We start from the raw sequence: 115,343 nt of genomic DNA, 5'->3' as shown, positions 1-115,343 counted from the left end.
GATCTCCACGCCGACACCCGACAGGTAGGCGTGCACCTCGCCGGCCGGGATGTAGATCGCCTCACCGGGTTCGAGGGATACCCGGTTGAGCAGCAGGGACGCGATCGCCCCCGGGTCGCCGGGATGCTCCTCGGCGAGCTGCAGGACCGTCGTGTCGGCCCGCAGGTCGGGTGAGACGGAGGCCAGGCGCTCCCGGACCGAGGCCACGGTGACGGAGACGTCGTCGGCACAGCCGGGCTCGTCCCGTGCGGCGAGAAGTCCTTCGAGCGCAGCCCGCAGCCCAGGGCCCGACCGGGTCCCACGCAACGCCCCTCGCATCGACGTCACCAGGCGTCCCTCGAGGCCGTCGAGCAGCTCGAGCACGGTGCGCGGGCTGCGGAACCCGGCCAGACCCTCGAAGCGTGTCAGCGCCACGATCATCTCGGGCTTGTGGTGTTCGTCGTGGAACGACCGCAGCGGCGATCCCACCTCGACGCCGGCCTGGTCGTCGCGACGGAACCCTGCTCGCGCGTCGTGCGGGCGGGGGTGGACCTGCAGGGACAGTGCGCGCCGCGCCGCCAGGACCTTGAGCAGGTACGGCAGGCGTGGGCCGAACCGGTCGGCCGTGCGGCGTCCGAGGACCGCGTGCGGTGCCGCGGAGATCAGGTCGACCAGGGAGGTTCCGGGGCCGGTCCGTGACGGCGCCCCGGGGTGGGCGCCCAACCAGAGCTCCGCCGCCGGCCGACCGTCGGCAGGCAGCCCGAGGAGGCCCTGGATGTGGTCGACCGAACCCCAGTCGTACCGGCGGACGGAATTTTCGAGAAGATGAATGGAATCGATGCTGACATCTCCTGTTCTCGAACTGTTCACCAACACGTCATCGTCCTTTCGGGGGCGCGAGGGACTCTCTTCGGAGATCGAATATGATCACGGTCCACCACCGACCCTGCGGAGCTGCCGTGCACGTCTTTCATTCCTTGGCCTACCTCGACGTCGAGAAGTCCGGCTCGACCTATGTCTCGCAGTTCCTGCGCGACTTCCTCGACGACGACGAGGTGTGGTGCCGCAAGCACCACGAGATGGAGGACCGGCCGCCGTCGGGCCGCCTGCACGTGCTGTCGGTCCGGGACCCGGTCGACACGTACCTGTCGCTGTTCTCCTACGGGTGCCAGGGCAAGGGCGGCCTCTTCGGCAGGCTGCGCGACGCCGGACACGGCGCCCTGTACGACGGCACGGCCGCCGGTTTCGACCGGTGGCTCGACGTGGTGCTCGATCCTGGCTCCGCGCCGGTGCTCGACCCGCCGTCGTACCACCGCCGCGGCGTCGCCGAGCACACGGGCCTGCTCTCGTACCGCGTGGCACGGCTCGCCGCGCCGCGCCCCGACCGGTGGATGCGGGACGTCGCGGCGCCCGAGGACTTCGTCGCCGCCTACCGCGACAACAGCCTCGTGGACGTCGTGCTGCGCAACGAGAGCCTGCCGCAGGACCTCGAGGCGCTGGTGCTTCGTGCGGACCTGGCCTGGCGTCCGACGCGGGAGGCCGCGCTCACCGCGGTGCGCGCCCAGCAGCGCCTCAACACCAGCGCACGCCTCGACGCGGGCTCCGGCTTCGCGGTGCGGGACGACGTCCGACGGCGCGTGGCCGCGCGGGAACGCCTGCTCACCGAGGTCTTCGGCTACGACGACGGTCACCGGACGTCGACCACCGATCCGATCCAGGCCACGTCGCGCGCGTAGCGTTCGGCCAGCTCGGCCGACGTCCCCGGGTCGAGGAAGGACGCGGGGACGTCGTCGGCGGCGGGTCGCCGACCGAGGGCGTCGGTCACGAACCGGTGCAGCGCCGCACGTTCGTCGGCCCCCTGCAGCAGCGGCAGGACCTCCACCGACAGGTCGGCCATCCGCTGGGTGTAGCGGGTGTTGGTCCGTCGGGAGACCTCGTCGCCGACGGTCACCCGGTCGGCGCCGAGCCACCGCATCGCGTCCTCGAGGATCCTGCCCACCAGGGGCTGCTCGGGGGCGGGGCGCTCTCGGTCGTAGTCGTAGACGGTGACGTTGTCCGCCCCGAAGGTCTCCACGAGGCTCGTGACGTGCTCCCGCCAGGACAGCCCGTCGACGACGCGGTCGGCGAGAGCGGCGAACGGTGTCGCCCGGCCGTGCTTGAGCTGCTGCTGGTAGGCGGACTCGAGGAAGTCCCCGTAGCTGCGGATCGTGAACTGCACGTGCCGGGGCGTGCCCGCCGTGGCACGGTCGACGCCCGCCACGGCGGTGCGGAACCGGGGGTACAACGACGGCTCGTCGCCGGTGAACGCCGGTCCCACGTTGGACTCGCAGGAGTAGAACAGTCGGGCGGCGCGGCTCGTGGTCCAGGCGGACTCCAGGTAGTCCCGCAGGCGCGCGTCGGCGCCCGGGCGGGTGACGTCGTACCAGCCGCCGAGGGCGGTACGGATCTCCGGCTGGGTCGTGCACGCCACGACGTCGTCGTCGCGCAGCATCGCGGCATGGTCCCGGCACCAGGCCTGCACGGCGGTGGTCCCGGTCTTCTGCGATCCGAGGTGCAGCACGAGGCGCCGGTCGGCGTCGCTCGGTCGACGACGTCGCAGGAGCCCGGTGGCGCGGCCGAGGAGGTTCACCGGGTCACCCCCAGGGCCGCGAGCCGCTGTCTGTCGGCGGCGTCGCGGTCGGCCAGCTCGTCCTCCTGGACCGCGGTGAGCGGCCAGCAGGGTGCGTCGTCGCCGTCCACCGACCGGTCGACGAAGTCGCGCAGCGCCCGGCGCTCGTCCCAGGAGCGCAGGTGGGGCAGCGCGGCGAGTGCGACGTCGACCTGCCTCGTGGACCAGTGCCTGGCCGGGGACGCGGCGGCGTCGTCGCCGAGCGACGAGGGTTCGCCGAGGAGGTCCGTCAGGACCGCGGACACCACCGCGGGGCCGGCCCCGCGGTCGGGACGTGTGGCGCCGGCGTCGTGGACGGTGACGGCACGAGCGCCCGCGGTCCGGACCAGGTGCTCCGCGAGGGGGACCCAGGAGGCGTCCCGGGTCGCGTCGTAGAGGTCGTCGAACCTCACCTCGTGCCCCGCGCGGACCGCCGCCACCCAGGCCTCGACGAGCGCGTCGGCGTGCCGCCCGATGCTGAGGTGGGCCGTCCAGGGCACGTCGTCGAGCGCTGCGCCGAGGCCGTCGACGCCGGCGGCTGCCGTCGGGAAGAGGTCCCCTCCGGTGTGCCGGTAGACGGGACCGAGCGGTGCGTGCGACGAGAAGAGCGTCGGACCCGTGGCGGTCAGGTAGTCGCGCAGCTGTCGGCGGCTGCGGTCTGAGCGCCAGTCGAGGGCGGGGACGGCTTCCCGCAGCCCCGACCAGGAGGTGTGGGCCGTCAGCCCGCGACGCCGGAGCTCGCGGCGGTGCGTGCCGCACCAGTCCCGCACGGCACGCGCGGTCGGGCCGTGCGCGCCCAGATGGACCGCCACGACCGGTGTGGCCGTCGTGGACGTCGGTTCCGGCATCGTCGTCGCTCCTGTGCTCGCAGATCTCTTCCGGACAGAACGGTAATCCCACGGCGTGTGCCGAAATGACATTCTCGTGGCCGGTTCCGGCGTTGCGACATCTTCGGCGAGGAATGTTCACCTGGTGGCTACCGAGAGTTCCTCCGCAGTTACCGGGAAAGGGCCGATGTTGCCTTGTCGGCGACCTAGAGTCGCCGCCATGAAGGAGTCCGTACTCGTCGTGATCCCCGCTCGTGGGGGCTCGGCCGGCGTGCCGTTGAAGAATCTGCAACGCGTCGGCGGCAGCTCTCTGGTCGCCCGTGCCGTCCGTTCGGCGACGGCCGCCGCGACGGTGACCGACGTCGTCGTCTCGACCGACCACGAGGAGATCGCCCGCGAGGGTGCCGAGCACGGTGCGCGGGTCGTCCGGCGTCCCGCCGACCTGTCGGGTGCGACCGCGAGCTCCGAGTCCGCCGTCCTCCATGCGCTCGACGCCCTCGTCGACGACGGCCGGGGATCCGAGCCGGCGGTCACGGTGCTGCTGCAGGCGACGAGCCCGTTCCTCGACCCCGCCGACCTCGATGCCGCGATCGGCCAGGTGCTCGCCGGAGAGCACGACGTCGTCGTGGCCGTGGCAGCGACGCACGACTTCCAGTGGCGGCTGGACGACTCCGGCCCGGTCCCCGTCGGGCACACCACCGACCACCGGCCGCGGCGTCAGGACCGCGCGCCCCACTTCCGGGAGACCGGCGCCTTCTACGTGATGCGGACCGCCGGTCTCCGCGAGCACGGCACCCGGTTCTTCGGGTCGGTCGGCCTGCAGCCGGTCGCCCCCGACTGGGCCCTCGAGATCGACGAGCCCCGCGACCTCTGGCTCGCCCGCACGCTGCTCGACCAGCCGTCCGCCGACGACACGACCGGCTCCGCGTCGGCCACCCTCGACGTCGACGCCCTGGTGACCGACTTCGACGGCGTCCACACCGACGACGGCGTGCACGTCGACTCCGACGGCGTCGAGTCCGTCCGGGTGCACCGCGGCGACGGGCTCGGCATCGCCCGGCTGCGGGACGCCGGGCTGCCGATCCTCATCCTGTCCAAGGAGCGCAATCCCGTCGTCTCGGCACGGGGAATCAAGCTCGGCGTCGACGTCCTGCAGGGCGTCGACGACAAGGCGACCGCGCTGCGCGAGTGGTGCGTCTCAAACCGCCTCGATCCCGCGCGCGTGGCCTACGTCGGCAACGACGTCAACGACCTGCCCGCACTCCACCTCGTCGGCTGGCCCGTGGCCGTCGCCGACGCCCACCCCGACGTCCTCGCTGCGGCGCGGGTCGTCACGGCAGCTCGCGGCGGCCACGGCGCCGTCCGGGAGATCTGCGACCGCATCACCACCACCCATCGGAAGGACCCCGTCATGACCGCCACCCCGAGCACCGCGGTGCAGCCCGTCGAGATCGGCGAGCACCAGGTCGGCGCGGACGCGCCCGTCTACGTCATCGGCGAGATCGGCATCAACCACAACGGCGACGTCGAGATCGCCAAGCAGCTCATCGACGTGGCCGCCGCTGCCGGCTGCCAGGCCGTCAAGTTCCAGAAGCGCACCCCGGAGATCTCCACCCCGAAGGACCAGCGGGACAAGATCCGCCAGACGCCGTGGGGCGAGATGACCTACCTGGAGTACAAGTACAAGGTCGAGTTCGAGCACGAGCAGTACGGCGAGATCGACCAGTACGCCAAGGCCCAGGGCGTCCAGTGGTTCGCCTCGCCGTGGGACGTGCCCTCGGTCGGGTTCCTCGAGGAGTTCGGGGTCCCCACCCACAAGATCGCCTCGGCCTCGGTCACCGACCACGAGCTGCTGCGTGCGCTCGCCGACACGGGCAAGCCGCTCATCCTGTCGACCGGGATGTCGACGCTGGAGCAGATCGACGCGGCGGTGGAGATCCTCGGGACCGACGGCCTGGTGATCCTGCACTCGACCTCCACCTACCCGCTGCCTCCCGAGGAGGCCAACCTGCGCACCATCACGACGCTGCAGGAGCGGTACGGCGTGCCCGTGGGCTACTCGGGCCACGAGACCGGCCTGCAGATCTCGCTCGCCGCCGTGGCGCTCGGCGCCGTGGCCGTGGAGCGTCACATCACTCTCGACCGCGCCATGTGGGGCTCGGACCACGCCGCCTCGCTGGAGCCGAAGGGCCTGAACAACCTGGTCCGCGACATCCGGATCCTGCAGGACGCCCTCGGCGACGGCGAGAAGAAGGTCATGCCCGGCGAGCTCGCCCCGATGTCGCGGCTGCGCCGCGTCGACGGCTGACGCAGGAGGACACGGACCGGATGGCCCACGCACGACCCGAGGTGTCCGTCGTCGTCCCCGCGCGGGACGCCGGCGGGCACCTGCCCGACGCCCTGAACAGCCTGACACGCCAGGGGCTGGACCCGACCGAGTTCGAGGTCCTCGTCGTCGACGACGGCTCCACCGACAACACCGCCGCCGTGCTGGACGACTACACCGGGGCGCTTCCGGGGCTGCGCGTGGTGCGCCACGACGAGCCCCGAGGAGTGTCGGCGGCGCGCAACCGGGGGATCGCGGAGTCGCGCGGGGCGTGGGTGACCTTCCTGGACCCCGACGACTGGTACTTCCCGGGGCACCTGGCCGCGATGCACGCCGCTGCCCGGCACCACGACGTCGACTTCGTGGTCTGCGACCAGGTCCAGGCGTACGGCAACGACCGCAGGATCGTCCGCGCGCCCGAGCCGCGGCGGCACGTCCCGCTCGACCCACGCACGGGCATCATGCCGACCACGCGGTCCACGATGGTCAACTATGTGCAGGTCTCCTCCCGCTTCGTCGCCCGCCGGGCGGTCGACGACGGGCTGGCCGGCTTCGACGAGACGCTCCCGACGGCGGAGGACCGCGAGTGGGCCTGGCGTCTGCTCCTGGACGCCCGGTCCTACGTGGTCGTGGACGCCCCCGGCTACGTGTACCGCCGCTCCGTGGCCGGGTCCTTGACCGCGATCGGCGACGCACGCCAGATCGGGTTCCTGGACGCCTACGACACCGTCCTGGACCGCTTGCACCGGGAGGACCTGCTCGAGTTCGAGCCGAAGCTCGCCCGGGACGTGCTCGCCGTCCTGCACCACCACGTCAAGCGTCGTGAGGCCTACCCCGACGAGGTGTGGTCCCGCATGACCGACCGGGCGCGAACCGTCCTGTCCCGGTTCGACAAGGACGTGGTCGCGCGTCAGGTGGCGGGGATCGGGCCCGAGCGTGCCCGGGCCATCCGCAAGCAGGGGGTGACGTGGTGAGCGCACCCGTCCAGGTCGTGACCGCGTCGACGCTGTTCGGCGCGGCGACCGTCTCCGCCGCGTGGGACGCCGGAGTCCTGCCACGCCGCGAGCGCACCGTGCTCGTGGTCCAGCACAACGTGCCGGTCCCCGAGGTGTCCGACGACTTCACCTCCTCGCAGGCGTTCGCCGCGCTCGCCGACCGCTTCGACGCCGTCGTGCACTGGAACGACGTGATCCGGCCCTACCACCCCAAGGAGTGGAAGCCCCGGCCGGCCGACGCGCCGCTGTGGGAGCGGCTGCTGCGCGAGCGGTGGCGACTGGGCGACGGCCCCGTCGAGCTGGTGGGGGAGTCGGTGGCGACACCGCCCACGGGGACGCTCGCGGCGATCTTCGCCTCCGCGGCGGTGAGCGTGTACGCCGACGGCCTCATGGTCTACGGCCCCACCCGGTTCGACGTCGGGCACGCGCTCGGCGGGCGCGTCGACCGCGTCCTGCACCTCGACCTGCTGCCCGGGGTGGAGCCGACGCTGCTCCACGAGTGGGGGGCGCCCGGGGTCGTCGTCCCGGCGGAGTCCTTCCGCAAGGTGATCACGGCACTGTCGGCCGCGGCCCACGGGGCGGCCACGGACGTGGAGCGGTTGCCGGCTCCCGGGACGTACGCCCTGGTCCTGGGGCAGTACATGGCGGCGATCGGTCTGCTGTCGGAGGCCGACGAGGCCGACCTGCACCGCTCGATGGTCGACGTCGCCGCGGAGCAGGGGTTCACCACCGTCCTGCTCAAGCCGCACCCGTCGGCTCCGCGGCAGGGCACCGAGGATCTGGTGGAGCACGCCCGGCGCCGTGGGGTGCGCCTGGAGGTCGCGCCGGCCGCGGTCCTGGCCGAGGCGCTGTACGAGGAGTCCGCCCCCGGTCTGGTCGTGTCGTGCTTCTCGACGGCGCTCGCCACCGCCCGTGCGACCTACGAGATCCCCGTACGCTCCGTCGGCACGCCGATGCTGCTCGGTCGGCTCGAGCCGTACCAGAACTCGAACCGTGTGCCGACCGTGGTGGTCGACGCCCTCGGACGTGACGGCGGGCGGTGGGCCGATGACGCACAGCAGATGCAGCGGCTCGTGCGTGCGGTGTCGTACTGCCAGCAGCCGGCCCTCCTGCCGGAGCTGCGCGACGACACCGTCGCCCTGCTGCGCGAGCTCGACGACGCACGCCTGCGGCTGTGGTTCCGCCGGAACCGCCTCACGGCCCTCGGGCTCCCCGGCGGGTTCCCCCTGCCCTGGTGGCGTTCGACGGCCGTGGTGCGCTTCGCCGACGCGGTGGACCGCCGGGTGCTCGGCGGTCGCCTGCGCCGTCTCGTGCGGACCCGGTACCGCAGCGCCGGTGAGGACGTGCGTGCGGCCGTCGGCGTCGCGAAAGGGCAGGTGGAGCGTGGGTGAGCCGGAGCTCGTCGAGCTGTTGCAGGGCCTCGACAGCGTGCCCGAACGTTGCGGGGTCACGGTCGTGGCGTGCGTGCGGGACGAGGAGGCCTACCTCGAGGACGCCGCCCGGTCCGTCCTCGACCAGGACTACGACGGGCACCTGCTCCTCGTCCTCGCCGTCGGCCCGTCGCACGACGCGACCGCCCGGATCGCCGCGCGGCTCGCGGCCGAGGACGACCGCGTCGTCGTGGTCGACAACCCGACGGGATCCCGGTCCGTCGGCCTCAACCTCGCGATCGACCACCTGGGTACGGACGTGGACCACCCCGTCGTGCTGCGTGTCGACGGGCACACCGAGCTGCCGCCGCAATATGTGCGCCGGTGCATCGACCTGCTGCGCAGCACCGGGGCGGTCGGGGTCGGCGGCCTCATGGCGCCGGTCGGCCGGGGTGCGGTCCAGGAGGCCGCGGCACGGGCGATGAGCCATCCGGCCGGGATCGGCGCGGCGTCGTTCCACACCGGTGGCGTCGCGGGCCCGGCGGAGACGGTCTACCTGGGTGCGTTCCGGCGTGCGGCGGTCGATGCCGTCGGCGGGTACGACCCCACGCTGTTCCGGGCCGAGGACTGGGACCTGTGCCTGCGGCTGCGCCGTGCTGGGGGGGTGCTGTGGTTCGACCCGTCGCTCGTGGTGGAGTACCGGCCCCGACGCACCCTGCGTGCCGTGGCCAAGCAGTTCTGGCGCACCGGGATGTGGCGCCGTGAGGTGGTGCGCCGCGACCCGTCGACGGCGGGGCTGCGCTATCTGGCGCCGCCCGTCCTCGTCGCCGGGCTCGTCGTGTCGGCCGTGCTGGTCGGCGTCGGGCTGGTCGCCACCCTGCCGGGTGTCGCAGCGGTCGGCGCCGCGCTGCCGGCGGCCTACCTGGTCGGTGTGCTGCTGGCGGCGACCCACGCGTCAGTGCGTGCCCCGCGACTCTCCGTCGCCGCGGCGCTCGTCCTGCCGGTCGTCCTGGTGACCATGCACGTGTGCTGGGGCTCGGGGTTCGTCCGCGGGCTCACCGCGCGCGCGGCCGTCGACCATCGCGCCTGACCCGAACCTGCGCCCGACCACCGAACTGCGGCGCGCCCGGCCAGCTCTCGGTCAGGCGCGGCGCAGCCGAGCGGAGACGGCGACGGGCAGCGCGCTGCGCCCCGCCGCCCACAGGTGCCGGGGCGGGCTCCACGGCGCGACACGGCGCAACGGCGCGAGCCGCCCGCTCCGAGCCTGCGCGGCGAGGTCGCGGACCACGTCGGCGACCTCGTCCCCGGTGTGCAGGTAGCCGTCCTCGCACCAGCTCGCGTCCGGCGTCGGACCGCCGTGGCGCAGCACGTCGGCGACGTCGTCCAGCGCGGCCAGGCATCCGGAGTCCGCGAACGGTTCGTTGAGCTGTGCGGGCCCGACGCCGAAGTCGGCGAGGAAGACGGTGGGCAGCCCACGCGCCATGGCCTCGAGCGCCGCCGTCGAGCTGACGGTGAGCAGCGCCGTGCCCGGTGTCAGGTGGTCTGCCATGGGCCCGACGGCGAAGCCGACAGCGTCCGCCGGCCGTCCGAGCGTCCGGTGCTCGGCCGCCCAGAGCTCGTCCAGCGGGTACGGCTCGTTGTGCGTCTGCCGCTCGCCGGCACGGGCCCGGAGCTTCACGGTGACCTCGAGGCCGTCGTCGGAGAGCGCCGCGAGCCCCGCGAGGAGCCGCACCCGGTCCTCGCGGGTGCCGGGCACCTTCGCCTGGGCGGCGAGCACCACCCGGTGAGGGAGGCCGGGGATCCGGGTCGACGAGTCGGGCTGCTGCGGCACCTGGTCGAGGAACGGCAGCCGGGCGAGCGCCAGCCGGGGCGCGGTGCCGTGCGCGGCGAACGCCGCACGGTACGGCCCGAGCTCCTGGCGGGCGTGGACGACGAACGCGTCCGACCATCGGCGCCACCCGGTGCCCCGCGGCGTGGCCGGCAACGCCATCCCCGGCAGTCCGGAGACGAGCGCCGGACGGCGACCCGCACGTGTCGCGCGGACGACGTGCCGTGCGACGAGCTCGGCGACGGGGCCGGTGGCCGCGACCAGGACGACGTCCGGGCCGTGTGCCGCCACGATCCGCCCGACCTCCCGGGGCCCGACGACCGCAGGAAGCGGTGCGCCGGTCCCTGCCACCGCGGCACGGACCTGGTCAGGGGTGGGTGCCAGGGGTGAGCGGACGACGACGGACGCGACCTCGGGTGCGCCCGGACCGCCGTCGTGCAGCCTCGCGAGGGTCCACGTGGCCCACTTGAGATACGAGTCGGAGTCGGCGACGGCGAGGACGCGCACCGCCGTCATGCGGCCCACGACCGGTCAGCGCCCCCGCGCGTGGCCGCCGCGGTCCGGGCCAGCCCGACGGCGAGCCCCAGGTGCTCGCGCAGGGCCGGTGCGGCCCGCGGCGTCCACCACGACGGCGGGACGTCCTGCGCGACCACGGGGACGTCGCGGTGCGCGAGCAGCCGGGTGAGGGTGACGGCCGACGTCGACGGCAGCGAGACCACGCGCTGGCCATGGCGCAGACCACGGAGGCGGACCTCGACGGGAGCGCCGGGGGAGTCCACCTGCACCCCGGGGAGATCCTCGAAGACGGCGGTGACGAGCGGGTCGTGACGACGGTGCGGGATGTAGCGCACGGGCCCGTCGGCGGCGAGACCACGCAGCCAGGCCGCGTACTGGTCGGCGTGCACCAGACGGTCGGCCACGAGCCCCGAGCCGACGACGACCGTCGGCTCGTCGATGCGCTCGTCGTCGTGCGGGACGTCGCGGGAGGCCAACCACTCGAAGGAGTGCTCGACGACATGGACGCCGAGCCGCTCGAGCGCGGCGCGCCGGTCCGATCCGAGCGGCAGCATCGTGAAGAGGGTGACGCGCCCCTCGCCCGCCCAGCGACGCACCCGGCGGGACGCCAACGATCCCAGCGCGTGACGGAGCGGGCGCGTGGGCGCGACCAGCCTGACCAGGGGTTCCCCGGCGATCAACCGGTCCGCGAGGTCGAGGGTGGCCAGACCGTCGTCGACCACGACCAGGTGCTCGGGGGACGGGCCGCGGACGGCCGCGGCCTGGAACACTCCCGAGAAGGCGTCCCCGACCAGCACGTGGCGGGCGGAGCCGGTCGTGAGCCGGGGGGGCCCGACGGCGACGGAGAGGCCGGCCGGCGCCCCGAGCCTGCCCAGCGCCTCCACCGACCGGGCGAGCGCCGGCACGTCCTGACGGGCCAGGAGGCGGATCTGGCGCCCGGCGATCCCCGCGGCGTGCGCCTCGACCGCGCAGAGCAGCTGCAGGGGCGACTCGACCAGTGAACTCACAGGGTCAGGGTGACAAGCCGGGGCGACGTCGAGGCGGATCGCGGGTTGCGCGCGGATGAACGCCGGGCGACGGCAGGGTCACGGTGCGCCCGCTCGCTCGTCCGCCGCTGCTCAGCGGGTGTCGCGCTCCCGGACGAGAGCGTCACGGGTGGTGATGCACTCCTCGACCAGCTCCTGGAACCGGGTGCTCGACTCGTGGCGCTCGAACCCGAAGTAGTGGTCGCGGAGCCTGGCCCGTTCGGCACGGTGCGGGTCCGCGTCGAGGTTCCGTCGGATCGTCCCCGCGACGTCCTCCACCGTCGTGGCGTCCACGACGTCGGTGCCCCGTGCGACGGGGGCCTCGCACTCGAGCCGCTCACGGTCGGTCCGCCGGTCCGTCAGCACGATCGGCGCCTCCGGGCGGAGGTAGAGGAAGTCCAGGCCGACGGAGGACACGTCGGTGACGAGCAGGTCGACGCCGTCGAACACGGCCAGAGGGGCGTCGTGGAACGGCATGAGGTGCCGCTCCGCCGCGCGGTTCGCCGACTCGATCATCCCGACCAGGGTGCGGTGCGCTCTGGCGCACGCGGGGTCCGTGCCCTCGACGACGCGAGGATGCGGGCGGTAGACGAGCCGGAGGTCCGGGTGGGACAGGACGGCACGCACGATGACTTCCCCGTAGCGGTCCAGCGAGGTGTAGTTGTTGGCGTCGTTCTCTCCCGACCAGGTCGGGGCGTAGAGCACCGTGCGCACTCCGGCAGGAGCCGGGGGGAGGACGGGGTCGACGTCATGGTCGAGCTGCGGGCGACCGCAGACCGCGAGCCGGTCGTCGGGCAGGTTGATCAGCGCCCGGCGATGGCGTTCGACCGCGGCCCGGCCGGCGACCACCACGCGGTCGTACGCCTTCGCCTGGTTGGAGACCATCGAGATCTTGTCGGACTCGCCGTGGTTGACGTGCACGTGCAGCGCGTCCGGGTAGATCAGCGACTGGAAGTTGAGCATGCCGTTGTTGACGTAGACGACGACCTTGGCGTCGACCTGCCGGTAGGCCGCGAGGACGTCGTCGATGCGGTGGGCCAGCACCACGGGCAGCGACGTCTCCTGCCGCAGGAGGCGGCTGGTGGTGGCGTCCCGGGTCAGGACCAGGAGGGGTCGGTGCTGGGCGACCGCCTCGAAGACCGGGAGCCACTGGCGGATCTGGTACAGGGTCGCGGGCTGGTCGCCGAAGTAGGCGACCACGGGCGTGCTGCCGTGCTCGGAGACGTCGGTGCTCGACTCGGCACCACGCTCGGCTGCGGAGACGAGCAGACGCTTGGCGTGCACGCCCCAGCGGATGAGGGTGCCGGCCGCCCACGACGTCGCTCGGGTGACGGGACGAGCGGGAGTGCGGACTGTCGGCATCGGCCTTCCTGCGCCAGGTGTGCTGAGGGGACAGGGCGAACGTCGACCTGTAGGTAGGATCATACGGTCGGATCCCCTGAAGGACAGGTTCGCATCGCATCGTGACCCCCGTGAAGACCGCGACCTCGGGTGCGCAGGACGCCGGACGTCCGCGGCCGCCGGAGCCGCCCGATCCCGTCGTCCCGTCGACGTCGTCCGCCGAACGTCAGGCGATCGCCGAGCAGTTCGGCCTGACCAAGATGGGCGTCCGTCCGCCGCTGTGGACCTACATCAAGGACGTCGCCCGTCGCGGAGCGTTCATCCGGGTGCTGGGCATGTCCTCGGCGTACGCACGCAACCAGAACACGTACCTGGGCCAGCTCTGGGCGGTCCTCAACCCGATCCTCAACGCCGCTGTCTACGTGCTCATCTTCGGGATGCTGCTGAACGTGAGCCGCGGCGTGGACAACACCATCGCGTTCATCGTCATCGGTGTCTTCCTGTTCCGCTTCGTCGAGCAGTCGGTCAACGGCGGTGCGCAGTCGATCGCCAAGCGGTCCAACCTGATCCGGTCGCTGCACTTCCCCCGCGCCGTGCTGCCGCTGTCCAACGTGATGTCGCACCTGACGACCCTCGTCCCGGCGCTGGTGGTGATGTGCCTCATCGTGCTGGGGTCGGGTCTTCTGCCCGCCTACGAGCCCGTGCCCGTCACGTGGCAGTGGCTGCTGCTGATTCCCGCGGTCGGCATGCTCTGGGTGTTCAACATGGGCTTGGCGTTCGTCATGGCACGCCTGGTGGCGATCACGCCCGACCTCGACAACGTCATCAGCTTCATCCTGCGGCTGGCGATGTACGGATCGGGCGTGATCTTCCCCGTGGTGCGGTACGTCAGCGAGCTTCCCGAGTGGATGCAGGGCTGGATGGGCACGATCCTGGAGTTCCAGCCGATCGCCGTCTATCTCTACCTGGGCCGGTCTTCCCTGATGAACGAGGAGGGTTTTCCGCAGGAGCCCTTCATGTGGGTGCTGGGTGCCGTCTGGGCCGTCGTGTTCTTCGTCGTCGGGTTCATCATCTTCTGGCGTGGTGAGGAGAGGTACGGACGTGACTGACGACGTGGCCGAGGCCGACGCCCATCTCGACTTCGACCTCGAGGACGAGTCCGACGACGCCGGCGAGCACGCGGAGTCGATCCCGCTGGGGGACCCCTGCCTGGTGGTCGACGACCTGCACATCGTCTTCCGGGTGTTCGGCGGCAAGAAGCGCGAGAGCGCCAAGAAGCAAGGGCTCCACGTGCAGGACGCCACTCCTGTGCGACGCAATCCCGTCAAGCGGCTCCTCGGCGCGGGACGGCAGCACGTCGGTGCCGTCTCGGAGGTCCACGCGGTCCGTGGGGTGTCGTTCACGGCACGTCACGGCGAGTCCATCGGGATCGTCGGGATCAACGGGTCGGGCAAGTCCACCCTCCTGCGGGCGATCACGGGGCTGATCCCGCCGCACACCGGGTCCGTCTACGTCGATGGCGAACCCGCCCTGCTCGGTGTCAACGCGGCGTTGATGCCGCAGATGACCGGGGCCAAGAACATCGAGATCGGTGGTCTGGCCCTGGGGATGACTCCTCGGCAGATCGACGAGAAGTTCGACGAGGTGGTCGAGTTCGCCGACATCGGCGACTTCGTCGACATGCCGATGCGGACCTACTCGTCGGGGATGGCTGCGCGCCTGCGGTTCGCGATCAGCTCCGCCGCCGTCCCCGACATCCTCATGGTCGACGAGGCGCTCGCGACCGGTGACGCCGCGTTCAAGGCGCGTTCCAAGGCGCGGATCGAAGAGGTCCGCGAGCAGGCCGGGACGGTGTTCCTGGTGAGCCACTCGATCTCGACCATCGAGGCGATGTGCACGCGGGTGCTGTGGATGCACCAGGGTCAGCTCGTCATGGACGGTCCGGTCGAGGAGGTTACCGAGGCGTACCGCGCCTTCGTCCGCGCCCACCGGCAGGCCCGGTCCAGCGCACGGGCCGGTGGTCGGCGCCAGAACCGGCAGGACGGGCAGAGCAGGCAGGACCGACAGCGTCGCAGCTGAGGTCCCGTGGCCGGCACGGCTGCTAGAGCAGCTCCTTGACCTGCGCCACGGCGTCCTCGACGGAGACCGTCGAGGTGTCGATGACGAGGTCGGCGTCGGTCGGCTCCTCGTAGGGCGAGGAGATCCCGGTGAACTCGGGGATCTCGCCCGCGCGCGCCTTCGCGTAGAGACCCTTGCGGTCCCGTGCCTCGCACACCTCCAGCGGCGTGGAGACGTGCACGAGCACGAAACGGCCGGCGGCCTCGGCCATCTCGCGAACCTTCGCGCGCGACGAGGCGAAGGGCGCGATCGGCGCGGCGACAGCGATACCGCCGTGGTACGCCACGAGCGAGGCCACGTAGCCGATCCGTTCCACGTTCAGCTCGCGCGACTCCTTGTCGAAACCGAGTCCCTTGGAGAGATGCTGACGCACGGCGTCACCGTCCAGCAATGTCGTGTGCCGGCCCTCGTCGTCGAGCTCGGCGGCGAGCGCCTGGGCGACCGTGGACTTGCCCGAACCGGACAGGCCGGTGAAGAAGACCACGGTGCCCTCCTGGCGCGCTCCGCGAGCCGCATGTTCGACCTCCGCGGCGACGTCGGGCGGGTACAGCGCGTGCACCTCGTCGGACCAGCGGGTGCCGAGCGTGGCCAGCCGGCGGACGGTGCCCTCGTCGCGGACGTCCGACAGACGGACCGTACGGTCCGCCCCGTATCGTGCGGCGACGGTGGCCAGGTCGAGGCCGCGGCCCGGTGCCCAGGGCACGACGGAGGCGGACGTTCTGGCACCGGTGGCGCCGACGGCGTCACGTACCAGCATGCCGACTCGTGCCAGGCCCGGCGCACCGACGGCTCCGGGAGCAGGGGAACGGCGCTGGACGGGGACCAGGACCAGCACGGCGGACGCCGACGACGTCAGGCCGGGGAGCGCGTCCAGCTCCTGACGGGTGGGTGCCTCGTCGACGACGAGCGCGAGGACCGTACCCTCCGGCCCGACCTCGCGGCGCAGCCCGTGCGAGACGTCGCGCGCCGGGCGGCGCAGCGCCGGGTCCCAGTGCGGACCGGCCGCACGCGCGAACGGCTTGACCGCTTCCGCGGACGGGCCGGCATCCGTGCCACGCAGGACCGCGAGCGGGGTGTTCTCCACGTCGGTGAGCGTCACGGGCACTTGGGGGAGGTCGCCGTCGAGCTGGAGGCGGTCGGTGCCGCCGCCGAGGTGGAGCTCGAGCAGGTCGAGCTCGTCGTCGGACAGCACGTACGTGGCTTCAGGGAGGTTCATGGGTGCGCTGGTCTCGGCAATCAGATCGTCACGGCCTCGGGCTTCGCCGCAATGGTAGCCTCGGCGAGGTTCGCAGCCTGCTGCGCTCCCCATCCCCTGGAGTACCGAGGAGCTTGATGACCACGCCATCGCCGGCCTTCCCTCCGGGGACGCTGGACGACGCCGCCCTGGCGGCTGCGCTCGCCGACGGAGCAGGGCGGGTGCTGCTCGCCCTGCGCGCCGACATCGACGCCGCCGGTGGTGACTTCGAGGCCCGGGCCTTCAAGGACGCCGGTGACGCGGCGGCCCAGCAGTGGCTGGCCGACGCGATCACGCAGGCACGGCCGGACGACGCGGTGCTGTCCGAGGAGGCCAAGGACGATGCCGCGCGCACCGGCGCCGACCGCGTGTGGATCATCGATCCGCTCGACGGGACGCGGGAGTTCGCGGAGCGAGCCTCGGACGGTGGCTGGCGGGACGACTTCGCGGTGCACGTCGCCCTGTGGGCACGCGGTGCGGAAGACGCCACCGCGGGCCCCGGCGGGCTTCTCGCCGGCGCTGTCGCGCTGCCGGCCCGCGACGTCGTGCACACCACCGGTGCTCCGTCGTCGTCCACCGACCTGGACGCGGCCGCCGAGGCCGTGCTGCGCGGGGAGCGGCCGCTGCGCATCGCTGCCAGCCGCTCCCGCCCGCCGGCCTTCGTCGCCGAGCTGGCCGAGCGCGACGACGTCGAGCTCGTCCCGATGGGGTCGGCCGGCGTCAAGGTGGTGTCCGTCGTGGACGGCACCGTCGACGCCTACGTCCACGGTGGTGGACAATACGAGTGGGACTCCGCGGCGCCGGTCGCGGTCGCGCTGGCCGCCGGGCACACGGCGACCCGGCTCGACGGCACCCCGCTCGAGTACAACCGCCAGGACCCCTGGCTCCCCGATCTGTTCGTCTGCCACCCGACCCTGGCCGCGCACCTGCGCGCGGCGCTCCAGGAGGTCGGCGTGGCGATCAAGGAAGGTGCCCAGTCGTGACGTCTCACGTCCTGAGCCAGCTCCGCAGCCTCGAAGCGGAGAGCATCCACATCATCCGCGAGGTGGTCGCGGAGATGCAGCGGCCGGTGCTGCTGTTCTCCGGCGGCAAGGACTCGATCGTCATGCTGCACATGGCGGCCAAGGCGTTCGCGCCGGCGCGGATCCCGTTCCCGATCATGCACGTCGACACGGGCCTGAACTTCCCCACCGTGCTCGCGTGCCGTGACCGGTGGGTCGAGAACCTCGGGATCCAGCTCGTCGTCGCCTCCGTGCAGGACGCGATCGACCGCGGCCTGGTCCAGGAGGAGCCGAACGGCTCGCGCAACCGGATCCAGACGCCGGTGCTGCTGGAGGCCATCGAGAAGAACGGCTTCGACGCGGCCTTCGGCGGTGGCCGCCGCGACGAGGAGAAGGCACGCGCCAAGGAGCGTGTGTTCTCCTTCCGCGACGACTTCGGCCAGTGGGACCCGAAGAACCAGCGTCCGGAGATCTGGAGCCTGTACAACGGCCGTGTCCACCAGGGCGAGTCCATCCGCGTCTTCCCGCTGTCGAACTGGACCGAGCTGGACATCTGGTCCTACATCGCGGCCGAGGAGATCGACATCCCGGACCTCTACCTCGCCCAGGAGCGCGAGGTCGTGAACCGCGACGGGATGCTGTTCGCCGTCAACGAGTTCACCCCGCTGAAGGAGGGGGAGACCTCCGAGACCCGCTCCGTGCGCTACCGCACGGTCGGCGACGCCAACCTCACCGCCGCCGTCGAGTCCGACGCCACCACGCTGCAGGCCATCGTCGAAGAGACCGCCGCCGTGCGCGTCACCGAGCGTGGCGCGACCCGCGGCGACGACAAGGTGAGCGAGGCCGCGATGGAGGACCGCAAGCGAGAGGGCTACTTCTAAGCCATGAGCACCACGATCGAGAACACCGCCGAGGCCATGACCGACGGCTCCGTCGACCTGCTGCGGTTCGCGACCGCCGGCTCCGTCGACGACGGCAAGTCGACCCTCATCGGCCGCCTGCTGTTCGACTCCAAGACGATCTTCGAGGACCAGCTCGACTCGGTCGAGCAGGTCTCCCAGGACCGTGGCAACGACTACACGGACCTGGCGCTGCTGACGGACGGCCTGCGTGCCGAGCGTGAGCAGGGCATCACGATCGACGTCGCCTACCGCTACTTCGCGACGCCGAAGCGCAAGTTCATCATCGCCGACACCCCGGGCCACATCCAGTACACCCGGAACATGGTGACGGGGGCCTCGACGGCCGACGTCGCGCTGATCCTCGTGGACGCGCGCAAGGGCGTCATCGAGCAGTCGCGCCGCCACACGTTCCTGGCGACCCTGCTGGGCGTGCCGCACATCGTGGTGTGCGTCAACAAGATGGACCTCGTGGACTACGCGGAGGACGTCTTCGAGAACATCCGCAAGGACTTCACGGAGTTCGCCTCCCGCCTGCGCGTGCCCGACCTGACGTTCATCCCGATCTCCGCGCTGGAGGGCGACAACGTCGTCAACCGCTCGGAGAACACGCCCTGGTACGACGGGCCCGCGCTGCTCAGCCACCTCGAGCGGCTGCACGTCGCCTCGGACCGCAACCTCATGGACGTGCGGTTCCCGGTCCAGTACGTGATCCGGCCGCAGTCGCACGACGCGCGTGACTACCGCGGCTACGCGGGTACTGTCGCGTCCGGCGTGATGAAGCCCGGCGACAAGGTCGTGGCGCTGCCCGCGGGCCTGGAGACCACCATCGAGGCGATCGACACGGCCGACGGTCCCGTCGAGGAGGCCTACCCCCCGATGGCGGTCACCGTCCGGCTCGCCGACGAGATCGACATCTCCCGCGGGGACATGATCGCCCGGCCGAACAACACGCCCGCCGCGCTGCAGAACATCGACGCGCAGATCTGCTGGATGGACTCCGACTCCGCGCTCGTCAAGGGCAAGAAGTACGCCATCAAGCACACCACCCGGTGGGCGCGTGCGATGGTCAAGGACATCAACTATCGCGTCGACGTCAACACGCTGCACCGTGACGAGGAGGCGACCGAGATCAAGCTCAACGAGATCGGTCGTATACAGCTCCGTGTCACGCAGCCGCTGTTCGTCGACCCGTACCAGCAGAACCCGCAGACGGGATCGTTCATCCTGGTCGACGAGTCGACGAACAAGACCGTCGCCGCCGGGATGATCGGCGGGCTGCCGCACAGCTCCTGACGGCGATCGGCAGGACGTTCTGCAGTGCCGCGAGGCCCCGACATCGTGCTCGATGTCGGGGCCTCGCGGCATTCGTCGGCCTCAGCCCCGACGCAACCGTCGCCGGAGGCGCGACCCCAGCTCGTGGACGAGCTCGCGGCCGCTGGCCGCCTCGATCGCCGTTCCTGAGGGCCGGTGGGCAGCTGCAGCCTTCTCGAGGCTCTTGATCCGTCGCCGCGCCTCCTTCAGGCGTGTCTCGTCGCGTCGGCCCTGGCGGATCACCCCGAGCAGGGCCTCCGCCGCAGCGTCGATCGGTACGACGTCCGCACCCAAGGGCGGTGCTTGTGCGGCTCGGACCTCGGTCGAGAGCCGATCGAGCTCGCCGATCACCCGCACGCCGGACCGGTTGATCGCATCGACGAACTCCAACGAGCGCTCGTGAGCTGCGTCGGCCGCCCAGGTAGGGAGCACGAAGCGGGTGTCGTGCTCGCCGGGCTGTCGTCGACGGAGCAGCGCGGTGGACGCCGCGTCACGGAGCCACTTGCAGTACTCGTGCCAGGTGAGCTCCTCGCGCAGTGTGAGGTTGAGCACTCGCAGGAACTCGGACTCCTCGATCGACATCCCACGGTTCGTGGACTTTCCGTCGAGCGGTGCCGAGGCGAGCAACCCGGTCTCGAGATCCAGCATCCGCTCGAACGCATCGAACAGCAGGTCCGGGCTGGACTTGTCCACGACGACGACGGTGACGTTCTCGGGCCCGAATGCTTGGGCCCACCGGCTGACGACTCTGCCCTGGTCGTGCCGGTCCCTGAACGGGCGCAGTTCGTCGCTCGGGTCGTCCGACAGCACTCCTGCGAGCCACTCGTCGAAGGGCCAGCGGTCGCCCTCTTTCGTCGTCTGCTGCCAGACCGAGGGCAGGAGCGCCGCATAGTTGCGCAAGGTGACGACGACGTGAGCCCGGTCGCCGAGCTCGTCACGCCACCGGGCTGCGGTCTCGTCGTCGGCGTTGGCGCCGAACTCGTGGCCGAGCCAAATGCGGTTCTCCAGGTCCGCATCGATCTCCGCCTTGACCTTGGACCACGCGCCCGCGACGGGGGTCGTCCCCCAACCCCACGAGTGCCCCATGAAGTCATTGACGGCACTGCGGTGGTTGGTCGAGCGCCCCGGGTACCGAACACCGTTCTGGAGAAGCTGGGGGCGCAGGGCCGCCGCGGCGTTCTGGAGGCTGGTCGTCCCGGTCTTCATCAACCCGATGTGCAGGAGTCGAGCCCGCTCCGGCAACCGGAGCGTCGAGGGAGCTTCTTCACTGATCGACATGCGCACCTTTCCGCGGTCGTGTCGTCATCCATCCGATCTCGTCGGCAACGTCGAGCACGACTCTAGAGGCTGCCTTCGTCGCTGCATGACGCTTGGTGGTCGCCACGCCCGTCGCACGCCGTTCACGTCGCTCTGGAATGACAGGCTAGCCTCACGTGATGACCGTTGAAGGGATAAGGTCTCGAGAGAGTCGGATCGAGGGCCGGAGGCCTGCCACGGAGCCCGAGACCCAGCACGGCGTGAGCCGGGTGGTGGTGATCGCCGACGACCTGCCGCCGGCGAGGCTTCGCACCTTCCTCGCCTCCTATCGCGACCAGGAGCTGTTCGTCATCGCTCCCGCGGAGCACGCGGAGTGGGGACTCGATGCCTCTCGGCACCGGTTCCTGACCTTCGACGACGAGGAGTCACCGGGACGGCATCTCGAACGGCTGGGACCGGTAGATAGAATCGTGGTCGTACGATCCGCGAGCGCCGAGGTCCAGGCCGCCATGCTTCGGGAGCTCTTGTTCCACCTGAGTCCTGAGGGCCTGTACGTCGTAGCGCTCGATCCGGCGTCGGAGGTCACCACGACCGACGAGTTCGGTGCACTGCTTCGGACGCTCGCCGGTGACGGAGGCGTCGTGCCTCGGGACGTTCGTGAGCTGCGCCGGGCGGCGCTCCGTGTCCGGGTCGGGCGGCGCTGGATCAGGGTGCGCAAGACCGGTCGGCACTTCCTGAAGCTGAGGGACGACTCGGCGACTCGACTCCTCCGGTCCCGTGGGTCGCGGACCAAGGTCGATGAGCTGGTGGTGGCGCCCGGTGACACCTTCCGTGCGGGCACTGAGATCGTCTCCCACGGCGCGAGCAAGGAGCTGGCGGGACTGGCGACGACCGTGCTCACGCCACCGTTGCACCTGCGCCACTACCAGGGTCACGTAGGGCTCGTGTCCAATGCGCTGACCTTGACCGACCACGAGGTGCTACCGGACTCGTTCCGGCACCATCTCAACCGACGACCATCCAACCCGCGACTGGTCGACGCCGATGCCCGCTTCGGCCGCGTCCCGCAGCGTCTGATGCCGAGGGACGATCTTGGTGGTTCCTACTACCTGCTGGACTCCGAGAACTCGGGCCACTTCGGTCATCTCTTGACGGAGGTCATCTCTCGGCTGTGGGGGTGGGATCGTGCCAAGCAGGATGATCCGGACCTCCGGGCGATATTCCGCATCCGGTATCCGCAGGAGCGCGATCCCGCGCTCGAGAGGACGATCTTCTCGGCGTTCGGTATAGCCGAGGAAGACATCGCCTGGGTCGATCACCCCGTCCGGCTCGAGTCGATGTACGCCGCGACGCCGATGTTCCACAACTCTCGGCCGCACTACGTGCACCCCGGGATCCGGGCGATCTGGCAGCGGATCCGGGACGGGCTACCCGTGCAGGACGGGCCAACGTGGGAGAAGGTCTTCGTCTCGCGCCGCGACACCTACGGCAACCGACGGTGCCTCAACCGCGAGGAGGTCGAGGGCTACTTCAGCGACGCAGGTTTCGAGGTGATCTATCCCGAGGACTTCTCGTTGAGTCGACAGGCCCAGGTCTTCTCCCAGGCGAGGACCATCGCCGGGTTCGGTGGGTCCGGCATGTTCAACGCCCTCTTCGCGGACCGCCTCGAGACGATGATCGTGCTGACCCACGAGGCCTACACGGCGCGGAACGAGGCTCTGATCGCGCTCCCTCTGGACGTTCGCCTCCACTACTTCTGGAACGCTCCGGAGATCGCGCATCCTGTGGGCGGGTGGACCCGTGAGGCCTACAAGTCGGCATGGACCTTCGATCTGCCCAGACACCGCGACGAGCTGGAGCAGGTGCTGCAGGACGGCTAGGCAGAGCCGACCACGGCGTCGGCACTCCCTATGATGTGACGACCCCGCCCCGCTGTCCCGAGGTGGGGGAAGGAGAGAGGGGACGCATGACTGACGTCGGACGCGGCGCCCGGCTGCGGGGCAAGGTGCGCTCGACCGGTGGGCGCGTGATCCGCCGACTCGGCCTGCTGCCCGGCGGGGTGCCTGACGGCCTCGGCGAGGACGCGATGCTTCAGGGCACCACGCTGCCTGCTCGCGCCGTCGTGTTCTTCGGGGACCCGCCCGAGAGCATGTACCAGATCCGGCAGTGGTACCGCGCGCTCGAGGAGCTCGACCGCACCGTCCCTCTCGTCGTGGTGGCTGGGGACTCCCGGACGGCCAGGCTGTTGAGGACCGAGAGCTCACTACGGGTCGTCACCGTCGCGCTGCACGCCACGCTCGACGAGATCCTCACCGGCAGCGACGTGCGTCTCGCGCTCTACGTGAACCACAGCCCGCAGAACTTCACGATGCTGAGCTTCGGTCGACTCGTCCACGTCTCGCTGCTGCACGGGGACTCGGACAAGACCGTGTCGGTGTCGAACCAGCACAAGGCCTACGACCTGGTCTTCGTCGCGGGGCAGGCGGCCGTCGACCGCTTCGCACGAAATCTGCCCTACTTCGATGCCGAGGCGCGGTGTGTGACGGTCGGTCGCCCTCAGGTCGACGGTGTGCCGCAGGTCGCGCGATCGAGCGTTGGAGGCAGGACCACGGTCCTGTACGCCCCGACGTGGGAAGGGGCGAACCCTTCTGTCGCCTACGGGTCGCTGGACGTGCTGGGTCCTGAGCTCGCCCGGGCGGTCGTCTCCGACCCGACGCTGCGGCTGCTGTACCGACCGCACCCGCTCAGCGGAGTCCGGTCGGCAAACTATGCGCGGGCCGACCGTGAGGTCCGGGCGGTGCTGGCAGCCGCAACCGCCGCCGAGCCTGGTGCCGGTCATGAGGTGCGGACGGACGGCGAGCTCACTGAGACGTTCGCCGAGGCCGATCTGCTGGTCTGTGACATCTCCGCTGCCGCGACCGAGTGGCTGCCGACGCTGCGCCCGCTGATCGTGACGGACGTCGCGGCACCTTGGGCGACGATCGCCTCGACGCCCCTCCTGGATCTGACTCCCCGGCTGCGTGTGGGCGATGTCGATGACGCGGCGGAGCTGGTTCGGCGACAGGTGTCCGACGATCCTGGCCGGGAGGACCGACAGCGACTGGTGGAGTACTACCTGGGTGACGTCGCTCCGGGTTCCTCGCTCGAGCGCTTCGTCGGAGCCTGCCGGTCCGCGATCGAGCGACACGAGCGCGAGCTCGCACGACTCGGTCGGGACTGAGCGCGACATCCGGGTACGTCCGGGCGAGCCGGTGGTGAACGTACGATGACGGTGGTCCGGCGAATCGATGCTCGGGTAACCTTCGAGCGGCCGACCTGGATCCGGCTCGCTGCCAGACTGGGGGCTCGGGTCCTGCCTTCGACGACGAGCTAAGGACATTTCAGGGTGCAGGAGTTCACCAGGAGAGCCGTGCGGCGCCTCTACGGCCTCGTTCCCCCGGGGCTTCGTCGTCCCCTCGACGAGCGTCGAGCCGCAGGCCGGTCGGTGCTCGTCTCCGTGGTCGTCCCTGTCTACAACGTCGAGGACTACCTCGGTGAGTGTCTCGACTCGATCCTGGCGCAGACCCACCCGCGACTCGACGTCGTCGTGGTGGACGACGGTTCGCCCGACGGTTCCATCGACATCGCTCGACGTTACGCCGCACAGGACCGGCGGATCCGCATCGTGCAGCAGGCCAACGGCGGGCTGGGTGCAGCGCGGAACACCGGAGTCCGGCACGCCCGTGGCCAGATGCTCTGCTTCGTCGACTCCGACGACACCCTTCCGCCGGGTGCGATCGAGGCGATGCTGCGTTCCTTGCGCGTGAGCGGCTCCGACTTTGCCGTGGGATCTCTCGTCCGGGACACCGTGGACGGCCAGCAGATGCCGCCGTGGGCGAAGAAGCTCCACGCGACGACCCGGCGTGGGCTGGTCTTCGCGGACGAGCCCGACGTGCTCAAGAACGTCTTCGCCTGGACAAAGCTCTACCGCACCGAGTTCTTCCGGCGTGTCGTCAAGGAGTTTCCCGACGGCATCTACGAGGACCAGGCGCCGGCGGCGCGCGCCTACCTGCACGGAACGTTCGACATCCTCGACGACGTGGTGTGCCACTGGCGCATCCGGGACGACGGCACGTCGATCACTCAGCAGAAGTCGACGATGAAGGACCTGGTGGGCCGATGGGGGATGCTGGACGAGCTCGCCGAGGAGATGCGGGACGCGCCGGCCGAGCTGTTGCGTGCCTGGCAGGTCAAGACGATCGGCTTCGACATGAGGCCGTACTACGAGCAGGTGCCGCGGACGCCGTCCGAGTACTGGGACTTCCTGCGTGAGCGGGTGAGGCACTTCCTCGACGAATCCGGCTACGAGATCCTCACGGACGTCCCGGTCTCCGACCGCCTGTTCGCCGCGGCGACCTATCACGGCTACCGGGCAGACCTCGCCACCCTGCTCGAGCGCCGGGAGTCCCAGACGTGGAAGGTTCCTGGACGGATCATCGCGGGGCGCCCCGAGGTGCATCCCGACTACTTCGGCGACCTCGATCTCGAACCCGACGACGTGATCAGCTCGTTGGAGCTCGACGCCGAGGTCCGCACCCGGACGGACACGGTCACCATCAGTGACGGGGTCGTCGAGCTCCACGGGAGTGCACACCTCGCGCAGGTGACCGTCGACGACGGATCGGACGTCCGTCTGCGTGTCTTCGCGCTGGACCGGAACGGCGGGCGGATCGAGGCAGATGTCGCTCCGAACCCCGACCCGGCGGTCGACTCGTTCGCCAAGGATCCCTGGAACGACCACGCCCAGAGCGGGTTCGTCGCCACCGTCGACCTGTCCGCGGCGGAGGATCGAAGCTTCACCTTCGAGGTCGAGATCACGGTCGACGGGTTCAGCCGTTCTGGCGTGCTGGCACGACCGGGGTCGCGAGGCCCGGGTCGGGCCCCGGTGTTCGACGGGCTGGACGTTGACGGCAGGTGGTGCGTGGACCGCCAGAGCGTCGCCCTCGTCGTGCGACGCCTCACGACCAACCGGGTCCCGGTTGTTGGTGCTTCGATGGACGGCACGACGCTCGTCCTCGACGTGGGGGACCACCGGGCGGAGCGCACGGACTTCGTGGCCACGTCCGAGGGGAGGTCGACGACGGCCCGCGTCACGAGCGAGTCGGGCAGGACGACAGCCCGGTTCGACCTGGGCGCGTGGCTCGACACGCCACGGTCCTGGACGTTCTCGGCGACGGGCCTCCGCGGCGAGAGCGCCCGGCGGCTGTCCTGGGCGGCACCGTCGTGCGGCTCCGGTCCCGGCCGGGGTGCGGTCGGGCGGCTTGCGGCCACGCAGTTCGGCAACCTGACGCTCGACTCAGGGCCGCTGGTCGGTGAGGTCGACCAGATCCGGGTGCACGACGCCGGTGTCGAGATCGTCGGGTGGATGACCTCGACGTCGGACGAGCCCGTGCGTTGCCGGCTCACGGGTACTGGCAGCCGCACCTCCGCGGTGGAGGTGACCGGTGGCGACCACGGGGAGTTCCGGGTCGTCGTCCCGCTCGTCGACGAGCACGGCGTGAACCTCCCGCCCGGTCAGCCGCACGAGGTCACCCTCGAGTGCGCTTCGACGCCGGGCGTCGTCCGGATCGGCGCCGGGCTGTGGTCCTCCCTCCAGATAGAGTTGCTCCGTGGCGACGTCCGTGTGGAGCCGATCGCGCTGCCGAGCGGTGCTCCGGGCGTCGTGCTGCGCCCACCGTTCTCCGACGATGCTCGAGGCCGACGACGCCAGCGACTGCTCCAGGACTCCTATCGGGAAGCGGCCGGACCGTTGCGGGACGCCGTCCTGTTCGAGGTCTTCAACGGTCGTTCGGTCGGGGACTCGCCGCTGGCACTGAGCCGAGAGCTGTACCGCACCAGCCCTGGACTGGACCAGTACTGGTCCGTCGCCGACCTGCGCGTCCCGGTCCCGCCGTGGGCGACCGCGGTGCTGCGCTACTCGGCCGACTGGTACGACGCGTTGGCGCACTGCCGCCTCCTCGTCAACAACAACAACTGGCCGTGGTACTTCACGAAGCGGCCGGGGCAGAAATACGTCCAGACGTGGCACGGCACGCCGCTCAAGAAGATCGGCAACCACGTCCCGGACGCCAACCTCTCGATCACCTACCGCCGGCTGATGGAGCGGGAGGCCGCGTCCTGGGATCTGCTGCTCGCCCAGAACGACTACTCCGCCCAGATCTTTCCCGAGGCCTTCGGGTACGACGGCGACGTCCTGGTCACCGGATATCCGCGGAACGACAGCCTCCTCGACGGCACGGCGACGACCACGCGCCGGGAGATGCGTGACCGGCTGGGGATCGGCGACGACGACCGCGTCCTCCTCTATGCGCCGACGTGGCGGGACAACCTGCGCTCGGCGACGTCGTACGGTCGGGTCTCGTACCTCGACGCCGAACAGCTGCCGCGGGGGACGGTCGTGCTCTACCGCGGCCATGCCAACACCGCATCGGCCACGAGCAGCCTGCCGGACTCCGTCATCGACGTCACCAGCCATCCCGACGTCAACGAGCTGATGCTGGCTGCCGACGTCCTGGTGACGGACTACTCGTCGATCATGTTCGACTTCGCGGTCCTGCGTCGACCGATCTACTTCCTGGTCCCGGACCTGGACCTCTACGCGGGTACGACGCGCGGTTTCTACCGCGACCTGCGCAGGATCGCACCCGGCCCGCTCTGCGCGAGCACGTCGGAGCTGGTCGACGCGCTGGCCTCCGACTACTGGGCGGCGCACGGGAGCGACTACGACGCCTTCGTCGCCGAGTTCGCGCCACACGACGACGGACGTGCGGCTGAGCGCGTCGTCGAGCGCCTGACCGCACGACAGGAGCCCTGATGCCGATCCGCCGAGCAGTTAGAGACCTTCTGGCACGGGTCGTGCCCCGCGACCGGAGGAGCGCGCCGCCGAGTGCCGTCATGCCGGTGGACGGAGCGACCGACGCGAAGGTCGAGCGTCCTCGTCGTGAACGCAGCCGGTTGCGCCGTGAACCGGGGACCACGGAGATCCTCCCGTCACTCGGGTACTTCGGCGGGATCGCCGCCAACTACCTGGCGGTGGCGGTGACGGGCGGGGTGCGTGAGATCGAGCTCTTCCTTCCGCGTCGCGAGGAGGGGCAGCTCGACCTTCGCGGGATCGAGCTGTACCGCGGGGGGCGGCGGATAGCTCTGGACGGCGACAGGGTCGACGTCACCCAGAGCTCCGACGCGACGAAAGACGACCGCTCGCCGTTCATGATGGGTGGCATCCGCACGAAGCGGGAGGTCGGACCCTGGTGGCGGATGTGGCTCGCGGAGACGTTGGACGTCGATGAGATCAGGGTCTACAACAGGTTGGACGGTTTCGGACGGCGCAACCGGCGGCTCACGGTGGCGTACGCGGCGGACGACGGCCGGTTCACGCCGGTCTCGACCGATTCGGATCGTGTGGTGCGCTCCACGCTCGACCTCCTGGCACGACTGACCGCGATCACCGTGACGGACGAGGACCTCGGCAGCGTGGAGCGGGCGCGCGCACTGCGGCGCGAGCTCCTCGCCCGCCTGGCCGACCGGGCGCGCGAAGGCCTGCTGACGGCCGACCCGACTGAGCAGCGTCTGGTGCTGTCAGCGATCCGTCTGGAGCCGGGGTCCGACGACGAGGAGCCGAGCGACGACGAATGGGCCCTGCTAGGCCACGCCCTCGCGGCCGAGCGGCATCGGGTACCCACCACGGCGACGTCGATCCGCACGTTCCACCTGCTCCTGCGGACGCGGGCCAGACTGGAAAGACTCGCGCGAGAGGCCAACGCGGCCGGAGAGGTCGTCGGTACTCCTCCGGCGGTGCTGTCGCGGCACGGCCTGGTCGACGACGGCGGACTTCGAGCACGGTCGGACGAGTACCTGGACACGATCGAACGTGCGTCCCGGCTTCTCGGCGACCTCGGGTACCCGACGATGCTCGCCTACGGCACACTGCTCGGAGCGGTCCGCGAGAAGGACTTCCTGGCTCACGACGACGACGTCGACCTGATGGTTCCGCTCGAAGCCATGGATCGTGACAGCGCGGAGCCGGTTCTCGGGGAGCTCCGCCTGGCCCTCCAGCAGAAGGGGTGGAAGGTCACCCGACCGAACTCGTACACCAACTTCCACCTGCACGACCCGTCGAACGGTCTGCACGTCGACGTCTTCCCGCTGTTCGTCGATGGTGAGCGCACCACGTTGCACATGGAGAAGATGAAGCTGCGGTCCATCGCGACGTCGATCGTCATGCCCCCTGCGCCCATCACCTTCAAGGGGCGTGAGCTGCTCGGCCCGGCGAAGCCGGAGGCATTCCTCGCCGAGCGCTATGGCGACGGGTGGTCCGTCTCGGACCCGTACTACGACTGGCCCTGGCGGCTGGACGGATGAGCTCGTAGGGAGCGCACCCGGTGCGGGACAGTGCCCGCACCGGGTGTCGGTCCGGGCAGCCGGCCTCGTCAGACGGTCTGCCGGTGCCGGATGACCTTGTCGGAGACGTCGAGGAACCGTTGCAACGATGCCCCTGGCGTCGTGTCACCGAAGTAGTGCTCGACGATCTGCTCGTAGCGGCCGCGGTCCTCGCCGTGCGCGACGTCGTCGATCACGGAGAGCACGGCCGCTGCCTCGTCGGCCCGGAAGGTGCGGATCTTTCCGGCGAGTCCGTCCCGGTCGACCTCGGTGTCGGGGGACGCGGGTTCGGTCAGCAGCAGGGGCTTGCCGGTGGCGAGGAAGTCGAAGGCAACGGCGGAGATGTCGGCGACGCAGACGTCGGACACCCCGAGCTGCCACCCGAAGACGGAGTCGGTGTCGACCAGGTGTCGTGCGGCAGGGTCGGCGGCGTTCGCCTTCTGGAGACGCTCGACGACCGCGCGGTGAGCGTCCCGGTAGGCAGGGTCGACGACGCCGGTGCGCGGGTGCGGCCGGTAGATGATCCGGTGCCGTCCGGTGGCGACGAGCGCGTCGATCATGGCGGGGGCGTGCGAGACGAGCGACGAGTAGCTCATCGACGGGCGGTCGCCCTCCCAGGTGGGCGCGTAGAGCACGACGCTGCGGTCGTCGTCAGGCAGGGACGGGCCGGCCGGCGGCACGTCGACCTGGGGCCGACCGATGCGCCGCAGGTGCTTGTCCCGGTCGAAGTCGACGAGACGGCGTCCGAGCCGCTCGTAGGCGGCCTGACCGGCGATGAACGTGTAGTCGTAGGCCTTGAGCTGGTTGGAGGCCATGTAGTCCTTGTCGGACTCACCGTGGCTGATGAAGATGTGCGCCGGGTCCCGGAATCGCATCATGCGGAAGTTCACGATGTTCTGGTTCACGTAGAAGACGGCACCGATGCGCTGCGTCTCGAGCCAGGACTCGGTCTCGGCGATAAACGGCTGGTAGATGACGGGTAGCGGGCACTCGTCCTTGAGCGCGACGGCGGTCGCGACGTTGCGCACGATCACGGCGACGGGGTGGGTCTCGGCGAGCTTGCGCATCGGCTCGTACCACTGCTGGATCTGGTACAGGTTCACCGGGGAGTCGGCGAAGAAGATCGCGGCCTCGAAGGTCTCCCTCGGAGCAGGGCGCGACGCCTCGTAGCTGCTCCACGCCCGGCGGTTGCGGCGCCGTATCACGGTTCTGGTGACGGCGGTGGCCAGCGCCTGGAGGTCTCTGATCAGGGACAAGGGTCGCTACCTTCTCGACGGGGTGGAGGTTCGGGACATCCTACGACGTCAGGACGCCGTCACCGCCCGGCGGCGTACCCCTGCTGCCCCCGCGGGTTCGCCGCCGCGCCGAGCACCCCGGTCGCCGGGTCGCGCGTCACGGCGGTGAGCCGTCCGAGCGCCCAGTCGCCGGCGAGGGTGAGCGCGTGGCCGCGTTCGGCGAGCCCGGCGAGCACGTCGGCGCCGAGCCGGTCCTCGACGACGGCGCCGCCGGGCACCCAGGTGCGCGGCCAGAACGACCCGACGGCCGAGGTGGTGTGCAGGGTGGGTGCGTCGATGGCCTGCTGCGGGGTCCACCCGCCGGCGAGGACGCGCAGCAGGAAGGGCAGCTGCCACTGGTCCTGCTGGTCGCCGCCCGGGGTGCCGCAGGCCAGCACGGGGACACCGTCCGCGAGCACCAGCGTGGGTGACAGCGTGGTGCGCGGTCGCACGCCGGGGGTCAGCGCGGACGGCGAGTCCGCGTCGAGCCAGGTCATCTGCAGGCGGGTGCCGAGGCAGAACCCGAGCCCGGGCACGGTGGGGGAGGACGTCAGCCAGCCGCCGGACGGCGTCGCGCTGAGCATGTTGCCCCAGCGGTCCACCACGTCGAGGTGGCAGGTGTCGCCCTTCACGGCGCCGCTCGAGGCGACGGTGGGTTCTCCGGTGTCCGACGACGTCGGTCCGGTCGTGCGCAGCGGCGGCAGCGGGGGAGCGGTGCGTCCGGGCACGACGCCGGGGCGCACCTCGTGCGAGGCGCGTTCGCCGATCAGGGCTCGGCGTCCGGCGGCGTGCTCCTCGGAGAGCAGGTCGCTCAACGGCACCTCGGCGTCCCCGTACCAGACGTCCCGGTCGGCGAGCGCCAGCTTGAGCGTCTCCAGCACGGTGTGCGCGCCGAGCTCGGTGGCGACGTCGAGCCGGTCGTCGTCGAACCCGTCGAGGATCCGCAGCGACTGCAGCAGCACGGGTCCCTGGGTCCACGCGCCGGGCTTGACGACGGTGCGGCCGCGGAACTGCGCCGTCGTCGGCTGCTCGTAGCTGGCGCGGAAGCTCTCGACGTCGGCGGCGGTGATCACGCCGGCGTGGTCGCGGCCGTCGGAGTGGCGGTGGGGGGTGCGGACGAACGGTTCGACGGCGGCGCCGACGCGGGTGCGCCAGGCGTCGCGCGCGGCGTCGACGGAGGCCGCGCGGTCGCCGGGTGAGGCGTCGGCGGCGTCGGCGAGCGCGTCGAGCAGGTCGGCGTACTCGGGGTTGGTGATCGTCTCGCCGGCCTGCGGTGGACGGCCGTGCGGCAGCCAGCGGGCCGCGGACGTCGGCCAGTGGCGGCCGAACAGGTCGGCGACGCGTTCGACGGCGGCGGCGACGGCGGGCAGCACGGGGTGGCCGTCACGAGCGTAGCCGACGGCGTAGGCGAGCACGTCGCGCACGGACCAGGTGCCGTGGTCGCGCAGCAGCAGCAGCCAGGCGTCGACGGCACCGGGGACGGCGGCCGCCAGGGCTCCGGAGCCGGGGACGAGCTCGAGGCCCTCGTGGTCGCGGTAGTGCTCGATGGTCGCGCCGGCGGGCGCCGGCCCCTGCCCCATGAGGACCTGCGGGGCGGCGGGTGCCTGCGCCGTCGCGAACAGGCCGACCAGGTCGCCGCCGGGGCCGTTGAGGTGCGGTTCGACGACGTGCAGCACGAACGCTGCGGCACAGCCGGCGTCGAACGCGTTGCCGTCGCGCTCCAGCACCGACTGGGCGGTCGCCGTGGCCAGCCAGTGGGTCGAGGCGGCCGTGCCGTGGGTGCCCTGCAGGTCGGGGCGGGTCAGGTGGGCCGGTGGTGCGGTGAACGTCATCGGGTGATCTCCCGTCCTCTCAGATGACCCAGCAGGGTGACGGCCAGGGTGATGGCGGCGCTCGCGGCGACGCCGAGCGCGAGGTGGGCCTGCAGGAGCAGCGCCCCGGCGCACGCGCCCGCGCCGAGCAGCCCGATGGCCGCGACCCGGCGCCACACGTGGCGGCCGTGCCCCCCGACCAGCCGCGAGTCCATCGCGAGGCCGGTGATGGCGCTGGTGACCACGACGGTGGTGATCTCCTTGACGGCCAGGTGGCGGGCGGCGGCGGCCTGCAGTCCCATGGCTGCGGCGAGCAGTCCGGTGACCGTGAGCTGCACGGCGTGCGGCATGTCGCCGTCGAACACCGTCAGCAGGATCGTCAGGGCCACCATGACCGCTGCGACCAGGCCGAAGCACGACGTCGTGCGCCACGACCAGCCGGCCTCCTGGCGGCGCAGGACGAACCCGCCGAACGCCGCGCCGGTCAAGAACGTCGCGAAGGCGAGCAACGGACCGACCACGGGCAGGTCGTCGGCGCCGGCCAGACCCATGCCGAGGATGACGACGTTCCCGGTCATGTTGCCGGTGAAGACGCGGTCCAGGCCGAGGTAGCCGACGGCGTCGGCGATCCCGGTGGAGAAGGTCAGGGCCAGCATGAGGCCGAGGTGGAGCTTGTCGCGAGGCACGGGGCAACCTTACGGGCCTCGCGCGAACCGGACCGAGATGTCCGGTCCGGCCGGTCCGTCGGCCGGTCTCGGCGTGGGGGATCTCGTGAGGATCCTCACGGCGCCGGGAAGGGACAAACATTCCCAATGGAGGCCTGGAAGGGCCGGAAAGTCACAGCCCAGTAACGAATCGGACCAGATCGTGACACAGATCATCGGTATTCATACATTGCGGGCGAAGTGCGCAGCCCGAGGTGTCCTAGTGTGAAGTCAGCGCAGAACGTCGTCCCCGGGGATCTCCCCGCGGTGCGGGTAGCCCCGCACGGTCACACGACACCTGACCGACGGCGAGTCACCGTCCCCGACCCGGGAGAATCGTGCCAGCCATCGAGGCAAGTGGCCTGACCAAGATCTTCGGCCGACGCCCCCAACGAGGCGTCCGCATGCTCAAGGAGGGAGCCGACCGCGCGGCGTTGCGCCGCGAAGGCCTGACGGCAGCGGTCATCGACGCCGCGTTCGACGTGGCGCCGGGAGAGATCTTCGTCGTCATGGGCCTGTCCGGCTCCGGCAAGTCGACCCTGATCCGCATGGTCAACGGTCTGCTCGAGCCGACCGACGGCACCATCTCCATCGACGGTCAGGACGTCACCCACCTGAGCAAGGCGGGCCTGCGCGAGGTCCGCCGGTCCAAGGTCTCCATGGTCTTCCAGCACTTCGCGCTGCTGCCGCACCGCACCGTGGGCGAGAACGCCGCCTACCCGCTGGCGCTGCGCGGCGTCAACAAGGCCGAGCGCGAGGCCAAGGCCGAGGAGGCCCTCGGCATGGTGGGCCTGGGCGGCTGGGGCGGCTCCATGCCCGACCAGCTCTCCGGCGGTATGCGCCAGCGCGTCGGGCTGGCCCGCGCGCTCGCCGCCGGCACCGACGTGATGCTCATGGACGAGGCGTTCAGCGCGCTCGACCCCCTGATCCGCAAGGAGATGCAGGACCAGCTCCTCGAGCTCCAGGCAGAGCTCGGCAAGACGATCCTGTTCATCACCCACGACCTCAACGAGGCCATGCGCCTCGGTGACCGCATCGCCATGATGCGCGACGGCCGCGTGGTGCAGGTGGGCACCTCGGAGGAGATCCTCAACGAGCCGGCCAACGACTACGTGGCGCAGTTCGTCGCGGACGTCGACCGCTCCCGCGTCCTGTCGGCGAGCGCCGTCATGGAGCGGCCCGTGGCCGTCGTCGGACCGGAGTCCGGCCCCAAGGCGGCGCACAAGCTGATGCGTGAGCACCAGGTCTCGTCCCTGCTGGTCATCGGCCGCAACCGCAAGGTCTCCGGCGCGGTGTTCGAGAACGACGTCGCCGACGCCGTGCGCCGCGGTGTCGACGTGCTCCCCGTGAGCGACGAGCCGGTGGCCCAGGTCGCCCCCGAGACGCCGCTCGCCGAGCTGTTCGCCGACGCCGCCGCGAGCCGCGCGCCGTTGGCCGTGGTGGGTGAGGACGGCCGCGTGCAGGGCGTCATCCCCCGGGTGACGCTGCTCAGCGCGCTGTCCGTCCCCACGACCGATGACGCCGACGGCACGACGGGCGAGGGCGACGGCCCCGCCGACGGCGAGCCCGTCCTCGACCCGGCAGGAGCGAAGTGATGTCCCTGAATCTCGCCGCAGACGAGACCTCGATCCCCAAGGTGCCGATCGGCGAGGCCGTCGACAGCGCCATCGACTGGATCAACGACAACCTCGAGTGGCTCCTGGACGCCATCACCGCGGTGATGTCCTTCCTCATCGACGGCCTGACCGAGGTGCTCCTGGCGCCGTCACCCTGGCTCCTGGTGGGTCTGTTCACGCTCCTGGCCCTGCTGGTGAGGTCGTGGGGTTCGGCGATCTTCACGTTCGTGGGTCTCCTGCTGATCGTGAGCATGGAGATGTGGGTACCGGCGATGGAGACCCTCAGCCTCGTGCTGGTCGCCACCGTCACCGCGGTGATCATCGCCGTACCCGTCGGCATCCTCGCCGCACGCAACGACACCGTCAGCGCGTTCATCCGCCCGGTGCTGGACTTCATGCAGACCATGCCGGCCTTCGTCTACCTGGTGCCGGTCGTGATCTTCTTCGGCATCGGCGTCGTGCCCGGCGTCTGCGCCACGATCGTCTTCGCCCTGCCGCCCGGCGTCCGGCTCACCGAGCTGGGTATCCGCCAGGTGGACAGCGAGACCGTCGAGGCCGGCGAGGCCTTCGGCGGCACGTCGTGGCAGATCCTGCGCGGTATCCAGCTCCCGCTGGGCCTGCCCACCATCATGGCGGGCGTCAACCAGGTCATCATGCTGGCCCTGTCGATGGCGGTCGTCGCGGGCATCGTGGGTGCCGGTGGTCTCGGTGGCGTGGTCGTCCAGTCGATCTCGACGCTCGACGTCCCGCAGGGTGTCGAGGGCGGCCTGTCCGTCGTCATCCTCGCCATCTTCCTCGACCGCATCACCGGTGCCATCGGCCAGCCCACCGGCCGTTCGTTGGTCGACGTCCTCAAGAGCCGCAAGGCTGCCGCCGCGGCGGTCTGACGCATCACCGCACCGTCCTGCCGGGCAGGACCCGACCTGTCCGGACCACACCGTCCCGGGACACCCGTCCCACCTCCGGGGCACCGTCCCCCGACACGGAAGGAACTCATCACATGAGCACCCATCGCAAGCATCTGCGGCGCCGTCAGGGCGTCGCCCTGGTCTCCGCCGCCGCCCTGGGTCTGACCCTGGCCGCGTGCAGCACCGACGACTCCGGCTCGGACGACGCCGGCTCGGAGGAGACCACCGAGTCCGAGGACATGGGCACCATCACCATGGGCTACATCCCGTCCTGGACCGACGGTCTGAGCACCGCCTACCTGCTGGACAACCTCCTGACCGAGGCCGGCTACACGGTGGAGCACGAGGAGATCTCCGAGGCGGGCCCGCTCTACACCGCGCTCGCCGAGGGTGACGTCGACATGTACCCGTCGGCATGGCCCGAGGTGACCCACGCTTCCTACATGGACGAGTACGGCGACTCGATCGAGGACATCGGCACCTACTACGGCAACGCCAAGCTGACGATGGCGGTGCCGGAGTACACCGACATCGACTCGATCGAGGACCTGGCCGACAACGCCGACATGTTCGGCGGCACCATCACCGGCATCGAGCCGGGCGCCGGTCTGACCGCCGCCGTCCAGGACAACGTCATCCCGACGTACGGCCTGGACGAGGCCGGCTTCGAGCTGCAGACCTCCTCCACCACCGCCATGCTCACCGAGCTGGAGCAGGCCACGGAGAACGAGGAGGACATCGTCGTCACGCTGTGGCGTCCGTTCTGGGCCAACGCGGCCTACCCGGTCAAGGACCTCGAGGACCCGGAGGGTGCGCTCGGCGAGGCCGAGGGTCTGCACTTCCTGGGCACCGAGGGCTTCTCCTCGGAGTACCCGGAGGCGGCCGAGATCATCGGTTCCATCGAGCTCGACGACACCCAGTACGGCGCGCTCGAGGACCTCGTGGTCAACGAGAACCCGGACGACCCGGCTGCGGGCGTCGAGGCCTGGCTCGAGGAGTACCCGGACGTCATCCCGATGCCGGAGAGCTGAGACGCCGACGCGTCGACCGGCCCTGCGAGGGCCGCACCGGAGCGCCCGTCCCGATCCGTTCGGGGCGGGCGCTCCGTCGTCGTGAGGCGTCGTCAGGGCTCAGCGCAGCTGCGGGTCGAGGAGCGGCGGTCCCGCGGTCGCGAGCGACGGGTGAGCGGCAGGATGAGAGCTGACCGTCGCCGGTGCGGGCGCCGGCCGTCCGGCGCGGCTACGGTCGAGGCGTGCCGTGACGGCCCGGCGCAGCCGGGTGCCGAGGGGTCGCTCGACGGCGTAGTGGATGACGGCGGCGAGGAGCACCGAGACGAGCACGGCGGCAGCGAACGTCGTCCAGGTCCCGACGCCCCGGACCGTGAGCCACTCGGTGACGGCCCAGCCGAACTGCGTGTGCACCAGGTACAGGGGGTACGTCAGGCCCCCGGCGAGCACGCAGACGGCCCCGAGGGTCGGGGACCGGAAGCCCGCCCACGGCCGCGTCGCCAGCCACACCGCACCGACGGTGGCGAGGAAGACGACGACGGACACGCCCGGGTCGACGTCGACGCCCTGCAGCGCGGTGGCGCGCCCCGCGGCCTCCATCACCTGGTAGGAGCCCCAGGCCAGCAGGACGCCCAGGGTGGTCGCCACGGTCGCCGTCCCGAGGCGCCCGCCGTCGTCCGACGACTCCCGGCGGGCGGAGAGGTCCTGCCAGAGCAAGAACAGCACCATCCCGATGCTCAGGTAGACGGCGTGCCGGACCACGAGGTGCTCGGCCAGGTCGGGGTAGCCGAAGCCGCGCACCAGCAGCGCGACGGCGGGCCACCCGACGGCCAGGCCCAGCACCCGCGCGCGGGTCAGGGGACCGAACAGCATGGCGACGCCGACCAGCACGTAGAACTTCAGCTCGACCAGCAGCGTCCAGTACACGACCTGGGACAGCTCGGCGCCCAGCAGCGCCGGTGCCATGGTGAGGTTGGCGAGCGTCTCACCGAAGGTCAGGTGCCGCCCGCCCGCCCAGAACGCCTGCAGCACGGCGGTGACGACGATGCATGCCCAGAACGCCGGGTACAGGCGTCCGGCGCGGGAGCCGGCGAACTGGGCCACGCTGCGACCCTGGCTGCTCCACAGGATCGCGAACCCGCTCATCACGAAGAACATCTCGACGGCGAGCCAGCCGTAGCGCGTCAGGTGGCTGATGCCCTCGAAGAGCACGGTGACGTCGGCGTCCCAGTAGCGCGACGCGCTCGGCGTGGCCGTGAAGTGGTAGACGACCACGGCGGCGGCGGAGCCGAAGCGCAGCACGTCCAGCAGGTGCATGCGCGTCGGCGTCGGTGTCGTCGAATCCATGGGACGACACTAGATCACATTTTGGTAACAGTCTCGATCGAGGTGCCGACCGGGCAGGACGCGATGCCGCGACGAGTGCCTACGCGGTACCCGCCAGGCCCGCCTTGATCTGCGTGGTCGAGATCTCGGGGGTGCGCTCGAGGTAGACGACCTCGCAGTGCTCCTTGAGCTCGTCGAACTTGCCGGTCCAGTCGTCGCCGATGACGAAGGTGTCCACGTGGTACATGCGGATGTCGTCGGCCTTCTGCTCCCAGGTGCGCTCCGGGATGACCAGGTCGACGTGCCGGATCGCCTCGAGCATGCGGCGGCGCTCCTCGAACGTGAAGTAGGACTTCTTGCCCTTGCCGGCGTTGAACTCGTCGGTCGACAGGGCCACGATGAGGTAGTCGCCCAGCGCGCGGGCGCGCCTCAGCAGCTCGATGTGCCCGTAGTGCAGCAGGTCGTACGTCCCGTAGGTGATGACTCGCTTCATTCCTCGCCCCTCGTGGAAATCCTGGCGACACGCCTCGTTCGCCCGCAGTTCATCCTACGCACCCGTGCTGCAGTCCTCGGGCGACCCTCGAGCTGCCGGCGTGCGCCGTAGGCTGGGACCCAGCGCCGACGGGAGCCCCCAGCGCGCGACACGACCCCACGACGTCCCAGGAGGGCACCCATGACCGCGACCGCTGCGGCCAGCACCCAGTCCGCGCCCGGCTTCGACGAGGTCCCGGGCCGCTACAAGGTCCGCGACCTCTCCCTCGCCGAGGCCGGCCGGCACCAGATCCGCCTCGCCGAGCACGAGATGCCCGGCCTCATGGCCCTGCGCGCCGAGTACGGCGAGGCCAAGCCCCTCACCGGGGCCCGCATCGCGGGATCCCTGCACATGACCGTCCAGACCGCCGTCCTCATCGAGACCCTCACGGCGCTGGGCGCCGAGGTCCGCTGGGCGAGCTGCAACATCTTCAGCACGCAGGACGAGGCCGCGGCCGCCGTCGTCGTCGGCCCGGACGGCACCCCCGACGACCCGCGGGGCGTGCCCGTCTTCGCCTGGAAGGGCGAGACGCTGCCCGAGTACTGGGACTGCACCGAGCAGATCCTCGTGTGGCCGCACGGGGAGGGCGCCAACCTCATCCTCGACGACGGCGGCGACGCCACCCTGCTGGTCCACCTCGGCCTGCAGTACGAGCGCGTGGGCGCGGTGCCGCCGGACACGCTGCCCGGCGAGCCCGACCACACCGAGGAGATGAACGTGGTGCGCGGCGTGCTGCGTCGCGCCCTGGCCACCGACCCGCTGCGGTGGACCGGCGTCGCCGAGCAGATCGGCGGCGTCACCGAGGAGACCACCACCGGTGTGCACCGGCTGTACCACCTGGCCGAGGCCGGCGAGCTGCTCTTCCCGGCCATCAACGTCAACGACTCGGTGACCAAGTCCAAGTTCGACAACAAGTACGGCATCCGGCACTCCCTGCCGGACGGCATCAACCGTGCGACCGACATCCTCATCGGCGGCAAGGTCGCGTTCGTGGCCGGCTACGGCGACGTCGGCAAGGGCGCCGCCGAGGCGTTCCGGGGCCAGGGCGCCCGCGTGATCGTCTCCGAGGTCGACCCGATCTGCGCGCTGCAGGCCGCCATGGACGGCTTCCAGGTCGCCCGCATCGAGGACGTGCTCGGCGAGGCCGACTTCTTCATCACCACCACGGGCAACTTCGGCGTCATCACCGCCGAGCACATGACCGCCATGAAGGACAAGGCCGTGGTGGGCAACATCGGCCACTTCGACAACGAGATCGACATGGCCGGGCTGGCGCAGGTGCCCGGCGTCGTCAAGACCGAGATCAAGCCGCAGGTGCACGAGTGGACCCTGCCGGCCGCGGGCGACCGCGCCGAGCGGTCCATCATCGTGCTGTCCGAAGGCCGCCTGCTCAACCTCGGCAACGCGACCGGGCACCCGTCTTTCGTCATGTCGAACTCGTTCGCCAACCAGGTCATCGGCCAGCTCGAGCTGTTCGCCGACATGGCCCGCCCGGCCGAGGAGCAGCAGTACTCCCGCCAGGTCTACCGGCTGCCCAAGGTGCTCGACGAGAAGGTCGCGCGGCTGCACCTCGACGCCCTCGGCGTCCGCCTCACCGAGCTGTCGACGGCGCAGGCCGACTACCTCGGGGTGCCGGTCGAGGGTCCGTACAAGCCGGAGCACTACCGGTACTGACCGGCGGCCGACCGGCGCGCGGGGGCCTCACTCGGACGTCGGTGAGGCCCCCGCGCAGTGCTCGTTCGTGTAGTCGTTGAGCGCGGTGGTCGCCGCGGTGAACTCCTCACCGCCCATCGCGGCCGTCGCCTCGCTCATGGCCTGCTGGTCCACGTTCTCCGGGTCGGCGAGCGCCTCGCTCGCCGTGTCGGTGAAGGTCCGGAACGCCGAGGACACCACTGCGTAGTCGTCGGCGATCTCCTCCGGTGCCTCGATGGACTCGATCTCGGCGGTGATCTGTTCCAGGGAGGAGGTGGCTGCCTCGGGGTCGGAGTAGTCGACCTCGCCGAGCTCGGTGGTCAGGTCCTCCAGGGCGTCGAACGAGTCGCAGAACGCCTGCGCCTCGGCGTCGTCGGCGCCGCCGGAGCAGGCCGCCAGGCCGAGGGCGAGCAGGAGTGTCGTGGCCGCGGCGCCGGCCCGGGGGAGTGTCGATCGCATCCGGTGACCCTACCGCTCAGTCGCGCGGGTCGGGCACGCCGTACGGCAGGCGGTGCAGCGCCGCGGCCTGGGCCGCGGCACGCTCCCGATCGACGGTGCCGCGTGCCAGCTCCCGCTCGCGCCGCTCGTGCAGCACGGCGTGCAGGAACGTCTCGGCTGAGGTGCCCGGCGGCGGGCCGGGGGCCACGAAGGCCTCGACGCGTCCGGCCAGCTCGTCGGTGAGCTGCGCGCGGGACGACGGCGCCAGCCGCGGTGCGCGGTCCAGCACCTGGCGCACCTGCAGCGCCAGGCCGTCCGGCAGGCGGCGGATGTCGGCGCTCGCCGCCCAGCCGGCGAGCCCGGGAGCCATGACCAGGGGCTGCTCCCACCCGCGCACCCCGCGCACCCGGACCGCGTAGGTCCCGGCGAGCAGGTCACCCAGGCGCTTGCCCCGGGCGTTGGACAGCGAGGCGATGACGGCCACGGAGCCGAGCGTGAACCAGATCTCGAAGACGCCGACCAGGGCGCGCACCAGGGCGTGCCGGAACCGGACAGGACCGCCGTCGTCGCGCACCACCCGCAGGCCGGCGGCGAGCTTGCCGAGCGACCTGCCCCGCGTGAGCGTCTCGACCGTGACCGGTACGAGCACCAGCAGCAGCACCATCAGGCTCACCGTGGCGGTGGTCTGCCACTGCGTGCCGGCGTCGAGGAGGCTGCCGCTGACCACCATCAGCGCCACGATCCCGACCAGCACGGTGACGATCACGTCGAGCAGCGCGCCGAGCCCCCGGGTGGCGAAGGATGCCGGGCGGGCGTCGAGCAGCACGCCTTCGCCGATGAGGATGCCGTCCTGCTCCACCGTGCCTCCGTCCCCGCGGTCCGTCGGGGCGGGCGCCCGACGTCGTCCCGGCGCGTCCCGGCGCCGGCCACCTGTGGCAGGGTATCGGTCGTGGACCTCGACGCCTTCACCGCCGTGCACGGCCCGGAGTGGCGACGCCTGGACGAGCTGACGCGCCGCCGTCGCCTCGACGGCGCGGAGGCCGACGAGATCGTGCGGCTCTACCAGGCCGTGGCCACGCACCTGTCCACCGTGCGGTCGGCCGCACCGGACCCGGCCACGGTCAGCCGCCTGTCGGACCTGCTGGGCAGGGCCAGGACCCGGATCTCGGGGGCGCACGAGCCCGCCTGGAGCGACGTGGTCCGCTTCGCCGTCGTCTCGGTGCCGGCCGCGCTGTACCGCATCCGCTGGTGGACCGTGTGGGTCACGGTCGCGTTCCTGGCGGTGGCGCTGCTCGCCGGGTTCCGCGTGGCGCTCGACCCGGACGCGCTGGCCTCGATGGGCACGCCCGCGGAACAGGAGCAGTACGTCTCGGAGGCGTTCGCGTCCTACTACGACCCGCAGCTGTCGTTCGCGGCGATGGTCTGGACCAACAACGCATGGATCTGCGCCCAGCTCGTCGCGTTCGGGGTGACCGGGCTGTGGCCGGTCTACGTGCTGCTGCTCAACGCGGTCAACGTCGGCGCGGCGGGCGGACTGATGGCCGAGCACGGCGAGCTCGGCCTGTTCCTGCAGCTCATCGCGCCGCACGGGCTGCTGGAGCTGACGTGCATCTTCGTCGCGGGGGCGGCGGGCCTGCGGCTGTTCTGGGCCTGGGTCGCGCCGGGACCGCGGCGTCGCGCCGTCGCGCTGGCGGCGGAGGGTCGGGCGCTGGTGACGGTCGCAGTGGGGCTGACCGGCGCGCTGGCGCTGTCGGGTCTCGTGGAGGGTTTCGTCACGGGGTCCGGGCTGGCCTGGTGGCTGAAGATCGCCATCGGCGCCGTGGCGCTGGGCGCGTTCCTGGCGTACGCGCTGGTGCTCGGTCGCCGGGCGGTGCGGGCCGGGGAGACCGGCGACCTCGACGCGGACCGGGCCGGGGCGGTCCTGCCGACCGCCGGCTGACGTCTACTGTGGGCGCACTTGTTGTGGCCGCAAAAGGCGCTGGAAAGGGCATTTCGGGCCACGGAGTGCGCCCACAGCGTTGGCGGGCGGGTCAGAGGCGGCCGGCCGCCTTGAGCGCCAGGTAGGCGTCGGCCAGCCGCGGCGCGAGCTCCGCCGGCAGCGCCTCGACCACCTCGGCGCCGTGCCGGCGCAGCACCGCGGCGACGGCCGAGCGCTCCAGGTCAGCCCGCGACGCCGCCGCGGCGTCGTAGACCGCCTCGACGTCGTCGCGGCCGGTGCGCATCGCCGCCACCTCGCCGTCCTGGACCGCCGCGACCACGACCTGGTGCGTCCCGGTCAGGTGGCCGAGCACCGGCAGCAGCCCCGACTCGACGGCGGCCGGGTCGAGCGACGTCAGCAGCACCACGAGCGAGCGCTGCGAGACCCGGGCGCGCACCTGACCCACCAGGCCGGTCCAGTCCGTCTCGCGCAGCGCCGGCTCCACGGCGGCGAGCGCGTCGGCGGCGGCCGGCAGCAGCCGGGTGCCGGACGCGCCGGCGACCCGGGCCCGCAGCGCCCGGTCGTAGGCGAGCACCTGGACCCGGTCACCGGCGCGGTCGGCCAGCGCGGCGAGCAGCAGGGCCGCCTCGATGCCGGCCTCGAGCCGCGTCCCGCCGGTGTTCAGCGACCCGTCGTCGACGGCGGAGATGCGGGCGGCCGCCGTGCGCCCGGTATCGAGCACGACGACGACCCGCCGGTCGCGCTCGGGCCGCCAGGTGCGCACGACGACGTCACCGCCGCGCGCGGTGGCGCGCCAGTCGATGGAGCGCACGTCGTCCCCGACGACGTACTCGCGCAGGGAGTCGAACTCGGTGCCCTCGCCGCGCACCTGCACGGCCGCGCGGCCGTCCATCTCGCGCAGCCGCGCCAACCGGCTCGGCAGGTGGCGCCGCGAGGCGAACTCCGGCAGCACCCGGATCCGGCCGCCCACGGGCAGCGAGGCCTGCCGACCCGCGACCCCGCAGGGCCCGTAGGTGCGCACGGTGACCGGACCGGCCCGGCGCTCGCCGCGACGGGTCGCGAGCAGGGGGGTGCGCAGCCGCGCCGACTCCCCGGGCCGCAGGTCGACGCGGTGCCGGGCCGTGCGGGTCACGGCGGCGGGATCGGTGTGCGGCCTCAGGGAGTCGCCGTCGCGGTCGGCGGCCAGCGACGGCGGCCACGCGTCCCGCACCAGGGCGCGCAGGCGCCGTCGTCCCGGGTGGGACACGACCAGCTCCGAGTCGACGGGCGTGCCGAGCCGCACCGCGGCGGGCACGGTGCGCCGCACGGCGACCCGGCGCGGCGGCACCGCGAGCGCCACGTCCAGCGCGCACACCAGCACGACCACGCCGGCCCACACGACGACGGTTCCGGCGACCGGCCACAGCACCAGCGGCACCACGCCGAGGGCCGCGAGGGCGACGGCACGACGGGTCAGGACCATGTCAGCGCGGCACCGGGACGGCCGACAGGACGGTGCCGAGCACCGTCTCGGCGGTCACGCCCTCCAGCTCGGCCTCGGGGCGCAGGGCCACGCGGTGCCGCAGGGTCGGGTGCGCGAGCGCCTTGACGTCGTCGGGCGTGACGTACATGCGGCCGGTCAGCCAGGCCCAGGCGCGGGAGGCGGCGAGCAGCGCCGTGGCGCCGCGGGGGGACACGCCGAGCTGCAGCGACGGCGACTGCCGGGTGGCGCGGCACACGTCGACGGCGTACCCGAGCACCTCGGGCGCCACCTCGACGCGGCGGACCTCGGCCCGCGCGGCGGCGAGCGTGCCGGCGTCGGCCACGGCCTGCACGCCTGCGGCGGTCAGGTCGCGCGGGTCGAACCCGGCGGCGTGCCGGGCCAGCACCTCGATCTCGGTGTCCCGCTCCGGCAGGGGGAGCAGCACCTTGAGCAGGAACCGGTCGAGCTGGGCCTCGGGCAGCGGGTAGGTGCCCTCGTGCTCGACGGGGTTCTGCGTGGCCACCACGACGAACGGCTCGGGCAGCGGCCGCGGCTGGCCGTCGACGGAGACCTGGCGCTCCTCCATGGACTCCAGCAGGGACGCCTGGGTCTTCGGAGGGGTGCGGTTGATCTCGTCGGCGAGCAGCAGGTTGGTGAACACCGGGCCCTCGCGGAAGGAGAACTGCGCGGTGCGCGCGTCGTAGACGAGCGAGCCGGTGACGTCGCCGGGCATCAGGTCGGGGGTGAACTGCACCCGCTTGAAGTCCAGGTCCAGCGAGGCGGCCAGGGAGCGGACCAGCAGGGTCTTGGCGACGCCGGGCACGCCCTCGAGCAGCACGTGCCCGGAGCACAGCAGCGCGATGAGCAGGCTGGTGACGGCCGAGTCCTGCCCGACGACGGCGCGGCCCACCTCCGTGCGCACCCCGGCGAGCGCCTGCCGCAGCTCCAGGGAGGGCCGGGGCGGCTCGGCGACGGCCTCGGCCTCGGGCCGGTGCTCGGGTTCCGGGGCCGGCGCCGGTTCCTGCGGCACGGGCGGGTTCTCGTCGGGGTGGGTCACGGTCGGTGAACCTCGCTCTCCAGGGTGTCGAGCCGGCGGGCGAGCTCCTGCAGCTCGGCGTCGTCGGCGGGTGGTGGTCCGTACAGCAGTGCCCCGACGTCGTCGGGGTGGCGACCGCTCGCCCGCACGACGGCGTCCACGACGTCCGGCGCGCCGGCCGCGCGGGGCAGGCCGAGCCGGTGGGCGATCCGGTCGGCGGTGGCGGCGCGCAGCGCGGCGGCGGCGTGCCCGCGTGCCCGCGAGCGCCGGTACAGGCGGGCGCGTCCGCGGGTGGACTCGGCGGCGGGCACGACGACGGGCAGGTCCTCGGCGACGAGCCGGCCGAGGCGCCGGCCGCGCCACAGCACGGTGGCGAGTGCGACGAGCGCGGCCCAGGCGAGGGCGGCGCCGAACCAGTCGGGCAGCACGCCGGCGGGGTCGGGCTCGACGCCGCTGCGGCCGCCGTCGGGTGCGGCGGTGAGGTCGGTCGGGTCCTGGACGAGCCAGACGAGGCGCTCGTGGGCGCCGAGCAGGTGCAGGGCGAGGGCGGCGTTGCCCTCGTCGGCGACGGTGTCGTTGCGCAGCAGGCTCGGGTCGTGCACGGCGGTGACCTGGCGCCCGTCCTGCTCGACGGCGGCCAGCGCGGCGGCGTCGCCGGAGGGCCAGCAGGTGGTGACCGCGTCGCCGACGGCGACGAGCCCGGCCTCCAGGACCAGCGGTCCCGCGGCGACGGCGGCGGGCAGCTCGCACCCGGGCGGGCGGGCCTCGGGCGGGGTCCCGATCAGGGGGTCGGTCTCGACCTGTGCGCCGGTGGCGGCGGTCAGCAGGGTCCGCCCGGCGCCGGCGAGCACGAGGTCCGCGTCGGTGCCGGCGAGCGCGTCGGCCTGCTCGGGCAGCAGGAACGGTGACGGGGTGACGAGCAGCGTGCTGTCGGGGCCGGCCGCGGCGAGGGCGTCGGCGACGCGGGTGACGTGGGTGATGGTGACGCCCTGCTGCTCGAGGACCCGCGCCACGGCCTGGGATCCGTTGGGGCGCGTGTTGCCGGGGTCGAGGTCGGCGGTGGAGCCGGGGGAGCGGGTCACGAGCAGGACGGCGACGACGAGCAGCAGCGACGCCGCTGCGACGAGCACCCAGCGGGCGCGGTGCCGGCGCAGGCGCCGTCGTGACGCCGTGGTGGCGTCGGTGGCCGGGTCGGACGTCCAGGTGACGGTGGCGGTCATGGCGCGGCCACCGCCGGGCGGGCGGCGGAGACCCGGTGCTCGAGGTCGCGCAGCGTCGCGTCGTCGGCCGGACCGGCGGGCAGGTGGCCGTAGCAGACGTCGTCGAACACGGTGGCGGCGTCGTGCAGGTCGCGGGCCAGGTCGGGCAGGCGGGCGGCGGCGTCGTCGGCGGCCTCCCGGGCGGTGCGGCCGGGTCGTTCGTCGAGGACGGCGCGCTCCTCGAGCCCGCGGACGGTGGCCCGGAACCGTTCCAGCACGGCCAGGGACCAGTCGCCCCGTGCGGCGGCGTCGTCGGCGGCGGCGGTCAGCTGCGCCGCGGTGCGGACGTCGTCGCCGTGCACGACGGCGGAGGCCGGCCGGGTGCGGCGGCGCAGGCGGGCGGGCCCGGCCACCCACCAGGCGACGGCGACCACGAGGCCCAGGACCAGGGCGACGACGACGGCGAGGCGCCCGGGGGACACCGCCACGGCCTCGAGGCCCTCGAAGAGGCCGGTGAACCACTCGACGAACCGGGACAGCAGGGTCTGGTCGGTGGAGTACTCGGGGCGGGACAGCTCCTCGAGCAGCCACCGGCGCGCCGTCGGCCGGTCCGGGTCGACGGGCACCGCGGCGGCGAGCGGTGCCGTCAGGAGCCCGACCGCGCCGGTCGCCGGGGTCACCACTGGGCGCCGGGCCCAGTCGTCGGGGGCGGGGTCGGGCCGTCGGAGGCACCCGGGGCGGGTTCCTGGGCGGCGCGGGCGGCGGCCTCGGCGAGCCGGACGTCCAGACCCTCGCGGCGCATGCGCACGTCGGTGTAGACGAGCGCGACGACGCCGGAGGTGAAGACCAGCAGCACCACGGAGGCGATGACCGAGGCGACCACGGACACCACGACCGTGCCCCAGAGGCCGCCGGTCTGCTCGTCGACGGCGAACCCGACCAGGGCCAGCGGGTAGCCGACGACCTGCCCGGCCAGGCTCGCGATGACGTTCGCCAGCAGCACGGTGCCGAGGATGCGCCAGTAGTTCTGGCGGGTCAGGCGCCAGGCCCGGGCGACGGTGGCGAGGAGCGGCCGGCCCTCGAGCACGAGGGCGGGCACCACCAGCAGGAACCGCACCCACAGCCACAGTACGAGCGCGACGCACGCGAGGCCGGCCACCAGCGCGACCAGGACGGCGAGGCCGATCGAGCCCGACGCCGCGGCGGCGAACCCGGCCAGGAGCGCGACCGTGAACGTCAGGGCGAAGACGCCGACGGTGACCGCCAGCGTGCGCACCACCATCCAGCCGACCAGGGTGGCGAGGCGGGGCCGGACCCGCGCCCAGACCTGGCCCGGGGCGAGCTTGCGGCCGATCACCGACTGGCTGACCGAGGCGGTGATGAGGCCCTCGGCGATCGGCTGGGCGATGAGGAAGGTCAGCGTGAGCGCTCCCGAGAGCGCCAGGAGCTCGGCGAACAGCGGGACCTCCGCCTCCAGCGGCGCGAGGTCGGGCTGGCGGGCCACGGCGTCGCTGAGCGCACCGGTCAGGAACGGCACCGCGACCCGGGACAGCAGCGTCGCCAGCACGGTCGCGACGGCGACGACGACGGAGACCATGCCGAGCAGCACGGCCGGGTTGTGCCGCACCGCGCCGAACGCGCCGTCGTAGACCTCCCCGAGGCTCAGCGGCCGCAGCGGGACGATCCCGGGCCTGGTGGCGGCGGGGCCGTACGGGTTCGGCGCCCCGGCGGGCTGCTGCCCGGGGGTGCCGCCGTCGGGCGCCTGGCCGTACCTGCCCTGCCCGTACTGCCCGGCACCGTACTGACCAGGGCCGTACTGCCCGTAGGCAGGCGGGCGCGGGGCCTCTCCCCACCCGGACGGGGAGGACGGCTGGTCGGGCGTGCTCATGCGGCCTCCTGGGGCGCGGCGCGGCGGACGGGTGACCGCCACGACCCTATAGCCTCGGCGCCCCCGCGGGCGCGTCCTCCACGTCCCGGCGCCGGTGCTGGCAGACTGTGGCCATGAAGTCCCGTGTGCTCGTGGTCGACGACGACACTGCCCTGGCCGAGATGATCGGCATCGTCCTGGAGTCGGAGGGGTTCGAGCCGACGTTCTGCGCGAACGGGGACGAGGCCGTCGGGCTGTTCCGGTCGGTCCAGCCCGACCTCGTGCTCCTCGACCTGATGCTGCCCGGCAAGGACGGCATCGAGATCGCCCGGGAGATCCGCGGCGAGTCGGGCGTGCCCATCATCATGCTCACGGCCAAGACGGACACCGTCGACGTGGTGCTCGGCCTGGAGTCCGGTGCCGACGACTACGTGACCAAGCCCTTCAAGCCCAAGGAGCTCGTCGCCCGGGTCCGCGCCCGCCTGCGCCGCTCGGACGAGCCCGGGCCGGAGCGGCTGCGCATCGGCGACCTGGAGATCGACGTCACCGGGCACGCCGTGCTGCGCGACGGCGAGCGGATCGGCCTGACGCCGCTCGAGTTCGACCTGCTCGTCGAGCTCGCCCGCAAGCCGTGGCAGGTGTTCACGCGCGAGGTCCTGCTGGAGAAGGTGTGGGGCTACCGGCACAGCGCCGACACGCGCCTCGTCAACGTCCACGTGCAGCGCCTGCGCTCGAAGATCGAGAAGGACCCGGAGAACCCCGAGGTCGTCCAGACGGTGCGCGGCGTCGGATACAAGGCCGGTGCCGCCCGCTGAGGTGCGTGCGGCGGACGCGGGGCGCCGGACCCGGTCCGGTGCACCGGCCTCGGGCGGACAGCGGCCCCTGGCCGCCGGCGTGCGTGCGCTGGTCCGTCGCTGGCGCTCCTCCATGCAGGTGCGCGTCGTCGCCTCGGCGCTCGCGCTCGGGGTGATCGTCGTCGCCGTCCTCGGCGTCTACCTGTCCTACTCCGTGCGCGACGGGCTGTTCGAGCAGCGCGTCGACCAGATCGAGGCCGAGAACGTCGCGCTGGTGGAGGAGGCGCAGTCGCGGTTCAGCGCCTCGACCGCCACGACCATCGGCGAGCAGCAGTCCCTCCTCGGGGACGTCATCCTCGGGCTCAGCGCCGCCGGGTCGAGCGCGCAGGACTACTTCCTGCGCCAGGCGCCCGGGCAGGGGCTGCCCCTGGTCGACCCCTCCTCGCGTCAGGACCTGTCGGTCGACGACCTGGTCAGCGACGAGCTGCGGGAGGCCACCCTCGCCACCGACGGCCACGTCATGCAGTCCGTGCTCATCCCCGCCGAGTACTCCGGGACCGGCCAGGCCGAGCCGGGCCTCGTCTTCGGTGCCACGGTCGAGCTGGCCTCGGCCGGCGTCTTCGAGCTGTACGCCCTGTACTCCCTCGCCTCCCAGGAGGAGACCCTGCGGTTCGTCCAGCGCACCCTCGCGGTCGGGGCGGTGGTGATCCTGGCGATGATCGGGCTGCTCACCTGGACCGTGACCCGCCAGACCGTCGTGCCCGTGCGGCGCGCGGCGACGGCGGCCGCCCGGCTCGGCGAGGGCCATCTGGACGTCCGCGTGCCCGGCTCGAAGGGCCAGGACGAGATGGCCACCCTGGCGCGCACGTTCAACGAGATGGCGGCGAGCCTGGAGGACCAGATCGCCCGCATGGAGGAGCTGTCGGCCTCGCAGCGCCGGTTCGTCTCCGACGTGTCCCACGAGCTGCGCACCCCCCTGACGACGGTGCGCATGGCCGGCGAGGTCATCTACGGCGCCCGCGACGACCTGGAACCCGCGGCCCGGCGGTCCGCCGAGCTGCTGCAGAACCAGCTCGACCGGTTCGAGGACCTGCTGACCGACCTGCTGGAGATCAGCCGGTTCGACGCCGGGGCCGCGGTGCTGGACGTGGAGCACCGCGACGTGCGCGACGTGGTCACCGCCGTCGTCGACACCGCCGGCCCGCTGGCCGAGCGCAAGGACGTCTTCCTCTCGGTGGACATGCCCGGCGAGGCGGTCCGCGCCGACATCGACCCGCGGCGCGTCGAACGCATCCTGCGCAACCTCGTCGTCAACGCGATCGAGCACGCCGAGGGCAAGCCCGTGGAGGTCACCGTCGGCGCCGACGACGAGGCGGTCGCCGTCGTCGTGCGCGACCACGGGGTGGGGCTGACCCCCGACGAGCTCAACCGTGTCTTCGACCGCTTCTGGCGGGCCGACCCGGCCCGCGCCCGCACCACCGGGGGCACGGGGCTGGGCCTGGCGATCTCCCTCGAGGACGCCCGCCTGCACGCCGGCACCCTGCAGGTCTGGGGCGTCCGCGGGCAGGGCGCCAGCTTCCGGCTGACCCTGCCGCGGCGCGCCGGCATCCGCCTGACCGGCTCGCCCCTGCCGATCGAGGGGCCGTCACGGCAGCACGGCCGGCACGTGCCGACCGGGCAGATCCCGGTGGTCAACCCGGTCACCGGTCCGACGCCGACGGCCATCCCGGACCTGCCACCCGCCGAGGAGGACGCCCGATGACCACCCAGGCCCCGCCCCGCCGGTCCCGGCGCGGCACCGCCGTCGCCGTCGTGCTCGCCGCCGCCCTGGCGCTGGTGGGCTGCGCCTCCATGCCCACCTCCGGCGGCGTCGTCGAGGGCACGGCCGAGGTGGCCGCCCCGGGCGAGGTCGGGTTCGACGTGCAGGGGCCCGCCAGCGGGGCGGACCCGATGCAGCTCGTCCAGGGATTCGTCAACGTCGCCCAGCTCGGCCCGGCCTCGACGAGCACGTTCAACGTGGCCCGCGAGTACGTCACGCCGGCGGCCTGGAACGCCTGGGACCGGGCCTCGCGGGTGCTGGTGCTGTCGGAGTACCCCGAGTGGGAGGTCGCCGCGTACGAGGAGGACGCGACCACCACGACGGTCAGCGGCGAGGCGATGGTGGTGGCCACGCTCGACGAGGCGGGGGTGTACTCCGAGCTGCCGGAACCCAGCCCGGTCGACGTGTCCTACGAGCTGTCCCGGGACGGCGGCGAGTGGCGCATGAGCGGCCTGGACGACGGCCTGCTCGTGCTCCAGACCCTGTTCGGGTACGCCTTCCACCGCACCACGCTGTACTACCCCACGCCCGACCGGCGCTGGTGGGTCCCGGACGTGCGCTGGTACCCGGAGCAGGCGTGGCGCACCACCGCCAGCCAGCAGATCCTGGCCGGGCCGCCCCCGCCGCTGGTGCAGTCCGCGATCTCCGTCGTGCCCGAGGGCACGGCGCTCGCGATCGACGCCGTGACCGTGGACGACGAGGGCGTCATCGACGTGTCGGTGACCTCCGCGATCACCAGCGCCCCGGCCGACGACCGGGCCCTCCTGGTCGCCCAGCTCGAGGAGACGTTGCGCGAGGGCGAGGGGCGCAGCGTCGAGCTCTCCGAGGGCAGCAGCCCGCTGGCGGTCGAGGCCGCCACCGAGACGCCGTCGCACCCGGTCACGCTGGGTGACGCGGTGGCGGTGCTGGAGGGCGACGACGGCGAGCCCGCCCTGCGCCGGGTGGTGGGCACCGAGCTGACCGACCTCGAGCAGCCCGTCCGGCTGGGCGACCTGACGCCGACGGGCGTGGGCGTCGGACCCGACGACGGTCCCGTCGTCGTGCGCGCCGGCGACGACCGGTTGTTCCGGCTCTCCGCGGACGCCCCGCCCGCCCTGCTGCTGCGGGGCGACGACCTGCTGGCGCCGTCGGTGGACCGGTTCGGCACCGTGTGGACGGCGGTGGACGGCCGAACGTGGGTCGCGCTGGAGTCGGGGGAGTCGTTCGCGCTCGACGTCGAGTGGCTCGCCGACGCGCAGGTCCGGTCGTTGCGGGTGTCGCCCGAGGGGGCGCGGATCGCGGTGGTCGCCGACGGCGCCGACGGCCCGGAGGTGTGGGTGGCCGCCGTGGAGCGGGACGCCGACGACGTCCCCACCGGGCTGTCCGTCCCGGTCCGGGTCGGCGCTCCCGTCCCGTCGGTCGCCGCCGTCGACTGGTACGAGGAGACCACGCTGGTGCTGCTGGGCCGCAACCCCGACGGGACGCGGTCGCCCTACCTGGCCGGGATCGGCGGTCTCGCCGGGTCGGCCGGCGGGGCGTCGCGGGCGCTGGTGACGCCGTCGGGCCCGCAGGCGCTCGCCTCGGGCGTGGGCGCGAGCCCGCTGCTCGTCCTCGACTCGGGCGGGGTGCTGTCCGTGCGGCAGAGCTCCGCGCTGTGGCCGTCGGTGGCGACCGGGGTGCGGGCCGCGGCCTACCCCGGCTGAGGCGGCCCGCCCACCCCCGGTGTGCGGCCGTCCCCAGGCGTGGCCGGGACGACGGCGGTGCGCGGTGCCGGTCCGACACGCTCGGCAGGTGCCGACCGACCCTCCCCGCCCGCCGTCCCGGGAGCGCCCACCGCCCCCGGCGGCGACGGTGGCGCTGCGCTCGCTGGCGCGGCTCGTGGTGCCCGTCTCCTGCGCGGGGTGCGGGCTGGACGACGTGCCGCTGTGCGACCGGTGCGGCGCCGCGTTCGACGGCGCGCCGTGGCGGGCCGAGGCCGACGCCCCGCGGCTGGACCGCCTCGACGGGGTGCCGCCCCTGCCGGTCTGGGCGCTCGGCGTGTGCACGGGCAGCACCCGGGAGACGGTCGTCGCGTGGAAGGACCGCGACCGGGCCGACCTGGACCGCGTCCTCGGCACCGCGGTGCGGCGCGCGGCGGTGGCGCTCGCGCCCGACCTGCGGGCGGCGTCCGCCGGTCGGGTGACGGTCGTGCCGGCGCCGTCCTCGCCCGGCTCCCGGCGTCGGCGGGGCCGTGAGCCGACCGCGGTCCTGGCCGCCGCCGTCGCGGACGGCCTGCGGTCGGCGGGGGTGCCGGCCGCCGTCGCGGGCGCGCTGGTCCGACGGCGGCGCACGGCGGACCAGGCCGGCCTCTCGGCACGGGCCCGCGGCGCCAACCTGCTCGGTGCGGTGGCCGTCCGACGCCGGTACCGGGCCGCCGTGCCCTCCGCGGGGACGTGCCTCCTGGTCGACGACGTGCTCACCACCGGGGCGACGCTCGCGGCTGCGGAGCGGGTCCTGGAGGCCGCCGATGCCGCCGTCGTCGGCGCCCTCGTGCTCGCCGCGACCCCGCCGCCGGGCACCGTCACACCCTCGGCACGCGACGCGGGGGACGCCTCCGGTTCTCCTGACGGACACCGTGGGTTAGCCTAGGAATCCGACGGTGGAAGGCCCCGGAGACCGGGCCCGACGCTGCAGACCGCGAGCGGGTCGGACGGCGTCCGACGACCGGGAGGTGGTGCCATCACCGGCACCAGCAACGGTGCCCGGACCAGTGAGACCGGGCCGCCCGCGGGACTGCGAGCGGCCCCACGACGAAGTGGAGCACACGATGGAGATCATCGTCGTCGGTAGGCACACGGACGTGACGGACAGGTTCCGTCAGCACGTGGAGGACAAGCTCGGCAAGGTCACGCAGTTCGCCCCCAACGCGCGGCGCGTCGACGTCGCGGTCACGCACGAGAAGAACCCGCGGCTCGCCGACCAGAGCGAACGGGTCGAGCTGACGGTGCGGGCCAAGGGGCCGGTGATCCGGGCGGAGGCCGCCGCGGACGACCGGTTCGGCGCCCTGGACCTCGCGATGGACAAGCTCAACGAGCGTCTGCGCCGGTCCCGCGAGCGGAGCAAGGAGCACCGCCGCCGCACCCCCGTCACCCCCGCCGTGGACGTGCGCCCCTACGACGAGATGCTCGCCGCTCAGCCCGAGCCCGAGCCCGAGCCGGCGACCCTGGAGTCCCCGGGCGACGCGGTGGAGCACCAGCTCGGTGACTCGCCCGTCGTGATCCGCCAGAAGCTGCACACCGGCGAGCCCATGGCGGTCGACGAGGCCGTCGAGCGGATGGAGCTCGTGGGCCACGACTTCTTCCTCTTCATCGACAAGGAGTCCGCGCGCCCGGCGGCCGTCTACCGGCGCAAGGGCTGGACCTACGGCGTCATCGAGCTCGACACCACCTGCAGCGGTGTGGAGCCGGTCTCCTCGCTGACCTAGTCCGGACCGCGCGGGTGGGGGCGGGGAGCGCCACGCGCTCCCCGCCCCCACCCGCGCGGCGACCGCCCCGCCCCCGCCCCGCGAGGTACCTCCCGCGAGGTAGGCCAACCCCCCGCGAGGTAGGCGAACTTCCCGCGAGGTAGGCGAACTTCCCGCGAGGTAGGCGACCTGGCCGCGAGGTAGGCGAACTTCCCGCGAGGTAGGCGAATCTCCCGCCAGGTAGGCGTGTCGGTGGCGCCCGGCAGGATCGGGTCCGTGCAGACGCTGACGAAGTCCGAGGCGCGCCGGGCCGCGCTGCGAGCACAGGGCGTGGACCGGTCCAGGACTGCCGCGCCGGTCACGATGCGCCACCTGACGCGCACCGTCGACCGGATCAACCTCCTGCAGATCGACTCCGTCAACGTCCTGGCGCGCGCCCACCTGGTGCCCCTGTACTCGCGTCTGGGCCCGTACGACACCGCGCTGCTCGACCGCGCCGCGGGCCGTGCCCCACGCCGCCTGGTCGAGACGTGGGCGCACGTGGCCTCCTACGTCCCCGCGACCACCTACCCGCTGCTGGAGTGGCGGCGTCGTGCCTACCAGAAGGAGGCCTGGTCCTCGATCTCGGCCGTGCCGCGGGCGCACCCCGTCGAGCTCGAGCTGGTGCGCGCGCTCGTGACCGAGCGCGGACCGATCACCGCTGCCGCCCTCCACGACGCCCTCGAGCGGCGGGGCGACGTCTCACCGCGGTCCCGGGGCGAGTGGGGCTGGAACTGGACCACGGCGAAACGGTGCCTGGAGTTCCTGTTCTTCACCGGCGAGGTCCTCTCGGCGTCCCGCAACGCCGCCTTCGAGCGGCGCTACGACCTCGCCGAACGGGTGCTGCCGCCGTCGGTGCGGCACGCGCCGCCGGTGGCCGACGACGACGCCGTGCGCCGGCTGCTGGAGCTCGGCGCCCGTGCCCACGGCGTCGGGACCGCCCGCTGCTTCCAGGACTACTTCCGCGTCACCGGTCCGGCGGCGCGGCGAGCGCTGGCCGAGCTCGTCGAGGAGGGCACGCTGGAGCCCGTCGAGGTCGAGGGATGGGCTGCGCGGACCTACCGGCACCGCGACGCCGTGGTCCCGCGGACGGTCTCCGCCGCCACGCTGCTGAGCCCGTTCGACCCCGTGGTCTGGGAACGTCGCCGGCTCGAGGCCCTCTTCGACGTCTACTACCGCATCGAGATCTACGTGCCCGCCCCGAAGCGCACGCTCGGCTACTACGTCCTGCCGTTCCTGGAGGGCGAGGACGTCACCGCGATGGTCGACCTCAAGGCTGACCGGGCCGCCGGAGTGCTGCAGGTCGCCGCCGCCCACGGCACCGCGCACACCGGCCCGGATACCGCGTCGGCGCTCGCCGCCGAGCTGGCGACGCTCGCGGCCTGGCTGGGTCTCGAGCGGATCGTGGTGCGGCCCGTGGGTGACCTCGCCCGGGCGCTGGACGCCGAGGTCGCCCGGTAGGCTCCAACCCCCGGCCCGGGCACCCGGCGAGATCCGACCGTGGGTCGAACGTAGGATCGCCGCAGGGAGAGGGGGGACGAGTGGACGTCGTCGCGCTGTACCTGGGCGTCGCCTTCGCCGGCGGCGTGCTCGCCACGCTCGTGCGCCTGCCCCCGCTGGTCGGGTTCCTCGCCGCAGGGTTCGCGCTGGCCGCCGCCGGCGCACCGGAGATGCCGGGCCTGCACGTGCTGTCCGAGGTGGGCGTGGCCCTGCTGCTGTTCACGATCGGTCTCAAGCTCGACGTGCGTTCGCTGCTGCGCCGCGAGATCTGGGGCACGACGGCGGTCCACATGGCCGTGTCCGTCGCCCTCGGCGTGGGCTTCCTCGGCCTGCTGGGCCTGGTCGGCACGTCGCTCGCCGCGGGGGAGTCGTGGCGCACGATCGCGCTGATCGCGTTCGCGCTGTCCTTCTCCTCGACGGTTTTCGTCGTCAAGGTCCTCGAGGACCGGTCGGACGCCACCAGCCTGTACGGGCGGATCGCGATCGGCATCCTGGTGGTCCAGGACGTGGTGGCCGTGGTGTTCCTGGCGGTGGCCGAAGGCCGCGTGCCGAGTCCGTGGGCGCTGGCGCTGCTCGCGTTCCTCCCCGGGCGCAGGCTGCTCCACCTGCTGTGGGACCGGCTCGGGCACGGCGAGCTCCAGGCGCTCTTCGGGGTGGCGATGGCGCTCGGGCCCGGGTTCTTCCTGTTCGAGCACCTCGGCCTGTCCGGGGACCTGGGGGCGCTCATCATGGGCGCCCTGCTGGCCTCGCACCCGAGCGCCGGCGAGATGTCGCGCTCGCTCATGACGTTCAAGGACCTCATGCTGGTCGCGTTCTTCCTCGAGATCGGCCTGCACGGGACGCCCGAGGCCGGGCACGTGGGGCTGGCGCTGGGCCTGCTCCTGCTGCTGCCGGTGCAGGCAGCCGTGTTCGCCGTCGTGCTGTGGATGCTGCGGCTGCGCCGGCGCACGGCGTTCCTCACGGGACTGGCGCTCGGCAACTACTCGGAGTTCGGGATCATCGTGGCCGTGGTCGGCGCGGAGGCCGGGTGGCTGGCGGAGGACTGGGTCATCGTGGTCTCGCTTGCGGTGGCCGCCAGCTTCGCGCTGTCGTCGGTGGTCAACCGGCGCGGCGTCGAGCTCGCCTCGTGGCTGACCAGGTTCCTGCCGGCGAAGGACCCCACGACCCTGCACCCCGACGACCGGGTGGTCGACGTCGGTGCCACCGACGCGCTCGTGCTCGGCCTGGGCCGGGTGGGTTCGGCGACGTGCGCGAAGCTGCGCGACGAGTACGGGCTCGGTGTCGTCGGCGTGGAGCACGACCAGTCCCGCGTGACGGCGCTGCGCGACGAGGGGTTCGAGGTGGTGCGGGCCGACGCCACCGACCTGGAGTTCTGGGCGCGGGTCAAGCGGGCGGGGCGGGTCCGGCTGGCCGTGCTGGCGATGCCGTTCCACAACGCCAACCTCATCGCGCTGTCCCGGCTCCAGGACGCCGGGTTCGAGGGCTACGTGGCCGCGATCGCGCGGTACGACGACGACGCCGACGAGCTGCGTCGCCACGGGGCGCACGCCGTGTTCCACCTCTACGGGGCGGCCGGCGCGGAGCTCGCGGACCGGGCGGCGGAGGTGCTCGCCACCGGTCGTTGAGGCGGCGGCCGCCGCTCCGCCGTCGGGCACCCCCGCACGTCCCCGGCGGCCCGCGCGGCGTCGTGCACGGGCGCGGGGACGTTCGTCGGCCGCGAACCTGGCCCCGAGCAGCGGCGCGGAGGAATAGGATGACGGGTGGTGCGACCGGACGGCGGCGTCGTCGGACGGCACCGACCGACGGGCCCGGGGTCGTTCCCGGGCACCACCGACACGGGAGAAGTGCGTGCCTGCCATCCTCGAGAAGATCCTCCGCATCGGCGAGGGCCGGACCCTCAAGAAGCTGACCGCGCTCGCCGAGCAGGTGAACCAGCTCGAGTCGAGCTTCACCGAGCTCAGCGACACCGAGCTGCAGGAGGAGACGGACCGGTTCAAGGAGCGGCTGGAGCACGGGGCGTCGCTCGACGAGCTCCTGCCCGAGGCGTTCGCCACCGTCCGCGAGGCGGCGCGCCGCACGCTCGGCCACCGGCACTTCGACGTCCAGCTCGTCGGCGGGGCCGCGCTGCACCAGGGCAACATCGCCGAGATGAAGACCGGTGAGGGCAAGACGCTGGTCGCCACCACGGCCGCCTACCTCAACGCCCTGACGGGCAAGGGCGTGCACGTCATCACCACGAACGACTTCCTCGCCCGGTACCAGGGCGAGCTGATGGGCCGTGTCTACCGGTTCCTCGGGATGAGCACCGGCATCATCGTCTCCGGGCAGACGCCGGACGAGCGCCGCGAGCAGTACGCCGCGGACATCACCTACGGGACCAACAACGAGTTCGGGTTCGACTACCTGCGCGACAACATGGCGTGGTCGCCGGACGACCTGGTCCAGCGCGGCCACCACTTCGCGATCGTGGACGAGGTCGACTCCATCCTCATCGACGAGGCACGGACGCCGCTGATCATCTCCGGGCCCTCGTCGGGCGACTCCAACCGCTGGTACGTCGAGTTCGCCAAGGTGGTCAAGCGGCTGCAGCGCGAGACCGACTACGAGGTCGACGAGAAGAAGCGCACCGTCGGCATCCTCGAGCCGGGGATCGCGAAGATCGAGGACTACCTCGGCATCGACAACCTGTACGAGTCGCTCAACACGCCCCTGATCGGGTTCGTCAACAACGCCATCAAGGCCAAGGAGCTGTTCAAGCGCGACAAGGACTACGTCGTGCTCAACGGCGAGGTCATGATCGTCGACGAGCACACCGGGCGCATCCTCGCCGGCCGCCGGTACAACGAGGGCATGCACCAGGCCATCGAGGCCAAGGAAGGCGTGCAGATCAAGGCGGAGAACCAGACGCTCGCCACGATCACGCTGCAGAACTACTTCCGTCAGTACGAGAAGGTCGCCGGCATGACCGGTACGGCCGAGACGGAGGCCGCGGAGTTCCAGGGCACCTACAAGCTCGGCGTGGTGCCCGTCCCGACGAACAAGCCGATGATCCGCATCGACCAGCCGGACCTCGTGTACAAGGGCGAGGAGGGCAAGTTCAACGCGGTCGTCGAGGACATCGTCGAGCGCCACGCCAAGGGCCAGCCGGTGCTGGTGGGCACCACCAGCGTCGAGAAGTCCGAGCTGCTGTCGAAGCTGCTGAAGAAGGCCGGTGTCCCGCACGACGTGCTCAACGCCAAGGAGCACGACCGCGAGGCCGCCATCGTCGCCCAGGCGGGGCGCAAGGGCGCCGTGACCGTCGCGACGAACATGGCCGGTCGCGGCACCGACATCATGCTCGGCGGCAACGCCGAGTTCACCGCCGTCGCGGAGATGGCGGCCCAGGGCTACGACTCGACCGAGGACCCGGAGGCGTACGAGGAGGCCTGGCCCGAGGTGCTGGCCAAGGCCGAAGAGTCCGTGAAGGCCGAGCACGAGGAGGTCGTCGCGCTCGGCGGTCTCTACGTGCTGGGCACCGAGCGCCACGAGTCGCGCCGCATCGACAACCAGCTGCGCGGCCGTTCCGGCCGTCAGGGCGACCCGGGCGAGTCCCGCTTCTACCTGTCGATGCAGGACGACCTGATGCGGCTGTTCAACTCGGGTCTGGCCGAGTCGATGATGGGCCGCGCCGGCTTCCCCGACGACCTGCCGCTCGAGTCGAAGATGGTCACGCGCGGCATCCAGAGCGCGCAGTCCCAGGTCGAGGCGCGCAACTTCGAGATCCGCAAGAACGTCCTGAAGTACGACGACGTCCTGGCGCGCCAGCGCACCGTCATCTACGACGAGCGGCGCCGCGTGCTCGAGGGCGAGGACCTGCACGAGCAGATCCAGCACTTCCTCACCGACGTGGTCACCGCGTACGTGGAGGGTGCCGCCGACGACGGCAACGCGGAGGCATGGGACCTGGACGGGCTGTGGACGGCGCTGAAGTCCGTCTACCCGGTCTCCATCACCGTGGACGAGCTGCTCGAGGAGGCCGGCGGTCGCGAGCGTCTCACCAAGGAGATGCTGCTCGAGGAGCTGCTCTCCGACGCGCGGGTCGCCTACCAGGGCCGCGAGGAGGCTCTGGGCGAGGCCGCGATGCGCCAGCTGGAGCGCCGCGTGGTGCTGTCGGTGCTGGACCGCAAGTGGCGTGAGCACCTGTACGAGATGGACTACCTCAAGGAGGGCATCGGCCTGCGGGCGATGGCCCAGAAGGACCCGCTCATCGAGTACCAGCGCGAGGGCTTCCAGCTCTTCCAGGCGATGACCGAGGCCATCAAGGAGGAGTCGGTCGGCTACCTGTTCAACCTGGAGGTCCAGGTCAAGGAGGCCGGCGACTCGGCGCAGAGCGCGGACGGTCCGGCCGTCTCGGTCGCCTCCGCCGCGGCCGCGGCCGGATCGGCGGCGGGCCAGGTGGTGACGGCGTCGAGCCCGACCGTGGTGGGTGCGGACGCGGCCGAGGACGCCCCCGCAGCTCCGGCGGCTCCGGCCGAACCCGAGGCGGAGCCGGAGTCGGAGCCCGGTCCGGACGTGCCTGCGGCGTTCGGCGGGACCGAGGAGCCGGTGCTGGTGGCCAAGGGCCTCGAGACGCCCAAGCCGCCGCAGAACCTGCAGTACTCGGCGCCGAGCGAGGACGGCTCGACGACGCGTTCCGGTGACACGCAGGCCGCGCGTCGGGCTCTGCACGGCGAGGCGGCCGCGACCGAGGCGGACGGCCGTACCTTCCCGGGCACGCCCCGCAACGCCCAGTGCCCCTGCGGGTCGGGCAAGAAGTACAAGGTCTGCCACGGCGTGAACGAGTAGCGCCACTTTGTCGTCGTCGTGGGCGGGCGACCTGCGGCACTCCCTCGTGGAGCGCCGCAGGTCGCCCGCCCACGGTCGTGTCAGCCGAGCTCGAGGACGGTGACCCGCCAGATGCCACGCCGTGCCTCGAGCCGGACGGCGGCGGCCCGGACCCGCCCGGCGTCGTCGAGGACGACGGTGGCCTCGGCGGTCGTGTCGCCGAGCCGGACCATCCGGACCCGGCGCACCGTGACCGGAGGGGGCACCGTGCCGTCGGCCGTGGGACGGGTGAGCCGCGCACGCTCGGCGAGCTGGTCGTGCACGGTGGGGGAGACCCAGCGCGCGATCTGGGACGGCGCCCGGCTGCCGCGCAGCACGTCGACGGCGGCCCGCACGACGGCGCAGCACAGCGCCGTGGGATCCGGCAGACGCGTGTCGGCAGCCGGGTCCTGAGTCGGTACCGGGCGGCCGGTCGTCCGGTCGCCGGCCGGGGTCGTGGTGGGGCCGCCGACGCGCACGCGCCGGACCGGACCCGGGCGCCGGGGAGCGCGCGGGGGAGCGCCGGGCCGTCGGTCGCGCGGCGGTGCCGTGACCCGCAGGCGTCGCGGCGTCTCGCGGCGCTCGTCGGTGCCTGCGGGCGTGCTCTCGGGCGTCGTGGCGGTCATGGCGGGCCTCCGTGGGGCGTGGCTGTCGCGGAGCAGGTCGGGTCGGGCGCTCAGGGGGTCTGCAGGACCTGCCCGGGCAGGATGAGGTCGGGATCGGCGCCGATGGTGTCCCGGTTGGTCTCGTGCCACCGGGTGACCTCGCGCAGGACGTCGGCGGCACCGGCGTCGGCGGGCAGGTCGCGTGCGGCGATGTCCCAGAGCGTGTCGCCGTGGACGACGACGTAGGTGTCGTCGGCGACGTCGCGGGCGGGGCGGACGTCCACCGGCCGGACGTCGTCGGGGCTCTGGTCGACGGCGCTCTTGTCGTCCGAGGTCGGGGTGTCGGCGGTAGGTTCGGCGCCGTCCGTCCCGCCCGGTGCGGGCCGGACGAGGTCCGGCGTCGAGACGGTCTCCGCGCGGTCCGGCCGGTCCTCCGTGGCCCCGCTCTCGTGCTCGCTCCCGGACCCGCCGTCGGGCGCCGAGCTCTGCCATCCGAGGTCGAGGACGGCGGCGGGTGTCGGCGCGGGCGTGGGGCTCTCCGCCGCGGTGGCGGCCATCGGGGTGAGGGCGAGCCCGGTGCCGACGCCGACGCCGACCGCCCCGCGGGCGAGCCGACGGACGACGGCGGGCGCCCACGTGCCGAGCGCGGCGTCGACGGTGCGCCGCGCACCGGCGCCACGGGCTCCGCCGAACCGGGCGACGGCGACGCAGGCGGCCGCCACCAGGGAGGCGACCAGCACCCAGGCCGCGGCGACGCCGCCGGCCGTCAGGACGGCGAGCTCGACCCACCGGTCGATGCCGGTGAGCCGGGCCGCGGTGAGGTCACGGGGTGCGACGGCGAGCAGGCGCGACGAGAGGAGCAGCAGCGCGACGGCGGCACCCAGCGCGCAGGTCCCGAGGCCGCAGGTGCTGCGCAGCGGCCGGGCGGTGTGGTCTCTCATGAGGACGTCCTTGGCTGATCACGGTGGAGAGCATCCGATGCACCGTGGTGATGCATGTTGATGCTGTTTGATGTCCGATAGTGAACCGCACTCTGGCTCTCCTGTCCAGGGGACGGCATCCTGGACCGGGTCCCGCCGCCGACCGGGACCGGGAAGGACGTGACGATGAGTGCGGGACGTTCCCGCTGGGCCCTGCTGTTCGCCGACCTGGAGGCGCAGCTCGCCGCCGAGGAGGCGGCCGAGCGCGACGGCGCCGTCGCCGAGCTGACGCGCGCCGAGCAGGCGTCGGTGCCCCTCGCGGACCGGTTGCGGGCGGCCGCCGGGACGCAGGTCCGGTTCGACCTGCGCGACGGCGAGGCGGTCGAGGGCGTCCTGGCGCACGTGGCGGACGCCTGGTGCCAGCTCCAGGGGCGCGGCGCACGCGGGCCGGTGCAGCACGTGGTGCCGCTGGCGGCGGTGGTCGGCGTGGTGGGTCTCGGTCGGCACGGCGCGCCGTCGCGCTCGCGCACGGACGGGCTCGGCCTCGGCAGGGCCCTGCGGGGCCTGCAGCGCGACCGCGCCCGGGTGCAGGTGTGCACGACGGCGGGGCGTGTCGTGGGCAGGATCGCCCGGGTGGGCGCGGATCACCTGGACGTCGAGGAGCTGGACCGTGCGCGTCCGGCCGTCCGGGTCGTGCCGTTCGCCGCGCTGGTCCGGGTCAGCGAGGCGTGAGGGGCTAGAGCTCGCCGGAGGCGATGCGCTCGCGGGTGCGCGTGTACTGGCGGTCGATGTACTCCTCGAGCTTGGACGCCTCGACGCGCCAGACCTTCTTGGGGCCCACCTGGATCGCGGGCAGCTCGCCCGACCGCACGAGCGAGTAGGCCTGCGTCGCGGAGATGCTGAGCATCTCCTGGACCTCGGCGAGGGAGAGGAAGCGGGCCGTCATGCGTCCATCCTCCCACAGGGGTGCGTTATCACCCCTGTTGTCCACAGATGATGGCGTCGGGTGTGCGCTCCACGGGCATCGTCCCGGATGATGGATCGCCCCGACTCCTCGGCGTGCGCCGCCGCTAGTCTGCCCACGCCTGCCGGACCATCCCGCCCGCCGGTCGCGACGTCGCTTCCGGCCGATCCGAAGGACCGCCCGTTGAGCAACGAAGCACTCCCGGCCCGTACCGCCCCGCGGCTGCGCCGCCCCACCTGGCGCGACCCCCGGCTCGTCGTGGGCGTCGTGCTGGTCGCCCTCGCCGTCGCCCTCGGCGCGTGGGTGGTGTCCAGCGCCGACCGCACCGTCGGCGTCTACGCCGCCGCCGACACCCTGACCCCCGGCGAGCCCGTCGACACGAGCCTGCTGCGGGTCGTCGACGTGAACCTGGGCGCCGAGCAGGAACGCTACCTGCGCGCCGACGCCACCCTGCCCGACGACCCGGTGGCACTGCGCGTGGTCCCCGCCGGCGAGCTGGTCGCGCTCACCGCCGTCGGAGACGCCACGGCGGTCGAGGTCCGCTCGGTGGCCGTGCCCGTCTCGTCCGGGCTGTCGGAGCGGATCCGGCCCGGCGCCGTCGTCGACCTGTGGTTCGTGCCGGAGGCCCCCGCGGGGGAGTCCGACGCTCGCCAGGAGCCGGAACCGCTGGTGGCCGGCGTCGTCGTCGAGCAGGTGGACGTCAGCGAGAGCGGCCTCGTCGTCGCCGACCGCGGCACGCTGCACGTCCTCGTCGGCGACGGCGACCTGCCCCCGGTGCTCGCCGCGCTGGGTGCCCGTGGGTCCGTGGCCGTCGTCCCCGTGGCCGGCACCTGATGGCGGGGCCCACGACGGTCCTGTGCGCGGTGCACGGGCCGTCCGAACCCGACGTCGTGCTCACGCTCGAGGCGCCGGGCGCCCGCACGTCGGTCACGCGCCGCTGCGGCGACGTCACGGAGCTGCTCGCGGCGTCGGCCGCAGGTGCCGGGACGGTGGCCGTGGTCGCGGCCGACCTCCCCGGACTCGACCGGGAGACGGTCGGGCGCCTGCACGCCGCCGGGACCCGGGTGGTGGCCCTGGTCGACGACGGCCCGCTCGAACGCGTCGAGGCGCTGGGCGTCGACGCCGTCGTCGACGGTCCTGACGACCCACGGTTCCTCGACGCGGTGCGCGACACGGCGCCGATCACCGACCCGTTGGCCACCGCGGAGCACGACCTGTCGACGCTGTCCGGGTTCGCGACGCCGGGGCTCGCCACCCCGCCCGGGTCCGTCGTCGCGGTCTGGGGTCCGGTCGGGGCTCCCGGGCGCACGACGACGGCGGTCGAGCTGGCGGCCGAGCTCGCCGGGCTCGGGCGTCGCTCGGGCCGTCGTCGCCGTCGACGCCGGGAGACCCGGGCGGCGGACCCGACGCTCCTGGTGGACGCCGACACCTACGGGTCGTGCGTGGCGGCGCGTCTCGGGCTGCTGGACGACGCGCCGGGGCTCGCTGCCGTCGCCCGGGCCGCGGGCCAGGGCACCCTCGACGTGGCCGCGCTCGCCCGGCACGCCCCGGTGGTGGAGGGCCACCTGCGGGTCCTGGCCGGGATCACACGAGCCTCGCGGTGGCCCGAGCTGCCCGCGAGCGCGCTCGAGGTGGTCCTCGAGCGGGCCCGATCGCTGGCCCGCTGGACGGTGGTCGACTGCGGCCCGGTCCTGGAGCTCGACGAGCTGCTGATGTACGACACGCACGCCCCGCAGCGCAACGCCGCGACCCTGGCCGCCCTGCAGGCCGCGGACGTCGTGGTCGTCGTCGGTGCGGCCGACCCGATCGGTATCCACCGCCTGGTGCGTGCCCTGGAGGACCTGGCCGAGGTGCCGGTGCCCGTGCCGGGACGGCGGGTCGTGGTGGCCAACCGGGTCCGGGCCTCGGCGGTCGGTGCGGACCCGTCCCGTGCCGTGGCCGAGGCGCTGGACCGCTACGGCGGGGTCGACGAGCTCCACCCCGTGCCCGACGACGGCCCGGCCCTCGACGCGGCTGTCCTGGCGGGACGGACCCTGGCCGAGCATGCTCCGACGTCGGCGGCACGCGAGGCGTTCGCCGACCTGGCGGCGCACGTGCGCGAGCAGGTACCCGTCCCGGTGGCGTGATCTCGTCCCGGGCGGCGCGGGTCGCGGGCCGCGCGGAGGCGTCGCGCCCGGCACACTAGGGCCATGCGCATCTACGTGCCCGCGACCCTCGACGAGCTCGACGCCGCCACCGTGACCTCGCACGGCGCCCGCTGGGACCTGCCGGCCCGCCGGGTCCACGCCGTGACCCCCGCCCTCGAGGCGACGTTGGCGGACGAGGACGACGAGGGACGCGAGTACGCCGCCTTCCTCGCTGCTGCCGACGACTCGCTCGCCCTGGTCGCCGGTGGCGGGGCCCTGCCCGCACGCGTGGTCGTCTCGCTCGACGTGCCCGACGGGGCGGTGACCCCCGGTGCGCACCCTCCGGCCGGGGAGGCCACCGCCCCGTCGTCGGTGGACGCCGGACCGGCGCCCGACGCCCGGGTCGTGGCGGTGCACGTCGACGAGCCCGAGGCCGCCGAGGACGTCCGCGCCGTGCTCGCGGTCGCGGACGGCGACGACGACGAGGCGCTCGCGGACGCGGTCCAGCGGGTCACCGACCGGGACCTGCTCTGGTACGACCCGACCGAGATCGGCCAGATCCCGCGCCCCTGACCCCGGGGCGCGAGCGGCGCGTCAGCCGAGGTAGACCATCGCCTTGTCGTGCAGCAGTCCGTTGGTGGCCACGGCGTTGCCGCCCCAGGGGCCGTCGGTGCCCTCGAGCGAGGTGAACCGGCCCCCGGCCTCGACGACGATCGGTACGAGCGCGGCCATGTCGTACAGCTCGAGCTCGGGTTCCGCGGCGATGTCCGCCGCGCCCTCGGCCACCAGCATGTAGGACCAGAAGTCGCCGTAGCCGCGCGTGCGCCAGCACTCGCGGGTCAGGTCGAGGAACCCGTTGAGCTTGTCGCGCTCCTCCCAGCCGTCCAGGGAGGAGTAGGCGAACGAGGCGTCCCCGAGCGACGAGACGCCGGAGACGTGCATCCGGGTGGCCGCGGCGATGGACTTGCCCGTCCAGGCGCCCGACCCCTTGGCCGCCCACCAACGCCGTCCCAGCGCCGGGGCGGAGACGAGACCCATGACGACGTCGTCGCCGTCGGCGAGCGCGATGAGCGTCGCCCACACGGGCACGCCGCGCACGAAGTTCTTCGTGCCGTCGATGGGGTCGATGATCCAGCGGCGCGACCCGGAGCCGGCCTCGCCGAACTCCTCGCCGACGATGGCGTCACGCGTGCGGGCGCGGGCGAGCTGGGCGCGGATGAACTCCTCGGCGCCGCGGTCGGCGTCGGAGACCGGCGTCTGGTCCGGCTTGGTCTCGACGTGGAGGTCGACCGCGCGGAACCGGGACATCGTCATCGAGTCCACCTGGTCGGCGATCACGTGGGCCAGGCGCAGGTCGTCCTCGTACGTGCGCCCGTGCCCGGAGGTGCTGGGAGTCTGCTGGAAGGAGGCCACCCTCACACGCTAGCGGTCCTGACCCGCGGGAGCGGCTGAACGCCGCGCTTCGGACAGGTGTGTCGGGACCGGCGCGCCGGGTATCCCGTCGGCGACCGGTCCCGACACCTGTCACCACCCGCTGAAGAAGGCCCTGATGTCGTCCGCGAGGAGCTGCGGTTCCTCCATGGCGGGGAAGTGGCCTCCCTCGGTGAACTCGCTCCAGTGCGCGATCGCCCGCGACGGGTCCAGAACACGGCGCACGAGCGGGTGAGCGTCGAACACGGCCCATCCGGACGGGACGTCGGACGGCACGGGCGGTTCGGGCTCCGCGTGCTCGGCCTCGAAGTAGAGCTGTGCGCTCGAGGCCCCGCCACGGGTGAACCAGTAGAGGGCGATGTTGGTCAGCAGCTGGTCGCGGTCGACCGACGTGTCGGGCGTGCGGTCGACGCCCCGGGCGCGGGTCCGGAACTTCTCGGCGATCCAGGCGAGCTGCCCGACCGGGGAGTCGGTGAGCGCCGGGCCGATGGTGTCCGGACGGTAGCGCTGCATCGCGAGGTAGCCGTGGTCGGTGGCGTGCTCGGTGCGCACCGCGTCGAGCTGGGCGCGCTCGTCCTCCGTCAGGTCCTCGGGACACGGGAAGACGTCGCCCACCATCCCCAGGACCCTGCGGTCGCCGCCGAGGTGGGTGCCGATGACGCGCTCCGGGTAGGCCGCCGCGAGGTGGCCGGTGGTCCCGATACCCATGTCCGTGCCGTGCACCGCGAACTCCGCGTAGCCGAGGCGCGTCATGATCTCGGCGAAGGCGTCCGCCGTCCTGACGATCTCCCAGCCGGTCCCGGACAGCGGCGTGGAGAATCCGAACCCAGGCGGTGAGGAGACGACCACGTGGAAGTCGTCGGTCAGCAGCGGGACGAGGCGCTTGTACTCCACGAACGAGCCGGGCCAGCCGTGGTTCAGCAACAGCGGCGTGGCGGCCGGGTTCGCCGATCGTACGTGGACGACGTGGAAGGTCTGGCGGTCGACGACGGTCGTGAACTGGGCGAGCTCGTTGAGCGTGGCCTCCTGCGCGCGCCAGTCGAACTCGTCGCGCCAGTACTCGACGAGCTCCCGCAGGTAGGGCGTCGGGATGCCACGACTGAAGTCGTCGCGACCGGTGCGTCCGGGCACCGGGTGCGGCAGGCGGGCGCGCGCGAGCCGGTCGTGCAGGTCGTCCAGGTCGGCCTGGGGGATGTCGATGCGGAACGGGGTGAGCGTGGTGTTCTCGTCCATGTCCTCACGGTGCCATCGCATGCGGAAGAAGAGATTCCGCGATCGCTGGCATGATCGACGACATGCTCGCGACGTCCGCACGCCTGCTCGAGCTGCTCTCGTTGCTCCAGCTCCGGCGCCACTGGACGAGCTCCGAGCTGTCCGAGCGGCTCGGCGTGAGCACCCGGACGGTGCGGTCCGACGTCGGCAGGCTCCGGTCGCTCGGCTATCCGGTCGACTCGCGGCCAGGGGTTGCGGGTGGGTACCGGCTGGCCGCCGGGACGGCGATGCCGCCGTTGCTCCTCGACGATGACGAGGCGGTCGCGGTCGCCGCCGGGCTCGGTGCGGTGGCGACCGGCCGGCTCGGCGTCGAGGAGACGTCGCTCACCGCGCTCGCGAAGCTCGAGCAGGTGCTGCCTTCGCGGCTGCGCCGCCGTGTCGAAGCGGTCCGCGAGGCGACGAGCACCGTCCCGGGCGACCAGCCGCCTCTCGACCTCGCGGTCCTCGGTACGGTCGCGGCTGCGGTCCGCGGCCACGAGCGCCTCCGCTTCGAGTACACGAGCCGTGGTGGAGCGCAGACGGTGCGGCACGCCGAGCCACGGCGGCTGGTGAGCTGGGGGTCGCTCTGGTACTTGCTGGCATGGGACATCGACCGTCACGACTGGCGTGTCTTCCGCGTCGACCGCCTGGTCCCGAGCCCCCCGACCGGGGCACGGTTCCGGCCGCGCGAGATCCCGGGGGGTGACGCGGTGGCCTTCGTGGTCCGCCGCGTCAGCAAGGAGGCGTGGACCTATCGCGCTCGGGTCCTGGTGCACGCCCCTGCTGCCGTCGTCGTCGCGAAGCTCCGCATCCCGGCGGACGTCGAGGCGGTCGACGCGTCGACGTGTCGCCTCGAGCTGGGGTCGGACGACCCTGACGGCCTCGCACTCTGGCTGACACAGCTCGATGCGGACGTCGAGGTGATCGATGGCGACGAGCTGGCGCTCGCGTTCGATCGACTCGTCTCGAGGTTCCGCCGTGCGGCGGGCGGCTCCTTCTCGCGATGAGGCGGGGCGTTCCCCCTCAGTCGCGCGAGGCCAGCAGGCGGCGGAACGACGCGAGACGCGCTGCCCTGGCCTCTCGCTCGGTCTCGCCGTCGGCGGCCGCGACCCAGTCGTCCAGCGCGCAGTCCGGCGCGTCCTCGGCGTGGGTGCAGCCCCGCGGGCATTCCGCGGCCGCGGCGTCGAGGTCCTCGAACGCGGCCAGGAGGTGGTCGGTCTCGACGTGCGCCAGCCCGAAGGAGCGCACGCCGGGGGTGTCGATCACCCAGCCGTCGTGGCCGTCGTCGTCCACGGAGGAGTCCGGCCCCACGGGCAGCCGCAGGGCGACCGCCGACGTCGAGGTGTGCCGCCCTCGTCCGGTCACGTCGTTGACGTCCCCGGTCGCCCGCAGGGCGTCGGGCACCAGCGCGTTGATGAGCGTGGACTTGCCGACGCCGGAGTGGCCCACGAGCACCGACGTCCGCCCGAGCAGGTGCGAGCGCACGTCCTCGACGGTCTCGGGGGAGTCCCGGCGTGTCACGACGACCGACACCCCGATCGGCTCGTACAGCCCGCGCAGCTCGTCGGGGGAGGCGAGGTCGGCCTTGGTCAGGCACAGCAGCACGTCCATGCCGGCGTCGTAGGCGGCGACGACGCAGCGGTCGATCATGCCGGTGCGCGGCTCGGGCTGGGCGAGCGCCGTGACGACGACGAGCTGGTCGGCGTTGGCGACCACGATCCGCTCGTACGGGTCGGTGTCGTCGGCGGTGCGTCGCAGCGTGGAGGTCCGGTCGGTGATGCGCACGATGCGGGCGAGCGTGCCCTCGTGGCCGGTGGTGTCCCCGACGACGTCGACGCGGTCGCCGACGACCGTGCGGGTGCGCCCGAGCTCGCGGGCCTTCATGGCGAGGATCTCGCGCTCGTCGGGCCCGCCGTCGTCCACCACGAGCGTGTAGCGACCCCGGTCGATGCCCGTGACCAGGGCGGGGACGGCGTCGGCGTGGTCGGGTCGCTGCTTGGAGCGCGGCCGCGAGCCGTGCTTGGAGGGGCGCGCGAAGCGCTCGTGCTCGTCGCGGACCCGCCGGGCCATCAGGCCGGGTCCTCCGTGCGGCGGAGCATGCGCGCCCAGATGCGGTCGAACCCCGGAAGGGTCTTGGCGGTGGTGGCGACGTTCTCGACCTGGACGCCCGGCACCCGCAGCCCGAGCAGGGCAGCGGAGGTGGCCATGCGGTGGTCGGCGTAGGTGCGGAACACTCCGCCGTGCAGCGGGCGCGGGGTGATGACGAGCCCGTCGCGGGTCTCCTCGCACCGGCCGCCCAGCCGCGTGACCTCGGCGGCCAGCGCGGCCAGCCGGTCGGTCTCGTGGCCGCGCAGGTGCGCGATGCCGCGCAGGCGGCTGGGGGAGTCGGCCAGCGCGGCGAGCACGGCGAACGTGGGGGCGAGCTCGCCGGCGGCGCGCAGGTCGACGTCGATGCCGCGGATCTCGCCGGTCCCCGTCACGGTGAGCACGCCGTCGTCGAGCGAGGACGTGCCGCCCATCCGCTCCAGCAGCGCGGGGACCATGGCGCCCGGCTGGGTGGTCGACGTCGGCCAGCCCGGCACGCGCACCGTGCCGCCGGCGACGAGGGCCGCGGCGAGGAACGGTGCGGCGTTGGACAGGTCGGGCTCGACGCGCACGTCGCGAGCGGTGATCGGGCCGGGGGTGACCTGCCAGATGCCGTCGCGGGAGTCGTCCACGGCGACGCCGACCTCGCGCAGGGTGGCCACGGTCATGTCGATGTGCGGCAGGCTCGGCAGGGTGGTGCCGATGTGGCGCAGCGTCAGCGGCCGGTCGAACCGGGCGGCGGCCAGCAGCAGCGCGGAGACGAACTGCGAGGAGCCCGAGGCGTCGATGTCCACCGCGCCGCCGGCGACGTGGCCGCGACCGTGCACCGTGAACGGCAGGTGCGCCGGGCGGTCGCCCTCGGGGCCGGTGACGCGCACCCCGAGGGTGTGCAGGCCGGCGAGCACCGGCTGCATCGGCCGGACGCGGGCCTCCGGGTCGCCGTCGAACCGGACGTCGCCGTCGGCCAGCGCGGCCACGGGCGGCAGGAACCGCATGACGGTGCCCGCCAGTCCGCAGTCGACGTCGACGTCCCCGGTGAGGGGGCCGGGCGTGACGTGCAGGGTGCTGGGGGAGTCGCCCTCGGTGACGGTGGCGCCGAGGGACCGCAGCGCGGCGATCATCAGGTCGGCGTCGCGCGAGCGCAGGGCGCCCTGCAGGGTGCCGGGGCCGTCGGCCAGGGCGGCGAGCACCAGCAGCCGGTTGGTCAGCGACTTGCTGCCGGGGACCTCGACCGTGGCGGCGAGCGCTCCGTCGGCGACGGGGGCGTCCCACAGGGGCAGGTCGGTCGAGGCAGGCGCGGTCGTCATGGTTCCGAGACTAGTTGACCCGGTCCGACGACGGTGCGCCCGTCCGGGGGTCAGGACACCGTGGCGGCGGCCTTCTCGGCGGAGGCCCTGGCGCTCTTGGCGGTGGCCTTGACGTCGTGCTTCGCGGCGCGGGTCGCGTGCTCCGCGGACCTCTTGGCCGAGGCGGCGGCGTGTTTGGCGGACGCGGTCGCGGACCGGCGGGCGTGCTTGACCGACGCCGTGGCCGACCTGCCGGCGTGCTCGGCCGACCGCCTGGCGGTGTCGACGGCGTGCTTGCCGGACTTCGTCGCGGACTCGACGGCATGCTTGCCGGACTTTTCGGCGGACTCGATCGCGTGCTTGCCGGACCGCTGGGCGGCGGTGCGCTTCTGGGAGATCCGGTAGCTCACGCCCGGGCGGCCCTCGAGGTCGATCCCCGCGATGACTGCCGCGCCGACGGCGCCGAGGTTGCGGACGAACTTGGCGGTCTTGTCCTTGCGCTCGTCGCCCTTGCTGGTGAAGGGCTGGTTGACCACGGCCAGGGGCGCGGACAGGGCGGCCAGCGCGAGCGCGGCCGTGCGGGGTGCGCGTCCGACGGCGAGGAGCACGCCGGCCAGCGCGGTGGCGGTGCCGTGGGCGCGGACCAGCAGCGAGACCTGCGTGTCGTCGAGCTTGTCGACGCCGAGCGCGTCGGTGACCGTGTCGGCGCCCTGGCGGGCGGCGTCGGTGTGCTCGGCCGGTCGCAGCGCGGTGGACACGCCGTCGTAGACGAACGGGGCGGCCAGCAGGGGGCGGGCGAGACGTCGCAGCAGCATGGCCCCACTGTGGCAGAGCGGCGCCGTGCATGCCTACCGATACGCGCCGGTTGACGCCGGGCGGCAGGTCCGCTCGGATGGGGGCATGTCTGCTCGCGTGCGGGGTGCCGGCCCGGTCACCGCTGCCCTGCTCACCGTCGTGGTGCTGGTGACGGGGGCGTGCTCCGGCGGTCGGGGCGGCGCGGTGCCCGACCCGCCGGCGGACGTCACGGGCGTCGTGTCCGACGTCGACTCCGCTGCAGGTCCCGCGTTGACGGGCGCGAGCGACGACTACTACGAGGGCATGGCCCTGCTCAGCGAGGAGACGATGGTCGTGGGCACCGACGGCAGGGAGGCGCCGCCCGAGTCCCTCGAGCCGGGCGCGGACGTCGAGGTCTGGGTCGCGGACGAGTGCGAGGAGTCCTCCCCGGTGCGGTGCGTCGTCGAGGTCGTGCGGATCGTCGGGTAGCGGGCCGGGTCAACCGGCGCCGACGTCCTCCCACCAGTCGCGGTGGGACCGCGGCGGGCGGCGCGTGCCGAGTCCGTCGCGGTGCACCGTGCGGGCGAGCGCGGCCAGCCAGGCGGCGCCGATCGCGAGGGCGAGGAGCAGCAGGAACAGGGTCATGGCAGTAATTCTTCAACCGTCGAGCAACTGCCACGAGTGGCCGAGATGCCATGCTTCATCGACATCCTGCCATCCGTGTGCCAGGCTGTGCCCATGATCGAGAAGGTGGCCGCCGTCGTCGTCCCCGGCGTCGCGCCGTTCGAGATGGGGATCGCCTACGAGGTCTTCGGTATCGACCGCCGCGACACCGGCGGGCCGACCTTCGAGTTCACGCTCTGCACCCCCGTGCCCGGGTCGGTGCCCACGAAGGGCGGGTTCGCGCTCCAGGTCGACGCCGGGCTCGAGGCCACCGAGGACGCCGACGTCGTCGTCGTGGTCGCCTACGACGTGCTGTCGGGCGACGGCGTCCCGGAGGTGCCGCCGTCGTACCTCGACGCCCTGTGCCGCGCCCACGCCCGCGGCGCGTGGATCCTGTCGCTGTGCTCGGGCGCCTTCGTCCTGGCCGCCGCGGGGCTGCTCGCCGGACGCCGCTGCACCACCCACTGGATGTTCGCCGACCGGCTCGCCGCCCTCGTGCCCGACGCCGACGTCGACCCCGACGTGCTCTACGTCGCCGACAGGCGGGTGCTCACCAGCGCCGGCACCGCCGCTGGCATCGACGCCGCCCTGCACCTGGTGCGCACCGAGCTCGGCGGCGAGGCGGCGCGTGCCGTCGCGCGCCGGATGATCGTCCCGCCGCAGCGCGACGGCGGGCAGGCGCAGTTCGTCCTCGACCCCGTGCCCGAGGCCGCCGACTCGCTCGCGCCGCTGCTCGCCTGGGTCCGCACGCACCTGGCCGAGCCGCACACCGTGCCCTCCCTCGCCCGCCGCGCCATGCTCTCCGAGCGCACCTTCGCCCGGCGGTTCGCCGCCGAGACCGGGACCACCCCGGCCGCCTGGATCGCCCGCCAGCGCGTCGCCCGCGCCCAGGAGCTGCTCGAGACGACCGCCGCGAGCATCGACGAGATCGCCGACACCGTCGGGTTCGGCACCGCGGCCGTGCTGCGGCACCACTTCACGCGCGTGCTCGGCACCAGCCCCACCGCCTACCGGCGCCGCTTCGGGGACCGCGTCCCCGCCGTCGTCCCCTGACGGACCGGGCGCGCGACGCCGGACGCCCGACGGCCCGCCGGCCCGGCGGCCCGCCGGGAATGCGCGCGGCGGACGCGTCGTTGCACGCGGATGTGGAAGCCTGCACGACCCGACCCGACGCGCCCGCCGCCGAGGTACCCCTGTTCGGCCTCGCGCGCGACGCCATGGACACCTCCGCCTCGCCGGGCACGACCCGCACGGCCTGGCCGACAGGGCTAGGCTCGAGAGCGATGACCCAGGATGACGACACCGGCGCACCCGCCTCCGCACCGACTCCCCAGGACGAGGTCGGCGAGGACACCGAGCGCGCGCCCGAGCAGGAGTCCGACGCCGACCGCGCCGCCCGTTTCGAGCGGGACGCGCTGCAGTTCGTCGACCAGCTCTACTCGGCCGCCCTGCGCATGACCCGCAACCCGGCCGACGCCGAGGACCTCGTCCAGGAGACGTTCGTCAAGGCGTTCGCCGCGTTCCACCAGTACCGGCCGGGCACCAACCTCAAGGCGTGGCTGTACCGGATCCTGACGAACACGTTCATCAACAACTACCGCAAGAAGCAGCGCCAGCCCCAGCAGGCGCAGACCGAGGACATCGAGGACTGGCAGATCGCGCGCGCCGCGACCCACACCTCCCAGGGTCTGCGTTCCGCCGAGGTCGAGGCCCTGGACCGGCTGCCCGACTCCGACGTGAAGCGGGCGCTCGCCGAGCTGCCCGAGGAGCGGCGGATGGTCGTCTACTACGCCGACGTCGAGGGCTTCCCCTACAAGGAGATCGCGGAGATCATGGGCACACCCATCGGGACGGTGATGTCCCGGCTGCACCGTGGCCGGCGCCAGCTGCGCGAGCTGCTCGCCGACTACGCGGCCGACCGCGGACTCGCCGCAGCGCGTGGAGGAGAATCATGAGCGGCGACCTGACGCCCATCCCGCACGAACCCGCGGAGGGCGAGAGCGAGTGCGAGCACGCGCTCGTGCACCTGTACGAGTACCTCGACTCCGAGATGACCGAGGCGGACGAGCGGCGCATGCGCGCCCACGTCGCCCACTGCTCGCCCTGCCTGGCCGAGCTCAGCATCGAGGAGCTCGTCAAGAAGCTGGTGAAGCGCTCCTGCGCCGAGCAGGCGCCGGAGACGCTCCTGGTGCGCATCCGCCAGCAGATCACCGTGATGTCCGTGCACGACTGAGCGCTGCCCCCATGGCACGCGACGACGAAGGGCCGGAACCCGCCACGGGTTCCGGCCCTTCGTCGTGAAGTCGTCGCTGCCCGAGGATCAGGCGTTGGGACGCTTGCCGTGGTTCGCGGCCTTGCCCTTGCGGGCCCGGCGCTTGTTGCCGCGCTTGCTCATGGCGGTCTCCTCACGAGAAGGTGAACGGGGGTCGCACCCATGATCCCACACCGCGGCCGTGCCCCACGATCCCGCGGTCCACGCACCATCGGCACGGAGGCGCCATGAGCACCGAGACGTGGGCGGTCGCCGCCCCCCAGACCTTCGACGTCCCGGGGGTCACCGCCGTGTCCGCGCGCCTGCAGTCCGGGCGGGTCGAGGTCGTCACGGACGACGACGCGACCGCCGTGCAGGTCGCGGTCGACGAGGTGGGGGAGAAGCCGCTGCAGGTCACCCGCGACCGTGACCGCCTGCGCATCGCGTACGAGCGCTCACGGGTCGACGCGTTCGTCGCCCGGGTGCGGTCCCTCGGGGAGTCCGAGCGCGCCGTCGTGCGGCTGACCGTGCCCCCCGGTACCAGCGTGGACCTCGGCAGTGTCGACGCCGCGATCGACGTGGCGGGCACGGCCGGGACGGTCGTCAAGACCGTCACGGGGAGCGTGCACACGGCGGGCACCCGCGGGTCGCTCTACCTGCGGTCGGTGTCCGGGGACGTCGCCGCCGGCGACCACACCGGCGACGTCTCGGGCCAGGTGGTGTCCGGCTCGCTGGCCGTCGACGGAGCCGTGGGGCGCGTCTCGGCGGCCAGCGTGTCCGGCGCGGTCGTCGTGACGGCGGCCGGGACGGCACCGATGGTCACGGCCAAGACCGTCTCCGGCGACGTGGCGGTGCGGCTCGACGCCGGCACCCCGGTCAGCCTCAAGGTGCGCGGGGCGGCCGGTCAGGTCGTGCTGGACGGCGAGTCCGTCGACTCGGCGGCGCGCACGCTGAGCGTGGACCGGGCGGCCCCGGGCGAGGACGGCCGCCCCACGGCCTACGTCACGGCCAACGTCACGTCGGCGCGCGTCGTCGTCTCACGCGGCTGAGCCGTACCTCACTCGTTCTCGCCGGGCAGGCCCAGCCAGGAGTGCCAGCCCGTGTGCAGGACCAGCCACGCCATCAGCCCGTACCCGGCCTGCCCCGGGAACGTCGACCCCGTGGTGGCCAGGTCGGCCAGCCACTGCTCGTGCTGGGCCAGCGGGGTGTACGTGTCCACGTAGGGCACGCGGCGGCGGCTGGCGACGTCCGCGAACGCCGCCGACAGCTCGGCGATGCGCCCGCCGTCCTCGGCCCGGCCCGGCGGGGGGCCGACCACGAACGCGGGCAGACGGCGGCTGTCCGCCTGGTCGAGGATGTTGGCCAGGTTCAGGCGGGAGCGTGCCACCGACAGCCCGGCCGCCAGGTCGTGGCGTCCGAGCGCCACGACCAGGCGGTTGTCGGTCGTGGCCTCCGGACCGAAGCGCTGCTCGGTCTCACCCTCCCAGCGGGCGCCGAGCGCCGACGTCGTCTCGCCGGGCACCGCCAGGGTGAACGTCATGGCGGGTCGCTCGAACCGCGTCCGGGCCAGGACGCGCCCCGTCCAGCCCAGGGCGCGGGCGTCCCCGACGCCCACGCTGAGCTCGTCGCCCACCACGCAGATGCGCACCTCGCGGTCCGTCACGAACCTTCACCGTCCCCTGCCCTGTTGCTGTGCTGCGCCGTCATTGTCCCGTGCCCGGGTACGGCATGGCATGATCCCACGCCGTACCCGGTCCCGTGGACGAAGAGGGCCGAAGGTCGGTTTCGTGACGTCCTGTCCGGAATGGATCGTGGACGGGTACCCGTCAGAGCAGGGTGGCGCCCCAGCGGACCTCGTGCGACTCGCCCGGCGCGAGGCGCACCAGGCGGTCGCCGGTGTTGAACGCGTCGGCGTAGCAGCTCATCGGCTCGGCGGCGAGGCCGAACCGTTCGTGGCCGTCGATGTGGTCCGCCGAGCAGACCTGCCAGCAGTCCATGGTCCCGTCCATCCAGACGGCGGGCGTGCTGCCGTCGGGGCAGCCCAGGCGGCACCAGGCCAGGCCGTCGGCGTCCCGGGTGGCCCCGACCCAGGCGTCGTCGAGGTCCAGACCGGCCAGGGACCGCGTCTCGCGCAGGTCGTGGTCGCCGGTGACCGGCTCGACCCCGGTGGGCAGCAGACGGTCGTCGACCGTCACGTGCTCGGTGGCGTCCAGCCGCACCGTGCAGTCGTCGAGGTCGGCGCCCCCGGCGGACAGCCACGGGTGGAAGCCGACGCCGTAGGGCGCGGTGCCGGCACCGACGTTCGTGGTGCGCACGACGACCTCGAGTCCCGACCCGGCGTCGACGGTGTAGCGCACGCGGGTCACCAGCTGGAACGGCCAGCCCTTCTGCGCGGGCAGGGCGAGCTCCAGGGTGACCGAGTCCGGGGCGCTGTCCACCGGCGTCCAGCGGTACCAGCAGCCCAGGCCGTGCAGCGCCGTGCCGCGGTCCGGCTCGCTCACCGGCAGCTGGTAGGAGGTCCCGTCGACGGTGTAGCGGCCGTCGCGCAGCCGGTTCGGCCACGGCACCAGGACCGCGGCGTTGAACACCGGGGCGGGCTCGGCGGCGTCGAACGGCACGAAGACGTCGCGACCGCCCACGGTGTACTCGCGGACCATCGCGCCGACCTCGGCGATCGTGGCGGTGTGCTCGCCGGCGCTGATGATGTGCTGGGCGCCCGACGGCGCGGGGACGGTGGGGGCGTGGGAGGTCGTGTTCACGCTCACACCGTAGTCGGAAGGCCAGCGGGCCGCGTCCCGCGTAGCGTGGGCAGGTCAACCCTGACTTGGAGGACAGATGGAAGAGCGGGTGCTCGGTCGGACCGGCCGGATGGTGTCGGTGGTCGGCCTGGGAACCTGGCAGCTCGGCGCGGACTGGGGCGAGGTGAGCGACGACGAGTCGCGCGCCGTGCTCGAGGCCTCGCTGGAGGCCGGGGTCAACTTCTTCGACACGGCCGACGTGTACGGGGACGGTCGCAGCGAGCAGGCGCTGGGGCGCTTCCTCGCCGACCACGAGGGCGAGGGCATCACCGTGGCGACCAAGATGGGTCGCCGGGCGGACCAGGTGCCGGAGAACTACGTGCTGCCCCATTTCCGGGAGTGGACCGACCGGTCGCGCCGCAACCTCGGTGTCGACCGCCTCGACCTGGTGCAGCTGCACTGCCCCCCGACGGCGGTGTACTCCGACGACGAGGTCTACGACGCCCTGGACACCCTCGTCGCCGACGGCGTCACCGCGGCCTACGGCGTGTCGGTGGAGACGGTCGACGAGGCCCTGACGGCGATCGCCCGCCCGGGCGTGGCGACGGTCCAGATCATCCTCAACGCGTTCCGGCACAAGCCGCTCGAGCAGGTGCTGCCCGCGGCGTCCGAGGCCGGCGTCGGCATCATCGCCCGCGTCCCGCTGGCCTCCGGGCTCCTGTCCGGGCGCTACACCAAGGACACCACGTTCGCCGAGAACGACCACCGGACGTTCAACCGCTCCGGCGAGGCGTTCGACGTCGGCGAGACGTTCTCGGGCGTCCCCTTCGACACGGGGGTCGAGGCCGCTGCACGGTTCACCGAGATCGCGGGCGGTCTGACCCAGGACCTCACCGCGGCCCAGGCGGCGCTGGCGTGGGTCTGGCAGCGGGCCGGGGTCTCCACCGTGATCCCGGGTGCCCGCAACCCCGAGCAGGCGCGGCTCAACGCCGCGGCCGGTTCGGCGTCGTCCCTGGGGCCGCTCTTCACCTCGAAGGTGCGCGACCTGTACGACGAGCTGGTCCGCGAGCACGTGCACGACCGCTGGTGACGCGCGCGGCCCCGACGGGGTCGGCGCGGTACGGCGAAGGGCCCGGGAGGCGAACCTCCCGGGCCCTTCGTCGTACCGGTGTCAGCGGTCGAAGACCTGGTCCAGCAGGATCTGCTGCTCCTCCTTGTGCCGCTTCGCGGTGCCCGCGGCGGTCGAGGCCGACGCCGGGCGCGAGACGACGCCCACGCGGGGCAGGTCCTCCGGCATCGCCAGGTGCAGGAACGACCAGGCGCCCTGGTTCTGGGGCTCGTCCTGGACCCAGAGGATCTCGGCGTCCGGGTACTTCGCGAACTCGGCGCGGATCTGCTCCTCCGGGAACGGGTAGAGCTGCTCCACCCGCACGATCGCAGTCCGGGCGTCCTCACGCCTGGCGCGCTCGGCGACCAGGTCGTAGTAGACGCGCCCCGTGCACAGCACGAGCCGGTCGACGTCGGACGGCGTGATCTCGCCACGCTCGACGGCGGTGTCCGGCAGCACCGGCTCGAACGTGCCCGACGTGAAGTCGGCGACGTCGGAGGCCGCCGCCTTGAGCCGCAGCAGCTGCTTGGGGGTGAACACGACCAGCGGACGGCGCGGGCGGTCGTACGCCTGCTTGCGCAGCAGGTGGAAGTACGACGCCGGCGTCGACGGCTGGGCGACCGTCATGTTGTTCTCCGCCGACATCTGCAGGAACCGCTCGATGCGGGCCGAGGAGTGGTCCGGACCCTGCCCCTCGTACCCGTGCGGGAGCAGCATGACGACCGAGGAGTTCTGCCCCCACTTCTGCTCGGCCGACGAGATGAACTCGTCGATGACCGTCTGGGCGCCGTTGACGAAGTCGCCGAACTGCGCCTCCCACAGCACGAGGGCGTCGGGCCGCTCGACCGAGTAGCCGTACTCGAAGCCGAGCGCCGCGTACTCGCTCAGCGAGGAGTCGTACACCCAGAACTTGGCCTGGTCGCCGGACAGGTACAGCAGCGGGGTCCACTCGGCACCCGTGTGGCGGTCGTGCAGGACGGCGTGGCGCTGGGTGAACGTGCCGCGACGCGAGTCCTGACCGGCCAGGCGCACCGGGGTGCCCTCGATGAGCAGCGACCCGAAGGCCAGCAGCTCGCCGAAGCCCCAGTCGATGTCGCCCTCCTTGGCCATGAGCTGGCGCTTCTCGAGCAGCTTGCCGAGCTTGGGGTGGATGGTGAACCCCTCGGGCTGCGAGACGTGCACCTCGCCCACGCGCTCCAGCACGGTGTGCGGCACGGCCGTCTGCCAGCCGACCATCGTGCCCGCGTCCTCGCGCTGGGACTCGGGCCGCTCGAGACCGGCGATCTCCTCGGTGCCGGCGGGCGCCGTGTACCCCGAGCCCTTGGTCTCGGTGAAGACGCGCTCGAGCTGCGCCTGGTAGTCCTTGAGCGCCTGCTCGGCCTCCTCGACGGTGATGTCGCCGCGGGCCACGAGGTTCTTCGTGTAGAGCTTGCGCACCGACTGCTTGGCCTCGATGAGGTTGTACATCAGCGGCTGCGTCATCGAGGGGTCGTCACCCTCGTTGTGACCGCGGCGGCGGTAGCAGATCATGTCGATGATCACGTCGCGGTCGAACTGCTCGCGGTAGGCGAAGGCCAGCTCGGCGACGCGCACGCACGCCTCCGGGTCGTCGCCGTTCACATGGAACACCGGGACCTGGTAGCCCTTGGCGACGTCGGTGGAGTAGGTCGTGGAGCGCGAGGACGACGGTCCGGTGGTGAAGCCCACCTGGTTGTTGATGACCACGTGGATCGTGCCGCCGGTGCGGTAGCCGCGCAGCTGGGCGAGGTTGAGCACCTCCGGCACGACGCCCTGGCCCGCGAAGGCCGCGTCCCCGTGGATGAGGATCGGCAGCACCGAGAAGCCGTCGCCGCCGAGGTCGATCCGGTCCTGCTTGGCGCGCACGATGCCCTCGAGGACCGGGTCCACGGCCTCCAGGTGCGACGGGTTCGCCGCCAGGTAGACCTTGGTGGTCGCACCCGACTCGGCGGTGAACGTGCCCTCGGTGCCGAGGTGGTACTTCACGTCGCCGGAGCCCTGCACGGACTTCGGGTCGAGCTGACCCTCGAACTCCTGGAAGATCTGCGCGTAGCTCTTGCCGGCGATGTTCGCGAGCACGTTGAGACGGCCGCGGTGGGCCATGCCGACGCCGACCTCGTCGAGGCCGTTCTCGGCGGCCTTGGACAGCACGGCGTCGAGGAGCGGGATGACGGACTCGCCGCCCTCGAGCGAGAAGCGCTTCTGGCCGACGTACTTGGTCTGCAGGAACGTCTCGAACGCCTCGGCCGAGTTGAGGCGGCGCAGGATGCGCAGCTGGTCCTCGCGGGGCGTGCGCGCGTACCCGTGCTCGAGCCGGTCCTGCAGCCACTTGCGCTGCGCCGGGTCGGACAGGTGCATGTACTCGATGCCGATGGAGCGGCAGTACGAGTCGCGCAGCAGGCCCAGGGTGTCGCGCAGCGTCGCCTTGGACGTGCCGCCGAACCCGCCGGTGGGGAAAGCGCGGTCCAGGTCCCACAGCGTCAGGCCGTGGTTCTGGATGTCGAGGTCCGGGTGCTTGCGCTGGCGGTACGCGAGCGGGTCGGTGTCCGCCATGAGGTGACCGCGCGAGCGGTAGGCGTGGATGAGCTCGGCGATCTTGGCCGGCTTGGCGGCCTCGACCTCGGCGTCCACGGTGTTGTCGCGCACCCAGCGCACCGGCTCGTAGGGGACGCGCAGCGCCGCGAACACGCGGTCGTAGAAGCCGTCCAGGCCCAGGAGCTTGCTGTTCAGGATCTTGAGGAACTCGCCGGACTGCGCGCCCTGGATGATCCGGTGGTCGTACGTCGAGGTCACGGTCATGACCTTCGAGACGCCCATGCGGGCGAGCTGCTCGTCCGAGGCCCCGGCGAACTCCGCCGGGTAGTCCATCGCGCCGACACCGATGATCGTGCCCTGGCCCTGCATGAGGCGCGGTACCGAGTGGACCGTGCCGATCCCGCCCGGGTTGGTCAGCGAGATCGTGGTGCCGGCGAAGTCGTCCATGCCGAGCTTGCCGCCGCGGGCCTTGCGCACGAGGTCCTCGTACGCCGCCCAGAACTCGGCGAAGTCCATCTCCTCGGCCTTCTTGATGCTCGGCACGAGGAGCTGGCGCGAGCCGTCCGGCTTGGCGAGGTCGATCGCGAGGCCGAACCCGACGTGCGCGGGCTGGACGACGTGGGGCTTGCCGTCGGTGCTCTCGTAGTGCGCGTTCATCACCGGCATGTCGGCCAGCGCCTCGACGAGCGCGTAGCCGATGAGGTGGGTGAAGGAGATCTTCCCGCCGCGGCCGCGCTTGAGGTGGTTGTTGATGACGATGCGGTTGTCCACCATGAGCTTGGCGGGCACGGCACGCACCGACGTCGCGGTCGGGACCTCGAGCGAGGCCTCCATGTTCGTGACCACGCGCGCCGCGGGGCCGCGCAGCTTCTGGACGTCGTCGGTGGCCTCGTCGTCGCCGGACTCCGGGGTCGAGCGTGCGACCTCCGCGTACGGGGCCGTCGCGGGCAGGGCCTCGGCGACCGGCGCGTCGGCGGCGGAGACGACAGGGTCGGCGGGCACCGGCGGCTCGGCGCTGCCCTGGCGCTCCTCGGCCGCGGCCGTGCCGGTCGCGGGCGTCGAGGTGCCCGACTCCTGGGTCGGTTCCGTGCGGGTCTCCTGCGGCGTCCCGTCCGCGGAGCCCGACGAGGACGCCGGAGCGGGGCTGCCCTCGGCAGGTGACGAGGGTGCCGACGACCGGTCGGCCGCACCGTCGGCGGACTCGTCCGGCGTGTAGTCCTCGAAGAAGTCCCACCACGCGGGATCGACCGCGTTCTTGTCCTTCAGGTACTGCTCGTAGAGCTCGTCCACGAGCCATTCGTTGGCTCCGAACGACGCACTCTCGGCGTTGATCGACTCTGACCCAGCCTTCGGGGACACCACGCCCGGATCGCCCACTTCCCACGTTGCACTCGTCGTACTGCACCCGATGTTCGGGCCATTCCAGGGTAGGCCCTCACAGCGGGCCCGCAGAGCCGACGCCGTCGCCCGCGCGGGCGCTCGGGCCGCCAGCTTCTGCCCCGCGTGGTCCTCGGGTAATAGGCGAGGCAAGCCCAGGGTCGCGTTGTGTCGTGCGGCGTCATGGCCGCCCCACGCCCGTCGTGCGACGCACGACTCATGTGACGGATCTCACGCGGTCAGCGGGCGGACTCGGTCGTCACCCCGGCGGCGGGCCGGGCTGACGCGGGGAGCGTCACCCGCATCGTCGCGCCCGACTCGGTGTCCGCGACCTCCACGTGCCCGCCGTGCAGGTCCACGGCCCAGCGCACGATCGCCAGGCCGATCCCGGTGCCGCCGCTGCCGGCCAGGGCGCGTCCGCTCGTGGAGCCCCGGGCGAACCTCTCGAACACCCGGTCACGGTCCTCCGGGGCGATGCCGGGACCTTCGTCGCCGATCTCGACCACGACGTCGTCGTCGACCGGGTAGGCGTCGAGACGCACCGTGCCCCCGTGCGGCGAGTGCCGGATCGCGTTCTGCAGCAGGTTGGTCACGACCTGCCGCAGGCGTTCGACGTCCGCCTCGAGCACGAGGTCCTCGGGCGTGACGTCCACGACGTACGTGAGGCCCTTGGCCGCGTCGACCATGGACACCGCCTCGGCGCACTCCTCGAGGAAGTCGCCCACGGAGAACTGCGTCAGCGTCAGCGCCGAGGCACCCGCCTCCACCCGTGACAGGTCCAGCAGGTAGGTCACCAGGCGGCTCAGGCGCTCGGTCTGCTCCAGGGAGACCTCCAGGGCGGCCGGCGTCGGTTCGGTGACGCCGTCGACCATGTTCTCCAGCTGTGCCTGCAGCGCCGCGACCGGGGTGCGCAGCTCGTGCGAGACGTTGGCGACGAGCTCGCGCCGGATGCGGTCCGAGGCCTCCAGGTCGCGCGACATGGTGTTGAACGCCTCGGCCAGCTGACCGACCTCGTCCTGGCTCGTGGAGCGCACCCGGATCGAGTAGTCGCCGTCCGCCATGGCCTGGGCGGCCGCCGTCATCTCCCGCAGCGGGGACGTCATGCCCCGCGCGAGCAGCCAGGTCAGCAGCAGCGAGACCAGGATCGCCAGCGGGAACGTCCGGCTGGGCCCGAGCTCGTTGCGCAGGCCGATCCAGGTGATCAGCACCCCCACGGCGACGCTCGCCACGACCAGGAGGCCCAGCTTCACCTTCAGCGAGTGCACCGGGTCCAGGGGGCGGACGTCGAGACGGTGGTGCTCCGGGCGGCGCGCGCCCGGCTGCGTCGGCTCCACGTCAGTCCGCCGGCGGCTCGAACGCGTACCCCACGCCGTGGACCGTGCGGATGAGCTCCGGACCGAGCTTGCGACGCAGCGCCTTGATGTGGGAGTCCACGGTGCGGGTCCCGCTCGCGTCCGCCCAGTCCCACACCTCCGCCAGGAGCTTCTCGCGGGTCTGCACGGTCTTCGGGGCGGCGGCGAGCATCACCAGCAGCTCGAACTCCGTGGGGGTGAGGTGGACCTCCTCGCCCGAGCGGTGCACGCGGCGCTGGGCCCGGTCGATCGTGACGTCGCCGGCGACGAGGGGCGGCTCGGCGGGTGCTGCCGCCGCGGCCTGGGCCGCGCGCTCCACGCGTCGCAGGAGCGCCTTGACGCGCGCGACGAGCTCGCGCATCGAGAACGGCTTGGTCATGTAGTCGTCCGCGCCCACGCCGAGGCCGATGATCATGTCCGTCTCGTCGTCGCGTGCGGTCAGCATGAGGATCGGCGTCGGGTGGTCGGCCTGGATGCGGCGGCACACCTCCAGCCCGTCGATCCCGGGCAGCATGACGTCCAGCACGACGGCGTCCGGGTGCAGCCGCGCGGCGGCGTCGACGCCGGACAGCCCGTCGCGGGCGACCTCGACCCGCCAGCCCTCGGCGGAGAGCCGCTGCGCGATGGCGGTGGCGATGGTCGGCTCGTCCTCGACGACGAGCACCGTCGCGTTCTGCTGGCCCTGCCCGGAGCTGCTCGCAGTGGTGGTCATGTCCCCATCTTGCACTCAGACCCTGAGGTTTCGCTGGGCATCGGCTGGCGTGGCGGTCGTCGCGCCCTGGGGTGAGGGAGGGGTGTGCACGGCGGCCGGGAGACCGGATACGATCTGCGCACGATGGATGACAGTCGATATACCGACCACCCTGACCGCACGAACGGCCCGACCGGCCACCGGGAGCCGACGTGCTGACCGACGTGCTCATGGTCACGGTGGGTGTGCTGCTGACGGCCGGTACCGCGATCTTCGTGGCGAGCGAGTTCTCGCTGGTGACCCTCGATCCCGCCGTCGTCGGCGCCGACGACGAGGAGGGCGACAGTCCGCCGCCCGGCCGGAAGGGTCCCGACCGTCGGGACCGCATCGTCCGTGCCGGGCTCAAGCACCTGTCCACGGAGCTGAGCTCCGCGCAGGTCGGCATCACCGTCACCACCATCCTGCTGGGCTACACCGCGCAGCCCGCCCTGCTGTCGCTGTTCAGCGCCGGGTTCTCCGCGACACCGCTCGGTGAGGGCGTCGCCGGCGTCCTGGCGGGCGTGCTGGCCCTGATCGTGGTGAACGCCTTCTCCATGCTCTTCGGCGAGCTGATCCCCAAGAACTTCGCCCTGTCGACCCCGCACACGACCGCGCGCGCCGTCGTGCCCCTGCAGCGGGTGTTCACCGTGGGCGCGGGGCCGCTGATCGCCGTCCTGAACGGGTCCGCGAACGCGATCCTGCGCCGGATGGGTGTCGAGCCGCGCGAGGAGCTGTCGGGCGCCCGGTCGTCCTCCGAGCTGCTGTCGCTGGTGCGCCGCTCCGCCCAGGAGGGGACGCTGGAGGCGGGCACCGCCACCCTGCTGGCCAACTCCCTGGAGCTGGATGAGCTGACCGCGCGCGACGTCATGACCGACCGCACCCGCATGTCCGTCGTCGGGCGGGACACCAGCGCGCGCGAGGTCGTGGCGCTGGCGCACCGCACCGGGCACTCCCGCTTCCCCGTGATCGGCGACGACCGGGACGACGTCGTCGGGCTGGTCCACCTGCGCCGCGCCGTGGGGGTCCCCGACGACCGGCGCGACGACGTCCCGGCCGGGGCGCTGATGGTCGAGGCACCCCGCGTGCCGGAGACGGTGACGCTCGGTCCGCTGCTCGTCGAGCTGCGCGGCCTGGGCCTGCAGATGGCCGTCGTCGTGGACGAGTACGGCGGCACCTCCGGCGTCGTGACGCTCGAGGACGTGGTCGAGGAGCTCGTCGGGGACGTCGCCGACGAGCACGACCGCCGCCGCGGCGGGGTCGCCCGGCTCGCCGACGGCTCCTGGGCGGTGCCCGGCGTGCTGCGGCCCGACGAGCTCGAGGAGTCCACGGGGTTGCGCGTTCCCGAGGGCGCGGCGTACGAGACGCTCGGGGGCCTGGTCATGGACCGCCTCGGACGCCTGCCTGCCGAGGGTGACACCGTGGACGTCGACGGCGTGGTCCTGCGCGTCGAGATCGTCGACGGACGCCGGGTGGAACGCCTCCGGGTGGCCGGCGACGACGCCTCCACGACCGTCGCGGGGGGTGCGGCATGAGCACCACCACCGCACTGCTGATCGGCCTGCTGCTGCTCGTCGGCAACGCCTTCTTCGTCGGAGCCGAGTTCGCCGTGCTGTCGGTGCGGCGCTCGACGATCGAGCCACGCGCCGAGGCGGGGGAGAAGCGCGCCAAGGTCGTCCTGTGGGCCATGGAGAACGTCTCGCTGATGCTGGCGTGCGCCCAGCTCGGCATCACCGTGTGCTCCACGGGTCTGGGCATCATCGCCGAACCGGCGCTGGCGCACCTGCTCGAGGGGCCGTTCGAGGCGATCGGGATCCCCGAGCAGCTCGTCCACCCGGTCGCGCTGGTCATCGCTCTCGGCATCGTCGTCTACCTGCACGTGGTGCTCGGCGAGATGGTCCCGAAGAACCTGGCCGTGACCGGCCCGGAGGCGGCCGCACTGTGGTTCGCGCCCCCGCTGGTGTTCATCGCCCGGGTCGTGCGCCCGATCATCGTCGCGCTGAACTGGGTCGCCAACCACGCGATCCGCGCGCTCGGCGTCGAACCGAAGGACGAGGTCGCCTCCGCCTTCACGGTGGAGGAGGTGCAGTCCATCGTGGAGCACTCCCGCGCCGAAGGAGTGCTCGAGGACGACCAGGGGCTGCTCGCCGGTGCGATCCAGTTCTCCTCGCGCACGGCGCGCGACGTCATGGTCCCCGTGGCGGACCTGGTGACCCTGTCGCCGGGCGCCTCGCCGGAGGACGTCGAGCGCCTGGTGGCGCAGACCGGGTACAGCCGGTTCCCGATGGTCGAGCCCGCTGAGCCCGCTGAGCCGGCTGGGCCGCCGGAGGCGGGCGCCGGTCGCGGCGACGCGGGGACGGACCTGGACGGTGGTGCCCGCCTCATCGGGTACCTGCACCTCAAGGACGTGCTGTACGCCACCAACGGCAACCGGGCGCGCCCGGTGCCCACCTGGCGTGTCCGGGCCATCGCGACCGTCGGCCCGGACGAGGAGGTCGAGGACGCCCTGCGGGCCATGCAGCGCTCCGGCGCGCACCTGGCGCGGGTGGACGAGGGCGGCCGGACCGTGGGCGTCGTGTTCCTCGAGGACATCCTCGAGGAGCTCGTCGGCGAGGTCCGTGACGCGATGCAGCGCCGGCGCTGAGGGTGCAGAACCGCTCCGCCGGCGGTTGAACAGGGTATGAACAACCTGGGACTTGGCGGTGAGGCGCGTCACCGTTAGGGTGCGGTCACAGAACGGCAACGACCGGTGCGTCCGCGCAGGTCGCGGTCGAGAACTCGTCGACGAAGGGCGCGCCCGGCGCGGCCCGCGAGAGCACGGAGGTGGCGTGGACACGACGTCGCAGGGCGACGCCCCCGCTCCCCGCTCCCGTCGCGAGCTGCGGGAGGCCGCCGAGGTCCGCGACGGACGCCGGCCCCGCCGCCGGCCGGCGCGTCGGGGACGCGGGGCGCACGCCGCTCCGACCGGGCACACCTGGGTGACCCGAGCGACCGTCCTCGGGTCCCTCGCGGCGGCGACCATCGCCGTCCCGCTGACGGCCGACGCCGATGCCGACGAACGGTCCCCTTTCGACCTCGAGAGCTCGCCGTCGGGACCCTCGACGCTCGCCGTGCTGCAGTCGGGTGCCACGGCCCCGGCACCGGCGTCCGCCATCGCCGCCGCCCCGCGCGAGAGGTCGGTCGACGTCGCCAGCCGCTCGACGGTCAGCCGGGACCCCCTGCCGGACTGCGACCCGTCCGCACCGGTCGAGGGCACCAACGGCCAGCTCGCCGACCACTCGCTGTGCGACCTGTGGCAGAGCGGCGAACAGCTCCGCCCGGACGCGGCCGTGGCGCTCAGCGCCCTCAACGAGGCCTTCGGCGCCCGGTTCGGCCGCAGCCTGTGCCTGGTCGACAGCTACCGCTCGCTGTCCTCCCAGTACGCCGTCAAGGCCAGCCGGGGGTATCTCGCGGCCACCCCGGGGACGTCGATGCACGGCTGGGGACTGGCGATCGACCTGTGCTCCAAGGAGACAGGCAGCTCCGAGGTCTACCAGTGGCTCTGGGACAACGCCCCGGCCTACGGCTGGGAGAACCCGCCGTGGGCGCAGCGCGGCGGGTCCGGCAAGTACGAGCCATGGCACTTCGAGTACCGCCCGGGTGTCGAGGAAGTCTCCACCTGGCACTGACCGCCGCCGGGCCGCCCTCCGCGGGTAGGCAACTCCCGCCGAGGTAGGCCAACCTCCCGCGAGGTAGGCAATCTTTCGCCGAGGTAGGCGAGCCCGCCTCGAGCTCTCGCCCGGGGAACCGTCGTAGTGTCGGAGGATGCCCACCGACTACTCCGACTTCGAGTTCGAGCGCCGCTTCCTCGTCCGCGACCTTCCTGCGGTGCTGCGGGACGCGCCATCGCTGATCGTGCAGTCCTACTTCCTGTCCGACGGCGGGTACGCGCTGCGCGTGCGCGCGCAGGCCAACGGCGTCGAGGCAGGACTCGACGGCCGCAGCGACCCCCGTGACGTCCTGGACGCGCACCGCGAGCGGATCGACTTCTCGGCGGTGACGGTGAAGGGCCCCTCGGCGGGCGGCACCCGGTACGAGGCCGAGCGGCAGCTCGACCCGCTCGTCGGCTGCGAGCTCGTGCGCCGGGGCGGCGCTCGCGTGCTGAAGACGCGCTACGCCGTCTGGCTCGGTGCCGACGGCTGGTCCGTCGACGTGTTCGGGGGTGCGAACAGCCCGTTGATCGTCGCCGAGTGCGAACGCTCGGGCCCGGTCACCGACCTGCAGATCCCGGAGTTCTGCGTCACCGAGATCACCGACGACCGGCGCTTCTCCAACGAGTCGCTGGCGGTCCGACCCTTCGGCGAGTGGGCGGCGGACTACGCCCGCGAGCTGGCCGAGACCGGCCCGCGCTTCCGCGACGACTTCGGCGACAACCAGGAGCTGGACGTCTGATCGCCCCGCCCGCCGGCGACGACGGGCGGGGCGACGGCGACGCTCACGGCTGCGGGATCTCGCGCCGTTCGTGGCCCACGTACGCGGACAGCGGCCGGATCAGCGCGTTGGACGACTGCTGCTCGGCGACGTGGGCCGTCCACCCGGTCACCCGCGCCGCCACGAACAGGGGCGTGAACGTCTCGGTGTCGAAGCCCATGAGGTGGTAGGCGGGACCGGCCGGGTAGTCGAGGTTGGGGTAGATGCCCTTGCGCTCGACGAACGCCGACTCCAGCGCGTCGTACAGGTCGGCGAGGTCCTGACGGTCGTAGTGGGCCACCAGGGAGTCCAGGGCGCCCTTCATCGTCGGCACACGCGAGTCGCCGCGCTTGTAGACCCGGTGCCCGAACCCCATGACCTTGCGCTTGGCGGCCAGCGCCTCGTCCAGCCAGGCCGCCGCGCGGTCCGCCGACCCGATCTCGGCGAAGGCGTGCATGACGGCCTCGTTCGCTCCGCCGTGCAGAGGGCCCTTGAGGGCGCCGACGGCGGCCACGACCGCCGAGTGCACGTCGCTCAGCGTCGAGGCCACGACGCGTGCGGTGAACGTCGAGGCGTTGAAGGAGTGCTCGGCGTACAGGATCATCGAGCGGTTGAACGCGTCGACGACGGTCGCGTCGGGCTCCTCGCCGAACGTCATCCACAGCGTGTTCGCGGCGTGGTCCAGGTCGTCGCGCGGCGGCACGGCATCCAGTCCGCGCCGACGGCGCTGGGCGTACGTGACGACGGCCGGCAGCGCGGCGTAGAGGGGCACCGCGTGCTGCAGCGTGGCGGTCGGGTCGGCGAGGTCGAGCAGCTCGGTGCCGGCCGCGTCCCGGCCCCCCAGCACGCTGAGGGCTGTCCGGACGTCGTCCATCGGATGCGCGTCGGTGGGCAGCAGATCCATCGCGCTGCGGACCGCGTCGTCGAGGGCCCGGTGCTCGCGCTCCGCGGCCCGCAGGTCCGCGAGCTCGTCCGCCGTCGGCAGCTCGCCGTGCCACAGCAGGTGGGCGACGGCCTCGAACGGCTGGGTGGCCGCGAGGTCCTGCACGGGGTAGCCGCGGTACAGCAGGGAGTTGGACTCCGGGTCGACCTTGGACACCGCCGTGGTGTCGGCGACGACCCCGTTCAGTCCGCGGCGGACGTCGGGCTCGGTGGGGGAGTCGGTCATCGGTGCTCCTTCGCTCGGATGACGTCCGGCGCTCGGGGTGGTGGGCGCCGGCGTGCGGTCACTGGTGGTGGTGCCCCTCCAGGGAGAAGTCGTACACCCCGGCGTCGAACGTGCTGTAGGCGGGGTAGTCGAGCAGGTCGTAGAGCTCGGCACGCGTCTGCATGTGCTCGACCTGCGAGGTGAGGGACCCTTCCGCGTGCAGGGCGTCGAGCGCACGGTCCGCCGCCCCCATCGCCAGGCGCAGCAACGAGACCGGGTAGATGACCAGGGCGACGCCGGCGTCGCGCAGCCGGTCGGCGGTGAACAGCTCGGACTTGCCGAACTCGGTCATGTTCGCCAGGACCGGCACGTCGAGAGCGGCGCTCATCGCGGCGAACTCGTCGAGGTCGCGCATCGCCTCGGGGAACACGGCGTCCGCCCCGGCGTCGACGAGTGCGCGGGCGCGTTCGATCGCCGCGTCCAGGCCGGCGGCGGCGCGGATGTCGGTGCGCGCCATGATCAGGAGGTTCTGGTCCCGACGCGCCGTGACAGCGGCGCGGACGCGCTGCAGCGCGGTGGGTTCGTCGACCACCTGCTTGCCGTCGAGGTGGCCGCACCGCTTGGGATTGACCTGGTCCTCGATGTGCAGGCCGGCCACGCCGGCGTCCTCCATCGTCTGGACCGTGCGAGCCACGTTCATGGCTTCGCCGAACCCGGTGTCCGCGTCCACGAGCGTCGGCAGGTCCGTCATCCGGGCGATCTGCCCGGCCCGGCCGGCGACCTCGCTCAACGTCGTCAGACCGACGTCGGGCAGGCCCAGGTCCGCCGCGACGACCGCACCCGACACGTACACGCCGTCGAACCGCTTGCGCTCGATCAGCCGGGCCGAGAGCGGGTTGAAGGCACCGGGGAGCTGCAGCAGCTCCCCGGAGCGCAGGCGCTCGCGGAACGCCGCCCGCTTGGCGGCAACAGTGAGGTCCGAGTACAGCATCAGAAGATCCCGCGCCCGACGGCGGCACCCGCGGCCGGGTCGACGGCGGGCGTGACGGTCAGGCCGCCGAGCTCCTCGGCGCTCAGCTCGGGCAGACGCTGGGCGACGTCGAGGAACCGCTCGATCTCGTCCTCCGCCAGGACGCCGTCGGCCAGGGACCGGAACTTGGCGACGTACTGCTCACGCGCGAAAGGACGGGCCCCGAAGGGGTGGGCGTCGGCGACGGCGATCTCGTCGACGATCGTCTCGCCGTCGGACATGGTGATCTCCACCCGGCCGCCGAAGGACTTCTCGTCGGGGTCGGCCGAGTGGTAGCGACGGGTCCACTCCGCGTCCTCCGCCGTGGTGACCTTCCGCCACAGCTCGACGGTGTCCGGGCGGCCGGCGCGCTCGGGGGCGTAGCTGGCGACGTGGTCCCACGCCCCGTCCTGGAGGGCGACGGTGAAGATGTACGGGATCGAGTGGTCGAGGGTCTCCCGGCTGGCGGTCGGGTCGTACTTCTGCGGGTCGCCCGACCCGGACCCGATCACGTAGTGGGTGTGGTGGGACGTGTGCAGCACGATCGACCGCACCGCCCCGGCCTCCCGCAGCTCGGGCCGCTCGGTGCCCAGCCGGCGTGCCAGGTCGATCCACGCCTGGGCCTGGTACTCCGCGGAGTGCTCCTTGGTGTACGTGTCCAGGATCGCCGTGCGGTCCTCCCCGTGGCCGGGCAGCGGCACCGTGTACCGCGCCTCGGGTCCGGACAGCATCCATGCGATGAAACCGTCGGTGCCCTCGTAGATCGGGCTGGGGGAGGTCTGTCCGCGCATCGCGCGGTCCACGGCCTCCACGGCCATCTTCCCGGCGAAGGCCGGCGCGTGCGCCTTCCAGGTGGAGATCTCGCCCTTGCGGGACTGACGGGTGGCCGTGGTGGTGTGCAGCGCCTGGCCGACCGCCTGGTAGATCGTCTCGGCGGGCAGCCCCAGCAGCGTGCCGATCCCGGCGGCCGCGCTCGGGCCGAGGTGGGCGACGTGGTCGATCTTGTGCTCGTGCAGGCAGATGCCCTTGACGAGGTCGACCTGGATCTCGTAGCCGGTGACGATGCCGCGCAGCAGGTCCGCGCCGTCGCGTCCCAGGTGCTGCGCCACGGCCAGGACCGGCGGGATGTTGTCCCCCGGGTGGGAGTACTCCGCGGCGAGGAACGTGTCGTGGTAGTCCAGCTCTCGCACGGCCACACCGTTCGCCCAGGCTGCCCACTCCGGGCTCGTGCGCTGTGGCGAGGCGAACACCGTGGACCCGCGTCCGTTGCGGGAGACAGGGTGGGCCTCGGCCTGCGCCCGGGCGGCGAGGATCGGGGCGCGCCCCAACGACGCCGTGGCCACCGCCGCGTTGTCGATGATCCGGTTGATCACCATGTCGGTGACCTCCGGCGTCGGGTCGAGCTGCTCGGCCGCGACGTCCGCGATCTTCCACGCGAGCTGGTCGGTGCGGGCGAGCGGTTCGTCGGCGCGGTAGGTGCGCACGGTGTGGTCGATCATGGATCCTCCGGGTCGCGGGGGCGGCGTCGCGGGCACCGTGGCGGTGGGCCAGGCGTCGGCGCCCGCTCCGGCGAACCTAACGTGCCCCGGGCCGGTCGTCCACGCCGGTATCGGGTACCGCCGTCGTGCCGTGCGGAGTCATCGACCTCCCGATCGATCCGGGGTGCCTACGAGGCCGGCCTCGTAGGCGGTGATGACGAGCTGGACGCGGTCCCGGCAGCCGAGCTTGCGCAGGACCTCCGAGACGTGGGACTTGACGGTCTCGTCGCCGATGAACAGCTCGGCGGCGATCTCCGCGTTGGATCGGCCGCGGGCCACCTCCAGGAGCACTTCGGACTCGCGGGCGGTGAGGGTGTCGATCCGGGTAGTGTCCCGCGTGCCGGCCCGGACGGCGAAGTCGTCGACGAGGCGGCGCGTCACCCGAGGGCCGAGCAGCATGGAGCCGTCGGCGACGAGCCGGACGCCATCGATGAGGCGAGCGCCGGTGACGTCCTTGAGCAGGAACCCGCTGGCCCCGGCCCGCAGGGCGTCGTAGACGTACTCGTCGAGGTCGAACGTGGTCAGGATGAGCACGCGGGTCGACGGGTGCTCCGCGGCGATGCGGGCGGTCGCGGCGATGCCGTCGAGGACCGGCATGCGGACGTCGACGACGGCGACGTCCGGTGCGTCGCGGGCGACGGCGGTCAGCAGCTCGGCGCCGTCGCCCGCGGTGTCGACCACCTCCAGGTCAGGTGCGGAATCCAGGATGGAGGCGAATCCGTGGAGGACGACGGGCTGGTCGTCCGCGACGACGACGCGCGTCACGCGACCTCCTCGCGCTCGGTGGGTGCCGCCGTCGGCTCGCGGTCCGGATCGGTGGGCAGCGTCACGACGAGCGCGAACGCGGAGTCCTCCACTCCCGCGGTGAGCGCACCGCCGAGGGCTTCGACGCGCTCGCGCATCCCGGTCAGGCCCCGCCCGGGCACGACGACCGCGTCCGTCCGGTCGACGGGGTTGGTGACCCGCAGCCCGGCGACCTGGGCCGCATGGGTCAGCTCGACGGTGGTCGGCGCTCCGGGGGCGTGACGTCGAGCGTTGGTCAAGGCCTCCTGCGCCGCCCGGTACAGCACGTACCCCGGCGCGTCCGGCACGCCGTCGCAGCGTCCGGTCAGCGTGACGTCCTGCCCGGCGGCCCGCGCCTGGTCGACCAGGTCCGCGACGTCGCACGCTGTCGGCTGAGGGGCGCGGCCGGGCCCCGCGGTGCGCTGCAGCACGCTCAGGACCTGGCGCAGCTCGCCGAGTGCGGACCGGGCGTCGTCGGCGATCTCCGCTAGGACCCGCCGAGCGTCGTCGTTCATGTCCGGGTGGGTGTACGGGGCGGACTCGGCGCGCACCGCCACCAGGGAGACGTGGTGGGCGACGACGTCGTGCAGGTCGCGGGCCAGCCGCGCCCGCTCGGTCGCGACGGACTCCACCTCGAGCGCGTGGCGTTCGACGGCGGCCGCACGGTCGCTGCGGCGCCGGGACTCGCGGACGAGGCGGACCGCCGCTGCTGCGCCGACGATGACGGCGACCGCGACGGTGTAGAGCACACCTGCTTCCACAACCTCCCGGGCGTCGGCACTGCCCGCGGTCACGGGGCCGATCGGCAGCATGGCCGGGACGCCGCTCAGCGCGTAACACCACGCGGTCGCCAGGGTCACCGCGAGCGGAACGACGGCGCGACGCCACGAGTCCTGCACCACCAGGTAGGCGACCAGCAGCAGGGCGAGCCACCAACCCCACACGAACGTGCCGAGGAGCCAGACGGTGACGAACGGCCAGCCCGCGAGCGCCGTCGCGGTGAACGGACGACGGCGAGCGATCAGCACCGCGGCGACGCAGCTCAGGCCCGCGGCCCACGAGATCAGGGGCAGCAGATAGCCGGAGTCCAGCCAGCTCGTTCCCAGCAGGAATGGACCGTCGGCAACCTCCTCGACGATCCCGTCGCCCGAGGGTTCCATGTCGTGGTCCGGTGGCAGCCACAGCGGCGAGAACATCAGGAAGATGCCGAGAACGGCGGCGAGCACGGCCGAGGTCACCCATCGACGGTCGATGGTCGAGGGCAGGGCGGGGACGTCGTGGCTGCTCATGGCGTCGATCCTGCCGGGCGCCAGATGGCCGCCGCCACCCCCGCGCGGGGGAGTCCGCCTCCCTCGCGCGTGTCGGTGAGGCCGGCGACCTGCGGCCGAGTCAGCGGGCCGGCCGATCGTCCTCGATCGCGACCTCGGTCGTCGCGCGAGCCGACGCGCGGCGGGCCCCCGGGCGGGCGAGCGCGAGCACCACCAGGACGCCGACGAAGACGGGCGTCACCGGGTTCAACGCACCCTGGCGCACATAGGCCACGACGAGCGAGTCGGACACCCCGCCGTCCAGCGCCGAGGGCCGGTCGGACAGGACGGACATGGCGCTGTACGGCAGCTCGGTGGTCGCCACGGCCCAGGCTGTCAGGGCGAGGACCGCCACGAGTGCAGCCCACACCGGCACCTGGTGCCACAGGGACGACGCTGTGCGTTGGCACCGCCAGAGCGGCCAGAAGGCCAGCGCCGACGCGGCAGCGATGGCGAGCCCTTCCCATACCGGCGCTCGCGGCGACACGATCGAGGGGATCAGGTCCCAGCCGAGCCGGGGGTCAAGAACGACGAAGGTCCCCGGGTCGCTGACGACCCGAGGACCTCGATGGTGCGCCTGGAGGGACTCGAACCCCCGACCTTCTGCTCCGGAGGCAGACGCTCTATCCGCTGAGCTACAGGCGCGGGCGCCGCTCGTCGTCCGTCACTGACGGCGACCGCTCGGCACGGTGCACGAGACTACCACCGCGACGTGGCTGGTCGGAAAACGTGGCCGGAGGCCGGGCGCCGGTGTGGCGGGCGGGGCCGATAGAATCGCCCGGTGACACCCGACGAGCTCTCCCACGTACTCAGTGCTGCCCTCGCCTCGGCCGTGGCCGACGGCACGTTCGCCCTCGACGCCGACGCCGTGCCGACGTCGGTCCACGTGGAGCGACCCAAGCAGCGCGAGCACGGCGACTGGGCCACGAACGTGGCCCTGCAGCTCGCGAAGAAGGCCGGTGTGCCGCCGCGCGAGCTCGCCCAGGAGCTCGCCACGCGCCTCGGGTCCACCCCGGGGATCAAGGCGGTCGACGTCGCCGGCCCGGGTTTCCTGAACATCACGCTGGAGGCCGGTGCCGCCGGCGAGCTGGCGCGCACCATCGTCGAGTCGGGCGCCGCCTACGGCCGCAACGACTCGGAGGCCGGCAAGAAGGTCAACCTGGAGTTCGTCTCGGCGAACCCGACGGGGCCGATCCACATCGGCGGCGTGCGCTGGGCCGCCGTCGGTGACTCGCTGGCCCGCGTGCTCGAGGCCAGCGGCGCCGAGGTGACGCGCGAGTACTACTTCAACGACCACGGCGCGCAGATCGACCGTTTCGCGCGGTCGCTGCTCGCCCGCGCTCGCGGCCAGGAGGCGCCGGAGGACGGCTACGGCGGGCAGTACATCGCCGAGATCGCCGACGCCGTCATCGCCGACGCGGTCGCTGCGGGCGACACCGACCCGCGCGACCTGCCCGACGCGGAGGCGCAGGAGGTCTTCCGGTCGCGCGGCGTGGAGCGCATGTTCGGCGAGATCAAGTCCTCGCTGCACGACTTCGGCGTCGACTTCGACGTGTTCTTCCACGAGGACTCCCTGCACGGGTCCGGTGCGGTGGACCGCGCCGTGGCCCGGCTGCAGGACGCGGGCCGGATGTTCGAGGCGGACGGTGCGACCTGGCTGCGTACGACCGACTTCGGCGACGACAAGGACCGGGTCGTCATCAAGTCCGACGGCGACGCCGCGTACATCGCCGGTGACATCGCCTACTACCTGGACAAGCGCGAGCGCGGCTTCGACGAGGCGATCATCATGCTCGGCGCGGACCACCACGGGTACGTCGGCCGCATGATGGCGGTGTGCGCCGCGTTCGGCGACACCCCGGGCGTCAACCTGCAGCTCCTCATCGGCCAGATGGTCAACCTGGTCAAGGACGGCCAGCCGGTGCGCATGTCCAAGCGTGCCGGGACCGTCGTCACGCTCGAGGACCTCGTGGACGCCGTGGGCGTCGACGCCGCGCGCTACTCGTTGGCCCGGTCCTCGGTCGACACGAGCATCGACCTGGACCTGGACCTGCTCGCCAGCGCCACCAACGAGAACCCGGTCTACTACGTGCAGTACGCGCACTCGCGGACCTGCGCCGTGGACCGCAACGCCGCCGACCGGTCGGTGGCACGGGGCGACGGCTTCGACCCGGCGCTGCTGGACCACGAGACCGAAGCCGTGCTGCTCGGTCGCCTGACCGAGTTCCCGCGGATCGTCGCCCAGGCGGCCGAGCTGCGCGAGCCGCACCGCGTCGCCCGCTACCTCGAGGGGCTCGCTGCGGATTACCACAAGTGGTACAGCGAGCGTCGCGTCCTGCCCTACCCGGACGAGGAGGTCGAGACCGTGCACCGCACGCGCCTGTGGCTCAACGACGCCGTGCGCCAGGTGCTCGCCAACGGGCTCGACCTGCTCGGCGTCAGCGCCCCGGAGCGCATGTGAGCGCCCGGGTGGACGTGGACGGGACGACGGCGGCACTGCCGACAGGTGGGCCCGGTGCGCTGGGTGCGCCGTGGTCCTCGGGTGTCCGACGTCGGCCGGACGGCGAGGTCGAGGTGGCCGGCGTCGGCGCGGGTGACCTCGCCGCCGAGCACGGGACGCCGGCCTACGTGCTGGACGAGGCTGACTTCCGTGCGCGCGCCCGCGCCTACCGGGGTGCCTTCGAAGCCGCCTTCGAGCAGATCGGCACGGGCGTCGACGTCTACTACGCGGGCAAGGCGCTGCTGACCGTCGCCGTCGCCCGCTGGGCCACCCAGGAGGGCCTGGGGGTCGACACGGCGTCCGGCGGCGAGCTCGCCGTCGCGCTGCGCGCCGGCGTCCCCGGCGCCGCCATCGGCCTGCACGGCAACAACAAGTCCGACGGCGAGGTCCTCGCCGCGCTGGACGCCGGCGTCGGGCGGATCATCGTCGACTCCCTGGTCGAGATCGAGCGGGTCGGGGACCTGGCCGCCTCCCGCGGTGTCGTCGCGCCCGTGATGGTCCGGGTCACCACCGGCGTGCACGCCGGCGGGCACGAGTACATCTCCACCGCGCACGAGGACCAGAAGTTCGGGCTCTCCGTGACGCCCGGGCCCGACGGCGGCACGTCGCCGGCGCTCGGGGCTCTCGAGGCGGTGGTGGCGCGGCCCGAGCTGGAGCTGCTGGGCATCCACTCCCACATCGGCTCGCAGATCCTGGACCCGTCCGGGTTCGAGGCGGCGGCCCGCGTGGTGCTGCAGCTGCGGGCCGACCTGGCGGAGCGTACCGGCGTCCTGGTGGAGGAGGTCGACCTGGGTGGCGGTTACGGCATCGCCTATCTGCCGGCCGACGAGGCGCTCGAGCCCGCACCCGTGGCGCGGGACGTGGCCGCCGCGGTGGCGGCCGTCTGCTCCGAGCTCGGGACGCCGCTGCCGCGCTTCTCGATCGAGCCCGGCAGGGCCGTCGTCGGCCCCGCGGGGATGACTCTGTACACGGTGGGTACGGTCAAGCCGGTGACGGTCTCGCCGGCCGGCGGAGGGTCGTCGGACGCCGAGCCGTTCACGCGGCTGTACGTCTCTGTCGACGGGGGGATGAGCGACAACATCCGTCCGGCGCTGTACGGCGCGGACTATCACGCGGAGGTCGTGGGGCGGCTCTCCGACGCCGCCCCGGTGCTGGCCCGCGTGGTCGGCAAGCACTGCGAGAGCGGCGACATCGTGGTGCACGAGGTCTTGCTGCCCGGTGACGTGCGCGCGGGGGACCTGCTCGCCGTCGCTGCGACGGGTGCCTACGGGCGGTCGATGGCCTCCAACTACAACGCGCTGACCCGCCCGCCGGTCGTGGCGGTCGCCGAGGGGGACTCCCGGGTCCTGGTGCGCCGCGAGACCGTCGAGGACCTGCTCGCCCTCGACCAGGGCTGAGCCGCCGTCCGCGAGGTAGGCCAACGTCTCGCGACGTAGGCAACTCCTCCGCGAGGTAGGCAACTTTCCCGTGAGGTAAGCGATCTCTCGCCGGGGTAGGCAACCTCTCCCCGAGGCGGAACGGACCCCCCTCGGCGCAGACGCACGACCGCGAACGGCTCCGCACCCTTCCGGATGCGGAGCCGTTCGCCGTGCCGTCTCGGTAGGTCGATGCCTACCTCGCCGGGAGGTCGCCTACCTCGCGGAGGAGTTGCCTACCTCGGCGAGACGTCGCCTACCTCGGCAGGTGGGGTGCGATCGTCACCCCTTGCCCTTCCCGTTGCCCTTGCCCGGACGATCGATCGTGAAGACCGGCGACGTCCAGGTCTCCCAGTGGTCCGGGTTCGCCCGGTCACCGTTCGCCTTGAGAGCGTCGATCCTCAGCTGGTAGTCGCCGTCTTTGAGGGTCTTGGTGACCTCGCGGTTGCCCTTCTTCTTGGTGGCGGTGCCGTCCCACACGAACGCCTGGATACCGGCGGCCGTCTCGCTACGACCCAGGGAGCCCAGGTCCGCGGCGACGGTGAAGGCGCCCTTGCTGCGCCCCTTGCCGTCGATCACCGAGATCTCGAAGTCCTCGACCTGGTGGTCGAAGTGCGCGACGACGTAGGGGTAGTCGGGCAGACCGTCCACCCACTGCAGCGAGAAGGTCTCTCCGCCGGCCTCGCTGAACGACCCGGCCGGGTCGATGCAGTCGAGCTCGACGAACTCGGCGCACTGGGTCAGGCGGGTGATCCAGGGAACGTCGACGACGGTGCCGTCGCCGAGGTCGATCGGGGTGATCGCCTCGATGTCCTGGTAGTCACCGTCGAACCCGGCGTACGGCACCGAGATCTCGGAACCGTCGTCGCCGGTGATCTCGACGAACCCGCCGTAGAGCACCTGGTAACCGTCGAGTCCGGGGGAGATGATCGTCACGTCCACCTCGGCCGATCCACCCGCCGGCACGGAGACCGTGTCCGCCGAGAACTCGGCGGTGGCGTCCAGGATGGAGAGCGTCGGCGCGAAGGTGTCGCCGTAGGTCGCCAGCGCCGTCGTGTGCCCCATGGTGTAGGTGACCTCGGCGTCCGAGTCGTTCGACACGGTCAGGGTCGTGGTGACCGGCTCGAAGACCGGCTCGCCGTCGACGCGGTCCACGACGGACTCGCCGAGCGAGATCTTCGCCGGGGTGACCGACGTCGTCGCGGCGTACGCGGCCGGGACGTCGATCAGTCCGGCGCCCTGGCCGTGGACGGTCTCGACGTAGGTGCCGGCGTACAGGATCGGGTCGGCCGTGTTCTGCAGCAGGTCCCGCATCTCGGTGGTGCCGATCTCCGGGTCCGCCTCGAGGAGCAGCGCGGCGGCACCGGCGACGTGCGGAGCAGCCATCGACGTGCCCGACAGGGTGGCGTAGCCGCCCTTGGCGAGCGGGTACGTCGAGTGGATGTTCCCGCCAGGTGCGGCCAGGTCCGGCTTGAGCGTCAGGTCCGGAGAGAGGCCGTAGGAGCTGAAGTCGCTCTTCTCGCCCCCGGTCGGGCTGACGACGGACGTGGTCTCGTCGGTCCAGGTCAGGGTGACGTCGGCGCCACCCTCGATCTCGGCCTTCAGTGCGTCACCGCTGGCCAGGCTGATCCCGACCCCGGGGACGCCGGCGTCCACGACGCCACCACCGTTGAACAGCCCGGGAATGTTGTTGGCGATGACGACGGCGGTCGCACCGGCGGCGACGGCGGAGTCGTACTTCTCCGCGAAGGCGCAGTCGCCACGGTCGACCAGCGCGGTCATGCCCGCCGGGTCGGCGAGGAGCTCGTCGCCGAGGGTGTCCACGCAGCCGCGCCCGACGTGGACCATCGGGTCGGTCGAGCCGGAGGTGGGCGGGGCCGCGACGTCCGCGAGAACCGTGTACGGGACCTCGGTTCCCGACGGCTCGGCGATCGCCAGGGCGGCGTCGTTGTTCGTGTTGTCCACGGAGGCGACGCCGATGCTCTTCGCGCCGACGCCGGGGGCGCCGGTGGAGTAGACGCCCGTGCGGCCGGAGTTGCCGATCGAGGCCACCACGATCATGCCGGCGTCGACCGCCGCGTCGGCGGCCGTCGCGGTCGGGTAGTCGGGCCACGTGTAGGACGAGCCGATCGACATGTTCAGGATGTCCATGTCGTCCTCGAGCGCCATCTCCATGGCGGCGATCATGATGTCGGCCTCGGTCGAGCCCTCGCAGCCGAACACGCGGTAGGCGCCGAAGGTGACCTCGGGGGCCACGCCGACGACCTCGCCGTCGGCTCCGACGATGCCGGCCACGTGGGTGCCGTGACCCTGGCAGTCCATGGGGTCGGAGTCCGGCTGGGGGACGCGCGCCGCGGGGTCGGGGGAGCCGGCGTCGTAGGCGTCACCGACGAAGTCGTAGCCGTAGGCGACGCGCTCGGTCGGGTACTCGCCACCACCGAAGTCGGGGTGCTCGTAGTCGATGCCGGTGTCCATCACCGCGACCTTGATGCCGTCGCCGGACAGCCCGAGCTCGTTCTGTGCCACGTCGCTGCCGGTCATGGCGAGCGCGGTCGCCATCTCCGGGCTGGACGTGCTCTGCGGCTCGGGGACGGAGAGCTGCACCATCGGGTAGATGGCCTTGACGCCCTCGGTCCGTTGGAGCTTGCCGAGCTGGGAGCTGTCCATGTCGACGGAGAAGCCGTTGAACAGCGCGTCGAACTCCTCGCGCTCGGTGTACTCGACGCCGGAGTCGCGGGCAGCCCGCCGGAACGCGGCGTGGTCGCTGCGGACCGCGGCCCGCTTGCCTCCCTGCGCCGTGGGGCGCGTCTCGAGCTCGACGAACCAGGCGCCGGGCGTCTCGTTGACGACGGCGCCGTCGCCGTCGGTCGGGGTGGTGTGAACCGGCGCCAGGGGCTCGGGGCCCTGGGGGTCGTCCGCGGTCGCGACGCCCGGCACGGCCACGGTGGTGGCGGCGATGCCGAACGCTGCGAGCGCGCCGACGACGGCACGCCGTCGCATGGTGATGCGCACTGTGTCCTCCCATTGGGGTTGGTGTGTCGCACACGGTAGGGGTGACGTGTGACACAGATGTGTCAGGCAAGTGTGCGCGCCGTCACACCGTGACCAGATCGTGACATCCGGACCGCGTCCTGCACCCGACCTGCGCCGGCGTCAGCATCCGGACGGACCGGCCGGGCCGCCGTCGTCCAGGGCTATCCTGGGCGACGTCCCCGCCCGTCCAGGATCGAAGGTCGCCCGTGCCCGCTGCAGCCAGCCCGCCCGCCGTGCCCGCGCCGTCGGACGCCCCGCTCCACGAGCGCACCCCGGTACGCGTCGCGCTCCTGGGCTGCGGCGTGGTGGGCTCCCAGGTCGCGAACCTGCTCCTGGAGCAGTCCCCGGACCTCGGGGCGCGCGTCGGTGCCCCGTTGCAGCTGGTGGGTGTCGCCGTGCGCGACCTGACCCGCCCCCGCGACGGAGTCCCCGCCGAGCTGCTCACCGACGACGCCGAGGCGCTGGTCGACACCGCCGACATCGTCGTGGAGCTCATGGGCGGCATCGAGCCGGCGCGCGGCCTGATCCTGCGGGCGCTGGCCCGCGGCGCGAGCGTCGTCACCGCGAACAAGCAGCTGCTCGCCGAGCAGGGACCCGTGCTGTTCGAGGCCGCCGACGCCGCCCGCGCCGACCTGTCCTTCGAGGCCGCCGTCGCCGGGGCCATCCCGATCGTGCGGCCGGTGCGCGAGTCGCTCGCCGGGGACCAGGTCAACCGGGTGCTGGGGATCGTCAACGGCACCACGAACTACGTGCTGGACGAGATGACCACCCAGGGCATGGATCTCGACGACGCCGTCAAGCGTGCCCAGGAGCTCGGGTACGCGGAGGCCGACCCCACGGCCGACGTCGACGGCTTCGACGCGGCGGCCAAGGCCGCGATCCTGGCCTCCCTGGCGTTCCACACCCGGGTCTCGATCCACCAGGTGGCCCGCGAGGGCATCCGCGGCATCACCAGCGACGACGTCGACTGGGCGCGCCGCACCGGGTACGTGCTCAAGCTGCTGGCCATCGCCGAGCGCACGGGGGAGGGCGTCGCCGCCCGCGTCCACCCGGCGCTCGTGCCCACCGACCACCCGCTGGCGGCGGTGCGCGGCGCGTTCAACGCCGTCTTCGTCGAGGCCGAGGGCGCGGGTCCGCTCATGTTCTACGGGCAGGGCGCCGGGGGGCGTCCGACGGCGTCGGCCGTGCTGGGTGACGTCGTCTCGGCGGCCCGGGACCGGCTCATCGGCGGCAAGGGGCCGCAGGAGTCCGCGTACGCCTCGCTGCCGGTGCTGCCGTCCGACGCCGCGGTCACGCGCTACCAGGTCCGGCTCGAGGTGGCGGACCGCACCGGTGTGCTCGCCCAGGTCGCCGGCGTGCTCGCCGAGCACGGCGTGTCGATCGACACCGTGCGCCAGAGCGAGGCGCTCACGGCGCCCTTCGAGGCCGAGCCGGCCTCCGAGCCCGCCCCGGGGGCCGTCCCCGACGAGGGTGAGCCCGTGGCCCGGCTCGTCATCACGACCCACGCCGCCCGCGAGGCCTCGCTGGCCGCCACGGTCGCGGCCCTGGAAGGCCTGGAACCCGTCCGCCAGATCACGTCCGTCCTGCGAGTCGAGGGAGTCTGACCATGCCGGCCCACCAGTGGCGGGGTGTCATCACCGAGTACGCCGACCGTCTGCCGGCCCACGTCGCCGAGAAGATCGTCACGCTGGCCGAGGGCGGTACCCCGCTCGTCGCGGCGCCGGCGCTCTCGCAGCGCACGGGTGCCGACGTCCACGTCAAGGTCGAGGGGATGAACCCCACGGGGTCGTTCAAGGACCGCGGGATGACGACGGCGATGTCCGCCGCCGCCGCCCGGGGCGCCCAGGCGGTCGTGTGCGCCTCCACCGGCAACACCTCGGCGTCGGCGGCCGCCTACGCCACCCGGGCGGGGATGGTCTGCGCCGTGCTGGTCCCCGACGGCAAGATCGCGATGGGCAAGCTCAGCCAGGCCATCGCCCACGGGGCGAAGCTGCTGCAGGTCGACGGCAACTTCGACGACTGCCTGGTCGTGGCGCGCAAGCTGGCCGAGGCCTACCCGGTCGAGCTGGTCAACTCCGTCAACCCGGACCGCATCGAGGGCCAGAAGACGGCGGCGTTCGAGGTCGTGGACGCCCTCGGCGACGCACCCGACATCCACGCGCTACCGGTCGGCAACGCGGGCAACATCACCGCCTACTGGAAGGGCTACCGGGAGTACGCGGGCATCGCGACCAGCGAGCAGGGTCCCGGCGCCGCGCCGGTCGCCGTCGCCACCCGGACCCCGGCCATGTGGGGCTTCCAGGCGGCGGGCGCGGCCCCGATCGTCCAGGGCCACCCGGTGGACCCGGAGACGATCGCCACCGCCATCCGGATCGGCAACCCGGCGTCGTGGACGCAGGCCGAGCAGGCGCGCGACGACTCCGGGGGCGTGATCGAGGCGGTCTCCGACGACGAGATCCTCGCCGCGCACCGGATCCTGTCCGCCGAGGTCGGCGTCTTCGTCGAGCCGGCGTCCGCCGCCGGCGTCGCGGGGCTGCTGTCGCGTGCCGAGCGCGGGCTCGTCCCGGCCGGCGCCCGCGTCGTGGTGACCGTCACCGGTCACGGGCTGAAGGACCCGCAGTGGGCGCTGCGCGGGCCCGACGGCGCGGACGTCACGCCGACCCGCGTGGGTGCCGACGTCGTCTCCGTCGCCGACGCGCTCGGGCTGGAGTGAGATGAGGCTCGGCGCCGACCACGTGGTCGTCCGTGTCCCCGCCACGAGCGCGAACCTGGGGCCGGGCTTCGACGCGATGGGCCTCGCCCTGGGGCTGTACGACGAGATCGAGGTGCGGCTCGTCGCGAGCGACGAGATCCGCGTCGACGTCACCGGCGAGGGTGCCGGTGAGGTGCCCGACGGCGAGGACCACCTGGTGGTGCGTGCGCTGCGGCACACGCTCGAGGTGGCCGGCGCGCCGCTGACCGGGATGCACCTGCGCTGCGCCAACCGGATCCCGCACGGCCGGGGGCTCGGGTCCTCGGCGGCCGCCGTCGTCTCAGGCATCGTGGCGGCCCGCGGCCTGCTCGCCGACCCCCAGGCGCTCGGCCGGACGACGATGCTCGGCATCGCCACGGCGTTCGAGGGGCACCCGGACAACGCGGCACCGGCACTGCGGGGCGGCGCCACCCTTGCCTGGTCCGGGCCTGCCGGACCGCGCGCGGTGGACCTGGAGCTCGACCCGCGGATCGCGGCGACGGTCCTCGTGCCGGACGTGCGGCTGGCGACGAGCCGGGCGCGCGGGGTGCTGCCGGAGCAGGTCCCGCACGCCGACGCGGCCTTCACCGCCGGTCGGGCGGCACTGCTCGTCGAGGCCCTCGCCCGACGGCCGGAGCTGCTGCTCGACGCCACGGAGGACCGGATCCACCAGGACTACCGTGCCGAGGTCATGGCGGCCACGGCCGAGCTGGTCCGGTCGCTGCGGGCCGAGGGGCTGGCGGCCACGGTGTCGGGCGCCGGACCCACGGTGCTGGTGCTGACCGGACCCGGTCAGCAGGAGCCGCTCGACGCGCTGCTCGCCGACCTGGTCGACGACGTCGCCGGCTGGCGTCGTGCGGACCCGAGCATCGACACCGCGGGCGCCGTCTGCAGGAGTGGTAGCATGAACTAAGCCTTCGGGGTCGACCATCGGGATCGGCCAGTGCGGCATCCTCTCCAGATCGTTCCGTGCTGCTGCGCGCTTCGACGTCAGCAGGGCGCCCCGGTCACGGAGACAGCACCGGTACCTCCCGATTCCCCGTACTGAAGGCCGCCAGCAACCCGGTCAGCCGACGTCGTCGTAGCACTGACACGAGGTTTCGCGCCCGGATGATCCTGATTCCGGGTGCCCACCACCCCGACCCGCACGGCTTCGCCGCAGGGTCGCATACGAGGGGGAAGGGTCCTTCGTGACGAACACCACCGACAACCTGAGCTCGATGAAGCTTGCCGAGCTCCAGGCCGTGGCGTCCCAGCTGGGCGTCAAGGGCACGAGCCGCATGCGCAAGAGCGACCTCGCCGACGCGATCCGCACCCGACGTGGCGGAGGTCAGCAGCAGGGGGCGGCATCCGCTCCCGCCGAGCGCCGTCGCCCCGCCGAGGCGCGGGACGAGCAGCCGGCCGTCGCCGAGCAGCCGGTCGCCGCGGCGACCGCGACGGCGCAGACAGTCCGCACCGACGCACCGGCCGAGGGCGGGCAGCGGCGCCAGCGCCGCGCCACGCGTCCGACGTCGGCCGCGCAGGACGGCGCCGCCGACGCACCGCGCACCGAGCAGGCACCCGCCCGCGAGCAGAAGTCGGCCGGTCGTGGCGAGGACCGGGAGGCCCGGCTCGCTCAGCTGGCCGACGCCGTCGCGGCGCCGCGCGAGCGCAACCAGCGCCCGCGCCAGGAGGGCCAGGGCGAGGGGCAGGACTCCGACCGGTCCGGTCAGGACTCCCGGTCCGGCAACCAGAACGGCTCCCGCCAGGGCCAGGGCCAGGGCCAGGACGACCAGCGCCAGCGCGGCGACCAGCAGAACGAGCGGTCCGGGTCGCGCCGTCGTCGCGGCCGGGACCGCGGACGTGACCGCAAGCGCAACCGCGGCGGCGGTCGCGGTGGCAACGCGCCCGACCTGCACCTCGACGAGCCCGAGGTGCGCGAGGACGACGTGCTGGTCCCCGTGGCCGGCATCCTCGACGTCCTCGACAACTACGCGTTCGTGCGCACCAGCGGCTACCTGCCGGGTTCCAAGGACGTCTACGTCTCGCTGAACCAGGTCAAGAAGTCGGGCCTGCGCCGCGGCGACGCGGTCACGGGCGCGATCCGCCAGCCCCGCGAGGGCGAGGAGCCGCCCGGCGGCAACTCGAGCGGCGGCGGCAAGAACGTGCGCAACAAGTTCTCCGCGCTGGTCCGGCTCGACTCCGTCAACGGCATGCCGCCCGAGCAGGCGCGCGAGCGGTCCGAGTTCACCAAGCTCACGCCGCTGTACCCCCAGGAGCGGCTGCGCCTGGAGAACCCGGAGGCGACCCGGCTGACGCCGCGCGTCATCGACATCGTCGCGCCGATCGGCAAGGGCCAGCGCGGCCTCATCGTGGCGCCGCCCAAGGCCGGCAAGACGATCATCATGCAGCAGATCGCCAACGCCATCACGACGAACAACCCCGAGGTCCACCTCATGGTCGTGCTCGTCGACGAGCGCCCCGAGGAGGTCACCGACTTCGAGCGCTCGGTCAAGGGCGAGGTCATCGCCTCGACGTTCGACCGGCACGCCTCGGACCACACGCTGGTCGCCGAGCTGGCGATCGAGCGGGCGAAGCGGCTCGTCGAGCTCGGCCAGGACGTCGTCGTGCTGCTCGACGGCATCACCCGCCTGTCGCGTGCCTACAACCTGGCCGCCCCGGCGTCGGGCCGGATCCTGTCCGGTGGTGTGGACGCCGCGGCGCTCTACCCGCCCAAGAAGTTCTTCGGCGCGGCCCGCAACATCGAGAACGGCGGCTCGCTCACGATCCTCGCCACGGCGCTGGTGGAGACCGGCTCCAAGATGGACGAGGTGATCTTCGAGGAGTTCAAGGGCACCGGCAACATGGAGCTGCGCCTGTCGCGCTCGCTGGCGGAGAAGCGCATCTTCCCGGCGATCGACGTCAACAGCTCGAGCACGCGGCGCGAGGAGATCCTGCTCTCCAAGGAGGAGCTGGGCATCGTCTACAAGCTGCGTCGCGTCATGGGCGCCCTCGACCAGACCCAGGCGGCCGAGCTGCTGCTCGGCAAGCTCAAGGAGACGCCGACCAACGTCGAGTTCCTCCTGCAGGTCCAGAAGACGACGCCCGCCGGACTCACGGACGACCGTCCGGGCGAGACGGTCTGACGCGCGTCGGACGTCACATCCGGGACGCGGGCGGAATCATTCCCCGACCGCCCGCGTTCTGGCAGAATGGTTCGTCGGCCTGCCGGTTCACGGCTCGCGGTCCTGCGAGGCGACCCGGCGGCATCACACCAAGGAGCATCATGAAGAGCGGTATCCACCCCGAGTACGTCACCACCGAGGTCACCTGCACCTGCGGGAACACCTTCGTGACCCGCAGCACCGAGACCAGCGGCAAGATCTCGGCGGACGTCTGCAGCGCCTGCCACCCGTTCTACACGGGCAAGCAGAAGATCCTCGACACCGGTGGCCGCGTGGCCCGGTTCCAGGCCCGCTACGGCAAGAAGAACAAGTAGCACCCCCGGCAGCGCCGGTGGTCCGCCCGACAACCTCTCCAGGGGCAGTCGGACGCCGGACCACCGGCGCTGCCGTCGTCGGAGGGGCGGCCCGTGGTCGCCGAGGTAGGCAACCTCCCGCCGAGGTAGGCAAGGGCCGCCTACCTCGCGACGACGTTGCCTACCTCGCGAAGGGTTCGCCTACTTCGCGAAGGGTTCGCCTACCCCGCGGCCGGAACAGGAGACGATGTGACCGAGGACTTCGCGGTGGCGCAGCCGCTGCTCGCCGAGCACGCGGAGATCGAGAGCGCCCTCGCCGATCCCTCGGTGCACGCCGACGCCGGCCGCGCCCGCACGCTGGGACGCCGGTACGCGGAGCTCAACCGCGTGGTCGGCGCCTACCGCGCCTGGCGGACCGCGCACGACGACGCATCCGCCGCGGCGGAGCTCGCCGACGAGGACGAGTCGTTCGCGGCCGAGCTGCCGGAGCTGACCGCTGCGGAGGACGAGGCCGCCGAGCACCTGCGCCGCGTGCTGGTCCCTCGCGACCCCGACGACGGACGCGACGTGATCCTGGAGATCAAGGCCGGCGAGGGCGGCGACGAGTCGGCGCTGTTCGCGGGAGACCTGCTGCGCATGTACCTGCGGTTCGCGGAACGGCGCGGCTGGGCCACCCAGGTGCTGGAGTCCACGGAGACCGAGCTCGGCGGGTTCAAGGACGTCCAGCTCGCGATCAAGACGCGGGGCAACCTCGAGGACCCCGCCGACGGCGTGTGGGCCAACCTCAAGTACGAGGGCGGGGTGCACCGCGTCCAGCGGGTGCCGGTCACCGAGTCGCAGGGGCGCATCCACACCTCGGCCGCCGGCGTGCTCGTGCTGCCGGAGGTCGACGACCCGGGCGAGGTCGAGATCGACGCGAACGACCTGCGCATCGACGTCTACCGGTCCTCCGGGCCGGGCGGGCAGTCCGTGAACACCACGGACTCCGCGGTGCGCATCACGCACCTGCCGACCGGCATCGTGGTCTCGATGCAGAACGAGAAGTCGCAGCTGCAGAACAAGGAGCAGGCGATGCGCGTGCTGCGTGCCCGGCTGCTGGCGGCGCAGCAGGAGGCTGCCGCGGCGGAGGCCGCCGACATCCGCCGCTCGCAGGTGCGCACGGTCGACCGCAGCGAGCGGATCCGGACGTACAACTTCCCGGAGAACCGCATCGCGGACCACCGCACCGGGTACAAGGCGTACAACCTGGACCACGTGCTGGCGGGCGATCTCGACCCGGTCGTCCGGTCGGCGATCGAGGCGGACGAGGCCGCCCGAATGGCCGCGGCCGGCGGGGCCTGAGCCGGTGGGCGAACGCGTCGACCTGCTGCTGCGGCGTGCCGCCGAGGACCTCGCTGCCGCCGGTGTCCCCTCGCCGCGCCCGGACGCCGAGCTGCTCCTGGCGCACGTCCTCGGCGTGCCGCGCGGGGAGGTGCGGCGTCGCACGCTGCTCGGCAGCGAGATGTCCGACGGCGCAGGTCCGGAGTCCGTCGCGGCCCGGTTCGCGCTGCTGGTGCGACGTCGTGCCGACCGTGAACCGTTGCAGCACCTGACCGGGACGGCACCGTTCCGGCACGTGGAGCTCGCTGTCGGGCCCGGGGTGTTCGTCCCGCGCCCGGAGACCGAGCAGGTGGCGCAGGTGGCTGTCGACGCGGCTGCCGAGGCGATCTCCACGCGGGGGAGCGTCGTCGTCGTCGACCTGTGCACCGGGTCGGGGGCGATCGCGCTCTCCGTGGCGACCGAGGTGCCCGGTGCGCAGGTGCACGCCGTCGAGCTGGACGCCACCGCGCACGGCTGGGCGGCGCGGAACCTCCGCGGCTCCCGGGTGCACCTCGTTCGTGGCGACGCCCGCACCGCGCTGTCCGACCTGGACGGGAGCGTCGACGTCGTCGTCTCCAACCCGCCGTACGTGCCGTCCGACGCCGTGCCGCAGGAACCCGAGGTCGCTCGGCACGATCCCGCGGTCGCGCTCTACGGGCTCGGCGCCGACGGGCTCGAGGTGCCGCGCGGCATCGTCGCGGCGGCGGCCCGGCTGCTGCGTCCGGGGGGACTGCTGGTCATGGAGCACGCCGAGGTCCAGGCGGCGGCCGCGAGGTCCCTCGTCGCGGACCACGGGTTCGTGGACGTCGGGACCCGCCCGGACCTGTCCGGCCGCGACCGGATGGTCGTGGCCCGGCGGCCGCGCGCGCCGGAGCAGGCCGGAACCGTGACAGACTGGCCTGCGTGAGCAGCGTGCGCGACGTCACCGACGCCAACACCTGGGGCCCCGCGATCGACGAGGCCGTGAACACCGTCTCCCGCGGGGGCCTCGTCGTCCTGCCGACGGACACCGTCTACGGCATCGGCGCCGACGCCTTCGACCCCGAGGCGGTGGCCGCCCTCCTGGCGGCCAAGGGCCGCGGACGGCAGATGCCGCCGCCCGTCCTGGTGCCCGACACGCGGACGGTCGACGGCCTGGCGGTCGACGTCTCCGACGACGCCCGAGCCCTCATCGAGGAGTTCTGGCCCGGAGGGTTCACGATCATCCTGCGCTCCCAGCCCTCCCTGCACTGGGACCTGGGGGAGACGCACGGCACGGTGGCGCTGCGCATGCCCGACCACGAGGCGGCGCTCGCGCTGCTGCGGCGCACCGGGCCGCTGGCGGTCTCCAGCGCGAACCGGACGGGCGGCCCGGCGGCGACGGAGGTCGCCTCCGCCGTCGACCAGCTCGGGGACGCCGTGACCTGCTACCTCGACGGCGGGACAGCACCCGGTGGTGTCGCCTCGACGATCGTCGACGCGACCGGGGCGACGCTGCGTGTCGTGCGCGACGGCGCGATCCCGCTGGAGGCGTTGCGTCAGGTCGCGCCGGTGCTGGGCGTCGACGAGGTGCCGGAGCCCGCCGGTGCGGACGACGCCGCGGGGGAGCCCGCCGGGTGAGGGTCTACGTCCTGGTCATGCTGGTCGCGGCCGCGGTGACGTACCTGGCGACGCCGGGTGCCCGCTGGGTCGCCCGCCGCACCAACGCGATCTCGGCGGTCCGGGCCCGTGACGTCCACGTGCAGCCGACACCGCGGCTCGGTGGTCTGGCGATGCTGCTCGGGATCGTCGTGGCGGTGCTCCTGGCGTCGCAGATGCCGTTCCTCGAGGACGTCTTCGCCGACCGCCAGGTGATCGGCATCGTCGGCGGCGCGGCCATCGTGTGCCTGCTGGGCTGGGCCGACGACGTGTGGGACCTGGACTGGATGACCAAGCTGGCCGGGCAGATGCTCGCGGCCGGCTTCGTCGCCTTCAACCAGGTCCAGCTCGTCTGGCTGCCGACCCCGGGCGGGCTGACGATCCCTTCGGCGCGGCTGTCGTTGTTCCTCACGGTGCTCGTGATCGTGGTGGCGATGAACGCGGTGAACTTCGTCGACGGGCTGGACGGGCTGGCAGCCGGCATCGTCGCCATCGGCGCCTCGGCGTTCTTCCTCTACACGTACTCGTTGACGCAGCAGGCCAGCCCGGAGAACTACGCGAGCATCGCCACGCTGATGACGGCGGTGCTGGTGGGGATCTGCCTGGGCTTCCTGCCGCACAACTTCTACCCGTCGCACATCTTCATGGGCGACTCGGGCTCGATGGTCCTGGGGCTCGTGTTCGCCGGGGCGGCCATCTCCGTGATCGGCCGGTTCGACCCCACGCTGGTCGCGATCTCCGGTGCCCAGCGCGCCCCGCTGTTCATCCCGCTGGTGCTGCCCGTCGCGGTCGTGCTGCTGCCGCTGCTGGACATGACGATGGCGGTGGTCCGGCGGCTCGCGGCCGGCAAGTCCCCGATGGCTCCGGACCGGCTGCACCTGCACCACCGCATGCTGGCCCTGGGCCACTCGCACCGGCGCGCCGTGCTGATCCTCTACGTGTGGACCGCCGTGTTCGCCTTCGGTGCCGCCGCGCTCGTGCGGTGGCGCTGGCAGGTGGTGCTGGTGTGGCTGGCCGTCGCGGTCGTCGTCGCCTTCGTGCTGACGCTGGGTCCGCTGCGGACCCGCGGGCGGTTCCTGGACGACGACGTCGCCTCCGGCACGCTGCCCGTCGCCACGTCCGCGCCGTCGTCGCGCACCGTCCGCGCGACCGCACCCTCCTCGACCCGGGTGTCGAGCCCCGTCCCGACCAAGGAGCACGACCATGACCGAGCAGAACGCCACTCCGGACCCGCAGGGCGACCCGGCTGAGGTGCCCGGGCGGACCTTCGACGAGGTGCAGGCCTCGGAGCGCACGATGCTGCGCCGCGCGATGCGGTCGACGCTGGCCCTGGTGGGCGGCCTCGTCGTGATCGGGGGACTGGTGGGCTGGCTCGTGGCCGGGACGGCGGGCCTGTGGGGCGCCCTGGTGGGCGCGGGCCTGGCCGCGTTCTTCTGCGCGACGACGATCTGGTCGATGCAGCGCACGGTCGGCAAGTCCCCGACGACGATGGCGGCGACGGTGATGGGCGCGTGGCTGGCGAAGATCGTGGTGCTCGTCGTCGTGCTCGTGCTGCTGCGTGGAGCGGACTTCTACGACCCGTACGTGCTCTTCGTGGTCCTGGCCGTCGGTGCGGTGGGTTCGGCGCTGCTGGACTACCAGGCGGTGCGGGGCGCGCGGATGCCGTACGTGCAGCCGTGACCTCCTGGGACGGGACGGCGCGACCCGGGCGACGACCGTTTCGGGTGCCTCGGGCACGCTTCCGAGTTCCACAAGTGCCATAGTTCACAAGGCGCGGGATTCCGGCCGGGACGAGCAGTCTTGATGCTCGACCACGGCAGATCATCTAGTAGGCTGTGCGCGAATCCATGACGGCCAGGTCCGACGGTGTGCCCACATGCTCGTGGCGTGCCGAACGACCTTCGACCACCGGGAGTCCTCCTGTTCACCTCAGCGACCCCCACGCTGCTCGCCGCCTCCGAGGGTGAGGGCGGCTTCCACGTGCCGTCCATCGACGAGTTCTTCCCGCCGGCGATCCTCTTCGAGGACACGATCTTCCAGATCGACCGCATCTGGATCATCCGCATCGTCGCGGCGGCCGTGCTCCTCACGGTCTTCGTGATCGCCGCTCGTCGGGCCAAGCTCGTGCCCGGGCGGTTCCAGGGCGCGATCGAGATGATCCTCGACTTCGTCCGCGTCCAGATCGCCGAGGAGATCCTCGGCAAGACGAACGCCCGGCGCTTCGTCCCGATGCTGACGACGATCTTCCTCTCGATCCTCGCGTTCAACATCACGGGCATCATCCCGTTCCTCAACATGGCCGGCACCGCCCGCATCGGTCTGCCGATCGTCCTCGCCCTCTGGGTCTTCGTGACCTACTGGTGGGTCGGCGTCAGCAAGCACGGGCTCGGCGGCTACCTGAAGAACAACCTCTTCCCGCCCGGGATCCCGTGGCCGATCTACATCATCGTCACGCCGATCGAGCTGCTGCAGATCCTCGTCGTCCGGCCGGCCTCGCTCGCGCTGCGACTCGCGGCCAACATGATCGCCGGGCACATCATGCTCGTGCTCTGCTTCGCGGCGACGCACTTCTTCCTCCTCGAGGCGGCACCGGCCCTGAAGGCCATCGGCGCGCTCACGCTCGCCGGCGGCTTCGCGGTCACCCTGTTCGAGATCCTGGTCGCGCTGCTGCAGGCGTACATCTTCGCCCTGCTCGCCGCGGTCTACATCAGCCTGTCGCTGGAGGAGGAGCACTGATCCCCGGATCGGCTCCCTGACGGCACACGCCCACCTACCCACCCCAGACGTAAGTCAGCGACGTCGGGCCGCCCGGTCCGACGCCCAACGGAAGGAAACCCAGTGGACGTCACCACCCTCGCCGAGGTCACCGGTAACCTCAACGCTGTCGGCTACGGCCTCGCCGCGGTCGGCCCGGGCATCGGTCTCGGCATCCTCATCGGCAAGACCATCGAGGGCATGGCCCGCCAGCCCGAGGTCGCCGGCCAGCTGCGCGCCACCATGTTCCTCGGTGTCGCGTTCGTCGAGCTCCTCGCCCTGCTCGGCCTCGTCGCCGGCTTCCTCTTCCCGGCCGCGTGATGGCGGCGGCGAACTTCGCCGCCCCGGTGATCGTGGCGGCCGAAGAGACGACGGCGGAGGGGATCGACCTCTTCATCCCCGCCTGGTACGACATCATCTGGTCGTCGGTCGTCATGATCGTCATCGCCGTCGTGTTCTACAAGGTCGTGCTCCCCAAGTTCCAGGTCGTCCTGGACGAGCGCACCGCGAAGATCGAGGGCGGTCTGGCCAAGGCCGAGAAGGCGCAGGAGGAGGCGGCAGCGGCGCTGGCGGAGTACCACCAGCAGCTCGCCGAGGCCCGCTCCGAGGCGGCCAGGACGCGTGAGGAGGCTCGGGCCGAGGGCACCGCCATCGTGGCCGAGCTCAAGGCCAAGGCGAACGACGAGGCGGCACGCATCGTCGAGACCGCGCACCGTCAGATCGAGGCCGAGCGGCAGTCCGCCGCGGTCTCCCTGCGGTCCGAGGTCGGGACCCTGGCCACCGAGCTCGCGTCCAAGATCGTCGGCGAGTCCCTCGAGGACAGCGCCCGGCAGTCGCGCGTGGTCGACCGGTTCCTCGACGAGCTCGAGGCCGAGCAGTCCGCGACGACGAACGCCACCAGGGAGGGCTGATGCGAGGCACGAGCGGAGCATCGCTGGCAGCCGCCCAGGAGCGGTTCGAGCCGGTGCTGCGGTCGGCGGGTGCCGACGCCACCACGCTCGGCGAGCAGCTGTTCGTCGTCGTGACCGCGTTGGACGGGTCCGGTGCGCTGCGCCGCTCGCTCGCCGACCCCTCGCGGGAGGGCGACGACAAGGCCCAGGTGGTCCGTACCGTCCTGGCGGGCGGCTTCGACGAGCGCGTGATCGACCTGGTCTCCGGACTGGCCCGGTCACGGTGGTCGAGCGAGGCCGACCTGACGGACGCCCTCGAGCGGCTCGGCGTCGACGCCGTGCTCGCCGGTGCGGAGGCCAGGCAGGCCCTCGAGACGGTGGAGGACGAGCTGTTCCGGCTCACGCGGGCCCTGGCGGGACAGCGTGACGTGCGGCAGGCGCTCTCCGACCCGACGACCGAGGCGTCCCGTCGTGCTGCCCTGGTGGACGACCTGCTGGACGGCAAGGTCGACCCGGTCACGCTCGTGCTGGCCCGCCGTGCGACCACCGCTCCGCGGGGTCGCCGGTTCGTGCCGAGCCTGACCTGGTTCGGCGACGTCGCGGCCGAGCGTCGTCACCGTCTCGTGGCCTCCGTCACGAGCGGCTCGGTCCTCACCGCGGCACAGGAGGAGCGGCTCGGGGGCATCCTCGAGCGCGCCTACGGCCGTCCCGTGCAGCTCAACGTGACGGTCGACCCGGCCGTCGTCGGCGGGCTGCGAATCCAGGTCGGCGCGGACGTCGTCGACTCCACCGTGCTGACCCGCCTGGCCGACGCCCGTCGCC

100 protein-coding genes, 1 tRNA gene and 1 pseudogene (2 of these 102 cut by a window edge) are annotated in these 115,343 nt (G+C 72.7%); 59 read left to right on the top strand and 43 right to left on the bottom strand.

Features of this window, described 5'->3' with window-relative positions; all coding sequences use genetic code 11:
- A protein-coding gene (gene manA, locus HDG68_RS00955) for a mannose-6-phosphate isomerase, class I (RefSeq protein ID WP_343037354.1) crosses the window boundary here: on the bottom strand, positions 1-849 show its 5' portion. The gene continues 384 nt to the left of window position 1, outside the view; the window shows 849 of its 1,233 coding nt (coding positions 1-849); the start codon lies at positions 847-849; its stop codon lies beyond the left edge, outside the window.
- 89 nt (positions 850-938) lie between these two features.
- Between manA and HDG68_RS00950 the strand changes: the two genes are divergently transcribed.
- Positions 939-1,715, top strand: coding sequence for a sulfotransferase family protein (locus tag HDG68_RS00950; protein ID WP_172148400.1), 777 nt, complete (start codon positions 939-941; stop codon positions 1,713-1,715).
- Here the strand turns inward: HDG68_RS00950 and HDG68_RS00945 are convergent.
- Together HDG68_RS00945 and HDG68_RS00940 are read right to left on the bottom strand one after the other, a co-directional pair.
- Complete coding sequence (locus HDG68_RS00945; protein ID WP_172148398.1) at positions 1,667-2,608, bottom strand: hypothetical protein; 942 nt, start codon at positions 2,606-2,608, stop codon at positions 1,667-1,669. The genes HDG68_RS00950 and HDG68_RS00945 overlap by 49 nt on opposite strands.
- Positions 2,605-3,474 (bottom strand): hypothetical protein, encoded by an 870-nt coding sequence (locus tag HDG68_RS00940; protein WP_172148396.1) that lies wholly within the window; start codon positions 3,472-3,474, stop codon positions 2,605-2,607. Before HDG68_RS00940 ends, HDG68_RS00945 begins: the two co-directional genes overlap by 4 nt.
- 166 nt (positions 3,475-3,640) lie before the next feature.
- Between HDG68_RS00940 and HDG68_RS16660 the strand changes: the two are divergent.
- From HDG68_RS16660 to HDG68_RS00920, 5 genes and pseudogenes are all read left to right on the top strand, one after another.
- A pseudogene (locus HDG68_RS16660) lies at positions 3,641-4,798 on the top strand (cytidylyltransferase domain-containing protein); the annotation flags it as partial.
- 66 nt (positions 4,799-4,864) lie between these two features.
- On the top strand, positions 4,865-5,761 hold the full coding sequence (locus tag HDG68_RS16655) for an N-acetylneuraminate synthase family protein (protein ID WP_216647914.1): 897 nt from the start codon (positions 4,865-4,867) through the stop codon (positions 5,759-5,761).
- Between the two features lie 20 nt (positions 5,762-5,781).
- Positions 5,782-6,753, top strand: a complete 972-nt coding sequence (locus HDG68_RS00930; RefSeq protein ID WP_172148392.1) for a glycosyltransferase family 2 protein — start codon at positions 5,782-5,784, stop codon at positions 6,751-6,753.
- A complete protein-coding gene (locus HDG68_RS16835) occupies positions 6,750-8,165 on the top strand; it encodes a polysialyltransferase family glycosyltransferase (RefSeq protein ID WP_343037353.1) in 1,416 nt (471 codons plus the stop codon). Before HDG68_RS00930 ends, HDG68_RS16835 begins: the two co-directional genes overlap by 4 nt.
- On the top strand, positions 8,158-9,234 hold the full coding sequence (locus HDG68_RS00920; protein WP_343037352.1) for a glycosyltransferase family 2 protein: 1,077 nt from the start codon (positions 8,158-8,160) through the stop codon (positions 9,232-9,234). The genes HDG68_RS16835 and HDG68_RS00920 overlap by 8 nt, the downstream gene beginning before the upstream one ends.
- A 51-nt stretch (positions 9,235-9,285) precedes the next feature.
- Here the strand turns inward: HDG68_RS00920 and HDG68_RS00915 are convergent, their stop codons facing one another.
- From HDG68_RS00915 to HDG68_RS00905, 3 genes are all read right to left on the bottom strand, one after another.
- Positions 9,286-10,488 (bottom strand): DUF6716 putative glycosyltransferase, encoded by a 1,203-nt coding sequence (locus tag HDG68_RS00915; RefSeq protein ID WP_172148390.1) that lies wholly within the window; start codon positions 10,486-10,488, stop codon positions 9,286-9,288.
- On the bottom strand, positions 10,485-11,495 hold the full coding sequence (locus HDG68_RS00910) for a hypothetical protein (RefSeq protein ID WP_172148388.1): 1,011 nt from the start codon (positions 11,493-11,495) through the stop codon (positions 10,485-10,487). The genes HDG68_RS00915 and HDG68_RS00910 overlap by 4 nt, the downstream gene beginning before the upstream one ends.
- A gap of 111 nt (positions 11,496-11,606) precedes the next feature.
- Complete coding sequence (locus HDG68_RS00905; protein WP_172148386.1) at positions 11,607-12,875, bottom strand: CDP-glycerol glycerophosphotransferase family protein; 1,269 nt, start codon at positions 12,873-12,875, stop codon at positions 11,607-11,609.
- A 110-nt stretch (positions 12,876-12,985) separates the two neighbouring features.
- Between HDG68_RS00905 and HDG68_RS00900 the strand changes: the two genes are divergently transcribed.
- Both HDG68_RS00900 and HDG68_RS00895 read left to right on the top strand, forming a co-directional pair.
- The gene (locus HDG68_RS00900; RefSeq protein ID WP_343037351.1) at positions 12,986-13,963 is read left to right on the top strand and encodes an ABC transporter permease; all 978 of its coding nucleotides are present in this window, start codon (positions 12,986-12,988) and stop codon (positions 13,961-13,963) included.
- Positions 13,956-14,933, top strand: a complete 978-nt coding sequence (locus HDG68_RS00895; RefSeq protein WP_343037350.1) for an ABC transporter ATP-binding protein — start codon at positions 13,956-13,958, stop codon at positions 14,931-14,933. The genes HDG68_RS00900 and HDG68_RS00895 overlap by 8 nt, the downstream gene beginning before the upstream one ends.
- Positions 14,934-14,955: 22 nt before the next feature.
- Here HDG68_RS00895 and cysC read toward each other — a convergent pair whose 3' ends face one another.
- A complete protein-coding gene (cysC, locus tag HDG68_RS00890; RefSeq protein WP_172148384.1) occupies positions 14,956-16,188 on the bottom strand; it encodes an adenylyl-sulfate kinase in 1,233 nt (410 codons plus the stop codon).
- A 116-nt stretch (positions 16,189-16,304) separates the two neighbouring features.
- Here cysC and HDG68_RS00885 point away from each other — a divergent pair, with 116 nt between their 5' ends.
- From HDG68_RS00885 to cysN, 3 genes are read left to right on the top strand one after another with little or no spacing between them, the layout of a single operon-like run.
- Positions 16,305-17,189, top strand: a complete 885-nt coding sequence (locus tag HDG68_RS00885; protein WP_172148382.1) for an inositol monophosphatase family protein — start codon at positions 16,305-16,307, stop codon at positions 17,187-17,189.
- On the top strand, positions 17,186-18,088 hold the full coding sequence (gene cysD / locus HDG68_RS00880; RefSeq protein WP_172148380.1) for a sulfate adenylyltransferase subunit CysD: 903 nt from the start codon (positions 17,186-17,188) through the stop codon (positions 18,086-18,088). Before HDG68_RS00885 ends, cysD begins: the two co-directional genes overlap by 4 nt.
- 3 nt (positions 18,089-18,091) lie before the next feature.
- Positions 18,092-19,402, top strand: a complete 1,311-nt coding sequence (gene cysN, locus HDG68_RS00875) for a sulfate adenylyltransferase subunit CysN (protein ID WP_172148378.1) — start codon at positions 18,092-18,094, stop codon at positions 19,400-19,402.
- Positions 19,403-19,483: 81 nt separating this feature from the next.
- On the opposite strand, the gene HDG68_RS00870 is transcribed toward cysN, so the two are convergent.
- Positions 19,484-20,626 carry a hypothetical protein gene (locus tag HDG68_RS00870; RefSeq protein ID WP_172148376.1) on the bottom strand — a complete coding sequence of 381 codons (1,143 nt, stop codon included), beginning with the start codon at positions 20,624-20,626 and terminating at the stop codon, positions 19,484-19,486.
- A 311-nt stretch (positions 20,627-20,937) separates the two neighbouring features.
- On the opposite strand from HDG68_RS00870, the gene HDG68_RS17495 reads away from it, so the two are divergent.
- The 4 genes from HDG68_RS17495 to HDG68_RS00850 all read left to right on the top strand — a co-directional run bounded on the left by HDG68_RS17495 (position 20,938) and on the right by HDG68_RS00850 (position 29,077).
- Positions 20,938-22,557 carry a glycosyltransferase 61 family protein gene (locus HDG68_RS17495; protein WP_172148374.1) on the top strand — a complete coding sequence of 540 codons (1,620 nt, stop codon included), beginning with the start codon at positions 20,938-20,940 and terminating at the stop codon, positions 22,555-22,557.
- A gap of 86 nt (positions 22,558-22,643) precedes the next feature.
- Positions 22,644-23,897: a CDP-glycerol glycerophosphotransferase family protein gene (locus HDG68_RS00860; protein ID WP_172148372.1), complete on the top strand. Its 1,254-nt coding sequence runs from the start codon at positions 22,644-22,646 to the stop codon at positions 23,895-23,897.
- A gap of 165 nt (positions 23,898-24,062) precedes the next feature.
- Complete coding sequence (locus HDG68_RS17490) at positions 24,063-27,530, top strand: CDP-glycerol glycerophosphotransferase family protein (RefSeq protein WP_172148371.1); 3,468 nt, start codon at positions 24,063-24,065, stop codon at positions 27,528-27,530.
- A gap of 80 nt (positions 27,531-27,610) precedes the next feature.
- Positions 27,611-29,077, top strand: coding sequence for a LicD family protein (locus HDG68_RS00850; RefSeq protein WP_172148370.1), 1,467 nt, complete (start codon positions 27,611-27,613; stop codon positions 29,075-29,077).
- 68 nt (positions 29,078-29,145) lie between these two features.
- Here HDG68_RS00850 and HDG68_RS00845 read toward each other — a convergent pair whose 3' ends face one another.
- From HDG68_RS00845 to HDG68_RS00835, 3 genes are read right to left on the bottom strand one after another with little or no spacing between them, the layout of a single operon-like run.
- Complete coding sequence (locus tag HDG68_RS00845; protein ID WP_246253414.1) at positions 29,146-30,351, bottom strand: CDP-glycerol glycerophosphotransferase family protein; 1,206 nt, start codon at positions 30,349-30,351, stop codon at positions 29,146-29,148.
- Between the two features lie 59 nt (positions 30,352-30,410).
- Complete coding sequence (locus tag HDG68_RS00840; RefSeq protein WP_172148369.1) at positions 30,411-32,201, bottom strand: gamma-glutamyltransferase family protein; 1,791 nt, start codon at positions 32,199-32,201, stop codon at positions 30,411-30,413.
- Entirely contained in the window at positions 32,198-32,866 is a 669-nt protein-coding gene (locus HDG68_RS00835) for a YoaK family protein (protein ID WP_343037349.1), read from the bottom strand. Before HDG68_RS00835 ends, HDG68_RS00840 begins: the two co-directional genes overlap by 4 nt.
- A gap of 356 nt (positions 32,867-33,222) precedes the next feature.
- Here HDG68_RS00835 and HDG68_RS00830 point away from each other — a divergent pair, with 356 nt between their 5' ends.
- The 3 genes from HDG68_RS00830 (at position 33,223) to HDG68_RS00820 (ending at position 36,439) form a co-directional block, all read left to right on the top strand.
- Positions 33,223-34,479 carry a quaternary amine ABC transporter ATP-binding protein gene (locus HDG68_RS00830; RefSeq protein ID WP_343037348.1) on the top strand — a complete coding sequence of 419 codons (1,257 nt, stop codon included), beginning with the start codon at positions 33,223-33,225 and terminating at the stop codon, positions 34,477-34,479.
- On the top strand, positions 34,479-35,387 hold the full coding sequence (locus tag HDG68_RS00825) for an ABC transporter permease (RefSeq protein WP_172148368.1): 909 nt from the start codon (positions 34,479-34,481) through the stop codon (positions 35,385-35,387). The genes HDG68_RS00830 and HDG68_RS00825 overlap by 1 nt, the downstream gene beginning before the upstream one ends.
- 113 nt (positions 35,388-35,500) lie before the next feature.
- Positions 35,501-36,439 carry a glycine betaine ABC transporter substrate-binding protein gene (locus HDG68_RS00820; protein ID WP_172148367.1) on the top strand — a complete coding sequence of 313 codons (939 nt, stop codon included), beginning with the start codon at positions 35,501-35,503 and terminating at the stop codon, positions 36,437-36,439.
- A gap of 99 nt (positions 36,440-36,538) precedes the next feature.
- Here HDG68_RS00820 and HDG68_RS00815 read toward each other — a convergent pair whose 3' ends face one another.
- Both HDG68_RS00815 and tagD read right to left on the bottom strand, forming a co-directional pair.
- A complete protein-coding gene (locus HDG68_RS00815; RefSeq protein ID WP_172148366.1) occupies positions 36,539-37,762 on the bottom strand; it encodes an acyltransferase family protein in 1,224 nt (407 codons plus the stop codon).
- A 79-nt stretch (positions 37,763-37,841) separates the two neighbouring features.
- Entirely contained in the window at positions 37,842-38,234 is a 393-nt protein-coding gene (tagD, locus tag HDG68_RS00810; protein WP_172148365.1) for a glycerol-3-phosphate cytidylyltransferase, read from the bottom strand.
- Positions 38,235-38,414: 180 nt separating this feature from the next.
- Here tagD and ahcY point away from each other — a divergent pair, with 180 nt between their 5' ends.
- On the top strand, positions 38,415-39,947 hold the full coding sequence (gene ahcY / locus HDG68_RS00805) for an adenosylhomocysteinase (protein ID WP_172148363.1): 1,533 nt from the start codon (positions 38,415-38,417) through the stop codon (positions 39,945-39,947).
- A gap of 27 nt (positions 39,948-39,974) precedes the next feature.
- Here ahcY and HDG68_RS00800 read toward each other — a convergent pair whose 3' ends face one another.
- Complete coding sequence (locus HDG68_RS00800) at positions 39,975-40,424, bottom strand: hypothetical protein (protein ID WP_172148361.1); 450 nt, start codon at positions 40,422-40,424, stop codon at positions 39,975-39,977.
- A gap of 16 nt (positions 40,425-40,440) precedes the next feature.
- Positions 40,441-41,262 (bottom strand): RDD family protein, encoded by an 822-nt coding sequence (locus HDG68_RS00795; RefSeq protein ID WP_172148359.1) that lies wholly within the window; start codon positions 41,260-41,262, stop codon positions 40,441-40,443.
- A gap of 90 nt (positions 41,263-41,352) precedes the next feature.
- On the opposite strand from HDG68_RS00795, the gene HDG68_RS00790 reads away from it, so the two are divergent.
- Positions 41,353-42,342, top strand: a complete 990-nt coding sequence (locus HDG68_RS00790) for a stage II sporulation protein M (protein ID WP_172148357.1) — start codon at positions 41,353-41,355, stop codon at positions 42,340-42,342.
- Between the two features lie 91 nt (positions 42,343-42,433).
- On the opposite strand, the gene HDG68_RS00785 is transcribed toward HDG68_RS00790, so the two are convergent.
- Genes HDG68_RS00785 through HDG68_RS00765 form a run of 5 tightly spaced genes read right to left on the bottom strand, consistent with a single transcriptional unit; the run spans position 42,434 to position 47,927 of the window.
- On the bottom strand, positions 42,434-43,804 hold the full coding sequence (locus tag HDG68_RS00785; RefSeq protein WP_172148356.1) for a DUF58 domain-containing protein: 1,371 nt from the start codon (positions 43,802-43,804) through the stop codon (positions 42,434-42,436).
- 1 nt (position 43,805) lies between these two features.
- A complete protein-coding gene (locus tag HDG68_RS00780) occupies positions 43,806-44,861 on the bottom strand; it encodes an AAA family ATPase (protein WP_343037347.1) in 1,056 nt (351 codons plus the stop codon).
- Positions 44,858-46,060 carry a DUF4350 domain-containing protein gene (locus HDG68_RS00775; RefSeq protein WP_172148354.1) on the bottom strand — a complete coding sequence of 401 codons (1,203 nt, stop codon included), beginning with the start codon at positions 46,058-46,060 and terminating at the stop codon, positions 44,858-44,860. The genes HDG68_RS00780 and HDG68_RS00775 overlap by 4 nt, the downstream gene beginning before the upstream one ends.
- A complete protein-coding gene (locus HDG68_RS00770; protein WP_246253544.1) occupies positions 46,057-46,719 on the bottom strand; it encodes a DUF4129 domain-containing protein in 663 nt (220 codons plus the stop codon). The genes HDG68_RS00775 and HDG68_RS00770 overlap by 4 nt, the downstream gene beginning before the upstream one ends.
- The gene (locus HDG68_RS00765) at positions 46,716-47,927 is read right to left on the bottom strand and encodes a glycerophosphoryl diester phosphodiesterase membrane domain-containing protein (protein ID WP_172148352.1); all 1,212 of its coding nucleotides are present in this window, start codon (positions 47,925-47,927) and stop codon (positions 46,716-46,718) included. The genes HDG68_RS00770 and HDG68_RS00765 overlap by 4 nt, the downstream gene beginning before the upstream one ends.
- 113 nt (positions 47,928-48,040) lie before the next feature.
- On the opposite strand from HDG68_RS00765, the gene mtrA reads away from it, so the two are divergent.
- The 8 genes from mtrA (at position 48,041) to secA (ending at position 60,303) form a co-directional block, all read left to right on the top strand.
- A complete protein-coding gene (mtrA, locus tag HDG68_RS00760; RefSeq protein WP_172148350.1) occupies positions 48,041-48,721 on the top strand; it encodes an MtrAB system response regulator MtrA in 681 nt (226 codons plus the stop codon).
- Positions 48,708-50,462, top strand: a complete 1,755-nt coding sequence (gene mtrB / locus HDG68_RS00755; protein WP_343037346.1) for an MtrAB system histidine kinase MtrB — start codon at positions 48,708-48,710, stop codon at positions 50,460-50,462. Before mtrA ends, mtrB begins: the two co-directional genes overlap by 14 nt.
- Positions 50,459-52,201 carry an LpqB family beta-propeller domain-containing protein gene (locus HDG68_RS00750; RefSeq protein ID WP_172148348.1) on the top strand — a complete coding sequence of 581 codons (1,743 nt, stop codon included), beginning with the start codon at positions 50,459-50,461 and terminating at the stop codon, positions 52,199-52,201. The genes mtrB and HDG68_RS00750 overlap by 4 nt, the downstream gene beginning before the upstream one ends.
- Positions 52,202-52,289: 88 nt before the next feature.
- Positions 52,290-53,126, top strand: a complete 837-nt coding sequence (locus HDG68_RS00745) for a ComF family protein (protein ID WP_343037345.1) — start codon at positions 52,290-52,292, stop codon at positions 53,124-53,126.
- 178 nt (positions 53,127-53,304) lie between these two features.
- Positions 53,305-53,961, top strand: a complete 657-nt coding sequence (gene hpf, locus HDG68_RS00740) for a ribosome hibernation-promoting factor, HPF/YfiA family (protein ID WP_172148346.1) — start codon at positions 53,305-53,307, stop codon at positions 53,959-53,961.
- 255 nt (positions 53,962-54,216) lie between these two features.
- Positions 54,217-55,440: a winged helix-turn-helix domain-containing protein gene (locus HDG68_RS00735; protein WP_343037344.1), complete on the top strand. Its 1,224-nt coding sequence runs from the start codon at positions 54,217-54,219 to the stop codon at positions 55,438-55,440.
- A gap of 80 nt (positions 55,441-55,520) precedes the next feature.
- Positions 55,521-57,104 (top strand): cation:proton antiporter domain-containing protein, encoded by a 1,584-nt coding sequence (locus HDG68_RS00730; RefSeq protein ID WP_172148344.1) that lies wholly within the window; start codon positions 55,521-55,523, stop codon positions 57,102-57,104.
- Between the two features lie 223 nt (positions 57,105-57,327).
- Positions 57,328-60,303 (top strand): preprotein translocase subunit SecA, encoded by a 2,976-nt coding sequence (gene secA, locus HDG68_RS00725; RefSeq protein WP_172148342.1) that lies wholly within the window; start codon positions 57,328-57,330, stop codon positions 60,301-60,303.
- 80 nt (positions 60,304-60,383) lie between these two features.
- Here secA and HDG68_RS16815 read toward each other — a convergent pair whose 3' ends face one another.
- Entirely contained in the window at positions 60,384-60,947 is a 564-nt protein-coding gene (locus HDG68_RS16815) for an Rv3235 family protein (protein ID WP_246253412.1), read from the bottom strand.
- A gap of 50 nt (positions 60,948-60,997) precedes the next feature.
- Complete coding sequence (locus HDG68_RS00715) at positions 60,998-61,867, bottom strand: LysM peptidoglycan-binding domain-containing protein (protein ID WP_172148332.1); 870 nt, start codon at positions 61,865-61,867, stop codon at positions 60,998-61,000.
- 165 nt (positions 61,868-62,032) lie between these two features.
- Here HDG68_RS00715 and HDG68_RS00710 point away from each other — a divergent pair, with 165 nt between their 5' ends.
- Positions 62,033-62,578 (top strand): hypothetical protein, encoded by a 546-nt coding sequence (locus HDG68_RS00710; RefSeq protein ID WP_172148330.1) that lies wholly within the window; start codon positions 62,033-62,035, stop codon positions 62,576-62,578.
- A 4-nt stretch (positions 62,579-62,582) separates the two neighbouring features.
- Here the strand turns inward: HDG68_RS00710 and HDG68_RS00705 are convergent, their stop codons facing one another.
- Positions 62,583-62,792 (bottom strand): helix-turn-helix domain-containing protein, encoded by a 210-nt coding sequence (locus tag HDG68_RS00705; protein ID WP_172148328.1) that lies wholly within the window; start codon positions 62,790-62,792, stop codon positions 62,583-62,585.
- A 201-nt stretch (positions 62,793-62,993) separates the two neighbouring features.
- Here HDG68_RS00705 and HDG68_RS00700 point away from each other — a divergent pair, with 201 nt between their 5' ends.
- From HDG68_RS00700 to HDG68_RS00690, 3 genes are all read left to right on the top strand, one after another.
- Positions 62,994-63,644 (top strand): CpaB family protein, encoded by a 651-nt coding sequence (locus tag HDG68_RS00700; protein WP_172148326.1) that lies wholly within the window; start codon positions 62,994-62,996, stop codon positions 63,642-63,644.
- Positions 63,644-64,936: a CpaE/TadZ family protein gene (locus HDG68_RS00695; protein WP_172148324.1), complete on the top strand. Its 1,293-nt coding sequence runs from the start codon at positions 63,644-63,646 to the stop codon at positions 64,934-64,936. The genes HDG68_RS00700 and HDG68_RS00695 overlap by 1 nt, the downstream gene beginning before the upstream one ends.
- Positions 64,937-64,999: 63 nt before the next feature.
- A complete protein-coding gene (locus HDG68_RS00690) occupies positions 65,000-65,509 on the top strand; it encodes a DUF6912 family protein (protein ID WP_172148322.1) in 510 nt (169 codons plus the stop codon).
- Between the two features lie 21 nt (positions 65,510-65,530).
- Here the strand turns inward: HDG68_RS00690 and hisN are convergent, their stop codons facing one another.
- Positions 65,531-66,349 carry a histidinol-phosphatase gene (gene hisN / locus HDG68_RS00685; RefSeq protein ID WP_172148320.1) on the bottom strand — a complete coding sequence of 273 codons (819 nt, stop codon included), beginning with the start codon at positions 66,347-66,349 and terminating at the stop codon, positions 65,531-65,533.
- Between the two features lie 111 nt (positions 66,350-66,460).
- Positions 66,461-67,600 carry an epoxide hydrolase family protein gene (locus HDG68_RS00680; protein WP_172148318.1) on the bottom strand — a complete coding sequence of 380 codons (1,140 nt, stop codon included), beginning with the start codon at positions 67,598-67,600 and terminating at the stop codon, positions 66,461-66,463.
- A 50-nt stretch (positions 67,601-67,650) separates the two neighbouring features.
- On the opposite strand from HDG68_RS00680, the gene HDG68_RS00675 reads away from it, so the two are divergent.
- Positions 67,651-68,625, top strand: a complete 975-nt coding sequence (locus HDG68_RS00675; protein ID WP_246253410.1) for a helix-turn-helix transcriptional regulator — start codon at positions 67,651-67,653, stop codon at positions 68,623-68,625.
- 16 nt (positions 68,626-68,641) lie between these two features.
- Here HDG68_RS00675 and rsgA read toward each other — a convergent pair whose 3' ends face one another.
- The 3 genes from rsgA to HDG68_RS16650 are packed head-to-tail and all read right to left on the bottom strand — an operon-like array spanning position 68,642 to position 71,804.
- Positions 68,642-69,688: a ribosome small subunit-dependent GTPase A gene (gene rsgA, locus HDG68_RS00670; RefSeq protein ID WP_172148316.1), complete on the bottom strand. Its 1,047-nt coding sequence runs from the start codon at positions 69,686-69,688 to the stop codon at positions 68,642-68,644.
- Entirely contained in the window at positions 69,688-71,010 is a 1,323-nt protein-coding gene (aroA, locus tag HDG68_RS00665) for a 3-phosphoshikimate 1-carboxyvinyltransferase (RefSeq protein ID WP_172148314.1), read from the bottom strand. Before aroA ends, rsgA begins: the two co-directional genes overlap by 1 nt.
- A 50-nt stretch (positions 71,011-71,060) precedes the next feature.
- Positions 71,061-71,804, bottom strand: a complete 744-nt coding sequence (locus HDG68_RS16650; protein WP_216647865.1) for a DoxX family membrane protein — start codon at positions 71,802-71,804, stop codon at positions 71,061-71,063.
- 85 nt (positions 71,805-71,889) lie between these two features.
- Between HDG68_RS16650 and HDG68_RS00655 the strand changes: the two genes are divergently transcribed.
- The gene (locus HDG68_RS00655; protein WP_172148312.1) at positions 71,890-72,252 is read left to right on the top strand and encodes a hypothetical protein; all 363 of its coding nucleotides are present in this window, start codon (positions 71,890-71,892) and stop codon (positions 72,250-72,252) included.
- A 9-nt stretch (positions 72,253-72,261) separates the two neighbouring features.
- On the opposite strand, the gene HDG68_RS00650 is transcribed toward HDG68_RS00655, so the two are convergent.
- The gene (locus tag HDG68_RS00650; protein ID WP_172148311.1) at positions 72,262-72,408 is read right to left on the bottom strand and encodes a hypothetical protein; all 147 of its coding nucleotides are present in this window, start codon (positions 72,406-72,408) and stop codon (positions 72,262-72,264) included.
- A 93-nt stretch (positions 72,409-72,501) separates the two neighbouring features.
- Here HDG68_RS00650 and HDG68_RS00645 point away from each other — a divergent pair, with 93 nt between their 5' ends.
- From HDG68_RS00645 to rsrA, 3 genes are all read left to right on the top strand, one after another.
- On the top strand, positions 72,502-73,479 hold the full coding sequence (locus HDG68_RS00645; protein WP_172148310.1) for a helix-turn-helix domain-containing protein: 978 nt from the start codon (positions 72,502-72,504) through the stop codon (positions 73,477-73,479).
- 164 nt (positions 73,480-73,643) lie between these two features.
- Positions 73,644-74,381 carry a sigma-70 family RNA polymerase sigma factor gene (locus tag HDG68_RS00640; protein ID WP_281358975.1) on the top strand — a complete coding sequence of 246 codons (738 nt, stop codon included), beginning with the start codon at positions 73,644-73,646 and terminating at the stop codon, positions 74,379-74,381.
- On the top strand, positions 74,378-74,659 hold the full coding sequence (rsrA, locus tag HDG68_RS00635; RefSeq protein WP_172148308.1) for a mycothiol system anti-sigma-R factor: 282 nt from the start codon (positions 74,378-74,380) through the stop codon (positions 74,657-74,659). The genes HDG68_RS00640 and rsrA overlap by 4 nt, the downstream gene beginning before the upstream one ends.
- 87 nt (positions 74,660-74,746) lie before the next feature.
- Here the strand turns inward: rsrA and HDG68_RS17640 are convergent, their stop codons facing one another.
- The gene (locus HDG68_RS17640; RefSeq protein WP_370459514.1) at positions 74,747-74,821 is read right to left on the bottom strand and encodes a 50S ribosomal protein bL37; all 75 of its coding nucleotides are present in this window, start codon (positions 74,819-74,821) and stop codon (positions 74,747-74,749) included.
- Between the two features lie 104 nt (positions 74,822-74,925).
- On the opposite strand from HDG68_RS17640, the gene HDG68_RS00630 reads away from it, so the two are divergent.
- The gene (locus HDG68_RS00630) at positions 74,926-75,726 is read left to right on the top strand and encodes a DUF4097 family beta strand repeat-containing protein (RefSeq protein ID WP_172148307.1); all 801 of its coding nucleotides are present in this window, start codon (positions 74,926-74,928) and stop codon (positions 75,724-75,726) included.
- Between the two features lie 8 nt (positions 75,727-75,734).
- On the opposite strand, the gene HDG68_RS00625 is transcribed toward HDG68_RS00630, so the two are convergent.
- Together HDG68_RS00625 and HDG68_RS00620 are read right to left on the bottom strand one after the other, a co-directional pair.
- Positions 75,735-76,340, bottom strand: a complete 606-nt coding sequence (locus HDG68_RS00625; protein WP_172148306.1) for a GDSL-type esterase/lipase family protein — start codon at positions 76,338-76,340, stop codon at positions 75,735-75,737.
- Positions 76,341-76,503: 163 nt separating this feature from the next.
- A complete protein-coding gene (locus HDG68_RS00620) occupies positions 76,504-77,436 on the bottom strand; it encodes an aldose 1-epimerase family protein (RefSeq protein ID WP_172148305.1) in 933 nt (310 codons plus the stop codon).
- A 76-nt stretch (positions 77,437-77,512) separates the two neighbouring features.
- On the opposite strand from HDG68_RS00620, the gene HDG68_RS00615 reads away from it, so the two are divergent.
- Positions 77,513-78,505, top strand: a complete 993-nt coding sequence (locus HDG68_RS00615) for an aldo/keto reductase (RefSeq protein WP_172148304.1) — start codon at positions 77,513-77,515, stop codon at positions 78,503-78,505.
- Positions 78,506-78,586: 81 nt separating this feature from the next.
- On the opposite strand, the gene HDG68_RS00610 is transcribed toward HDG68_RS00615, so the two are convergent.
- The 3 genes from HDG68_RS00610 to HDG68_RS00600 all read right to left on the bottom strand — a co-directional run bounded on the left by HDG68_RS00610 (position 78,587) and on the right by HDG68_RS00600 (position 84,517).
- The gene (locus HDG68_RS00610) at positions 78,587-82,438 is read right to left on the bottom strand and encodes a multifunctional oxoglutarate decarboxylase/oxoglutarate dehydrogenase thiamine pyrophosphate-binding subunit/dihydrolipoyllysine-residue succinyltransferase subunit (protein WP_172148302.1); all 3,852 of its coding nucleotides are present in this window, start codon (positions 82,436-82,438) and stop codon (positions 78,587-78,589) included.
- 254 nt (positions 82,439-82,692) lie between these two features.
- Complete coding sequence (locus tag HDG68_RS00605; protein WP_172148300.1) at positions 82,693-83,787, bottom strand: ATP-binding protein; 1,095 nt, start codon at positions 83,785-83,787, stop codon at positions 82,693-82,695.
- Position 83,788: 1 nt separating this feature from the next.
- Positions 83,789-84,517, bottom strand: a complete 729-nt coding sequence (locus HDG68_RS00600) for a response regulator transcription factor (protein WP_172148298.1) — start codon at positions 84,515-84,517, stop codon at positions 83,789-83,791.
- Between the two features lie 191 nt (positions 84,518-84,708).
- Between HDG68_RS00600 and HDG68_RS00595 the strand changes: the two genes are divergently transcribed.
- The 4 genes from HDG68_RS00595 (at position 84,709) to HDG68_RS00580 (ending at position 88,963) form a co-directional block, all read left to right on the top strand.
- On the top strand, positions 84,709-86,067 hold the full coding sequence (locus HDG68_RS00595; RefSeq protein WP_172148296.1) for a CNNM domain-containing protein: 1,359 nt from the start codon (positions 84,709-84,711) through the stop codon (positions 86,065-86,067).
- A complete protein-coding gene (locus tag HDG68_RS00590) occupies positions 86,064-87,176 on the top strand; it encodes a hemolysin family protein (RefSeq protein ID WP_172148294.1) in 1,113 nt (370 codons plus the stop codon). The genes HDG68_RS00595 and HDG68_RS00590 overlap by 4 nt, the downstream gene beginning before the upstream one ends.
- Positions 87,177-87,360: 184 nt before the next feature.
- Positions 87,361-88,200, top strand: coding sequence for a D-alanyl-D-alanine carboxypeptidase family protein (locus HDG68_RS00585; RefSeq protein WP_172148292.1), 840 nt, complete (start codon positions 87,361-87,363; stop codon positions 88,198-88,200).
- A gap of 136 nt (positions 88,201-88,336) precedes the next feature.
- A complete protein-coding gene (locus HDG68_RS00580) occupies positions 88,337-88,963 on the top strand; it encodes a CYTH domain-containing protein (RefSeq protein ID WP_172148290.1) in 627 nt (208 codons plus the stop codon).
- 43 nt (positions 88,964-89,006) lie between these two features.
- Here HDG68_RS00580 and HDG68_RS00575 read toward each other — a convergent pair whose 3' ends face one another.
- The 7 genes from HDG68_RS00575 to HDG68_RS00545 form a co-directional block, all read right to left on the bottom strand.
- Positions 89,007-90,149 carry a bifunctional 2-methylcitrate synthase/citrate synthase gene (locus HDG68_RS00575; protein WP_172148288.1) on the bottom strand — a complete coding sequence of 381 codons (1,143 nt, stop codon included), beginning with the start codon at positions 90,147-90,149 and terminating at the stop codon, positions 89,007-89,009.
- Between the two features lie 58 nt (positions 90,150-90,207).
- The gene (prpB, locus tag HDG68_RS00570) at positions 90,208-91,119 is read right to left on the bottom strand and encodes a methylisocitrate lyase (protein WP_172148286.1); all 912 of its coding nucleotides are present in this window, start codon (positions 91,117-91,119) and stop codon (positions 90,208-90,210) included.
- The gene (locus tag HDG68_RS00565) at positions 91,119-92,636 is read right to left on the bottom strand and encodes an MmgE/PrpD family protein (RefSeq protein ID WP_172148284.1); all 1,518 of its coding nucleotides are present in this window, start codon (positions 92,634-92,636) and stop codon (positions 91,119-91,121) included. Before HDG68_RS00565 ends, prpB begins: the two co-directional genes overlap by 1 nt.
- Before the next feature lie 138 nt (positions 92,637-92,774).
- Positions 92,775-93,440 carry a response regulator gene (locus HDG68_RS16810; RefSeq protein WP_172148283.1) on the bottom strand — a complete coding sequence of 222 codons (666 nt, stop codon included), beginning with the start codon at positions 93,438-93,440 and terminating at the stop codon, positions 92,775-92,777.
- On the bottom strand, positions 93,437-94,747 hold the full coding sequence (locus tag HDG68_RS17485) for a histidine kinase (RefSeq protein ID WP_172148282.1): 1,311 nt from the start codon (positions 94,745-94,747) through the stop codon (positions 93,437-93,439). Before HDG68_RS17485 ends, HDG68_RS16810 begins: the two co-directional genes overlap by 4 nt.
- 100 nt (positions 94,748-94,847) lie before the next feature.
- Positions 94,848-95,120 carry a hypothetical protein gene (locus HDG68_RS00550; protein WP_172148281.1) on the bottom strand — a complete coding sequence of 91 codons (273 nt, stop codon included), beginning with the start codon at positions 95,118-95,120 and terminating at the stop codon, positions 94,848-94,850.
- A 214-nt stretch (positions 95,121-95,334) separates the two neighbouring features.
- Positions 95,335-95,410: transfer RNA gene (locus HDG68_RS00545), tRNA-Arg, on the bottom strand.
- Positions 95,411-95,546: 136 nt separating this feature from the next.
- On the opposite strand from HDG68_RS00545, the gene argS reads away from it, so the two are divergent.
- Positions 95,547-97,226: an arginine--tRNA ligase gene (gene argS, locus HDG68_RS00540; RefSeq protein WP_172148280.1), complete on the top strand. Its 1,680-nt coding sequence runs from the start codon at positions 95,547-95,549 to the stop codon at positions 97,224-97,226.
- A 35-nt stretch (positions 97,227-97,261) separates the two neighbouring features.
- A complete protein-coding gene (gene lysA / locus HDG68_RS00535) occupies positions 97,262-98,662 on the top strand; it encodes a diaminopimelate decarboxylase (protein WP_172149052.1) in 1,401 nt (466 codons plus the stop codon).
- A gap of 300 nt (positions 98,663-98,962) precedes the next feature.
- Here lysA and HDG68_RS17275 read toward each other — a convergent pair whose 3' ends face one another.
- Positions 98,963-101,692 carry a S8 family serine peptidase gene (locus tag HDG68_RS17275; protein WP_343037343.1) on the bottom strand — a complete coding sequence of 910 codons (2,730 nt, stop codon included), beginning with the start codon at positions 101,690-101,692 and terminating at the stop codon, positions 98,963-98,965.
- Between the two features lie 254 nt (positions 101,693-101,946).
- Here HDG68_RS17275 and HDG68_RS00525 point away from each other — a divergent pair, with 254 nt between their 5' ends.
- The 14 genes from HDG68_RS00525 to HDG68_RS00460 all read left to right on the top strand — a co-directional run.
- Positions 101,947-103,317, top strand: coding sequence for a homoserine dehydrogenase (locus HDG68_RS00525; protein ID WP_172149048.1), 1,371 nt, complete (start codon positions 101,947-101,949; stop codon positions 103,315-103,317).
- Positions 103,318-103,319: 2 nt separating this feature from the next.
- A complete protein-coding gene (gene thrC, locus HDG68_RS00520; RefSeq protein WP_172148279.1) occupies positions 103,320-104,426 on the top strand; it encodes a threonine synthase in 1,107 nt (368 codons plus the stop codon).
- A 1-nt stretch (position 104,427) separates the two neighbouring features.
- On the top strand, positions 104,428-105,357 hold the full coding sequence (thrB, locus tag HDG68_RS00515; RefSeq protein ID WP_172148278.1) for a homoserine kinase: 930 nt from the start codon (positions 104,428-104,430) through the stop codon (positions 105,355-105,357).
- A 307-nt stretch (positions 105,358-105,664) separates the two neighbouring features.
- Positions 105,665-107,569, top strand: coding sequence for a transcription termination factor Rho (gene rho / locus HDG68_RS00510; protein WP_246253451.1), 1,905 nt, complete (start codon positions 105,665-105,667; stop codon positions 107,567-107,569).
- 140 nt (positions 107,570-107,709) lie between these two features.
- The gene (gene rpmE / locus HDG68_RS00505) at positions 107,710-107,922 is read left to right on the top strand and encodes a 50S ribosomal protein L31 (protein WP_172148276.1); all 213 of its coding nucleotides are present in this window, start codon (positions 107,710-107,712) and stop codon (positions 107,920-107,922) included.
- A gap of 228 nt (positions 107,923-108,150) precedes the next feature.
- Positions 108,151-109,242, top strand: a complete 1,092-nt coding sequence (prfA, locus tag HDG68_RS00500) for a peptide chain release factor 1 (protein WP_172148274.1) — start codon at positions 108,151-108,153, stop codon at positions 109,240-109,242.
- Positions 109,243-109,246: 4 nt separating this feature from the next.
- Positions 109,247-110,167, top strand: coding sequence for a peptide chain release factor N(5)-glutamine methyltransferase (gene prmC, locus HDG68_RS00495; RefSeq protein ID WP_343037342.1), 921 nt, complete (start codon positions 109,247-109,249; stop codon positions 110,165-110,167).
- 5 nt (positions 110,168-110,172) lie between these two features.
- On the top strand, positions 110,173-110,859 hold the full coding sequence (locus HDG68_RS00490) for an L-threonylcarbamoyladenylate synthase (RefSeq protein ID WP_172149044.1): 687 nt from the start codon (positions 110,173-110,175) through the stop codon (positions 110,857-110,859).
- Positions 110,856-112,127, top strand: a complete 1,272-nt coding sequence (locus HDG68_RS00485) for an undecaprenyl/decaprenyl-phosphate alpha-N-acetylglucosaminyl 1-phosphate transferase (RefSeq protein ID WP_172148272.1) — start codon at positions 110,856-110,858, stop codon at positions 112,125-112,127. The genes HDG68_RS00490 and HDG68_RS00485 overlap by 4 nt, the downstream gene beginning before the upstream one ends.
- Complete coding sequence (locus HDG68_RS00480; RefSeq protein WP_172148270.1) at positions 112,081-112,557, top strand: Cg1360 family ATP-synthase-associated protein; 477 nt, start codon at positions 112,081-112,083, stop codon at positions 112,555-112,557. Before HDG68_RS00485 ends, HDG68_RS00480 begins: the two co-directional genes overlap by 47 nt.
- Before the next feature lie 207 nt (positions 112,558-112,764).
- Entirely contained in the window at positions 112,765-113,613 is an 849-nt protein-coding gene (gene atpB / locus HDG68_RS00475; protein ID WP_343037341.1) for a F0F1 ATP synthase subunit A, read from the top strand.
- Between the two features lie 102 nt (positions 113,614-113,715).
- Positions 113,716-113,952 carry an ATP synthase F0 subunit C gene (locus HDG68_RS00470; RefSeq protein WP_098464265.1) on the top strand — a complete coding sequence of 79 codons (237 nt, stop codon included), beginning with the start codon at positions 113,716-113,718 and terminating at the stop codon, positions 113,950-113,952.
- A complete protein-coding gene (locus tag HDG68_RS00465) occupies positions 113,952-114,542 on the top strand; it encodes a F0F1 ATP synthase subunit B (protein WP_172148268.1) in 591 nt (196 codons plus the stop codon). The genes HDG68_RS00470 and HDG68_RS00465 overlap by 1 nt, the downstream gene beginning before the upstream one ends.
- On the top strand, positions 114,542-115,343 hold the 5' portion of the coding sequence (locus tag HDG68_RS00460) for a F0F1 ATP synthase subunit delta (protein ID WP_172148266.1). 14 nt of this gene lie beyond the right edge of the window; the window shows 802 of its 816 coding nt (coding positions 1-802); its start codon is at positions 114,542-114,544; its stop codon lies off the right edge, out of view. The genes HDG68_RS00465 and HDG68_RS00460 overlap by 1 nt, the downstream gene beginning before the upstream one ends.

The sequence above is a fragment of the Isoptericola chiayiensis genome (genome assembly GCF_013149805.1).
GTDB classification, from domain to species: Bacteria; Actinomycetota; Actinomycetes; order Actinomycetales; family Cellulomonadaceae; genus Isoptericola; species Isoptericola chiayiensis.
The sequence above is the reverse complement of the archived record's forward strand: the minus strand, read 5'-3'. Positions and strand labels throughout refer to the sequence as shown.

Coding starts and splice junctions, on each gene's coding strand:
- rpmE (WP_172148276.1), top strand. CDS start 107,710: ATGAAGAGCGGTATCCACCCCGAGTACGTCACCACCGAGGTCACCTGC.
- HDG68_RS00825 (WP_172148368.1), top strand. CDS start 34,479: ATGTCCCTGAATCTCGCCGCAGACGAGACCTCGATCCCCAAGGTGCCG.
- rsrA (WP_172148308.1), top strand. CDS start 74,378: ATGAGCGGCGACCTGACGCCCATCCCGCACGAACCCGCGGAGGGCGAG.
- HDG68_RS00785 (WP_172148356.1), bottom strand. CDS start 43,804: ATGGTCCTGACCCGTCGTGCCGTCGCCCTCGCGGCCCTCGGCGTGGTG.
- HDG68_RS17485 (WP_172148282.1), bottom strand. CDS start 94,747: ATGAGCAGCCACGACGTCCCCGCCCTGCCCTCGACCATCGACCGTCGA.
- ahcY (WP_172148363.1), top strand. CDS start 38,415: ATGACCGCGACCGCTGCGGCCAGCACCCAGTCCGCGCCCGGCTTCGAC.
- cysN (WP_172148378.1), top strand. CDS start 18,092: ATGAGCACCACGATCGAGAACACCGCCGAGGCCATGACCGACGGCTCC.
- HDG68_RS00885 (WP_172148382.1), top strand. CDS start 16,305: ATGACCACGCCATCGCCGGCCTTCCCTCCGGGGACGCTGGACGACGCC.
- rho (WP_246253451.1), top strand. CDS start 105,665: ATGAAGCTTGCCGAGCTCCAGGCCGTGGCGTCCCAGCTGGGCGTCAAG.
- HDG68_RS00705 (WP_172148328.1), bottom strand. CDS start 62,792: ATGACGGCCCGCTTCCTCTCCCTCGCCGAGGTCCAGGAGATGCTCAGC.
- HDG68_RS00465 (WP_172148268.1), top strand. CDS start 113,952: ATGGCGGCGGCGAACTTCGCCGCCCCGGTGATCGTGGCGGCCGAAGAG.
- HDG68_RS16655 (WP_216647914.1), top strand. CDS start 4,865: ATGACCGCCACCCCGAGCACCGCGGTGCAGCCCGTCGAGATCGGCGAG.
- HDG68_RS00565 (WP_172148284.1), bottom strand. CDS start 92,636: ATGATCGACCACACCGTGCGCACCTACCGCGCCGACGAACCGCTCGCC.
- HDG68_RS00860 (WP_172148372.1), top strand. CDS start 22,644: ATGACTGACGTCGGACGCGGCGCCCGGCTGCGGGGCAAGGTGCGCTCG.
- HDG68_RS00750 (WP_172148348.1), top strand. CDS start 50,459: ATGACCACCCAGGCCCCGCCCCGCCGGTCCCGGCGCGGCACCGCCGTC.
- HDG68_RS16650 (WP_216647865.1), bottom strand. CDS start 71,804: ATGCTGCTGCGACGTCTCGCCCGCCCCCTGCTGGCCGCCCCGTTCGTC.
- HDG68_RS00815 (WP_172148366.1), bottom strand. CDS start 37,762: ATGGATTCGACGACACCGACGCCGACGCGCATGCACCTGCTGGACGTG.
- HDG68_RS00915 (WP_172148390.1), bottom strand. CDS start 10,488: ATGACGGCGGTGCGCGTCCTCGCCGTCGCCGACTCCGACTCGTATCTC.
- thrC (WP_172148279.1), top strand. CDS start 103,320: ATGCCGGCCCACCAGTGGCGGGGTGTCATCACCGAGTACGCCGACCGT.
- HDG68_RS00930 (WP_172148392.1), top strand. CDS start 5,782: ATGGCCCACGCACGACCCGAGGTGTCCGTCGTCGTCCCCGCGCGGGAC.
- HDG68_RS00645 (WP_172148310.1), top strand. CDS start 72,502: ATGATCGAGAAGGTGGCCGCCGTCGTCGTCCCCGGCGTCGCGCCGTTC.
- HDG68_RS00850 (WP_172148370.1), top strand. CDS start 27,611: ATGCCGGTGGACGGAGCGACCGACGCGAAGGTCGAGCGTCCTCGTCGT.
- HDG68_RS00870 (WP_172148376.1), bottom strand. CDS start 20,626: ATGAAGACCGGGACGACCAGCCTCCAGAACGCCGCGGCGGCCCTGCGC.
- HDG68_RS00820 (WP_172148367.1), top strand. CDS start 35,501: ATGAGCACCCATCGCAAGCATCTGCGGCGCCGTCAGGGCGTCGCCCTG.
- HDG68_RS00580 (WP_172148290.1), top strand. CDS start 88,337: ATGCCCACCGACTACTCCGACTTCGAGTTCGAGCGCCGCTTCCTCGTC.
- HDG68_RS00640 (WP_281358975.1), top strand. CDS start 73,644: ATGGACACCTCCGCCTCGCCGGGCACGACCCGCACGGCCTGGCCGACA.
- HDG68_RS00715 (WP_172148332.1), bottom strand. CDS start 61,867: ATGAGAGACCACACCGCCCGGCCGCTGCGCAGCACCTGCGGCCTCGGG.
- HDG68_RS00775 (WP_172148354.1), bottom strand. CDS start 46,060: ATGACCGCCACCGTCACCTGGACGTCCGACCCGGCCACCGACGCCACC.
- HDG68_RS00655 (WP_172148312.1), top strand. CDS start 71,890: ATGTCTGCTCGCGTGCGGGGTGCCGGCCCGGTCACCGCTGCCCTGCTC.
- HDG68_RS00800 (WP_172148361.1), bottom strand. CDS start 40,424: ATGCGATCGACACTCCCCCGGGCCGGCGCCGCGGCCACGACACTCCTG.
- HDG68_RS00480 (WP_172148270.1), top strand. CDS start 112,081: ATGACCGAGCAGAACGCCACTCCGGACCCGCAGGGCGACCCGGCTGAG.
- HDG68_RS00840 (WP_172148369.1), bottom strand. CDS start 32,201: ATGACGTTCACCGCACCACCGGCCCACCTGACCCGCCCCGACCTGCAG.
- HDG68_RS00690 (WP_172148322.1), top strand. CDS start 65,000: ATGCGCATCTACGTGCCCGCGACCCTCGACGAGCTCGACGCCGCCACC.
- HDG68_RS00695 (WP_172148324.1), top strand. CDS start 63,644: ATGGCGGGGCCCACGACGGTCCTGTGCGCGGTGCACGGGCCGTCCGAA.
- aroA (WP_172148314.1), bottom strand. CDS start 71,010: ATGACGACCGCGCCTGCCTCGACCGACCTGCCCCTGTGGGACGCCCCC.
- HDG68_RS00765 (WP_172148352.1), bottom strand. CDS start 47,927: ATGAGCACGCCCGACCAGCCGTCCTCCCCGTCCGGGTGGGGAGAGGCC.
- thrB (WP_172148278.1), top strand. CDS start 104,428: ATGAGGCTCGGCGCCGACCACGTGGTCGTCCGTGTCCCCGCCACGAGC.
- HDG68_RS16815 (WP_246253412.1), bottom strand. CDS start 60,947: ATGACCGCCACGACGCCCGAGAGCACGCCCGCAGGCACCGACGAGCGC.
- HDG68_RS00630 (WP_172148307.1), top strand. CDS start 74,926: ATGAGCACCGAGACGTGGGCGGTCGCCGCCCCCCAGACCTTCGACGTC.
- HDG68_RS00680 (WP_172148318.1), bottom strand. CDS start 67,600: ATGGACGAGAACACCACGCTCACCCCGTTCCGCATCGACATCCCCCAG.
- hpf (WP_172148346.1), top strand. CDS start 53,305: ATGGAGATCATCGTCGTCGGTAGGCACACGGACGTGACGGACAGGTTC.
- rsgA (WP_172148316.1), bottom strand. CDS start 69,688: ATGGCCCGGCGGGTCCGCGACGAGCACGAGCGCTTCGCGCGCCCCTCC.
- HDG68_RS00940 (WP_172148396.1), bottom strand. CDS start 3,474: ATGCCGGAACCGACGTCCACGACGGCCACACCGGTCGTGGCGGTCCAT.
- HDG68_RS00710 (WP_172148330.1), top strand. CDS start 62,033: ATGAGTGCGGGACGTTCCCGCTGGGCCCTGCTGTTCGCCGACCTGGAG.
- HDG68_RS00590 (WP_172148294.1), top strand. CDS start 86,064: ATGAGCACCACCACCGCACTGCTGATCGGCCTGCTGCTGCTCGTCGGC.
- tagD (WP_172148365.1), bottom strand. CDS start 38,234: ATGAAGCGAGTCATCACCTACGGGACGTACGACCTGCTGCACTACGGG.
- prpB (WP_172148286.1), bottom strand. CDS start 91,119: ATGCTGTACTCGGACCTCACTGTTGCCGCCAAGCGGGCGGCGTTCCGC.
- cysC (WP_172148384.1), bottom strand. CDS start 16,188: ATGAACCTCCCTGAAGCCACGTACGTGCTGTCCGACGACGAGCTCGAC.
- HDG68_RS00575 (WP_172148288.1), bottom strand. CDS start 90,149: ATGACCGACTCCCCCACCGAGCCCGACGTCCGCCGCGGACTGAACGGG.
- mtrA (WP_172148350.1), top strand. CDS start 48,041: ATGAAGTCCCGTGTGCTCGTGGTCGACGACGACACTGCCCTGGCCGAG.
- HDG68_RS00615 (WP_172148304.1), top strand. CDS start 77,513: ATGGAAGAGCGGGTGCTCGGTCGGACCGGCCGGATGGTGTCGGTGGTC.
- HDG68_RS00650 (WP_172148311.1), bottom strand. CDS start 72,408: ATGACCCTGTTCCTGCTGCTCCTCGCCCTCGCGATCGGCGCCGCCTGG.
- HDG68_RS00600 (WP_172148298.1), bottom strand. CDS start 84,517: ATGACCACCACTGCGAGCAGCTCCGGGCAGGGCCAGCAGAACGCGACG.
- HDG68_RS00905 (WP_172148386.1), bottom strand. CDS start 12,875: ATGCCGACAGTCCGCACTCCCGCTCGTCCCGTCACCCGAGCGACGTCG.
- HDG68_RS00675 (WP_246253410.1), top strand. CDS start 67,651: ATGATCGACGACATGCTCGCGACGTCCGCACGCCTGCTCGAGCTGCTC.